General features: G+C 37.3%; 92 protein-coding genes (1 of these 92 running past the window's edge). 76 read left to right on the top strand and 16 right to left on the bottom strand.

The window, feature by feature from the left end:
- The 30 genes from GH715_RS04260 to GH715_RS04115 form a co-directional block, all read left to right on the top strand.
- Positions 1 to 1,610, top strand: partial view of an ABC transporter ATP-binding protein gene (locus GH715_RS04260; RefSeq protein WP_163578450.1) — the 3' portion only. Its footprint begins 193 nt before the window's first position; only the last 1,610 of its 1,803 coding nucleotides appear in the window; the start codon falls outside the window, past its left edge; it ends in the stop codon at positions 1,608 to 1,610.
- A 110-nt stretch (positions 1,611 to 1,720) separates the two neighbouring features.
- Positions 1,721 to 3,508 carry a methyl-accepting chemotaxis protein gene (locus GH715_RS04255; protein ID WP_153834388.1) on the top strand — a complete coding sequence of 596 codons (1,788 nt, stop codon included), beginning with the start codon at positions 1,721 to 1,723 and terminating at the stop codon, positions 3,506 to 3,508.
- Between the two features lie 153 nt (positions 3,509 to 3,661).
- Positions 3,662 to 4,837: an AGE family epimerase/isomerase gene (locus tag GH715_RS04250; RefSeq protein ID WP_153834387.1), complete on the top strand. Its 1,176-nt coding sequence runs from the start codon at positions 3,662 to 3,664 to the stop codon at positions 4,835 to 4,837.
- A complete protein-coding gene (locus GH715_RS04245) occupies positions 4,834 to 6,009 on the top strand; it encodes a glycoside hydrolase family 130 protein (RefSeq protein ID WP_153834386.1) in 1,176 nt (391 codons plus the stop codon). Before GH715_RS04250 ends, GH715_RS04245 begins: the two co-directional genes overlap by 4 nt.
- A 133-nt stretch (positions 6,010 to 6,142) precedes the next feature.
- The gene (locus tag GH715_RS04240; RefSeq protein WP_018931189.1) at positions 6,143 to 7,150 is read left to right on the top strand and encodes a LacI family DNA-binding transcriptional regulator; all 1,008 of its coding nucleotides are present in this window, start codon (positions 6,143 to 6,145) and stop codon (positions 7,148 to 7,150) included.
- 89 nt (positions 7,151 to 7,239) lie between these two features.
- Entirely contained in the window at positions 7,240 to 7,407 is a 168-nt protein-coding gene (locus GH715_RS04235) for a hypothetical protein (protein ID WP_153834385.1), read from the top strand.
- Positions 7,408 to 7,495: 88 nt separating this feature from the next.
- Complete coding sequence (locus tag GH715_RS04230; RefSeq protein ID WP_018931188.1) at positions 7,496 to 8,092, top strand: hypothetical protein; 597 nt, start codon at positions 7,496 to 7,498, stop codon at positions 8,090 to 8,092.
- 286 nt (positions 8,093 to 8,378) lie between these two features.
- On the top strand, positions 8,379 to 9,737 hold the full coding sequence (locus tag GH715_RS04225; RefSeq protein ID WP_153834384.1) for an ABC transporter substrate-binding protein: 1,359 nt from the start codon (positions 8,379 to 8,381) through the stop codon (positions 9,735 to 9,737).
- 178 nt (positions 9,738 to 9,915) lie between these two features.
- A complete protein-coding gene (locus GH715_RS04220) occupies positions 9,916 to 10,788 on the top strand; it encodes a carbohydrate ABC transporter permease (protein WP_153834383.1) in 873 nt (290 codons plus the stop codon).
- Position 10,789: 1 nt separating this feature from the next.
- Positions 10,790 to 11,620, top strand: coding sequence for a carbohydrate ABC transporter permease (locus GH715_RS04215; protein ID WP_153834382.1), 831 nt, complete (start codon positions 10,790 to 10,792; stop codon positions 11,618 to 11,620).
- Positions 11,621 to 11,631: 11 nt separating this feature from the next.
- Positions 11,632 to 12,561 carry a glycoside hydrolase family 113 gene (locus GH715_RS04210; protein WP_153834381.1) on the top strand — a complete coding sequence of 310 codons (930 nt, stop codon included), beginning with the start codon at positions 11,632 to 11,634 and terminating at the stop codon, positions 12,559 to 12,561.
- Positions 12,562 to 12,621: 60 nt separating this feature from the next.
- Positions 12,622 to 15,063 (top strand): beta-mannosidase, encoded by a 2,442-nt coding sequence (locus tag GH715_RS04205; RefSeq protein ID WP_153834380.1) that lies wholly within the window; start codon positions 12,622 to 12,624, stop codon positions 15,061 to 15,063.
- Positions 15,064 to 15,074: 11 nt separating this feature from the next.
- Positions 15,075 to 16,058 (top strand): glycoside hydrolase family 113, encoded by a 984-nt coding sequence (locus tag GH715_RS04200; RefSeq protein WP_194928253.1) that lies wholly within the window; start codon positions 15,075 to 15,077, stop codon positions 16,056 to 16,058.
- Between the two features lie 11 nt (positions 16,059 to 16,069).
- Entirely contained in the window at positions 16,070 to 16,687 is a 618-nt protein-coding gene (locus tag GH715_RS04195; protein ID WP_153834379.1) for an SGNH/GDSL hydrolase family protein, read from the top strand.
- A 163-nt stretch (positions 16,688 to 16,850) separates the two neighbouring features.
- Entirely contained in the window at positions 16,851 to 17,294 is a 444-nt protein-coding gene (locus GH715_RS04190) for a GNAT family N-acetyltransferase (RefSeq protein ID WP_163578449.1), read from the top strand.
- Positions 17,295 to 17,437: 143 nt separating this feature from the next.
- The gene (locus GH715_RS04185; protein WP_153834378.1) at positions 17,438 to 18,427 is read left to right on the top strand and encodes an aldo/keto reductase; all 990 of its coding nucleotides are present in this window, start codon (positions 17,438 to 17,440) and stop codon (positions 18,425 to 18,427) included.
- Between the two features lie 18 nt (positions 18,428 to 18,445).
- A complete protein-coding gene (locus GH715_RS04180) occupies positions 18,446 to 19,402 on the top strand; it encodes an acetylxylan esterase (protein WP_018931178.1) in 957 nt (318 codons plus the stop codon).
- Between the two features lie 20 nt (positions 19,403 to 19,422).
- On the top strand, positions 19,423 to 20,766 hold the full coding sequence (locus tag GH715_RS04175; RefSeq protein WP_018931177.1) for a GH1 family beta-glucosidase: 1,344 nt from the start codon (positions 19,423 to 19,425) through the stop codon (positions 20,764 to 20,766).
- A 211-nt stretch (positions 20,767 to 20,977) separates the two neighbouring features.
- Positions 20,978 to 21,868, top strand: a complete 891-nt coding sequence (locus GH715_RS04170; RefSeq protein ID WP_153834377.1) for a LysR family transcriptional regulator — start codon at positions 20,978 to 20,980, stop codon at positions 21,866 to 21,868.
- Between the two features lie 232 nt (positions 21,869 to 22,100).
- Positions 22,101 to 22,616 carry an acyl-CoA thioesterase gene (locus GH715_RS04165; protein WP_018931175.1) on the top strand — a complete coding sequence of 172 codons (516 nt, stop codon included), beginning with the start codon at positions 22,101 to 22,103 and terminating at the stop codon, positions 22,614 to 22,616.
- Positions 22,617 to 22,627: 11 nt separating this feature from the next.
- Positions 22,628 to 22,999, top strand: coding sequence for a hypothetical protein (locus tag GH715_RS04160; RefSeq protein ID WP_018931174.1), 372 nt, complete (start codon positions 22,628 to 22,630; stop codon positions 22,997 to 22,999).
- A 308-nt stretch (positions 23,000 to 23,307) separates the two neighbouring features.
- Positions 23,308 to 28,224, top strand: coding sequence for an immunoglobulin-like domain-containing protein (locus GH715_RS04155; protein WP_153834376.1), 4,917 nt, complete (start codon positions 23,308 to 23,310; stop codon positions 28,222 to 28,224).
- 455 nt (positions 28,225 to 28,679) lie between these two features.
- Entirely contained in the window at positions 28,680 to 29,348 is a 669-nt protein-coding gene (locus tag GH715_RS04150; protein WP_153834375.1) for a YesL family protein, read from the top strand.
- Positions 29,338 to 30,279, top strand: a complete 942-nt coding sequence (locus GH715_RS04145) for a carbohydrate ABC transporter permease (RefSeq protein ID WP_153834374.1) — start codon at positions 29,338 to 29,340, stop codon at positions 30,277 to 30,279. The genes GH715_RS04150 and GH715_RS04145 overlap by 11 nt, the downstream gene beginning before the upstream one ends.
- Before the next feature lie 18 nt (positions 30,280 to 30,297).
- Entirely contained in the window at positions 30,298 to 31,137 is an 840-nt protein-coding gene (locus GH715_RS04140; RefSeq protein ID WP_018931170.1) for a carbohydrate ABC transporter permease, read from the top strand.
- A 108-nt stretch (positions 31,138 to 31,245) separates the two neighbouring features.
- Positions 31,246 to 32,649, top strand: coding sequence for an ABC transporter substrate-binding protein (locus GH715_RS04135; protein ID WP_153834373.1), 1,404 nt, complete (start codon positions 31,246 to 31,248; stop codon positions 32,647 to 32,649).
- Between the two features lie 92 nt (positions 32,650 to 32,741).
- Positions 32,742 to 34,562, top strand: coding sequence for a sensor histidine kinase (locus GH715_RS04130; protein ID WP_153834372.1), 1,821 nt, complete (start codon positions 32,742 to 32,744; stop codon positions 34,560 to 34,562).
- A complete protein-coding gene (locus GH715_RS04125) occupies positions 34,540 to 36,147 on the top strand; it encodes a response regulator transcription factor (protein ID WP_153834371.1) in 1,608 nt (535 codons plus the stop codon). Before GH715_RS04130 ends, GH715_RS04125 begins: the two co-directional genes overlap by 23 nt.
- Positions 36,144 to 37,835, top strand: coding sequence for a heparinase II/III domain-containing protein (locus GH715_RS04120; protein ID WP_153834370.1), 1,692 nt, complete (start codon positions 36,144 to 36,146; stop codon positions 37,833 to 37,835). Before GH715_RS04125 ends, GH715_RS04120 begins: the two co-directional genes overlap by 4 nt.
- 10 nt (positions 37,836 to 37,845) lie before the next feature.
- Positions 37,846 to 39,636, top strand: coding sequence for a DUF2264 domain-containing protein (locus GH715_RS04115; protein ID WP_163578448.1), 1,791 nt, complete (start codon positions 37,846 to 37,848; stop codon positions 39,634 to 39,636).
- 219 nt (positions 39,637 to 39,855) lie between these two features.
- Here the strand turns inward: GH715_RS04115 and GH715_RS04110 are convergent, their stop codons facing one another.
- The 8 genes from GH715_RS04110 to ppc all read right to left on the bottom strand — a co-directional run bounded on the left by GH715_RS04110 (position 39,856) and on the right by ppc (position 49,387).
- On the bottom strand, positions 39,856 to 40,383 hold the full coding sequence (locus GH715_RS04110; RefSeq protein WP_153834368.1) for a nitroreductase family protein: 528 nt from the start codon (positions 40,381 to 40,383) through the stop codon (positions 39,856 to 39,858).
- 88 nt (positions 40,384 to 40,471) lie between these two features.
- Positions 40,472 to 41,542, bottom strand: a complete 1,071-nt coding sequence (locus GH715_RS04105; protein ID WP_153834367.1) for an ABC transporter substrate-binding protein — start codon at positions 41,540 to 41,542, stop codon at positions 40,472 to 40,474.
- A 26-nt stretch (positions 41,543 to 41,568) separates the two neighbouring features.
- Positions 41,569 to 42,339: an ABC transporter ATP-binding protein gene (locus GH715_RS04100; protein WP_153834366.1), complete on the bottom strand. Its 771-nt coding sequence runs from the start codon at positions 42,337 to 42,339 to the stop codon at positions 41,569 to 41,571.
- A gap of 20 nt (positions 42,340 to 42,359) precedes the next feature.
- Positions 42,360 to 43,115 (bottom strand): ABC transporter permease, encoded by a 756-nt coding sequence (locus GH715_RS04095; RefSeq protein WP_153834365.1) that lies wholly within the window; start codon positions 43,113 to 43,115, stop codon positions 42,360 to 42,362.
- 382 nt (positions 43,116 to 43,497) lie between these two features.
- Positions 43,498 to 44,448: a ribose-phosphate diphosphokinase gene (locus tag GH715_RS04090; protein ID WP_153834364.1), complete on the bottom strand. Its 951-nt coding sequence runs from the start codon at positions 44,446 to 44,448 to the stop codon at positions 43,498 to 43,500.
- Between the two features lie 64 nt (positions 44,449 to 44,512).
- Positions 44,513 to 45,643, bottom strand: a complete 1,131-nt coding sequence (locus GH715_RS04085) for a glycerate kinase (protein ID WP_153834363.1) — start codon at positions 45,641 to 45,643, stop codon at positions 44,513 to 44,515.
- 168 nt (positions 45,644 to 45,811) lie between these two features.
- Positions 45,812 to 46,093 carry a spore morphogenesis/germination protein YwcE gene (locus GH715_RS04080; protein WP_153834362.1) on the bottom strand — a complete coding sequence of 94 codons (282 nt, stop codon included), beginning with the start codon at positions 46,091 to 46,093 and terminating at the stop codon, positions 45,812 to 45,814.
- Between the two features lie 540 nt (positions 46,094 to 46,633).
- A complete protein-coding gene (gene ppc / locus GH715_RS04075) occupies positions 46,634 to 49,387 on the bottom strand; it encodes a phosphoenolpyruvate carboxylase (protein WP_153834361.1) in 2,754 nt (917 codons plus the stop codon).
- A gap of 363 nt (positions 49,388 to 49,750) precedes the next feature.
- Between ppc and GH715_RS04070 the strand changes: the two genes are divergently transcribed.
- The 7 genes from GH715_RS04070 (at position 49,751) to dhaM (ending at position 56,807) form a co-directional block, all read left to right on the top strand.
- A complete protein-coding gene (locus tag GH715_RS04070; protein WP_153834360.1) occupies positions 49,751 to 50,287 on the top strand; it encodes a glycerol-3-phosphate responsive antiterminator in 537 nt (178 codons plus the stop codon).
- 215 nt (positions 50,288 to 50,502) lie between these two features.
- On the top strand, positions 50,503 to 51,345 hold the full coding sequence (locus GH715_RS04065; RefSeq protein ID WP_153834359.1) for an MIP/aquaporin family protein: 843 nt from the start codon (positions 50,503 to 50,505) through the stop codon (positions 51,343 to 51,345).
- Between the two features lie 66 nt (positions 51,346 to 51,411).
- Positions 51,412 to 52,902, top strand: a complete 1,491-nt coding sequence (gene glpK / locus GH715_RS04060) for a glycerol kinase GlpK (protein ID WP_153834358.1) — start codon at positions 51,412 to 51,414, stop codon at positions 52,900 to 52,902.
- A 120-nt stretch (positions 52,903 to 53,022) separates the two neighbouring features.
- A complete protein-coding gene (locus GH715_RS04055; RefSeq protein WP_153834357.1) occupies positions 53,023 to 54,675 on the top strand; it encodes a glycerol-3-phosphate dehydrogenase/oxidase in 1,653 nt (550 codons plus the stop codon).
- A 117-nt stretch (positions 54,676 to 54,792) separates the two neighbouring features.
- Positions 54,793 to 55,785, top strand: coding sequence for a dihydroxyacetone kinase subunit DhaK (dhaK, locus tag GH715_RS04050; protein ID WP_153834356.1), 993 nt, complete (start codon positions 54,793 to 54,795; stop codon positions 55,783 to 55,785).
- A 12-nt stretch (positions 55,786 to 55,797) separates the two neighbouring features.
- Positions 55,798 to 56,418 carry a dihydroxyacetone kinase subunit DhaL gene (gene dhaL / locus GH715_RS04045; RefSeq protein WP_153834355.1) on the top strand — a complete coding sequence of 207 codons (621 nt, stop codon included), beginning with the start codon at positions 55,798 to 55,800 and terminating at the stop codon, positions 56,416 to 56,418.
- 2 nt (positions 56,419 to 56,420) lie between these two features.
- Positions 56,421 to 56,807, top strand: a complete 387-nt coding sequence (gene dhaM, locus GH715_RS04040; protein ID WP_153834354.1) for a dihydroxyacetone kinase phosphoryl donor subunit DhaM — start codon at positions 56,421 to 56,423, stop codon at positions 56,805 to 56,807.
- Positions 56,808 to 56,870: 63 nt separating this feature from the next.
- Here dhaM and GH715_RS04035 read toward each other — a convergent pair whose 3' ends face one another.
- On the bottom strand, positions 56,871 to 59,240 hold the full coding sequence (locus GH715_RS04035; protein WP_153834353.1) for a carbohydrate binding domain-containing protein: 2,370 nt from the start codon (positions 59,238 to 59,240) through the stop codon (positions 56,871 to 56,873).
- 276 nt (positions 59,241 to 59,516) lie between these two features.
- On the opposite strand from GH715_RS04035, the gene GH715_RS04030 reads away from it, so the two are divergent.
- Positions 59,517 to 60,407, top strand: a complete 891-nt coding sequence (locus tag GH715_RS04030) for a helix-turn-helix domain-containing protein (protein WP_153834352.1) — start codon at positions 59,517 to 59,519, stop codon at positions 60,405 to 60,407.
- Positions 60,408 to 60,443: 36 nt separating this feature from the next.
- A complete protein-coding gene (locus GH715_RS04025) occupies positions 60,444 to 60,692 on the top strand; it encodes a hypothetical protein (protein WP_153834351.1) in 249 nt (82 codons plus the stop codon).
- Between the two features lie 43 nt (positions 60,693 to 60,735).
- On the opposite strand, the gene GH715_RS04020 is transcribed toward GH715_RS04025, so the two are convergent.
- Complete coding sequence (locus GH715_RS04020; RefSeq protein ID WP_153834350.1) at positions 60,736 to 61,917, bottom strand: Gfo/Idh/MocA family protein; 1,182 nt, start codon at positions 61,915 to 61,917, stop codon at positions 60,736 to 60,738.
- 131 nt (positions 61,918 to 62,048) lie between these two features.
- Between GH715_RS04020 and GH715_RS04015 the strand changes: the two genes are divergently transcribed.
- The 5 genes from GH715_RS04015 (at position 62,049) to GH715_RS03995 (ending at position 66,889) form a co-directional block, all read left to right on the top strand.
- Positions 62,049 to 62,870 (top strand): helix-turn-helix transcriptional regulator, encoded by an 822-nt coding sequence (locus GH715_RS04015; RefSeq protein ID WP_153834349.1) that lies wholly within the window; start codon positions 62,049 to 62,051, stop codon positions 62,868 to 62,870.
- Between the two features lie 157 nt (positions 62,871 to 63,027).
- Positions 63,028 to 64,179 carry a Gfo/Idh/MocA family protein gene (locus tag GH715_RS04010; protein ID WP_153834348.1) on the top strand — a complete coding sequence of 384 codons (1,152 nt, stop codon included), beginning with the start codon at positions 63,028 to 63,030 and terminating at the stop codon, positions 64,177 to 64,179.
- 13 nt (positions 64,180 to 64,192) lie between these two features.
- Complete coding sequence (locus tag GH715_RS04005) at positions 64,193 to 65,371, top strand: dihydrodipicolinate synthase family protein (protein WP_153834347.1); 1,179 nt, start codon at positions 64,193 to 64,195, stop codon at positions 65,369 to 65,371.
- Positions 65,368 to 66,189 (top strand): sugar phosphate isomerase/epimerase family protein, encoded by an 822-nt coding sequence (locus tag GH715_RS04000; RefSeq protein WP_153834346.1) that lies wholly within the window; start codon positions 65,368 to 65,370, stop codon positions 66,187 to 66,189. The genes GH715_RS04005 and GH715_RS04000 overlap by 4 nt, the downstream gene beginning before the upstream one ends.
- A 277-nt stretch (positions 66,190 to 66,466) precedes the next feature.
- Complete coding sequence (locus tag GH715_RS03995; RefSeq protein ID WP_153834345.1) at positions 66,467 to 66,889, top strand: hypothetical protein; 423 nt, start codon at positions 66,467 to 66,469, stop codon at positions 66,887 to 66,889.
- A 73-nt stretch (positions 66,890 to 66,962) separates the two neighbouring features.
- Here the strand turns inward: GH715_RS03995 and GH715_RS03990 are convergent, their stop codons facing one another.
- On the bottom strand, positions 66,963 to 67,883 hold the full coding sequence (locus GH715_RS03990; protein WP_153834344.1) for an aldo/keto reductase: 921 nt from the start codon (positions 67,881 to 67,883) through the stop codon (positions 66,963 to 66,965).
- 247 nt (positions 67,884 to 68,130) lie between these two features.
- Between GH715_RS03990 and GH715_RS03985 the strand changes: the two genes are divergently transcribed.
- The 12 genes from GH715_RS03985 (at position 68,131) to GH715_RS03930 (ending at position 78,862) form a co-directional block, all read left to right on the top strand.
- On the top strand, positions 68,131 to 68,649 hold the full coding sequence (locus GH715_RS03985; protein ID WP_153834343.1) for a DoxX family protein: 519 nt from the start codon (positions 68,131 to 68,133) through the stop codon (positions 68,647 to 68,649).
- Positions 68,650 to 68,702: 53 nt separating this feature from the next.
- A complete protein-coding gene (locus tag GH715_RS03980) occupies positions 68,703 to 69,221 on the top strand; it encodes a DoxX family protein (RefSeq protein ID WP_153834342.1) in 519 nt (172 codons plus the stop codon).
- A gap of 145 nt (positions 69,222 to 69,366) precedes the next feature.
- A complete protein-coding gene (locus GH715_RS03975; RefSeq protein ID WP_163578447.1) occupies positions 69,367 to 69,645 on the top strand; it encodes a hypothetical protein in 279 nt (92 codons plus the stop codon).
- Positions 69,646 to 69,678: 33 nt separating this feature from the next.
- Complete coding sequence (locus tag GH715_RS03970) at positions 69,679 to 69,957, top strand: hypothetical protein (protein ID WP_163578446.1); 279 nt, start codon at positions 69,679 to 69,681, stop codon at positions 69,955 to 69,957.
- Between the two features lie 510 nt (positions 69,958 to 70,467).
- Positions 70,468 to 70,986 carry a hypothetical protein gene (locus tag GH715_RS03965; protein WP_240469342.1) on the top strand — a complete coding sequence of 173 codons (519 nt, stop codon included), beginning with the start codon at positions 70,468 to 70,470 and terminating at the stop codon, positions 70,984 to 70,986.
- 77 nt (positions 70,987 to 71,063) lie between these two features.
- Complete coding sequence (locus tag GH715_RS03960; RefSeq protein WP_153834339.1) at positions 71,064 to 71,741, top strand: GntR family transcriptional regulator; 678 nt, start codon at positions 71,064 to 71,066, stop codon at positions 71,739 to 71,741.
- Between the two features lie 17 nt (positions 71,742 to 71,758).
- Positions 71,759 to 73,804 (top strand): alpha-glucuronidase family glycosyl hydrolase, encoded by a 2,046-nt coding sequence (locus tag GH715_RS03955; protein ID WP_153834338.1) that lies wholly within the window; start codon positions 71,759 to 71,761, stop codon positions 73,802 to 73,804.
- A gap of 17 nt (positions 73,805 to 73,821) precedes the next feature.
- The gene (gene uxuA / locus GH715_RS03950; RefSeq protein ID WP_153834337.1) at positions 73,822 to 74,928 is read left to right on the top strand and encodes a mannonate dehydratase; all 1,107 of its coding nucleotides are present in this window, start codon (positions 73,822 to 73,824) and stop codon (positions 74,926 to 74,928) included.
- Positions 74,897 to 75,742: an SDR family oxidoreductase gene (locus GH715_RS03945; protein ID WP_153834336.1), complete on the top strand. Its 846-nt coding sequence runs from the start codon at positions 74,897 to 74,899 to the stop codon at positions 75,740 to 75,742. Before uxuA ends, GH715_RS03945 begins: the two co-directional genes overlap by 32 nt.
- 2 nt (positions 75,743 to 75,744) lie before the next feature.
- Positions 75,745 to 76,701 carry a sugar kinase gene (locus GH715_RS03940; RefSeq protein ID WP_153834335.1) on the top strand — a complete coding sequence of 319 codons (957 nt, stop codon included), beginning with the start codon at positions 75,745 to 75,747 and terminating at the stop codon, positions 76,699 to 76,701.
- Between the two features lie 11 nt (positions 76,702 to 76,712).
- Positions 76,713 to 77,357 carry a bifunctional 4-hydroxy-2-oxoglutarate aldolase/2-dehydro-3-deoxy-phosphogluconate aldolase gene (locus GH715_RS03935; RefSeq protein WP_153834334.1) on the top strand — a complete coding sequence of 215 codons (645 nt, stop codon included), beginning with the start codon at positions 76,713 to 76,715 and terminating at the stop codon, positions 77,355 to 77,357.
- A complete protein-coding gene (locus GH715_RS03930) occupies positions 77,354 to 78,862 on the top strand; it encodes a GH39 family glycosyl hydrolase (RefSeq protein ID WP_153834333.1) in 1,509 nt (502 codons plus the stop codon). The genes GH715_RS03935 and GH715_RS03930 overlap by 4 nt, the downstream gene beginning before the upstream one ends.
- A gap of 253 nt (positions 78,863 to 79,115) precedes the next feature.
- Here the strand turns inward: GH715_RS03930 and GH715_RS03925 are convergent, their stop codons facing one another.
- From GH715_RS03925 to GH715_RS03915, 3 genes are all read right to left on the bottom strand, one after another.
- Positions 79,116 to 80,066, bottom strand: a complete 951-nt coding sequence (locus GH715_RS03925; protein ID WP_163578445.1) for a nuclease-related domain-containing protein — start codon at positions 80,064 to 80,066, stop codon at positions 79,116 to 79,118.
- Positions 80,067 to 80,139: 73 nt separating this feature from the next.
- Positions 80,140 to 81,012, bottom strand: a complete 873-nt coding sequence (locus tag GH715_RS03920; protein ID WP_153834331.1) for a superoxide dismutase — start codon at positions 81,010 to 81,012, stop codon at positions 80,140 to 80,142.
- 183 nt (positions 81,013 to 81,195) lie between these two features.
- Positions 81,196 to 82,371 carry an ROK family transcriptional regulator gene (locus tag GH715_RS03915; protein ID WP_153834330.1) on the bottom strand — a complete coding sequence of 392 codons (1,176 nt, stop codon included), beginning with the start codon at positions 82,369 to 82,371 and terminating at the stop codon, positions 81,196 to 81,198.
- 161 nt (positions 82,372 to 82,532) lie between these two features.
- Here GH715_RS03915 and xylA point away from each other — a divergent pair, with 161 nt between their 5' ends.
- Both xylA and xylB read left to right on the top strand, forming a co-directional pair.
- Positions 82,533 to 83,858: a xylose isomerase gene (gene xylA / locus GH715_RS03910; RefSeq protein WP_153834329.1), complete on the top strand. Its 1,326-nt coding sequence runs from the start codon at positions 82,533 to 82,535 to the stop codon at positions 83,856 to 83,858.
- Between the two features lie 108 nt (positions 83,859 to 83,966).
- Entirely contained in the window at positions 83,967 to 85,466 is a 1,500-nt protein-coding gene (gene xylB / locus GH715_RS03905) for a xylulokinase (protein WP_163578444.1), read from the top strand.
- Positions 85,467 to 85,551: 85 nt separating this feature from the next.
- Here xylB and GH715_RS03900 read toward each other — a convergent pair whose 3' ends face one another.
- A complete protein-coding gene (locus GH715_RS03900; protein ID WP_153834328.1) occupies positions 85,552 to 86,691 on the bottom strand; it encodes a family 8 glycosyl hydrolase in 1,140 nt (379 codons plus the stop codon).
- A 205-nt stretch (positions 86,692 to 86,896) separates the two neighbouring features.
- On the opposite strand from GH715_RS03900, the gene GH715_RS03895 reads away from it, so the two are divergent.
- From GH715_RS03895 to GH715_RS03830, 14 genes are all read left to right on the top strand, one after another.
- Positions 86,897 to 87,562 carry a YesL family protein gene (locus GH715_RS03895; protein WP_153834327.1) on the top strand — a complete coding sequence of 222 codons (666 nt, stop codon included), beginning with the start codon at positions 86,897 to 86,899 and terminating at the stop codon, positions 87,560 to 87,562.
- A complete protein-coding gene (locus GH715_RS03890; RefSeq protein WP_153834326.1) occupies positions 87,555 to 89,093 on the top strand; it encodes a response regulator transcription factor in 1,539 nt (512 codons plus the stop codon). The genes GH715_RS03895 and GH715_RS03890 overlap by 8 nt, the downstream gene beginning before the upstream one ends.
- Before the next feature lie 10 nt (positions 89,094 to 89,103).
- A complete protein-coding gene (locus GH715_RS03885; RefSeq protein ID WP_153834325.1) occupies positions 89,104 to 90,864 on the top strand; it encodes a sensor histidine kinase in 1,761 nt (586 codons plus the stop codon).
- Positions 90,865 to 91,123: 259 nt separating this feature from the next.
- The gene (locus GH715_RS03880; RefSeq protein WP_153834324.1) at positions 91,124 to 92,845 is read left to right on the top strand and encodes an extracellular solute-binding protein; all 1,722 of its coding nucleotides are present in this window, start codon (positions 91,124 to 91,126) and stop codon (positions 92,843 to 92,845) included.
- A gap of 225 nt (positions 92,846 to 93,070) precedes the next feature.
- The gene (locus tag GH715_RS03875) at positions 93,071 to 94,039 is read left to right on the top strand and encodes an ABC transporter permease (RefSeq protein ID WP_153834323.1); all 969 of its coding nucleotides are present in this window, start codon (positions 93,071 to 93,073) and stop codon (positions 94,037 to 94,039) included.
- A gap of 13 nt (positions 94,040 to 94,052) precedes the next feature.
- Entirely contained in the window at positions 94,053 to 94,970 is a 918-nt protein-coding gene (locus tag GH715_RS03870) for a carbohydrate ABC transporter permease (RefSeq protein ID WP_153834322.1), read from the top strand.
- Between the two features lie 19 nt (positions 94,971 to 94,989).
- Positions 94,990 to 95,988, top strand: coding sequence for an endo-1,4-beta-xylanase (locus tag GH715_RS03865; protein WP_153834321.1), 999 nt, complete (start codon positions 94,990 to 94,992; stop codon positions 95,986 to 95,988).
- Positions 95,989 to 96,308: 320 nt separating this feature from the next.
- The gene (locus GH715_RS03860; protein WP_240469341.1) at positions 96,309 to 97,094 is read left to right on the top strand and encodes a Nif3-like dinuclear metal center hexameric protein; all 786 of its coding nucleotides are present in this window, start codon (positions 96,309 to 96,311) and stop codon (positions 97,092 to 97,094) included.
- A 126-nt stretch (positions 97,095 to 97,220) separates the two neighbouring features.
- Positions 97,221 to 100,016: a beta-glucosidase gene (locus GH715_RS03855; RefSeq protein WP_153834319.1), complete on the top strand. Its 2,796-nt coding sequence runs from the start codon at positions 97,221 to 97,223 to the stop codon at positions 100,014 to 100,016.
- Positions 100,017 to 100,021: 5 nt separating this feature from the next.
- A complete protein-coding gene (locus tag GH715_RS03850) occupies positions 100,022 to 102,274 on the top strand; it encodes a glycosyl hydrolase family 95 catalytic domain-containing protein (RefSeq protein WP_153834318.1) in 2,253 nt (750 codons plus the stop codon).
- Positions 102,275 to 102,344: 70 nt separating this feature from the next.
- Positions 102,345 to 104,144 (top strand): cache domain-containing sensor histidine kinase, encoded by a 1,800-nt coding sequence (locus tag GH715_RS03845; RefSeq protein WP_153834317.1) that lies wholly within the window; start codon positions 102,345 to 102,347, stop codon positions 104,142 to 104,144.
- The gene (locus tag GH715_RS03840; protein WP_153834316.1) at positions 104,145 to 105,626 is read left to right on the top strand and encodes a response regulator transcription factor; all 1,482 of its coding nucleotides are present in this window, start codon (positions 104,145 to 104,147) and stop codon (positions 105,624 to 105,626) included.
- Between the two features lie 12 nt (positions 105,627 to 105,638).
- Positions 105,639 to 106,325, top strand: a complete 687-nt coding sequence (locus GH715_RS03835; protein ID WP_153834315.1) for a YesL family protein — start codon at positions 105,639 to 105,641, stop codon at positions 106,323 to 106,325.
- A complete protein-coding gene (locus tag GH715_RS03830) occupies positions 106,312 to 107,655 on the top strand; it encodes a DUF4340 domain-containing protein (RefSeq protein ID WP_153834314.1) in 1,344 nt (447 codons plus the stop codon). Before GH715_RS03835 ends, GH715_RS03830 begins: the two co-directional genes overlap by 14 nt.
- Positions 107,656 to 107,857: 202 nt before the next feature.
- Here the strand turns inward: GH715_RS03830 and GH715_RS03825 are convergent, their stop codons facing one another.
- Complete coding sequence (locus GH715_RS03825) at positions 107,858 to 108,757, bottom strand: nuclease-related domain-containing protein (RefSeq protein WP_153834313.1); 900 nt, start codon at positions 108,755 to 108,757, stop codon at positions 107,858 to 107,860.
- 651 nt (positions 108,758 to 109,408) lie between these two features.
- On the opposite strand from GH715_RS03825, the gene GH715_RS03820 reads away from it, so the two are divergent.
- The 4 genes from GH715_RS03820 to GH715_RS03805 all read left to right on the top strand — a co-directional run bounded on the left by GH715_RS03820 (position 109,409) and on the right by GH715_RS03805 (position 115,155).
- Positions 109,409 to 110,269, top strand: coding sequence for an ABC transporter permease (locus GH715_RS03820; protein ID WP_228760245.1), 861 nt, complete (start codon positions 109,409 to 109,411; stop codon positions 110,267 to 110,269).
- A 21-nt stretch (positions 110,270 to 110,290) separates the two neighbouring features.
- Positions 110,291 to 111,175, top strand: coding sequence for a carbohydrate ABC transporter permease (locus GH715_RS03815; protein WP_018931109.1), 885 nt, complete (start codon positions 110,291 to 110,293; stop codon positions 111,173 to 111,175).
- Positions 111,176 to 111,225: 50 nt separating this feature from the next.
- Positions 111,226 to 112,926 carry an ABC transporter substrate-binding protein gene (locus tag GH715_RS03810; RefSeq protein WP_153834311.1) on the top strand — a complete coding sequence of 567 codons (1,701 nt, stop codon included), beginning with the start codon at positions 111,226 to 111,228 and terminating at the stop codon, positions 112,924 to 112,926.
- 201 nt (positions 112,927 to 113,127) lie between these two features.
- The gene (locus GH715_RS03805) at positions 113,128 to 115,155 is read left to right on the top strand and encodes a beta-galactosidase (RefSeq protein WP_153834310.1); all 2,028 of its coding nucleotides are present in this window, start codon (positions 113,128 to 113,130) and stop codon (positions 115,153 to 115,155) included.
- The last annotated feature ends 188 nt before the right edge of the window (positions 115,156 to 115,343 follow it).

Genomic DNA, 115,343 nt, shown 5'->3' with positions numbered 1-115,343 from the left:
TCAATTTTGCATCTGATCCAAGTAGTTATGACGTTCGTTATTTATGGATGAATATTATCGTATTAACCATTGTTATTATTCAAAATTTGCCGAGTCAAATTTTGCATATCAGTTTTATGAGTAAGGCGATTCGTCACGTAGAAGCTGGCTTGAGAAGTACGTTAATTCGAAAATTACAACATCTCTCCATTTCTTTTCACAGTGAATTAAGGTCTGGTAAGTTACAGGCAAAAGTGCTGCGTGACGTTGAAATGATCGAGATTATGTCCAAGCAAACGATGATGGGTGTCTTGCCAGCATTTATGAATGTAATTGTGGCAATTGCAGTAACGGCGAATAGAAGTTGGACCGTAACATCCTTCTTTTTGGTAGCGATACCGATTTCGATTTTGATTGTTTATTTTTTCCGTGGGAAGCTAACGAAACGAAACAGGGAATTCCGGGAACAAGTAGAAGAAATGTCTGGTCAAGTTGCGGAAACAGTAGAGATGATCCCAGTAACTCGAGCGCATGGCTTAGAAAAAGTAGAGATTAATAAAGTAGATTCTTTATTACACCATGTCCGTGGCAAAGGTTATCGTTTGGATATTACGGAGGCATTCTTTGGAGCGAGTAACTGGGTAGCATTTCAACTGTTTCAAGTTTTATGTTTACTTTTTACTGTTTACCTTGCTTATCAAGGACAAATACCGATTGGAGATGTCGTGTTATACCAGACATATTTCACGCAAATTTTAATGTCTATATCTGGCGTGATTAACATTTATCCTCAATTAGCAAAAGGCTTTGAGTCCGTTCATTCGATCTCAGAAATCCTTTTTGCGAAGGAAACACAAGAGTACCAAGGGAGGGCGAAGCTGAAGCAATTAGACGGTAAAGTAGACTTTGACCATGTTTATTTCAAATATCGCGATTCAGATAAACATGTATTAACAGACTTTCAGCTTGAAGTAAAACCTGGAGAAACGATTGCTTTCGTTGGGGAGTCGGGAGCAGGTAAATCTACTATTTTGAATCTAGTAACCGGGTTTTATCGGCCGAGTAATGGAAGGATCTTAATAGATGACGTCGTGATGGATGATTTAAGTATGAGAAGCTTCCGAAAGAAGATCGCAGTAGTGCCGCAAAACACGATTCTTTTCTCGGGATCGATCCGTGAAAATATCACGTATGGTTTAGCAGAAGTTACAGAAGAAGAGGTACAACAAGCGGTTCAAATGGCTAATTTGCAAGATATCATCGATGAATTACCAGATGGTTTGGAAACAAAAATCGGGGAACACGGTGATCGGATGTCAGGTGGCCAAAGGCAACGGATTGCCATTGCTAGAGCATTTATTCGTAAACCGCAAATGGTCATTTTGGATGAAGCAACGTCTGCATTAGATAACGTCTCAGAAAAATTAATTCAGGATGCTATGCAGGAATTAATTAAAGGGAAAACAACCTTTATCGTAGCGCATCGTTTATCAACGATCCGAGATGCAGACCGTATCGTCGTGATGAAAAATGGCCAATGCGTAGAAATGGGAACGTATGACGAGTTAGTAGAGAAACAAGGGGAATTCTATCAAATAAAAATGGCTTCAGAAGCAGTCCAGATTTCCTGACGCATCTGTGTTGCCTGTGAAGCCTTGATAAGTGTTGCTAACCATCAGTGAGTTGAATAATGAAACCTCGCTGATGGTAGGTTTTCTTTATAAGATGAAAGGGGATTCATATGAAAAGAAGATGGAAAAAGATATCTTTGCCGAAATGGAATCTAAAAAAAATACGTTGGAATCGTCATTTTCTGACAGATCGTAAAGTGGGACAAAAATATGGCTTATTGTTTACTGGTGTTTTAGTGTTATTTGTCCTCTCCTTATTGATTACGATTTTATCGATGAATGGAGTGCTAAAAGAATCTCGAGCAGTAGATGAAAAAAGTGATGCATCAATAGAAATAGTGGAGGCAGCTTCGATCTTTAAGCAAAAATCGATTATTATTTCTGATATTTTAACGGAGCAGCATCCAACCGCGACGGTTGAAGATTATCAGGCAGAAGGAGATGCATTTTTAACTTCTGTGGAAATGATTGAAGCAGAATTAGAAACAAATGAACAACAAAAAATATATGAGAAAGTGTTAGATTATAATGACCAAATGGATCAATTATTTTTTGATGAAATCATACCCAAAACTGCCGAATATCGAGACAACGGAGAAAGAGTAGACATTTTTGTTCAGACTGATTTACATAAAAAAACAACAACACTCCGCAATTATACGATCGATGAACTAATGGAGTTAAAGGAATTGATGTTGTCTGAACGAAGTGCCTTACAAGACAATATACAAAAACATTCCACCATCACCATGATTGTAGTGGTTGCACTTGTTGTATTTGTTTTAGTTAGTTCTATTGTTATTCTAGTAGTCGTAAATAAAAGAATGTCCACCAAGTTTGCAAGATTGGCGTTGTTTGCGAAACGATTAGGAGATGGTGATTTAACGGTTGAACGAATCGAAGTGGAAGGTAAAGATGAAATTGCAGTTATCCAAAATGCAATGAATCAAATGGCTGATCATTTGCAACGTTCGATTGTCCGATTATTAGAAACAACCGAAACAGTAACGAATATGTCGAAAGCCTTAAGAGAAAATGCGGAAGAAACAACGGATGTAAATACTCAGATCACTACTACAATGGTAGATATAGCGAATGGTAGTGAAGAGCAAGTTCAAACCGTTCAAAAATCGACAGAGATAATGGAAGAGATGAAAAAATCTTGGGCGGAAGTTACCACAACGATGCAAGAAGCGATTCGCTTAAGTAAGGAAACGAAACAGGAGATTGAGAATGGAACCCATGATGTAACAGATACGGTAGAGCAGATGGATATGGTTAAAAGGCAAGTGGACGAAATAGCAACCATTATTAACTCATTAAGTGAGCATTCTTCTAAGATTAGCAGTATTGTAGATATGATTCATTCTATTTCGTCGCAAACCAATTTATTAGCACTTAATGCGACGATAGAGGCTGCCAGAGCCGGTGAACATGGCAAAGGATTTGCTGTTGTTGCAGATGAAGTTCGTAAACTTGCCGAGCAAACGGCAGATGCCACGGAAAATATTCAGTCATTAATTGCTACTTCGATTGAAGATACTCATCAAGCAGTAGAAGTGATGGAAACGAGTACAGAATCGGTTAATCAAGGAGTAGAGAAAGTCAAAAAGGTAGGTACGGTATTTGACCACTTATCAGGATCGGTTCAAACGTTAAATAACCATAATAAGCAAGCTAGTCAAACGATTGACATAACAAATGACAAAATAGATCAAGTAAGTGAGGCAACTACTAATATTCAAGAAATCTCGGAAAAGTCAGCAGAAAGTATCGAGCAAATTGCGGCAGGTTCAGAACAACAAAATGCAGCCATGCAACAATTACTTGCTTCCTCGCAAGAATTAGCATCTATGGCGCATGAATTAGAAGAAACCTTTGCAAAATTTAAAGTTTAAATCAAAGCCGGTGAAAGATTTTGTTCTTTTGCTGGCTTTTTGAATGAGGTGAATCGAAGCTTAATTTAAGTAGTAAGTAATTGACAAACAACATTAAGTTAATTATTATTAATTTATTAAGTTAACGATAAACAAAAAGAGGGGGTTTCATTTATGAAAAAGCTGACAGACGAAATTCAACAACATTTAGAACAGAAAATCCTCCCGTTTTGGATGCAGTTGAAGGATGAGCAACATGGAGGTTTTTATGGGGAAGTAGACTATCATTTAGAAATTAATAAGCAAGCAGATAAGGGAGGGATTGCGACAGCAAGATTCCTCTGGACTTTTTCAGCTGCATATCGAGTTACTGGGAAAGAAGAATACTTAGAGCATGCTCATCATCTTTATCACTTTCTTCGTGACAAACTATATGATCAGGAACATCTAGGCATCTATTGGTTAGTGGATTATCAAGGACAACCGAAAGATACAAGAAAACATGTATACGCCCAATCATTTGCGATCTATGCATTAAGTGAATATTATCGAGTCACCAAATTAGAGGAAGCATTAGCTTTGGCAAATGAAATCTATCATTTAATTGAAGAGAAGGGCTATGACCAGCAAAACCGTGCTTATGGTGAAGAGTTCGATCAATGTTGGAATCCGGTATCAAACGAAATGTTAAGTGAAAATGGTGTTGTTGCAGAAATTACAATGAATACACATATTCATGTGTTGGAAGCGTATACCAATTTGTATAAAGCAAACCCTACGGATGCATTAAAACAAAGATTACTAGATTTATTAGAAGTGCATTATCAGAAGATTTATAACCAAGATACCAAATTTTTAGGCGTTTTTTTCGATAAGCAATGGAATTCATTAGTCAATATGAAATCATTTGGCCATGATATTGAAGCGAGCTGGTTGATGGATGAAACCATTAAAACAATAGGGATAAATGATAAAAGGTTTGATCAAATGGTGTTCGATATTGCGTATAACATTGCTGAATATGCAATGCAGGCAGATGGTTCATTAATCAACGAACAGGTTGATGACCATTATGATGAAACGAGAATTTGGTGGGTACAAGCAGAAGCAATGGTCGGCTATTTAAATGCATTTGAACATACACAAGATCCGAAATTTAAACAATTAATGGAGAATCTTTGGGACTATATTAAAAAACATATAGTCGATAATCGTGAAAATGGAGAATGGTATTGGTCGATAGAGCCTAATGGCAAGCCAACGGAAAGAGCAATCGGAGAACCGTGGAAAACATCTTACCATAATAGTAGATTTTGTTTAGAATTTATCGAAAGGGTGAAGCAGTCATGATTCATGAAAAATACTATCAGCTTTTGGAGGAACAAGAACGATTAATTCAACGTGAAAATCCAGAAAACAAGCAATTTTATAATGGTGTTTATACGAAATATCAATATCCGGTCATAACGAGACATCATGTGCCACTCCATTGGCGATTTGATTTGAATAAGGAAACGAATCCGTTCTATATGGAACGTTTAGGTGTTAATGCGACGTTTAATCCTGGTGCGATTTATCACGAAGGGAAATATTACATGGTAGTGAGGTTAGAAGGATTGGATCGTAAATCGATTTTTGCTTTAGCAGTAAGTGACAATGGTGTCGATCAATTCCGGTTTATTGATACTCCACTAGTTTGGGATGATATTGATCAAGAAGAAACTAATATGTATGATATGCGATTAGTGAAGCATGAAGATGGCTGGATTTATGGTATTTATTGTTCGGAGAGCAAGGATGCGGATGCAGGTGAATTTGACACATCCAGTGCAGTAGCACAAGCAGGTCTTGTTCGTACGAATGATCTCAAGAACTGGGAACGTTTGCCGAATATCAAGACGCCATCACCTCAACAACGAAATGTCGTATTACATCCTGAATTTGTTGATGGACAATATGCCTTCTATACTCGACCGCAAGACGGTTTTATTTCAACTGGCTCGGGCGGAGGAATTGCATTCGGATTAACAGAAGATATTACAAACCCAATTATTCAAGATGAACAAGTGATTCACGGCAAGAAGTATCATACGATTTATGAAGTCAAAAACGGACAAGGGCCTGCGCCGATTAAAACAGATAAAGGTTGGATTCATATTGCTCACGGTGTTCGTAACACTGCGGCTGGCTTGCGTTATGTTCTCTATACTTTTGCTACGAGTTTAGAAGATCCTACGAAACTCATTGCATTACCGGGTGGACATTTCATTGCACCATACGATGACGAGCGCACAGGTGATGTGTCTAATGTTATTTTCTGTAATGGTGCAGTCGTTAATGAAGAAAATGAAGTTTTTGTTTACTATGCATCTAGTGATACGAGAATTCATGTGGCTAAAACAACTGTAGACCAATTAGTAGATTACACGTTCCATACACCTGAAGACCCGTATCGGTCTCTAGAAAATGCACAACAACGTAAATCGTTAATCGAACAGAATGAAGCATTACTAAAAGGGTGACATCCTGGTTCACCCTTTTCTCTTCTTGTCGATTAGGGTAAAATAAACAAGAATTAAGTTAAATTATTAAGTAATTTTTCTTTAAAAATGTTATGATAGACGAAATGGGAAGTTAGAGTATGGGGTGAACAAAATGAAGTCGAATGTCACAATGAAAGATATTGCTGAAAAATTAAATGTGAGCAGTGTCACGGTTTCTAAAGCACTGAACGACAAAGAAGGCGTTAGTGAAGAATTAAAAGAAAAAATTAAAACGTTAGCGGATAAAATGGGATATCGATACAATACGATGGCGAAATCGATGAAAGATGGTAAGTCATATAATGTGTGTGTTATTATCCCTGAACGTTACACCGGAATGACACAATCTTTTTATTTAAAAGTATATCAAGCGATTGCACAGATTTTAGAAGACCGTGGTTATTACGGAATTATTCATATTTTACCTAATGAAGACGAAGATCAGTTAAAGTTGCCACGCATTTATCACGAGCGCAGAGTAGATGGCTTCATTATGCTTGGACAACCTAGCAAAGAGTATATAGAATTAATGCAAAGTGTTGAAATGCCTTTAGTTTTCCTCGATTTCTATGACGAGAATGATAATGTAGATGCAGTCATTACTGATAACTTTTATGGAGCTTATGAAATTACGAATTCATTAATTCAACAGGGGCACAAAGAAGTTGCCTATGTCGGCAATCTTTTTTCTACAAGTAGTATTCAGGACCGTTTTCTTGGATATTATAAGTCATTATTAGAGCATAAAATTCATTTGAAACAGGAATATGTCATTAGTGATCGGGATGAGCGGGGAGCTTTTATCGAAATGGATTTACCCGACCAAATGCCAACCGCTTTCGTTTGTAACTGTGACCAAGTAGCACATTTACTTATCGAAAGGTTAAATAAAGAAGGGTATCGGGTACCAGAAGATTGCTCGGTGGTCGGATTCGATAATGATATCTATGCCACACTGACAACGCCTCACCTAACAACCGTAGAAGTAGATATCGAAGAAATGGCTAAAAACACGGTTAAATTTATATGCGATAAAATGGATAATCCGGAAGTGAAATTCGGAAGAGTCGCAGTAAAAGGTAAAATTATTTACCGCGATTCAGTAAAAGCGATTAAATAAACAAACAAAACCAAGGTGACTGCCTTGGTTTTGTTTGCAAAGACATAAAGTTTGAGGGGATTATCCTCTCATAAAGTCAGGGGGACTAAGTGCGGACATTTGTTCCATTATTTGTGTCAAATGCGGCCTTTTTAGGCTTTCAGTGGACATCTATTCCGCTATTCATCGAAAATAGTGCTAATGGAGGCCGAAATGAAACAAATAAAGGGATTCAATGTCCGCTAACATCGATAAATAGCTGTTTTCCATTCAAATAAGGCACTAAATGTCCGTTCTCTAAATGCTCGTGGGATCTAGTGTGGTTAATGGTTTTTCTGTTGAAATGTAGACAAAGGATGATGAGGGATGAGTGGTTCCATTCAAAAAGTATTTCAGTTTTGTTATAAACTTTTTTTAATCAGTTTTTATTATTGGCTCTACTTGCTAAAAGGAGTCGTTATTTACAGTTTTATACCGGCAACTGCATCATTGCTGAAGACGAGTGAGCAATTTCTAATCCATGAAAATCCAGAAGATATCGGATTATTGTTTAAAGAAAATTATCAAAGCTATCAATCATATTATTTTGCTTCTTTCTTAAGTGTGATGTTTGTGATTTTAAGTTATACGGCCTTATTTTTTGCGAACAGATCTGACCATTCGTTTAGTCTTGCATTGGTGATAGTAATTGTCTACTTTATGATTCTATTTGTGATTAACTATACTTTTATATTGTATTATCTGACTAAGGGTATCAAAGCATGGAAAAAATTATTGGCGTTAGCTTTTGTTTCTTCCATTAAATATCCGTTAAGATCCATATATATATTGTTTATCGTAGCGATCTTGTCCTTTTTATTTACTTGGAACCTTGTTGCATTTATCGCTCTAGCTCCTTGTATATATGGTTGTGGTATCACAACGAGCTTTATCAAATTTTCGCCTCCGTTTTTAGAAAAATAGGATTAGAGAAAGATTATACCCTTGAGTTTTTTCTCAAGGGATTTTTTTGTACATCAATCAATATAACTTTAACGCTAAATTAATCATGTCTGCCTGTTGTTGTAAAACATTAGAAACCTACTATAGGTTGATATGATCGTAATAGGTTAAATTGAGTAATGGAACATGATAAAAATCACTTATAAAAAAGCAAAAAAAGTATTGACTAGCAAGCGTTTTCAGGTTATTATTAAGTTGTTATTAACTTAACGTTAACTTAACGAATTCGAGAAAGGGGTCAAAAAACATGAGTAAAAAGTTATTAGTGTTTTTTGCAAGTATGTTAATCGTTTTAGGTATCATTGCAGGATGCTCATCAGATAGTGAAGATACTAGCAATGACAATGGTGAAGACACAAGTTCTGACGCACCACTTTATGAAACCTGGAAAGATAAAGATCCAGAGGAAATTGAAGGAGACCTTACTGTCATCACGCACAGAACGGATATTGTAGATTCTGTCTACCAAGATTATAAAGAACAATTCAATGCAAAATATCCGAATGTAAATGTAGAGTTTGAAGCACTAACCGATTACGGTGGAGAAATTATGCCACGTATGAACACACAAGACTATGGGGATGTACAATACCTCCCAGTTGAGGTTCCAATTGCAGATATTCCAAACTTCTTTGAGCCAATTGGTAAATTAGACGAAATGGAAGATAGTTATCTAGGTGTAGAAGAACGTGCAGTTGATAACACCGTTTATGGTATTCCAATTGCCGTAACTTACACAGGCGTTATTTATAATAAAGCAGTATTTGAAGAAGCTGGTGTGGAAGGAATTCCAGCTACTCAAGAAGAGTTTATCGATGCTATGCAAAAAATTAAAGATAACACAGATGCGATTCCGCTTTATACAAACTATGCAGATGGTTGGCCGTTAACACAGTGGGAAGGTGCTGTGACGACAACTGCTGGAGATGTTGATTATTACAATGTGGACATGCTTGATGATCCTACTCCATTTGATGAAGGAGATCCACACTATGAACACTATAAATTAATGTATGATCTTGCTGAGCAAGGTTTAATTGAAGAAGATCCATTAACAACAGATTGGGAATCTTCTAAAGTAAGAATGAATAATGGTGAAATTGGAGCAATGGTATTAGGTTCTTGGGCGCTTGAGCAAGTTCAAGGTGCTGGAGAAAATGCGGATGACATTGCGATTATGCCGTATCCATCTGATGCAGAAGAAACTATTTTCTCTTTAGGTGCTGATTTAAATATTTCTATTAACAAACATAGTGAAAATAAAGAAGCAGCTTTTGCTTGGGTTGATTGGTTTATTCATGAATCAGGTTATTCTGTAGAACAAGCTGGCGGTATTAGTGCATCTAAGGATGTGCCATTACCAGAAGCTTTAGCAGCAGGTGAAGAAGAAGGTTGGCAATTCTCAATGTTAACACCTTCTCCGGACGGCAAAAAAGGTTTATTGGATGAGATTGACAAAGAATCAGAAGTTGGTCTTTGGTTAGAGCCTCGAAAACAAATTCTTATCGAAGCAGCAATTGGTAACCGTGACGATTCATTTGATGATTTAATGAACAAATGGAATGAAGATTGGTCTGCTGCTTATGAAAAAGTTGTAAACGAATAATAGATGAAAGTGGTCACTATTCACCCAGTAGTGGTGAATAGTGTTCCTTTTCAACATCAATCTATTTCTACTGCCATAATAGATTAATAGAGAGAAATGTGAAAATTAAATGAAATGTTGGAAGTATGCAAATTGCTTCCAGTTTCATTTAGTTTTTACCAGGAGGTGCGACAATCAGATGTTTTCCAAATTATCCTATAGAACGCAACGAATCATTATAATTGTTTCCTTTTTAATTGTACCACTTACATTACTAGCTACTTTTTCCTTTTTACCTGTTGCCAATATGTTCTGGTACAGTGTGACTGACTGGAATGGCTATAGTGACAAAGAATTTGTAGGCTTGGAAAATTACATTACCGTATTTACAGATCCAGAGTATTTCCGAGTATTTGGTGTCAGTTTGTACTATTTCTTTGCAACATTCGTACAAATGGCGATTGCATTGTACTTTGCAACGATATTAAGCTTTAGAGTTCGATTTAAAAACTTTTTTAAAGGGGTTATTTTCTTCCCTTATCTTCTTAATGGGGTAGCAATCGGGTTTATGTTCTTATTTTTCTTCAGACCAGATGGTGCCTTAGATACGGTCTTGCAGATGGTTGGACTAGGGGACTTCGCCATGCATTGGCTAGGTAATCCGGATATTATCAATATATCTTTAGCTGGTACATCGATCTGGCGATACATGGGCTTTAACTTCATTATTTTCTTAGGTGCGATCTCATCTATCTCTGGAGAAATTTATGAAGCAGCTGAAATTGATGGTGCGAACCGCTGGCAACAATTCCGCTACATTATTATGCCAAGTATCCGTATCATTATTTCTTTAAATCTAGTATTAGCAATCAGTGGTGCTTTAAGTGCATTTGAAATTCCATATATCATGACTGGTGGAGCAAATGGAAGTGCGACATTTGTCATTCAAACAGTAGACACAGCGTTTAAATATGGAAAAATTGGTCTAGCATCAGCGATGGCAGTTATTCTCTTGTTTATCGTCATTATTGTAACTGTCCTACAAAAACGATTCTTTTCGGAGGAGGATTAAGATGAAAGCGAAATATGCGGCGGGAAGCATTTTAAAGTATGGGTCATTAATTTTAGGAGTAATTGCTGCAATATTACCTATCTTAGTTGTTTTTTTTGCCTCTTTTAAGACAGGTGCAGAATATACAACAACTGGTCCACTAACTCCTCCGAGTGACTGGACGAATTTCGAAAACTTTAAACGTGCCTTTGTAGAAGGAAACATGTTAAACGGTTTTAAGAATACCGTTATTATACTCGTGATCTCGATTATTGGTACCACACTTATTGGATCAATGGTTGCCTTCGTGTTGAATCGTTTTAAGTTCAGAGGAAGTAAATTAATTTTGGGTGCTTTCTTACTAGCGACATTAATCCCAGGGGTAACAACACAAGTAGCAACATTCCAAATCGTAAATGCACTAGGTTTATTTAATACGATGTGGGCAGCGATCATACTTTACTTAGGTACGGACATTATCGCTATCTATATATTCTTGCAATTTATGAATTCAATCTCGGTATCACTAGACGAATCAGCGATGCTGGATGGGGCATCTTATTTTACCATTTATACGAAAATCATTTTACCGTTACTAAAACCTGCAATTGTTACGGTGATTATCGTAAGAGGTATTTTCGTATATAACGATTTCTATACACCATTCTTATACATGCCGAAGACAGAGTTGCATGTTATTTCAACAGCACTGTTTAAATTCCAGGGGCCATACGGGTCAGAGTGGGAAGTTATCTGTGCTGGGATCATGCTTGCCATTATTCCAACATTTCTTGCATTTATTTCCTTGCAAAAACATATCTATAATGGCTTAACATCAGGATCAGTAAAATAACGGAGGTATTTATGGAGTATATTAAAGGTTTCACGTTTGGCTGGGGAGCGAAACGTGGAGATTTTACCAAACCAGAAGCAAAACAATCTTTACGATTAATGAAAGAACGAACAGCAAGTAATTATGTTATTTTTGCTTTAGCTGCCAAACAAGAAACAGCCTTTTCTACCGATGTGATCTATCAAGGAGAACATATGGTAACAGATGAAGAACTAAAAGATATGGTTGATTATGCACGAAGCATAGGTTTAAAAGTTATGATCAAGCCTACCGTCAATCCTGCTGATGGGATTTGGCGGGCCCATATTAATTTCTTTGACATTGATGTACCATGTGAACCGAAATGGAGCGATTGGTTTAAAAGTTATACAGATTATCAACTGCATTATGCCAAAATAGCAGAAGAAAAAGAAGCTGAAATGTTTATTGTTGGCTGTGAAATGGTGCAGACCGAGCGTCGTGAAAAAGAATGGCGCAACTTAGTCAGAGATGTACGTGAAGTATATTCCGGTTTGATTACCTATAACACAGATAAATACCAGGAAGCGAATGTAACATGGTGGGATGAAGTAGATGTTATTTCTTCCAGTGGCTATTATCCGTTAGGGGACTGGGATAATCAGTTAGATCGAATAGAGCAGATTATCAAACCTTTCAATAAACCGTTTTTCTTTGCGGAGGCAGGTTGCCCGAGCAGATCCGGTTCCGCACAAATCCCTAATGATTGGGGACTAGCAGGTGCGATTAACCAAGAGGAGCAAAAAGCCTTTTATCAAGATATGTTTGAAAAAACAGCAAAACGTGATTGGGTGAAAGGTTTCGGTCTTTGGGACTGGAAAGCAATTCTTTATCCAGAATCTCAAGCGGATCAGGACGATGACTATGCCGTTTATGGAAAAGCGGCAGAAAAGGTGATAAAAAACTTCTATCAATCGATGTAAAACAACAGAAGTCGTGCTATCAGATAGTACGGCTTCTTCTATAAATAGGGTGGTGTAATGATGCTAAAGGTTAATTTTAACGACAATTGGACAATGAAGGATTTACAAACAGAGAAAGAATATCATGTCAGATTGCCTGCTTCTGTAATGAATACTTTATTAGACGCGCATGAAATAGCGGACCCTTTTTACCGTGATAATGAAGAGCAGGCATTAGAAGTGGCGAATAAGGATTATCTATTTTATAAAAGATTTGAAGTAGATCAGACATTATTTGCACATGAGAAGGTTACGATTACTTTTCATGGCATCGATACTATTGCAGAAATTACAATAAATGGACAAAAATTAGCAACTACAGAAAATATGCACCGTATTTATGAATGGAATGTGAAAGAACTGTTAGTGGAGGGGGAAAATGAGATCCGCGTCACGCTATTCTCCCCGTTAAAATATATTGAGGAAAAACAAAGAAAGAATCGCTTAGCTGGTGTTGATCATGCTGTAGATGGGTATCAGCATTTACGTAAAGCACACAGTATGTACGGCTGGGACTGGGGTCCGAAAATACCCGATTTAGGTTTGTGGCGAGATGTCGAACTAAAAGCATGGAACGACAATCGATTAGAGGATATTCATATTCATCAAATTCACAATAATAATCAAGTACAGGTAAGGGTGGATGTAACAGTAGAAAATCAAATGGACAGCTGTGAGACAACCGTATTGTTAAAAGATCCTGCTGGTCAAGTGGTAAGTAAGGATGTTGGAAAAGATTCCTTTCTATTTGAAATGGATGACCCACAACTATGGTGGCCTGCCGGATATGGTGAGCAATCATTATATACGTTGGAGGTTTCACTCAACAAGGATGGCGAGCAAATTGATAGCCTGACAAAAAGTATCGGACTAAGAACGATTGAAGTAAAACATGAACCAGATGAGTGGGGAAAATCATTTACGTTTATTATAAATGGTTATCCGATTTTTATGAAAGGTGCTAACTATATTCCAGAAGATAATTTATTGCCACGAACATCGAAAGAGCGAACAGAACGTTTGATTCAAGATTCAGTGGCTGCCAACTTTAACATGATTCGTGTCTGGGGTGGGGGACATTACCCAGAAGATTATTTCTATGATTTATGTGACAGGTACGGCATTATTGTTTGGCAGGATTTTATGTTTGCGTGTAGTGTTTATCGTTTAACAGAACAGTTTGAACAAAGTGTGCGGCAAGAGGCAATCGATCAAGTCAAGCGGATTCGTCATCATGCTTGTCTAGGAATATGGTGCGGAAATAATGAAGTCGAGGAAGCCATGGAGCATTGGGGTTGGCCGAAGAAAGCGGACTGGCGCCGTGATTATATCAAATTATTCGAAATCATTTTACCTGATATTGTTGCGGAATATGATTCGCAAACCTTTTATTGGTCCTCGTCACCATCATCAGGTGGAGGTTTTGATAAACCGCGTGATCCGAATATTGGAGATGTTCACTATTGGGAAGTGTGGCATGGTCAGAAACCATTTACAGACTATCGAAACTATTATTTCCGTTTTTGTTCTGAATTTGGTTTTCAGTCATTCCCATCAATGAAAACAATAGAAAGTTTCACCAAACCGGAAGATCGCAATATTTTCTCAAGAGTAATGGAACAACATCAGAAAAATGATGCTGCAAATGGTATGATTCTTTATTATTTATCTGAAAACTTCCTTTATCCGAAAAACTTTGATGCACTGCTTTACACTTCCCAACTGTTACAAGCGGAAGCAATTAAATACGGTGTCGAGCATTGGAGACGAAATTTAGGCAGATGTATGGGATCACTATATTGGCAATTAAATGATTGTTGGCCGGTAGCTTCATGGTCCAGTGTTGATTATTACGGTCGTTGGAAAGCATTACATTATTACGCTAAAAAATTCTATGATCCTATCCTTCTATCGATAGAAGAAGGGGAAAAAGATGCTTCCATCTATGTTACTAATGATCATTTAGAAGCTATTGTTGGCCGTATTGAATGGAAACTACGTGATAATCAATCACGAGTTATTCGGGAAGGTTGGAAAGAAGTGAAGGTCGATGGTTTATCGGCGAAAGCTTGTCAATACTTAGATTTTTCGGATGAGATTAATGAAACTACGAAATATCAAACTTATTTAGAAGCAACTCTCTATATAGATGGTGAGGCTTATAGTTATACGACTGTTATTTTTACTAAGCCAAAGCATTTTGACTTCTTAAATCCACAATTGAACTTCCAAGTGGAGGAAGGGAATCAGCAATTTACTATTCAAGTAAGTGCAAAAGCGTACACGAAATACGTAGAAATACAATTAGAACAGGACGCCGTATTATCAGATAATTTCTTTGATTTGTCACCAGATGAGCCGAAAAACGTGACAATAGCTAAAAACAGGCTTCCGAAGTCAGTTACAAAGGCTGCATTAGAAAGAACACTCAGCATAAGAAGTGTTTACCATATTACACATTGAGGATGAGTAACATGCAGGAAATTTTTATTAAAGGTATGACATATGGTTGGAATACGACAAGAGGGGCTTATCAGACAGAAGCTGCTGTTGATTCCTTAACAAAACTAAAAGCTACAGGCAGTGAATGGATTGCGTTATCATTTTTTGCCTTGCAAGATACGTATCATTCCACAGATATTCATTTTGATTACGGCCATACGATGACAGATCGTGATATCATATTTGCGGTAAAACAGGCCAAATCATTAGGTTTGAAAGTTTGCTTGAAACCGGTTGTGAATTGTCGTGACGCTATATGGAGAGCGCGAATTGGTTTTCCAGAGGAAGCTGAAAGTGACTGGAATCAATGGTTCAAATCTTACACTAATTTCTTATTACATTATGCAGAACTAGCAGAAGAGCTTGAGTGTGAAATGTTCTGTATTGGCTGTGAAATGATAAACACAGAACATCAAGTTGACAGATGGCGACTCGTGATTGAACAGGTTCGACGTCTGTATAATGGACCGATTATATATAATGCGAATCATGGAAAAGAAGAAGGTGTCGAATGGTTTGATGCCGTTGATTTTATCGGGACAAGTGCTTATTATCCAGTAGCAGACAAGCCTGGTGATTCGGTAGAAAATATGGTGAAAAAGTGGGAACAAATAAGTGTTAAGCTAGAAAAACTTTCTCAACAATACAACAAACAGATCATTTTCATGGAAATCGGTTGTCGCAGTGCATTAGGTTGTGCCACCATGCCTTGGGATTTTGAGCATACACATTTACCTTTCGACGAAGATGAACAGGCAAACTTTTATGAGTCTGTCTTTCAAGTATTTTGGGATAAACCGTGGTTCGCAGGATTCTTCTGGTGGGACTGGAAAACTACAATGTATCCTTTAGAAGATGCCAAAAAAGATCTCGATTTTGATATTTACGGTAAAAGAGCAGAGTATATTGTAAAAAAATGGTATAATAAAGAAAAGACACTCGTTAGTAAACCGTAAGGAGAATGGTAATGGAACTAGGAAAACGAATAGTTTTTATCGGTGACAGTATAACGGAATGGGGAAGATATGAGGATTCAGAAGGAATTGGCACTGGTTATGTAAGACTACTACATGATTATTTGCGTGTAAGTGCACCTGAGAAGAATTTTGAGATATTTAACAGGGGTGTTGGTGGCGATCGGATTATCGATATGAAACAACGATGGCAACAGGATGTTATTGATTTAACGCCTGACGTTGTGTCGATCTCGATTGGGATTAATGATGTTTGGCGTCAATTAGATCATCCGGGGATGGAACAAGTATCACCGGAAGTATTTGAAGCGACCTATCGTCAGCTGTTAGATCAAGTAAAATCATGTCAATTAATTTTAATGGAACCAACTGTTATTGAAGAAAATCTCCAGTCAGAAGGAAATCAATTACTTAAAAAGTATGTGGAGATCGTCAACCAATTAGCTAATGAATACCAGGCCGTATTAGTCCCTACACATAGAGCATTTGTCCAGTATTTAGCGAAAAATAGCAGATACGAACTGACAACAGATGGTGTTCATATGAATAGTGCCGGAAATATGTTGATGGCAAAAACGTGGATCGAAGCGGTAGAAAAACGAACAGAGTAGTAAGAGAAAGTAGTTCCGTTTGGAGTATATCCAAAATGGGCTACTTTTTTGCGTTAGTGTATTATTTATTAGATGAGTGCAATCAGTATGTTGCAAAGATGGTGGACATCATATACGCTTGAAAACATCAACCCTAGAAGTAATATCGATAGGAGTGTTTAAAGTGGCGGAACTAATTGTACCCATGAGTATGAATACGGTAGAACAGTGTATCGAATTATATAGAAATGTTTTTAACAATGAACCATGGAATGAGACGTGGACAGTTGAAGATGCTAAAGAAAGACTGATAGATTTAGTGAAAACACCTAAATTTCTGGGCTTTCTATTATATGAAAAGGACGATTTAGTCGGGTTCATTGCTGGAAACAGTAAACAGTCAGATAAAGGGTTAACTTTTTATATAGCTGAATTATGTGTTCATAATCAAGTCCAAGGCAAAGGTTATGGATCTAGATTACTTCAATATTTAGAGAATGAATTAAAGGAAAGAAATATTCAAAGTCTTTATCTATTAACAGCCAAGGGCGGAGCTGCAGAAGCCTTTTATATAAAAAATAATTTTGTGGAAAATCAGGAAAGAGTCGTTATCAAGAAGAATTTGTGATGGAAATATCATAAAAAAACGTTTGCAATTTTCATACAATTATATAATAATATAACTAATCGACGTTTTGAGTCTTTTAAGTAAACGATAACTTAAATGTGTGGTATAATGAAACCGGTATCCTAAATTAGAGGAGGGCGATTATGCCATACATAGCAAATCAAGAACGCTATCAACGAATGACTTACAACCGTTGTGGTGATAGTGGCTTACTACTTCCAGCTATATCATTGGGCTTGTATCGTAATTTTGGTGAAGACACTCCATATCAAAGAGCAAAAGACATTCTTCTAACTGCTTTTGATAATGGTATTACTCATTTTGATTTAGCAAACAATTATGGTGAGCCAAATGGAAGTGCTGAAACATTATTTGGCCAAATTTTACGAAAAGAGTTAGCAACATATCGTGATGAAATGATTATCGCGACAAAAGCAGGTTATGATATGTGGCCTGGACCATATGGTGACGGCGGTTCAAGGAAATATATGCTCGCTAGCCTGGATCAGAGTTTACATAGGTTGGGCTTAGATTATGTAGATATTTATTACTCACATCGTTATGATCCTGATACTCCTTTAGAGGAAACAGTCTCGGCGTTAGACACTGCTGTCAAACAAGGTAAAGCCTTATATGCCGGTGTTTCTAATTATCCAGCTGACATTATGGAGGAGGTCATTGCTTTATTCAAGCAATACCGAACGCCGTTTGTTGTACATCAAGTCCAATATTCGATGTTTTTGAGAGAACCGGAGAAGCGTTTATTTCCTTTATTAGAAAAGGAAGGCCTTGGAGCAATTGTTTATCAACCGTTATTTCAGGGACTTTTAAGTACCAAATATCAAGATGGGATTCCAGAAGATTCCCGGATCGCTCAAAACGTGGACTCGATTTCTAGTGATCAGATTACACACGACCGAATAGCAAAAGTACAACAATTAAAAGAAATAGCAGATAACAGAGGTCAATCTGTTCCACAGTTGGCAATTGCTTGGGTGTTAAAAAGGAAATCGGTTTCTTCAGCGTTAATTGGTGTTCGAAATGTTGAGCAACTCATTGAAAATATGAAAACAGTAGAAAATCTATCATTCACCAATGAAGAAGGCCAAGCGATTAACAGTATATTAACTTAGCATAAAGGGGGAACACCGATGCACATAGATATGCCACTCGAGGAATTAGAAAACTATCATGGCACCAATCCGAAACCGGAAGATTTTGATGCCTACTGGAAGCGAGCTTTAGAAGAATTGGCGCAGTATTCATTAGCTTATGACTTGGAGGAAGCGGATATTACGCCCGATTTTGCAAACTGCTATCATTTATATTTTTCAGGGGTTGGAGGAGCACGGGTTCACGCTAAATTAGTTAAACCTAAGCATCCAACAGGCCAAGCGATTGCTATCTTTCATGGTTATTCAGTAGATAGTGGTGATTGGCTTGATAAATTAGCATATGCAGCGCAAGGAATTACTGTCCTAGCATTAGATTGTCGGGGGCAAGGAGGCTTATCAGAGGATACCCTCCAAACGAAGGGCCCTACATTAAGAGGTCATATTATTAGAGGATTAGAAGATAGCAATCCTGACCAACTGTATTATCGGCACGTATTTCTTGATACCGTACAGACAGTTAGGATTTTACAATCGATAGAAGGAGTAGATAAAAACCGCATCGGTGTCTATGGGCAATCACAGGGTGGGGCACTGGCTACTGCTTGTGCAGCACTGGAGCCGACGGTTAAACATTTATATGCAGTCTATCCTTTTCTATCTGATTATGAACGAGCATGGAATATGGATGTACAAAACAGTGCTTATGAGGAAATTGCTTATTTTTTCCGGTGCTTTGATCCAACACACAAGCGGCATCAAGAAATTTTTAAGAAATTAGGATATATTGATATTCAACATTTAGCAGACCGAATTCAAGCATCTGTACAATGGGTAACAGCTATGAGGGATCACATTTGTCCACCATCTACACAGTTTGCCGCATATAACAAAATTCGTTCTGACAAACAGATGACACTTTATCATGAGTATGGGCATGAACATTTACCACATCATGCTGATCAAGCTTTTCAACAATTTTTAACTAGATTATAGATATTTGGAGGGGTATAACAATGGCAATTATTCAATTTCCGAAAGATATGCAATGGGGTACAGCTACAGCATCTTACCAAATCGAAGGTGCAGCGGATAAAGGAGGTCGAGGTGTTTCGATTTGGGATACGTTTTCAAAAACACCTGGCAACGTCGTAAATGGGGATAATGGAGATGTAGCTTGTGACAGCTATCACCGTTATGAAGAAGACGTAGAGTTAATGAAAGACCTTGGCATTGATGTTTATCGTTTTTCGGTAGCATGGCCGAGAATTTTTCCTAATGGTACAGGTGAAGTGAACCAAGAAGGATTAGACTATTATCACCGTTTAGTTGATAAATTATTAGAAAATGGGATTGAGCCAATGTGTACGCTCTATCACTGGGATTTGCCACAAGCATTACAGGATAAAGGTGGCTGGGGTAATCGTGAAACGATTGATGCATTTGTAGGTTATGCAGAACTAATGTTTCAAGAGTTTTCTGGAAAAATCAAAAAATGGCTAACATTAAATGAGCCATGGTGTATCTCCTTTTTATCCAACTTCATCGGGGTTCATGCACCAGGTAATCAAGATCTGCAATTAGCAACGCAAATTTCACACCACTTACTGGTAGCCCATGGAAAAACCGTACAGAAATTCCGTGAGCTTGGAAATGATGGCGAAATTGGCTTTGCGCCGAATACGACATGGCTAGAGCCTTATAGTAATCGTCAAGAAGATATTGATGCATGTAATCGTGAAATCGGTTGGTATATCGAATGGTTTATGGATCCAGTATTTAAAGGAACTTATCCAGACTTTATGGTCGATTGGTTTAAGAAAAAAGGTGTCGAATTAGACATAGAGGATGGCGATATGGAAACGATCAATCAACCAGTAGATTTCCTTGGTATTAACTATTACACTGGTCATATTGCCCGTTATAAGGAAAATGAAGGATTGCTCGATTGGGAAATGGTTGAAATGAATTATGATCGCACTGATATCGGCTGGCCAATCTTCCCAGAAGGGTTTTATAACGTTTTGATGCGTATTAAGAATAGCTATGGTGACATTCCCATTTATATTACGGAAAATGGTTCATGTTATAACGATGAACCTGAGAATGGTAGTGTAAAAGACTCTGGGCGTATTAATTATCTACAGCAACATTTAACAGCACTGAGTCGTGCAATCGCATCAGGTGTTAATGTGAAAGGTTATATTACCTGGTCACTTATGGATAACTTTGAGTGGGCGGAAGGCTATACGATGCGTTTCGGTATTGTACACGTCAACTACCGCACATTAGAACGTACCAAGAAAGACAGTTTTTATTGGTATAAACAAACCATCGCAAATAATTGGTTTGAGAATTAAAAGGGTAAGGGCTTCCTTCAATGGAGGTCCTTTTTAATTACATCAGAGTAAGGCAATCCCACATCACTTTACAAGATATGATATTATTTATGTATAAAGTGAACTATGTACAGGGTGTTAGCGTCTGTTCCCTCCACTTAGCTTCCTTGTGTTACTTGAAGCTTGAAGTGGGATTTTACAGTTGTGACAATTTATCAGAGGAGGATCTAGCTTGGATATCAAGCACCTACAATATTTTTTAGAAGTAAGTAAAACTGAAAATTTTACCCAAGCAGCAGAAAACCTATATATTACCCAGCCAGCACTTAGTCGAATTGTAAAAACGTTAGAAAGTGACTTAGGTGTTGCTTTATTTCACCGTTCAAGAAAGAAAATTACACTTACAGATGCTGGGAAAGTACTGCATAAACATGCAACAAAAATTGCAGATCAAATAATAGAAATGGAGCAGGAAATCGATCAAATACGGACATTAAAAACTGGTCATGTACGTATTGGCTTACCAACTGTCGTTAATTCCTTCTTTTTTTCTCAGTTAATTACTGATTTTCATCAACGTTATCCTGGTGTTACGTTTCATTTAGAAGAAAATGGATCAAAGGTGATTGAAGATAAGGTGTTAGATGGGGAACTGGATTGTGGTGTTGTAGTCCTGAATGATCATCTTACGGCAGACTATTATACCTTTGTCGAAGATAATTTAAATCTAGTCGTCTCTAGTCAACACGCATTAGCAAATTTAAAACAAATCAAAGTACAAGATTTACAAGAAGAGTCATTTATAATGTTTAACCAAGATTTCGAGTCAAGAAATATTATCATCCAAGCATGTAAGAAAGCTGGCTTTGAACCAAAGATTGTTTCCGAAACATCACAAATTGACTTTTTAGAGGAAATGGTAGCAACGAATTTAGGTGTTACGCTTTTACCAGATAGTACAAGTCAATCATTTACGAAGAATATCAATAGGATCCCCGTTGTTAACCCGGCCATTCCTTGGAACCTTGCGTTTATTTGGAAAAAAGATGCCTATCTATCACAAATTAATAAACATTTTATTGCTTTTACGAAAGAGAAACTAGTACAGCAAAAAGAGAATTGAACCTGTCCTTAGGGGCAGGTTATTTTTGTGCTATCAGTTAGTATAAGACGGACAATTAAGACCAATCATTCTTTATGCCAAAATTCTAAAAATGATTATATTCCATTTCTAACCGTTTTCATACATTTTTGTTATCTTGAGCATACTAGATCGGAATTGTACTTTAGTGGCTTTCGGGAATTATAATTTAGTAGTACGGGAGAAAAAAGAGAAAAGTAGCAGGGGTGACAATATGGAAACAAAGAAAATGAGAGAAACACGCGTTGTCCAGACTGACCAAGTTTTGATTAACGATTTAAATAATTATCATTCACTTTTTGGTGGTGTGTTAATGAAAAAAATGGACGGATGTGCGACACTTTCGGCAAGAAGACATTCACGAATTAAAGAGTGTGTTACTGCATCAACAGATTCTGTTCATTTTATTGCTCCTATTCGTCAGTCAGATTCTGTTTGTATCGAGTCTTTTGTGACATATACAGGTACAAGTTCAATGGAAATTTTCTGTAAGGTAATTGCCGAGGATTTAGATACAGGAGAGAGACGTTTTGCGGCAACAGCATTCTTTACATTTGTTGCTATCGGGCTTGACAAAAAACCAGTGCCAGTTCCAAAAGTAGAACCGGAAACAGATGAAGAGAAATATTTATATGAAACAAGTAGTGAACGAGTGAAAATTAGAGATATGAAGAGACAACAAAATAAAGAGTTAATTTCGAATATATCATTAGAAAAACCATGGGATTAAGGAGAGGGATTATGCTTATTTCAGCAAGTAAACAGCATTTACAAGATATTCAAGTTGCGATTGAACAGTTAAAAGCAGAAGATCCAGATCAATTTGAACAATTCAAAAATATTATAACACTGACACGTCAGTTACAATACAGTTTTCAATATTTAGGCTGTCTGATTATGGATGAAGACCCAAGTGGTTTTTTACCAAAAGTGCAGGATAGCTATGTATTGTCAATTTATGAAAGAGAAATAGAAAAATTAAAAGAGGAACATTCTCTGGATAAAGTAAAACAAATTTTAGCAACCTATAAAGAAGTTAGCTATGATCATATCTGTAAATTATTATTAGGTAAAGAAATTGAAATGTTAATTGGACCAATGGTTATAAGATAAAGAAAAACAGTCAAATCTTTCGGTTTGGCTGTTTTTTTTATGATACGAATAAAGTGACTATACAGCGAATACCCGCAAGATGTGCCTTATTCCACAAATAAATTAATAGGTTTAATTGTTAAAATGTCAAATTAACAATAAAAATAGTAAAAATATTATCAAAAAGCCAAAAGCTTGTATGAAATAATGTAAGCGTATCCATAGTTATGGAAGGAGGTATTGTATCTTTCACAGCATGACAATACATAGTCAACGATGTACGAGAGGAATGTGATGGGACTAAATACCTTTGAAAGGAATGGTGGAACATGACAGGTAGAAGGAGCACTTTTAAACAACTTATTAGACTTTTAGCTATAACACTGCTTTTACTAGGGTTTGGGACACTGATCGGAATCAATCAGTCGCAAGCAGAAGAAATAACAAAAACAATAACGATCGATGGTAATGATGTAGATGAACACAATCGTTTTAAAGGTTTTGGTACGGTATCAGGCAATAATACTTCACGCTTATTACTCGATTACAAAGAAGAACACCCGGAAAAATACTGGGAGATTATGAATCAACTATTTAATAAAGAGACAGGGGCAGGATTAACTCATGTAAAAGTAGAATTAGGTGGAGATATCAATTCTTCCTCTGGTACAGAACCAGCAACAATGCGTTACGAAGATGAACCTGCCAATGTATTAAGAGGTGCAGGCTTTCAATTTGCTGCAGACGCGAAATCTATTAATCCAGCAATCACAACCGAGATTTTACGATGGGGTGAACCTCGCTGGACTTGGAATGGTGTAGCTAATCAAGATTATGAAAATCGCTATCAGTGGTACAAACAAACGATCGATGCTGTTAATGAAGAGTATGGCTTCCAATTAGATTATATCGGCATATCGCAAAATGAGAGAGCACAAAATGGTAATGGGAGAATTGATGTAGAATGGCTTGAGTATTTTACTTCAAGAATAAAGGAAGAACCCAATTATGAAGAAGATTATCAAGATATAAAGCTAGTTGCTGCAGATGGATATCGGGATACTGAGACAATTAGTGGTACGTTATTAGATAACCCTGACTTGATTGATGAAATTGATGTGATCAGTTCTCATTATGGTCTGACAGGTTCTAATGAACTTTCAGAATTACAAGACCAATTAATTGCAGAAGGTAAAGAACCAAAAGAGCTTTGGGTTTCAGAAGGGATCGCACCTATGATTAATGCTAGATATCGTGAGAACATGGAACCACATTACAATGGCCTTGGTGGACGTGGCGGTATTATAGATGTGACATCACGGATCATCTCTGTCTATTCGTGGGAAGGAGCAGGCAATCTGCCGTTAAATGCAGTTTCATTTGATTTTCAACCGTCTGTTGCTGCTTTTTACCAAGGTGCACAATACAATCCAAAGCATTTAATTAGTGCATTTGATCCTTGGTCAGGCTTTTATGAAGTAGATGGTGGCCTTCAGGGTGTCAGACATGTCATGAATTTTGTTGGCTATGATGATCCTTCCACAAAGGAAAATGAAAGATGGCAATATATAAAGAATGCCACGTACAGTGATGGTAATTTCTTTGACGGAGGAGTAGATGTAGACACCAGTACCCATAATTATATGACATTGAAAGATCCGGAAACGAACGATTACACTACTGTATTTGCCAACAACACGAAAGAAACACGTAAATATACGATTGATTTAGAAAACTTGGATGGAAAAGAGGATGCAGAAGTATTTGTTTGGGAGACTCGTGGGCCTGAAGAAGGACAAGATTATGATGAAAATTGGTTTCAACATATAAAAACGATTCAACCGGAAGATGGAACGTATGAGATTGAGGTAAAACCTTATTCGATCGTGACCATTTCTACGTTAGATAAAGAAGCGGAAATCGATGATTTTGCTTATCAATCCGATCCGGTAGATTTATCAGAAGATACGATTATGCCTTTACCTTACACAGACGATTTTGAGTATGATAAATATCCTGAAGATGAACAAGGAAGAGACTATATAGAACGCCGTGGAGGTACACCAAGGTATACAACTGATCAAATCGGTGCTTTTGAGGTAGTGAAAGAAGCAACAAAACCGGTGGAAAGTGGTAGCTTTGAAAGAACAAAACGCGAAATCCCGGACGCAGAAGAACACGGTAGTATGCTGCAACAAAAAATCACGCCAGATATTATCGGAGCAGATTGGGCTGTTTGGGGTGGAACAGACGGATCTGAAGCAAATGTTAATCCTAACACCAATATCGGAGATTTCCGCTGGGCAAATTATAAAGTATCATATGACTTTTTATTAGATACGCATACGCCAGAAGCAGAAGGCAGAGAGAATTATGCTTTAATTGGTGTTCGCCAAGTAAAATCTGAATGGTCTGACTCTCAGGCACCGTATAATGCCCGGATCTACAAGGATGGAAAGTACGAGATTTTGAAACTTGGTGATGTGGTTGAAGAAGGAACAGTAGAGTCGTTTGATAATACTATATGGCACAACTTAGCATTTGAAGCGAAAGGAAATATCTTTACCCTTTATCTTGATGATGAAGAAATAGCCTCTTACACGGATGAGGATTCAACTGTCATGTCTGGTAGAGTGACGTTAGGCTCAGGTTATTACGAAACACTTATCGATAATTTAAAAATTGAACCAATTAAGGGTTATGCATATGAATCATTGAAACTGGATAATGCCCAAGGTAAAATTTACGACACAGAGGAAGAGGCATTAGAAAACGATGATCCATGGAACCCAATTGGATATGTTGGTGAATGGGAATTTATTCAGGCTGGATATGGACACTATAATCGTACACAAATGAGCGCATCAAGTGACTACCCGGTTTGGAATGGCATTACTGTGGAGCATACAGATACTACCAATCAGCAAGGAACATTAAACAAAGTTTACTATTCAGGAGATTGGGGCTCTAATAGTGGTAACGCTTGGGGAAATGATGGTGATTCCTTTGAGATTACCTTTAAAGGAAATGCTATCCGATTGTATGGTGAAGCAAATCCATCGAATGGTACGGCAGATATTTATTTAGACGGTGAACTTGTCGGTGAAGCTGATTATTTGAATAATAGTTCGATAGTGAAAAAGGTTTGGGAAGCGACAGATCTGGAAGAAACTGAGCACACACTTAAAGTGGTTGCTAAAGAAGCTTATACAAGTTTTGTTCGAGCTGAAATAGAGACAGATGATCCGATTGACTTTGAAGCAGTAACAACATTAGCTCCCAATGACTTTACTGCAATAGCTGATGATTCAGAAATTGGAAATGAGGAAAATACAGTGTATGCATACCGTGAGAATGGCAACACCTGGGGGGCTAACAGCACTAATGCTTGGGCTGACTTTAACGATAATCCTTATATCTTCATCAACTTCACAGGTACGGGAATTGATTATCTTGCAGGTGCAGAAAATGAAACCACTTACCATGTGGAATTGGATGGTGAAAGTGTCGGTAATTTTGATGTAGAGGATGACGGTATCAGATACTCAGTCAGAGGATTAGAAGATAAACCCCATACGTTAAAAGTTTCTTTAGGTGACAATGAAGCAAAAGAACAATATATGGATTATCGCGGTGTCAACATTTACAGTACACCTGAAGAGAGTGAAGATATGATACTCTTTGATTTTAAAGGAAATGGCTTTAATCTATTTGGTGCAACTTCAGACGCATTAATAGATGTGTATATTGATGATCAATTAGTGGAGGAGGATTATCGAGTATATCCAAGAGGAGACAGACAAACCTCTTATCACATTCGAGGTCTGAAAAAGCAGAAGCATACAGCTAAAATAGTAGTGAAAGCCGGTAACTATGTGCTGGATGGAATTGATATTATTACAGGTGCTAGTCCAGCAGAAAAAAATAAAGAGAAGGACAAAAGTAAAAAAGATAAGAACAAAAATAAAGATAAGAAGAAAGACAAGAATAAAAAAGACAAGAACAAAGATAAAGATTTAGTAAAAGAAGCAGTAGAGACGTTAAAAGTTTATAATATTGATGATGTCCGTGGTAATTTGACATTACCAATCGAAGGAAAGCACGAAACAACTATCTCTTGGGTGTCAGAAGATCCATCTGTTATCACGACAACAGGTGAAGTGACACGCCCTGAACATGGAAAAGGCGACGTAGAAGTAACATTAACAGCGACTGTAGCACTCAATGGTAAGAAAGCAACCAAAGAATTTGTGGCAAATGTAAAAGAAATGCCCGAACCACTCGATTATCAAGGATATTTGTTTAGTTATTTTACCGGTGAAGGTTTCGAAAATGGTGAGCAAATATATTTTGCCTTGAGTGAAGGAAATGACCCTCTTCACTGGCAGCAACTTAATGATGGAGATCCCGTCATCACATCTAAATTAGGCGAAAAAGGTTTAAGAGATCCGTTTATTATTCGTTCTCCAGAAGGCGATAAATTTTACATGATTGCGACTGATTTAAAAATCAATGGTAATTGGGATTGGAATAGAGCGCAAACAGAAGGCAGCAGGTCAATCATGGTTTGGGAGTCGACTGATCTGGTGAATTGGTCTGAACAACGATTAGTAGAGGTAGCGCCTGAGGAGGCAGGAAATACGTGGGCCCCAGAGATCTTTTATGATGATACGATCGGTAAGTATGTCGTAATCTGGGCATCGAAACTGTATGACAGTGAAGAAGATAGAAACTCAGGAGATAGTTATCAACGTATGATGTATACAACAACAAGAGACTTCCATACATTTAGTGAACCTGAGGTTTACTTGGATTATGGTTACTCGATTATTGACACAACAATGGTTAAGCATGATGATAAGATTTATCGATTCACAAAGGATGAACGAGTAAACAATGAAGAAACGTCACCAAATGGTAAATTTATTTTCCAAGAGGTAGGAGATTCTGTACTTGACCCTGATTTTGAAATGATTACAGAAGGAATTGGTAAAGGAACGATTAGCCAAGGGGAAGGACCAGCAATATTTAAGTCCAACACAGAAGAAAAATGGTATTTATTTATTGACGAGTTTGGTGGCCAAGGCTATGTACCTTTTGAAACGACCGATTTAGATTCCGGAGAATGGACAGTAGCCGAAGATTTTGATTTACCTAGTCATCCACGTCATGGTACCGTTTTACCAATTACGCAGGAAGAATATGATGCATTACTTGAAAATGTACCAAGTGAAATAATAGAGTAGTTCTGGTTTATCGGTAGTGGGGGTAACTAAGATCATCATGAAGTTGATCAAAGACTTTACAGTTAATGGAACCATAGAATAGAACCTGAGTTTAGATATCAAGTTTAACAGAAAAGCTCCTAAGGATTATTCCTGGGAGCTTTTCTAAAAGAATAAAAAAAGCTGTTCAAGCATTTCATAAAGGATGCTAGAGAAAAGGTAATTCTTTAGTTTTTAGTCATAAGGGCTGAGCTTTTTTCTCAGTTTTCTTACGCGGAATCATGGCTTCCCCTATTAATGCTTATCACGCCAAAAGTTTAAGAGAAAAAATGATTATGAAGTTCGTCTTACATACTAAGTAAACAGGAATATAGGTTGATCATGAAAGTCAAATATCTATCGATAAAAGTAAAAATAGTGCTATTTTTACCAAAATGAAAGCGTTTATAATTTAAGTAAGGAAAGGAGGAGGCCATATGCAGTTTGATACATCAAGTGGTTTATTCAAAATTTGTGAATGGCTCTATCGTCTTGCATTACTCAATGTAATAGCAATTGGGTTTAGCTTACTAGGTGGTATTGTATTCGGATTGTTCCCGGCAATCACCGCTATGTTCGCATTAAATAATAAATGGATTCAAGCCGAAGAGTTTCCTGTCATCAAAGAATTCTGGAAAGCATATAAGAAGCACTTTGTGAAAAGTAATTTACTTGGAGGGCTTATAGTAGTCACCGCAATAGCCTTATACATTGATTTTGCGCTAGTTCAGAACTTTAGTGGAATGCTATATTATGTCATTCTTAGCAGCAGTTCAACGGTATTAATTTTAAGTGTTACTGTTTTATTATATGTGTTTAGTTTCATGATTACATTTCCGGAATTAGGCCTGATCAAACAAATGAGAAGAGCTATACAGCTGAGTACACTATTTCCAATACAAACGATCTGGATGGGGCTGTCATTAGTTAGCTTCCTTTTTATCTGTTGGGTGATTCCAGGGTTTTCTTTCTTATATTTAGGAAGTGGTTTAACCTTTATTGCCACGTATTTTAGCAATTACGCTCTGAAAAGGTTGGACAAATACAACATGTCACCATCCCAAAAGACAATTTTAGAAGAAAGAGGTGTTCTTCATGGCGAGTAACTCCGTCTCAACAACAGAGGAATTACATCAATCGAAAAAAACAAGAAAATCAAAAATCGAAAAAAGTGAAAATCTCGTTGGTTTATTATTTGTTTCACCAATGTTACTAGGAATATCTGTTATTGTGTTATTCCCAATTGTTGCCACATTTATCTTGGCTTTCGCAGATTGGAAGTTTGTCACTGGGATTGATCAGTTACAATGGATTGGATTTGATAACTTTGTAGCTTTAGCAAGTGATGAGAAATTTATCAAATCGGTTATCAATAATGCGATCTTTATATTTACTGTGCCAATCACAATGCTATGTGCGCTTTTTTTGGCTATTATTATTGATAAAAATGTCTATTTAAAAAGTTATTTTAAAGTAGCTTTTTTTATGCCGTACATTTCAAGTGTTGTCGCAATCGCTGTTGTATGGCAAGTGCTTTTTCATCCATCTCAGGGGCCGATTAATCAAGTATTAATGACACTGGGAATTGAAAATCCGCCAACATGGATTTCTGACCCCAATTTTGCCCTTATTTCGTTAATGATTATTCATATATGGATCTCGATCGGCTTTAGCCTAATTGTCTATATTGCAGGGTTACAGTCAATACCGAAAGAATTGTATGAAGCCGCTGATATTGATGGTGCCAATAGCTGGTACAAATTTAGAAATATAACCTTCCCATTAATATCGCCAACATCATTCTTTTTGTTAATTACAGGTATTATTGCTTCTTTTAAAGTGTTTGATCTTATAGCTGTACTAACAGAGGGTGGACCACTCAATTCAACAACAATGCTTGTATGGCATTTATACGAAAGAGCGTTCCTTGACCTAGATGTTGGTTATGCTTCAGCGATAGCTGTTGTATTGTTCTTATTCGTATTTTCGATCACGATTATCCAATGGATCGGACAGAAAAAATGGGTGAATTACTAAGAGAAAGGATGTGTTTGGATGCAAAAACAAAGAAAATGGGATGCCAAGAAAATTATCAGTACAATTATCTTATTCTTTTGTAGTATAGCTTTCTTATTACCGTTTATCTGGATGTTATCAACATCATTAAAAATTGAAGCAGATGTTTTTAAATATCCGATCGAATGGATTCCATCGAGATGGAATGCCGCAAGCAACTATCAGGAAGTCTGGTTTGGTGATCATCCCTTTTATTTATATTACTGGAATTCGATTAAAGTAGCTGTCTGTACCACTTTAATATCGGTAGTTGTATCATCTTTAGCTGCTTATGGTTTTTCAAAAGTAAGATTCCCTGCTGGTGCATGGTTATTTATTATTGTACTGGCAACATATATGGTGCCACCACAAGCAAGTTTGGTACCTCAGTTTATTTTGTATCGTTATTTAGGGTTGTTTGACACACATATTGGTTTAATATTACTAGGTAGCTTCAGTGTGTTAGGAACCTTTATGCTCCGGCAGTTTTTCATCGGTATTCATAATGACTTTATTGATGCAGCCAAAATTGATGGTGCAGGACATTGGCGAATATTTTGGCGAATTGCTTTACCGATTGTACGACCAGCAGTCGCAACATATGCCATACTCCGTTTTATCTGGACGTGGAACGATTATCAAAATCCGTTAATTTTCCTACGTACCGACGCATTGTATACGATTCAATTAGCGATGCAAAAATTTACAACTATTAATGGTAGTTTTTATACTTTAATTATGGCAGCAGCTGTATCAGCTATTTTACCACTATTAATTGTCTTTATCTTAGGTCAAAAACATGTTATTGATGGTATTGCCTTGGGTGGAGTAAAAGGGTAAAGTAAAAAAAGTGTTGTTAAAGGTAAAAAAAGTGATATGTTTGCTAAAGAGTAATTTGTTAGCATCATTAGTGTAAGGGTTTTCAATAATATTATAGGGGGTTTGAAAATGAAAAATAAGTTACTGCTCTTATTATTAAGTATGACATTATTCCTCGGCATCTTGGCAGCTTGTAGCAGTAGTGAGGATGAACCAGCTACAAGCTCTGATTCAGAAGGAGATAATACCGAACAACAAGAAAGTGACAATGATGGTGAAGAAGCGAGCTCTGATGAACCAGTAAAAATTATGTTTCACACACATGGCAATGAAGCGTCTTATAACTGGTCGGAAACCATTCCAGCATTTGAAGAAGAACATCCAAATATTGAAGTGGAGCTCGTCATTTTAAGTGAAAAAGGGGATACAAATGAAGCATTGCAGAAATTAGACCTTGCAGCATCATCTGGTGAACAATTAGATGTGTTGATGTTTAGTGATCCTGCTTCGTATGCACAACGCGTTGACTTAGGTATGGTTGCTCCGATTGATGAATTTATTGAAGAAGAAGGATATGAGGTAACAGAGGAGTATAAAGTAAATACACAATTGGGAGATCAGTATTATGCTCTTCCAGGTAAATTCAACCCTTGGTATGTATTGGTAAACCAAGACCATTTAGATGAAGCAGGCTTAGAAATGCCTACAGATTGGACTTGGGATGAATTTGCTGACTATGCCAATCAATTAACAACAGATGAGCACTATGGAACGTTCTTTCATGGACCGCAAAATGGCGGCTGGATGGAATATTTAAAATTAGCTTTAGCGAGTAAACCAGAGGAAACAGAATTACTAAAAGCAGATGGAAGCTCTAACTTTGAGGATCCAATGTTTAAGAAGACATTAGAGCTTCGCTGGCAAATGGAGAAAGAAGATCAGTCTGCTACACCATATACAGACATTATGTCCCAACAATTACACTATCGCGATACCTTCTTTAATCAAGAAGCAAGTCTCGTTATGATCGGAAGCTGGATGAATACAGAACTTGGTGGCACAGATCAATTCCCACTAGACTTTAATGTCGGGATAGCACCATATCCGAAAAATAATCCAGATGATGAAGGTGGCTATACACCGGTTACAACAGACTATATGGCGGTCGCTTCTAATTCTGAACATAAGGAAGCAGCTTACGAGTTTATTCGTTGGTATACAACGGAAGGTCAAATCGTTCAAGGTAAAAATATTCCTTCTTGGAATGGTGTAGGTGATGATGAATTAGAGAATATTGTCGATATTATTTTAGACGATACCAATAACCCAGAAAAAGTAGATAAAGAGGCACTAATTTCCGTTTTACAAAACTCAAAAGCATCTAAACTAATTCCGCCAGCTCCATATCAGGCTGAAATCTATCAGATGGCTAATGATGAATATGAGAAACTCATTTATGAGGAACAAAATGTCGATGAAACGATTGATGCCATGCATGAGCAAGCTCAGGAAATCATCGAAAACAATCAATAACCTTGAAATGACTTAGTTGAAGCGTTTACAATTAATATAAGGGACGTTAATTCCGTTGTCCCCTAACATTCTTGTATTAGAGGAGGATGATGATGTGGACTAACTACCGGAGATTAACGTCTCCTTCTTTTCGTTCCAAAGTATTTCTCGCATCTTTTATATGTATTGGAATTCCCGTATTATTAACATTATCCATATACAGCTACTTAACAAGAGATGCAGTAGAAGAACAAGCGATGCAAAACGCAAAGAAAGAGCTTGATTTAACCGAAGAAAATGTTGGTAGAGTGATAGATGATGTGATCAATGCTTCCAATTTTGTTCAAATTGACTCAGAATTGAATACAATCCTTAAAAATAAATCGAACCTAACCTTGAATGAAGTCGACAATCAGAGTTATACGGAATATTTAGAAGACCGTCAAGTACGGAAAACCATTGAAAATATAACTTTATTAGGTGAAAAATCCTATGTGACGATATTATTGAAAAATGGCCAATATTATACGAATTATTCTACTGGGCAATTTGATCCTAATTCGTTCTATCAAGAGCAATGGTTTAAGGAATTAAGTTCTTTAAACGGCTTTGAATCTTACTGGTCTGGTGTGGAACCAACAATGCTGACGTATGAACGAATCCAAAGTCCCTATCAACTATCTGTTGCCAGAACGTTACGTGATAGTAACAGTGGCATTTATGGATATGTTATTGTCACCTTACTGGAAACAAAAATTCGAAATATTTTAAACAATCAAAACCCATCTGAAGAAATCATGCTTGTTGATGACCAAAATCAGATATTATCCCATAAAGATCCTGAACTGATAGGTGAACAAGCAACGATATTAGCGGATATCCCGTTAACGGATAGTTCACAAATAGCCGAATGGAACGGAAAAAAATATGTGATCACCCATAAATCATTAACATTTAATGACTGGAGGTTGGTCTCTGTTCTTCCGTATAAAGCAGCTACTTCCAATATTAATTCGATTTTCTCAGAAGTATTTTTATTATTAGCTGTATCCTTTGCAATATTTTTTGTTATTTTAGCCTATCTAATGAACAGAATTACCAAACCATTAAGACACTTGGATAAAGTGGTGAAGAAGGTGCAAACAGGTGATTTGAGTGTACGAGCAAACGTAAACAGTCATGACGAAATTGGTCAATTCTCTCATTCATTGAACCATATGCTCGATCGAGTCAATACGATGATTGATGAAGTAAATCAAACGCATAAAAGAAAACGAAAAGCAGAATTAGCCATGCTTCAGGCTCAAATTAATCCGCACTTTTTATTCAATGTGTTGAATTCGATTCGCATGAAAGTTTTTAGATTTGGTGATAAGGAAAGTGCCGGCATGATTCAGTCTCTTTCGAAGTTGTTACGCTGGACCATTGATAATAAAGAAGATCAAATCACGTTATTCGATGAAATAAGTTTAATGAAAGATTACGTTAATTTAATGAATATGAGACAGAAAAATAAAGTAGAATTGGAGATAAATGTAACAGATGAAGCATATCAGCAACTAGTGCCAAGATTTTTATTACAACCTTTGATAGAGAATTCGATTATTCATGGTCTGAACCAAGGTTCCGGTCAAATTATTATCACAGCGGACATCCATAATGAGGTGCTTCAACTTAGCATACGTGATAATGGAGAAGGGATTAGTCCACAACAATTAGCTAAATTGAATGAGGAATTACGTTCATCGACAACGACCAAACGTTCGAATAAAGGATTTTCGAGTATCGGTATGGCAAATGTATACGAACGATTACAGCTTTCTTATCGCGTGAGTCCTGAAATGAACATAGAAAGTAAGTTGAAGGTAGGTACAATGATAACGATAAAGATTCCTTTAGGTGGTGAAGGTCATGTACAAAGTCATGTTAGTTGATGATGATTATCCAACGATTGAGTTTTTATCTGAAACGATTAATTGGGAGGAATTAGGCTTACAATTATCCAGTACACATGAGAATGGCTTACATGCCTTTCAATATGCAAAAAAAGAGATGCCTGATATTCTAATTACGGATATAGGCATGCCAAAGATGGATGGCATCGAGCTTATAAAAGAAATAAAAAAATGGAACCCGAATATTCAAGTAGCCATTATCTCTTGTCATAACGAATTTTCATATGCCCAGCAAGCGATTAAATTAGATGTCCAGGATTATATATTAAAGGAATCACTTAATCCAGAAGATGTAGAAGAGATTTTAATAGCTTGTAAAAGGCGATTGGATAATGATACTTCCAAAGTTGTAGAAGTAAAACAATTAAGGCATAAAGTGAAAATGAATTATGATATCGAAAACCAAAAACTATTGCGACAGCTCATGCAAGGCTCTTCTAATAAATTATTGGAAATATTCGATCAAAGTGTGCAATATATTCCTGTATATTTTTATGTAAATGCTTATTATCAAGTGAAGAAAAACTTTATTTCGGATGATACCTTACAATTTGCAATTTATAACATTATGAGAGAAATAATTAATAAGAAAGAGTTGAATAAGATTTTATGCATTCATTATGAGCAAAACAAAGGCTTTCTCTTCTATCCAGATTATTTTTCGATCAAATATGATATTTTCGGAGAATTACGTGATTTATTGAAAGAGTTACAACATTCATTGAACCATTTTTTGAATATACAGGTAAGTTTCCTGATAGGAAATAAAACGGATGTGAGTTTATTAAAGTCAGCCATTATTTCTTTAGTGAATAATGAGAAACAAATTTTTTTCACTCGTAACCATACCATAGTGAATGCAGAGGAAATAACTAGAACTTATCATGGACAAGAGATTTTTCAATATTATCAGGATGTGGCAAACGAACTGAAAAAGGCCATGTTCCAACGTGATCTTGTGTCGTTCAAAGAAAACTTGGCCAAATGGATAGAATTTTGTATTGCAAAGCAGTATGAGCCAAAGGTTGTTAAAGAATGGTTTCTCCGAATGATTTTAGACTTGAACATAAGATTGCGGACGATTCCGTATTTTCAATCTAATTACCATGTGGAGTCCATCCAAGAAGAGGTTTTTCTGTTAGATACGATATATGAATTACACGATTGGCTGAATAACTATGCTGAAAAATGCCTAAAAGAAACGACACAGCAATTAAAAAATAATTATCATCAAGATGTCGTCAATGCCTGTTATTATGTTGCAGATAATATTGAGAAAAAATTATCGTTAGATGAAGTGGCAGAATACTTATATTTAAATGCTAGTTATTTTAGCAGACTATTCAAAAAAGAAATGCAGATTACTTTTGTAGAATATGTCAAACAGAGAAAAGTAGAAAGGGCTAAAGAGTTATTGGAATTAACCAATGACTCGGTTGGACAAATATGTGAACAACTTGGTTACGACAATCAAAGTTATTTTATTAAAATTTTCAAGAAGCAGGCAGGGTGTACACCATTAGAATACAGAGGACGTAAATGGAATGGGGCTAATGTGAAATGAATAGTAGCTTTATAGCACAATTGAAGAAGGATGCTGAGCATTTTCTGCATACACCAGCTGACAACATCAGCTTTAATACGTACCGGCAATTTATGCGAAACGGCGATCGGCAAATGTACGAAACACAGTATTTTCTGCGGCGAAAAAGATTAACGACATTTGGTTTACTTCACTACCTGTACCCAGAAACGAAAACGTATACAGATGCGTTAGAAAATGAGATATGGCTAGTATGTAATGAATTTACGTGGTGCTTGCCTGCACACCTAGACAGACAATTTGAAGAGCAAGATTATCAAACATATCGACAAACTGCTCAACTGCAATATTCTGTTGACCTTTTTGCGGCAGAGACAGCTTTTACACTAGCCGAACTTATTGATCTGTTTGGTGAACAACTGGATGATTTTCTAGTAGAAAAGATAAAAATTGAGATCGATCGCCGAGTTTTCACTCCTTTTCTAGAACGATCTTTTCATTGGGAGAAAGCCACACATAATTGGGCATCTGTCTGCGGTGGATCAATTGGAGCGGCAGCGCTATATATACTAAATGGTGATTGTAGGCAAAACCAAATAATCAAGAGAGTGATCCAAACGATGGAATATTATTTAGCAGGCTTCGAGGATGATGGGGCGTGTACGGAAGGCTACGGCTACTGGCAATACGGTTTCGGTTATTTTGTCTATTTCGCTGATCTATTAGAGCGTTTTCGGGACATTAATTTATTCGAACGTCCCAAAGTAAAAGCGATTGCTTCTTTTCAGCAAAAAATATTTTTGGATGGCAATCACGTCGTCAATTTCTCAGATGCTGAACCAACTGCTGCTCCGATGCTCGGATTCAGCCATTTTTTGCATAAAAAATTCGCCGAAGTACATGTACCAAACGAGAGTGTAGCGTTGACAAATGCTGTTGATCATTGTGGTAGGTGGGCACCTGCTATCCGCGAGTTAAGCTGGTATGACCCAAATCTCAAGGGAGGGGAATGGCCACAAGGGAACTACTTGATGGAACAGGCTGCTATCTTTTTATCGCGAATCGAGCAACATGCATTTGCTGTCAAGGCTGGTCATAATGACGAACCACACAACCATAATGATATCGGGCATTTTATCCTTTATGGTCATGGAGAGGTGTTTTTGCGAGATTTAGGCTCTGGTGAGTATCATAAAGATTATTTTAGTGATAAACGCTATCAATTTATCTGCAACAGTGCAGCAGGTCATTCTGTTCCTGTTATTAATGGAGTCTATCAGCAAGAAGGTGCTCAATTTTCTGGTGAAATCACCCAAATCAAAGAAAGTAGCGGTAAGGACGAGCTTGCATTAGATTTAAGCGATGCATACAGCGAGCAACTACAATTTATTCGCAAATTTAATTGGGATAAATCAGATAGACCAAAGTTAATAGTTATCGACGAGTTTGCATTGGAAACGGAACCAGCTTCTTTGGTGGAATCTTTTATTGCAGCGGATCTTCCCTTTGAACAGCAAGAGGATAGAATTTATTTAAAAGGTGATCAGGAAACCTTGGAAATAACGTTTGATAAAGATAAAGTACAATCAAGTGTGGAAAGGAAAAGTTTTCGAAATCATCAGGGTAAAATAGAATATTATTTACAAATATTATGTGAAGTTATTAGCCTAGATAAAGATATTACACTTCGATTTGAATTTAAGTTTTAGGAGGAACATGATGGTGAAGCAGAATCCTTTACAGACGAAAAAAGATGTAGAGAAAGTATTACTAGATATGTGGGCACCGCTTGAGCCATATTATGATCAAACAAACTCACGGATAAGAGTGGGGCAGACAGCTGCAGCCTACTCGGAAAGTGTAGCGGGACTTGAATGTTTTTCAAGAGTTTTATGGGGAGCAGCCCCTTTTATTGCATCTCATGGCAGTACTACATTATGGTCGAAACATTTGCAAGGTATTGTAAATGGTACAGATCGAGAGAGTGAAGGCTACTGGGGCGAAATCCATGATTATGATCAGCGCATCGTCGAGATGGCAGCCTTTGGTTATGCCTTGTGTTTAGCTCCGGAACAAGTTTGGGAACCATTAAGCGAAGATCAACAAGACAATCTAATAAACTGGTTATCTCAAATCAATCAGCACGCAGCCCATGATTGTAACTGGTTATTTTTCGCAGTAATCGTGAACATCGGCTTGAAACAAGTTGGAGCACCATACGATCAAGCAACCATTGAACATAATTTAAACAGGATTGATGATTTTTACTTAGGTGACGGTTGGTATAAGGATGGCGAAGTAGCCCATGTCGATTATTACACACCTTTTGCACTTCATTATTATGGTCTGTTCTATGCTACCGTCATGGAAAAAGATGACCCTGAACGTGCGAAGGTCTATAAAGAAAGAGCTATTTTGTTTGCAAGGGATTTTCTCCACTGGTTTAGTGAGGATGGACGGGCACTTCCGTATGGACGTAGTCTAACCTATCGATTTGCCCAATGTTCGTTCTGGAGTGCTTATGTCTATGCAGGTTTAGATGATATTCCTTTAGGTACTGTCAAAGGCATCATTCTCAGACATTTTCGCTACTGGTGTAAACAAGATATTTTTCAGCCTGATGGTACACTATCAATTGGCTATCATTATCCAAATCTTCTAATGGCAGAAAACTATAATGCGCCAGGCTCACCGTACTGGGCATTTAAATCGTTTCTTCTATTAGCTTTGCCTGAGGATCATCCTTTTTGGCAAGTGGATGAGCAGCCATTACCTTCGCTACCAAAATCAAAACGACTAGCAAAAGCTTCCTTAGTAATTAAACGTCATGACGAACATGTTGTAGCTTTCACTTCCGGTTATCAGCATACAAATGCACATACTCATACGTCCAGCAAATATGAAAAGTTTGCTTATTCGAATTATTTTGGTTTTAGTGTACCACGTGGAGAGTGGGGATTGGATCAAGGTGCCTTTGATAATATGTTAGCACTCAGTGAACAAGATCAATTGTTTCGCGTTAAGAGACAAGTCATGGAGAAAAAGGTAGAGAATGATTATATCTATATGGTGTGGGCGCCGTGGCAAGATGTTGACATTCGTACATGGATCATTCCTGGATTACCGTGGCACATACGTATTCATGAAATTACCTCCAAACGACCACTGGACATAGCTGATGGAGGGTTTGCGCTTGGATTATCAGAATCCGGTATTACTATAGATGAGAAGTCAGTGACAACAGACCATGGACAAGTGTCAGCTATAGCCCTTAGTGGAGATGCTGAAAATAAGCATATTTATCCGAATGCCAATACGAATTTGATGCAAAAACGAACGGTAATTCCAACACTAACAAAATCATTAAACAAGGGAACTCATCTATTTGTACATGCCTTTTACGGATCACCGACACAAGCGAAAGCAGAGTTGCCAAGATTAGAGAACGGGATTATTTATTTAGAAGACAAAGAGTGGAAATTGGCTGATTTAATAGAGAAGCGGGGATAATCCTCGCTTCTATTGATATAGTTGCCAGTAAATGCCTCGGAGTTGCCAGTAAAATCGAAAAGTTGCCAGTAAAAGGTCCGGAGTTGCCAGTAAAATCGAAAAGTTGCCAGTAAATACCCTGAAGTTGCTAGTAAATGTTCTTGAAATAATAGTCACGCATGAATGTGAAGTTACGGTAAGTTTAAAAAGTTGAGGAAAACCTGTCAAAACCTTCAATCATTAAGCCCCAAAATATTCATAATGTACCATATCTTCTTTTGGTATATGCTTTTTCGGTGGCTTTGTCTCAGCTGGATAACCAAGACCGATGATGGCCACTACTTGTCGATCTGCAGGAATAGCTAAGATTTTTCTGGCATGACTTTCACGTTTCTCTGATTCTTCGGCGTCCTCTGCATGATAGATTGCACCGAAAGCACCAACTAATCCTTGTTCTACTGCCGCTAACCAGCAATATCCAGCTGCAATGGAACTGTCCTGTAACCAATACTTACTAACATTTGGTCGACCGGTGATAGCAACTGCTGCCTTAGCGTCGGCAATCCATGGCATAAACGGTGTAGTGTCTTTTAAAGCAGCTAATTTTTCTGGATCAGTTATCACGATAATATCTTTGGATGGTAAATTATTTCCGGTAGGAGCAAAATAGGTAGCATCAACTACTGCTTCCAATACTTCCTTATCAATCTCACGATCTAGGTATCTTGTAATTTCTCTTCTGTTTTTAATAGCTTCTATTACGTCCATACAATCCCTCCTATTCCATTTACTATTCCATTCTATCAATAATTTCCTGTTATAACCATTTATTAGATTGAAATAGGAAGGGCAATTATTATTCTTCATATGTTCCAATTAAATCTAATGCTTCCTCAACAAGCGACATATCAATAATTTGATCAAAATCTAATTCTCCTTGAATCGCACCATTTTCTTTATAGAATTGGTATTGTTTCTCTACGTCTTCTTCAAATATATAGCCATTTGGATTTAAACCTGTTACACCAACTTCTTTCCATAGCGCTTCATCTTTCAATGCTGTGTGATTGGCCATGATAGAGATAACTTCACCGTTGTCATCGATATCCTTTATAAAGAGGTCATGGTAATCACGAACTCCTCTCAAGTATGCTGCCATAAAGCGAACGGCAACATCTCGTCGTTCTGTTAAAAACTTTGGTGAACCTAAAACCATTGCGATTTGCGCTTCTGGAGCATAGTCGGTTGCATCGTGGAAACGCTGGTGTATGCCTTGATTCTCTCCTTGTGTAATAAGAGGTTCAATTTGCAAAGCAAGATCAATTTGTTCATTTCCCATCGCAGACATCATGTTACTAAAGTCACTCATCAAGACAAATTCTACATCATCTTGCGAAACATCGGCATGTTTCAGCATTTCATTGTAAATATAATGATCAACACCGTTTTCTGTAGAAACAGCAATTTTCTTACCTTTTACATCAGGATAATCTTTAATTTCATTCTTTAAATCTTCTCTTACAACAAAGGTAAAGTAGGAACTGCCTTGATTGTTATGACCTTTGTCAGCAATAAAGCGAACATCAATACCTTGTGCGATCGAATTGAAGAAAGAAGCGGAAGATATACCACCGGCTACATCAACTTCACCAGCTGCAACAGCAGGCAACATTTCATCACTGTTGCCAAACGTTGCGAATTCTACTTCAATGTTATACTCTTCAAAATAGCCTTTATCTTTTGCGATGTAAAAACCTGCTCCAGAAGCGGATCCATCTTCTGCGATCACTACTTTGGCGGTCTCATCAAGTGGGGTTAAAGAATCAGTATTTTCGCCGTCACTCTGTTGATTGGAATCGGATGATTGACAACCACTTATAACCAAGAACGCGACAACTGTCATTATTAAAAATAGAAATTTTTTCATTGTTATTCCTCCATTACAATTACTCACTATAATCTGGCTTGCTTTACTTCATTTTGCAGATGCTCCCATACATCTAAGAAAATGTCTGTCATGGCTGAATCGGATCGTACTTTTTCAATTGATCGTGGTCGTTTCATCTCAATGTTAATGTCTTGAACAATTCTTCCGGGTTGTGAGCTCATTAGTAGAATTCGATCACTAAGCAATAGTGCTTCATCAATACTATGGGTGATAAAAAGAACCGTTTTCTTAGTTTCCTGCCAAATCGAAAGTAATTCTTCTTGTAAAATGAATTTGTTCTGTTCATCTAAGGCTGCAAATGGTTCATCCATTAATAAAATTTCCGGGTCATTTGCAAAAGCTCGTGCAATACTAACTCGCTGCTTCATACCACCAGATAGTTCTTTCGGATACAATCGTTTGAAATTAGTTAAACCAACTTTGTATAAATAATATTCGGTGCGTTCTTTTATATAAGCACTTGGTAAATGTCTCATTTTTAACCCGAATGCAACATTTTCTTCTACCGTGAGCCAAGGAATGATTCCATTTTCTTGAAAAACCATCGATTGTAATGGCTTTTCTTTATCTGTCTGGTGAATGATTACTTCACCAGCACTCGGTTTTTCTAAATTAGCTAAAATTCTAAGTAAGGTTGTTTTTCCGCAGCCACTTGGACCTAGTAAACAGACGAATTCTCCTGGTTGAATCGATAACGTGATGTCCTGTAAAGCTTCGATATACTTATTTCGTTTAATAAATTTTTTCGATAATTGATTAATCTCAATTTTTGACAACTTTATCCCTCTTTTCTACGTTATTTCCAGGGCAATAATTTTCGTTCTATTCCTCTTAGTAATAAGGAGAAAAAGTAACCAAAAAACGAAATAAGCAATAATCCGACATACATTTGTGGCAGTAGAAAGGCTTTATAATTCATCCAAATTAGGTAGCCGATTCCCGAATTAGCACCGATCATTTCGGCTGCTACTATTGTCAGTAGTGCGATCGCCTGGCCCATTTGTATCCCTTCCAGCATAACTGGTAATGAGCCGGGAAGTGCAATTTTGAAAAAGAAGTCTTTTGCATTGGCTTGATAATTCTTGGCGACGTCCACGTAGATCTTATCGATATTCGCAACACCTGCTGCGGTATTGATAGCCACTGGAAAAAAGACACTAATTGCAATAGTAATCATTTTCGAGAATTCTCCGATCCCAAACAGAATTAGGATAATAGGAAGCATCGCCAATGTTGGAATCGGCATAAAAATCATAATGATAGGTGAGAAAAAATGTCTGAAATAACGATACATCCCCATTAATAGCCCGATACAGATTGCAGGAATAACCCCGAGTAAGAACCCAAATACAATTCGCGTTAAACTAACAGTTACATGATTAAAAAGCTCCCCAGACTCTCCCATCTGCACAAGTGTTTGTAAGATCAAAGTGGGTGCTGGAAAGAAACGAGGGTCTAATATCTCGAACTGTGAACAAAACTCCCATAAAAGAAGTAAGCAGATTGGGGAGGAGATGGTAATCAATTGTGGTATAGATACTTTTTTTTGCATGACATCTCTTCCTCTCTTTATATGGCTATCATATGTATTCGCCCAGAAGGTGTGCAAAAAAAGTCTGTATGATAAGTTGACAAGAAAAGAAGGAAGTCGACGTATACAGTAATTGTTAATCTATGTTATTTCTGGTTATGCTAGTTAGTGGAATCAGATAATCCTTATGGGCAGAAGAATGCAGCAGCATCAATGGTTAATATGGACGCTTATGCTTTGGAGAAATCACCTGAAGGAAGAATCGATCAAAGCAAAAGGCGAGGAAAGGGGTGAGATAAAATAACGGTTATGTGGAATAGAGCAAAAATTGAAGGCAACAAAGTATAGCAACTGGTATGTAGAGAACTACAATAAACCAGTTGCTATATCAGTAGCTAATGCTTTAGTTATACAGTGAGCTGACAGATTGATGTTCATATAAACGGATAATCGCTTCGGCTGCAACAGGGGCTACAGTTAATTGTGTAATTTTATCGATTTGTTTTTCTTCAGATAATGGAATTGTATTCGTAACGATTAATTCTTTTATATCGGATTCAGCAATTTTATTGACGGCTATTCCCGAAAGTACAGGATGAGTTGTACACGCATACACCAGATTTGCACCATGTTTTCTTAATGCTTCTGCACTAGTCGTAATACGTCGTCCGGTATCAATAATATCATCTATAATAATTGCTGTTTTGTTTTCAACATCACCAACGATATTGATAGTAGATGCGCTGTCTCTCGGACCTCTGCGGTCTACAATAGCTATCGGAGCTTTTAACTGATCAGCTAAATGTCTGGCGCGTGATACACTGCTATGGTCAGGTGCTACTACAACAATATTCTCTAATTGTTTTGCATATAGGTAGCTTCCGATAATCGGGACAGCTGTAATTGGGTCTACAGGAATATCGAAAAAGCCCTGTGCTTGGGGTGCATGTAAATCAATAGAAATAATTCGGTCTGCACCAGCTTTTTGGATTAAATCTGCGATCAACTTAGCAGTGATTGGTTCTCGTGCACGAGATTTTCGATCCTGACGCGCATAACCATAATAAGGAATCACGACATTAATGGATGCTGCAGAAGCCCTCTTCAAAGCATCTATCATAATTAGTAATTCCATCATATGATCTTCAACAGGATCATACGTCGATTGAATAACGAAAACATCACAACCTCTAATGCTTTCTTCAATATTAATTTGAATTTCTCCGTCACTAAATGTTTTGACAGATGACTTACCTAAATCAATACCAATATGATGAGCAATTTCTTCAGCTAACGGCAGGTTGGAGTTTAAAGAAAAAACTTTCAATTTGGTATCATTGTATGTATCGTTCAAGCAAAAGACCTCCTAATTAATGAATGTCTCTTACATTATCGCAAAAAGCGACAAATGAAACAAGTTATCTCTCTTTCTTTAATGCTTGAATCAATGACATAATTTGCAACGTTTGTTCCTTTAACAAAGTAGAGGTGTTTTCCATAGATTCCGCAAGGCTTAAGGGCTGATTAACAATGGAAAAACAGCCTGCAAAATGTTCTCTTAATTTTGCAGTATTACCGCCCAAGCTGCCAGATAATAAAATGGTTGGTGTGTTATAGTTATGAGCAGTTTCTGCCACAAAACCGGGTGCTTTCCCATATAAGGTTTGTTCATCACTTTGACCCTCACCAGTGAAAATAAGGTCAGCTGTTTTGATACTTTGTTCTAGATGGATAGCATCAGCAATTAAAGATGCCCCAGATTCTAATTGACCTCCAAGTGATAGGAACGCGAATCCTAAACCACCAGCAGCACCAGCACCGGGAACCTGCTGCCAACTATGATGTAACTGATCTTCTATCAGATGAGCAAATTTGTTTAAAGCATTATCATATAATCGGATTTGTTCCGAAGATGCGCCTTTTTGTGGACCGTATATAGCACTTGCACCAAGCTTTCCACATAAAGGATTATCGACATCACATGCAATTCGAAAGTCAACATCTTGAATACGTGGGTCTAAATCATCCAATTGAACAGTGTCAATATGTAACAGGTCTTTGCCAAATTTATCGACAGGATTACCATTTTTATCAAATGCTTTTAATCCAAGTGCTTGTAATAAACCTAAACCACCATCGTTCGTAGCACTACCACCGAGACCGACAATAAATTGCTGACAGCCTTTATCTAATGCATCGAGAATCGCTTGTCCCATACCGTAAGTCGTCGTCAAATCAGGATTTCGCTTTTCAGTGGGAACTTGATACAATCCTGCATGCATGGCTGTTTCAATGACAGCAGTAGTCTGGTTAATAATAGCATAGCTCGTTTGAATTGTAGTGCCTAATGGTCCGAGTGTAGAGATCTGGACTTGTTCTCCAGATGTAGCTGATAAGATTGCCTCGATCGTACCTTCACCACCATCTGCCATTGGTTTGGTGATAACTTCATGACTTCCACTTGCTTGAATTGCTGTCTTTATCGTATTTGCGACTTCCGTAGCGGAAAGACTTCCTTTATAAGAATCAGGTGCAACAACAATTTTCATAACACTTCCTCCAATAAATAAGATCCTTTTTAGTAAAGTATAAATGAGATACCGCTTTCAATCAATCTTAAAAAGGAAGAGAGGAGCGTTTGGTGGAATTAAGGAGGAACAAGAAGTTGAGAAATCATAAATATAAAAAAAGATGATGCAATAATCACATCATCTTGATTAATTATTTTGTTGTACCATTGGTTGATGTACTTTAATTGATTTTCGCATTTCAAGTAGCACAATAGTAAAGGCAATATGACCGTATATCAGATTGGCAATGAATATTCCCCATAAATAGGCCTCTCCAGGTCCTATTCCAACGGTTACATATTTTATAAAGGTAAACCATGCACCAATAACAAAAGGTATTTGGCCTAGCGCAGTTTTCTTCCAATTATCGCCCCAAAGTAAAAAAGGAGTGAAACTAAAAATTAACAAGAAAATTAACAATATATCCATACTGAGTCACCTCAAGCTTTAGTTTGTAAGTGTTTTCAGTGTTAGTATAACATAAAGTTCATACTTTTGTAACAATTAGTTCATATTTTAGACACAAATTTTGAGTGGTACCGACTAGAGGGCGCGGTTGAATCTCCCTTATATAGCTTTTATCATTGTCTTTACTATTCCATTACCCGTGGTCAATGGGACGTTAAACCTGTCCAAGCACTTAGTTTCTAGATTCGAGTGGTCATATATCCAAATTAAAACGATGGTTAATACTACGAGAATAATATGTTAACGATGAAAGATATGTAATAAGATAAGCTGTTAAAATAACCGTAAGATTTCCCGATAAAGTTTGATTTACCGGGAAATGTGTCTAGGGAAATGATGAGTTTTTCCCGGTAAACTTATCATTACGGGGAAATGTATCAAATAAAATTAGAGGTTTTCCTTATAATAATTGAGCAAAAGATAGGGCGATTCGGAAGTCATTATCTTGTTAACATATAAAAGCCTTTAAGCACATTGCTTAAAGGCTTCTCAATAATGATATTAACCTGTATTACGCAGACCGGCAGCGACACCATTAATGGTAAGGAGAGCTTCCATTAACAGTTCATCATATTTCTCGCTTTCTTCTCCCTGATTGCGTAATTGTGATACGAGTTGAACTTGTAATAAATTTAATGGATCTACTAAAGGATTACGTAGTCTAACCGACTCTTTAATGTTATGACGATTATCAAGTAATTCCTCTTGTCCCGTAATTGTTAAGACGATATCTTTTGTTTGGCTATATTCTTCTTTAATAGCGTTAAAGATACGAGAACTAATTTCCTTATCTTGCATCATATTAGCATATTCCTGGGCAGTTTGAATATCTGCTTTAGTTAGGGCCATCTGTAGATTATTGATCGTTGCATTAAAGAATGGCCATTTTTCATACATTTTTTTCAGTAAGTCTAGGTTTCCTGTTTCATCAAGATATTTCTTAAAGCCGGTACCTGCAGCATACCACGCTGGCAGTAATTGACGACTTTGAGTCCAAGCGAATACCCAAGGGATTGCACGTAGATCTTCAAAGCGGTCACTGCCTTTACGCTTCATCGGACGGGAACCAATGTTCAAGTCACCTAATTCGTGTAAAGGAGTTGCTTGGTTGAAGTATTGGATAAATCCTGGATCTTCAAAAACTAACGATTGATATTTCTTCAATGCGTATTCAGAAATTAGACTCATCGCATCCACTTCTTCTTGTGAAGGTTTCATGTTTGTATTATCATCATTTAATCCCATGATACCAGTAAGCAGGGTAGAGGTAGCTTGTTCTAAACTACGGTAGGCAATATCTTCTAGTAAATATCGAGATGATAATACTTCCCCTTGTTCAGTAATTTTAACACCATCACCAAGTGTTACAGCTGGTTGTGATAATAGACTGGAATATAATGGTCCACCACCACGACCAAGTGATCCACCGCGTCCGTGGAAGTATTTTAATTTAACACCATAACTAGATGCAATATCATGAATTTCTTGTTGTGCCTGATATAACTCCCAGTTTGCTGTGATGTTACCGCCATCTTTACTACTGTCAGAGTAGCCAAGCATTACTTCCTGTAGGTCACCACGTGCTTCCAGATGTTTACGATATAAAGGAATATCAAATAATTTTTTAATCATTTCAGGTCCGTTTTTCAGGTCATCTATTGTTTCCAGAAGTGGTGCCACATGGATGCGACTAACTACTTTTCCATCTGGATAGACACGATAGAGTCCAGCTTCTTTAGCTAGTACTAGTACTTCTAGAAGATCACTTACATTGTCTGTCATACTGATTAAGTATACTTCAATCGCACGTAAACCAAATGTGTCCTGAGCACGCTTGATCATACGGAACGTGTCAATTACTTCTAATGTTTCAGGACTGAATTCATCATATATAGAAATGAGTGGGCGAGGATTCTCTAGAACAGAAACAAGTGTTTTAACTTTTTCCTCCTCGTCTAAAGATTTATATCCCTCAGCTATCCCAACCTTATGGAATATTTCACTAAGCGCTGATTCGTGCTCACCACTATGGTTTCGGATATCCAATGATGCAAGGTGGAATCCGAAAAGATCAACTTGACGAATTACTTTGCGTAAAAGCTTAACAGGATTGTAATTTGGATGATGAATTTTCATGCTTTCACGGATAAGGTTTAAATCCTCCAGTAACTCTTCAGCTTTCGCATAACCGCGTTCATCATCTCTTTCGGTAAATTCTAATTTTTTCAGCATAAGAGAAAGTTTTACTCGATATACTTCATCGTCTTTATGCCAGCCATTATAGGCTAATTCTTTACGATCTTTCTCAATAGAATCTCTTAAAGCTTCACTCACTTCGATCTTAGAATCGGAATGACTTAAGCGATCTTTTAATGTATCAAGTGCCTCTTTATATTTTCTTAAGACTAGTTCACGCTGGCGTTTTAATGTTTCGAATGTCGTTGTTGCTTTTACATTTGGGTTACCGTCACGGTCACCGCCGATCCAAGAACCAAAGCGTAAGAATGAAGGGATATTCCAACGTTGGTTATATTTTTCAAATAATAAATCCTCAAGATCGTCATGTATTTTGGGTAAAACATCAAATAGAACACGGTCAAAATAATATAACCCATTAGAAACCTCTTTCATAACAGATGGTTTCTTTTGTCTGATTTCTTGTGTTTGCCATAAGAAGGTTATTTCATTTGCAATTCGCTCTTTGATCATTTTTTTCTCATATCTTGTATAGGAATAATCCCACTGAGTTAATAAACGAGCAATTCTTTTATGAATTTGTAAGATAGTTCTTCTCGTTGCCTCAGTTGGGTGTGCGGTCATAATTAATTCTAATGACAATTTCTCAAGTAAATCTGTAATCTGTTCTGGACTAACATCGTTATCAATTAGTGTTTTAACTCCAGCTTCTAAAGAACCAGGCTGAATAATATTTGCATCCTGTGCTTGATATTCCCGGCGTCTTCTTGTACGGTAGTTTTGCTCGGCAATGTTTAACAAGTGCAGATGGATAGAGAAAGCACGAATAACAGTTTTTCTCAATCCCGGCTCCAGTTCATTAATTTTTTGTTTAATTTTATCTTGAGTAGTAGCATCTTGTGTCTCTCTAAATTCTGTGGAAAGAACACGAATCTCTTTAACTGTATTTAACAACGTATCGCCACCTTCATGAAGCAATACATCGTCTAAAATCTTGGTTAAGTATTCGACATCTTTGAGCAATGATACATTGACTTTTTCGGCTGATGTTATTGTCATTTGTCCCACTTCCTTTCAAAATTTTCTTTCAATTAATGTTATGAAATAAACGTATGCATTTAATAGTGTCGTGCTTTGAATAACTTGCATTGATAGTTGGTTGGAATTGGTTAGAGGACTTAAACTGGACGATCGATTTCACACTGCCTTATAGTCGTCAGAGATAATAAATGAAAATAGTTCATAAAATAGACACACCTATTATGATAACATGATTTTGACAAAAAGAATAATGATTTTTCTTTATTGTCGTAATTGTCTGAAAATCCGCGCATTCTATGTATAATAGTTGAGTCTATCTCTATATTAAGTTTATGCTAAATGAAAGAGAATCGCAAACCATTCAAAAAAAGAGGGGAAATCATGAAACTAGAAGGCGTTTTGCCAGCAGTTCGAAATATGAAAGACTTTGACAAAATTCTTGAAAGTGATCACGGACTATTTATTATTCTTGAAACACGGATTGCTCAGCTTCCACAGATCGTTCAATATGCTAAAAAAAACCATAAGAAAATATTAGTGCATGCAGATTTAATTAACGGATTGAAGGTTGATCAGTATGGCATGGAGTTTTTAATTCGCCATGTAAAAGTCGATGGCATTATTTCGACAAGAGCAAACGTTATTGCGATGGCGAAAAAGAGTAATATTGTTGCTATACAGCGACTATTTGCTATTGATAGTTCAGCAATTACCAAGAACATTGAGTTAGTATCTAAAACCCAACCAGATTACATTGAGGTATTGCCAGGTATTATTCCGGATGTGATCGGGGAAGTAGCAAACCAAACAGGTATACCAGTTATTGCAGGTGGATTAATTAAATCTAGAGAAAATATTGATCATGCACTGCAGCAAGGAGCGGTAGCAATTACGACTTCTAATGTAGAACTTTGGTGAAAAAAAGATAGAAGAAAATCGTTGACAGCGCTTTACATGAAGTGTATTGTTGTAATTAACAAGTTAAAGAACGTGTCGGAGATAAGGAGTCCACACAGCAATTTGCGTACTTTCCTAGGAAGTGGTGCGTAAAAGGCTGTGTGGGCTTTTTTTCTGGCACTGCACGTGCATCTCTTGTTGATGGAAGACTTATTAAAGATAAGGGGTGGATCATTTTGTCAGAGTTTTTAGCTGAATTAATCGGAACGATGATACTGATCATCTTTGGTGGTGGTGTTGTCGGTGGAGTGGTTCTGAAGAAATCAAAAGCAGAAGGAGCAGGTTGGGTCGTCATTTCAATAGGCTGGGGATTAGCTGTTGCGATGGGAGTTTATGCTGTAGGAAATGTCTCAGGAGCACATATCAATCCTGCTGTAACAATAGGTTTTGCTTCAATTGGCGAATTCCCATGGGCCAAAGTTCCGATGTATGTTAGTGCGCAATTGATCGGTGCATTTATTGGAGCAGTCATTGTCTTCTTTCAATACTTACCACACTGGAAGGAAACAGAAGATAAAGGGGCAAAGTTAGCCGTTTTTTCTACAGACCCTGCAGTAAAAAGTACACCTTCCAATTTAGTCAGTGAAATAATCGGAACCTTTGTATTAATTATGGGGCTGTTATTTATCGGTGCCAATCAATTTACGGAAGGATTAAACCCTGCCATAGTAGGTTTGTTGATTATAGCAATCGGGATGTCACTGGGGGGAACAACTGGTTATGCCATTAATCCAGCCAGAGACTTAGGGCCACGAATTGCTCATGCTGTCTTACCGATTATTGGAAAGGGAGATTCCGATTGGGGTTATGCTTTGATACCGGTAATAGGTCCGATTATCGGTGGTGTTTATGGAGCCGTTTTTTATAATGCTATCTTTGTAGGTGAAATCACGCTTTTATTTTGGATCATGTCGGTTGTGATAGCAGTTATATTAGGCGTAGCGTTAACTGCAGAACTGAAAAAGCATAACGGACCTATCAAGTCAACCAATAATTCTTCCGAAAAGGAAGCGGTTTAAAAGATACTGTGAGACTACCGTCAGTGGGGGCTTACGGAGATAAATACATTTTGGGGAGGAAGTATAATGGAAAAGTATATTTTATCAATTGATCAGGGAACAACTAGTTCAAGAGCGATCATTTTTGATCAGAAAGGAGAGATTGTTGAAGTTGGACAGCAGGAATTTCAACAATTTTTCCCGAAGTCTGGCTGGGTGGAGCACGATGCTAATGAAATATGGACTTCTATATTGGCATGTATTGCAGAAGCATTAAGAAAAGCAGATATCGAAGCATCCCAAATTGCCGGAATCGGGATTACCAATCAACGTGAAACAGCAGTTGTTTGGGATAAAGAAACAGGTAAACCTATTTATAAAGCAATTGTCTGGCAATCCCGTCAGACAGAAGATATTTGCCGGGAATTACGTGAAGCAGGTTACCAAGATACATTCCGTCAGAAAACAGGTCTATTGATTGACGCTTATTTCTCTGGAACAAAGGTGAAATGGATTCTAGATCACGTAGAGGGAGCGCGTGAAAAAGCAGAACAAGGCAAGTTACTTTTTGGAACCATAGATACATGGTTAATTTACAAGTTAACTGGAGGCAAAGCCCATGTAACTGATTATTCCAATGCTTCCCGTACTTTAATGTACAACATTTATGATTTGAAATGGGATGAAGAATTATTAGATATATTAGATGTGCCCAAAAGCATGCTGCCAGAAGTAAAATCATCGTCGGAAATATATGGGGAAACGGTTGATTATCATTTCTTTGGTCAGAATGTTCCAATTGCTGGTGCTGCAGGAGATCAGCAAGCAGCATTATTCGGTCAGGCATGCTTTGAAAAAGGAATGGTGAAAAATACGTATGGAACAGGCTGCTTTATGCTGATGCACACTGGTGAAGAGCCTGTTAGGTCCGACCATGGCTTGTTAACCACATTAGCTTGTGGTGTCGATGGAAAGGTGGAGTATGCGCTGGAAGGAAGTATCTTTGTTGCCGGAAGTGCTGTTCAATGGTTACGTGATGGATTACGCATGTTTAAAGATGCAGGAGAAACGGAAAGCTATGCAGAAAGAGTGGAGTCAGCCGACGGTGTTTATCTAGTGCCGGCATTTGTAGGGTTAGGAACACCGTATTGGGATAGTGATGCTCGTGGTGCCGTATTTGGTTTAACGAGAGGTACTACAAAAGAACACTTTATCCGTGCCACATTAGAGTCGATTGCATATCAGACGAAGGATGTACTTGGTGCGATGATTGAGGATTCAAATATCGAGGTGAAATCATTACGCGTTGACGGTGGTGCTGTTGCGAATAATTTCTTAATGCAGTTCCAAAGTGACTTATTGGACGTTCCAGTAGAAAGACCGGAAGTGATTGAAACAACTGCATTGGGAGCAGCTTATTTAGCTGGTTTAGCTGTTGGTTATTGGGAAAGTAGAGACAATATTAGCAGTCAATGGAAGGTAGATAAACAATTCAATAGTGAGATGGACAGTCAAACGCGAGATGATCTATATAAAGGCTGGAAGAAAGCTGTCGAAGCAACCAGGCTTTTTAAATAAAAAAATAAGTGAGACTTCGATTGGCGGAAGTATTACGGACGATCAGCTCCGTAATAAAAACTATTATTGTAACCAAAAACGAACAACAATTGATTGTCAGAACTTAAAGGGGAGAAATCTATGACTTTTTCAAGCAAAAATCGCAGTAATACGTTTGATCAAATGAAACAGAATTCATTGGATATGATCATAATAGGTGGTGGCATTACAGGTGCAGGAATTGCTCTTGATGCTGTTTTACGAGGGTTAAATGTTGCCGTTGTTGAAATGCAGGATTTTGCAGCGGGTACTTCAAGCAGATCTACCAAGCTTGTCCATGGTGGGTTACGTTATTTAAAACAATTTGAAGTGAAAATGGTTGCTGAGGTAGGGAAAGAAAGAGAGATTGTATATGAAAATGGTCCTCATGTGACAACACCTGAATGGATGATGCTTCCATTTTATCAAGAAGGGACATTCGGTCCTTTTTCAACTAACATTGGATTACGGGTGTACGATTTCCTTGCAGGCGTTAAAAAATCAGAACGTCGAAAAATGCTTAGCCGGGAAGAAGCGATCAAACGCGAACCGTTATTGAAAGATGAAGGACTTAAAGGTGCAGGCTATTATGTCGAATACCGTACCGATGATGCAAGACTAACGATGGAAGTCATGAAAAAAGCAGTGGAAAAAGGAGCTCTTGCCTTAAACTATGCAAAAGTATCTGATCTCCTCTATGAAAACGGCCGTGTCAACGGAGTAAAGATAGTTGATCAATTAACTGATGAAGTACATGAAATGAATGCAACATATATTGTTAATGCCGCTGGTCCATGGGTAGATACCATTCGTGAAAAAGATCATTCCAAAAAAGGAAAAACATTGCAATTGACGAAAGGGATTCATCTTGTCTTTGATCAATCACGTTTCCCTTTAAAACAAGCGATCTATTTTGATACACCTGATGGTCGAATGGTATTTGCAATTCCACGTGAAGGGAAGACGTATGTTGGAACAACAGATACTGTCTATCAAGGAAATATCGCACACCCGACAATGACGGAAGCAGACAGGGATTACGTATTAGATGCGATAGCGTTTATGTTTCCTGATCAGCAGATTACAGCTGATGATGTTGAATCTAGTTGGGCCGGATTACGACCATTAATTCATGAAGAGGGAAAAGATCCTTCCGAAATTTCACGTAAGGATGAGATTTTTGAATCAGATTCTGGTCTTATTTCGATTGCCGGTGGTAAATTAACAGGTTATCGAAAAATGGCAGAACATGTTGTAAATGTCATTCGTGATAAAATGGTGCAGGCAGAAAAAAAGGTCTTTTATCCGAGTGATACGAAGCATTTACCAATATCAGGTGGTGATGTTGGTGGATCAAAAGGTTTTAAAGCATACATGACAGAACAAATTGCCAAAGGGGTAGAAGTAGGATTATCAGCAGAAGAGGCTAAAATGCTTGTACAACGTTATGGCTCTAATATTCCGATTGTTTATGATTACTATCAACAAGCTGTAAACAAGGGTCATTCTCTTGCACCGGTAACATATGCAATGCTTCATTATAGTATCGAGCATGAAGCGACTTGTAAACCAGTTGACTTTTTTATTCGTAGAACAGGTGCACTATTCTTTGATATTAACTGGGTTAGAAAAGAGAAGCAAGCAGTCATTCATGAGATGCAACAAATCTTTAAATGGTCCGATCAAACTAAAGAAGCATATACAGAGGAACTGGACCAATTATTATACGAAGCTGTACATCCAACTAATAAATAAAGGAAATAGTGGACTTAGTCGAACATGCTGAGTCCACTATATCTTTATTGTCTAAAAACTGGAAAAATCAATTAATTTCCGCTATGATGAAAATAAATAAAAAGAGGTGATGGGTAAATGAAAAAAGTGATAAATAATGCCAATCATGTCGTGGATGAAATGTTAGATGGATTAGTGACTGCTTATCCGACCTTTCTGAAAAGGCTTCCAGGTACAACTGTCATTTCGAGAAGTGATGCGCCGGTACAGGGAAAAGTCGGTATTGTAAGTGGTGGCGGAAGTGGTCATGAGCCAGCACATGCTGGATTTGTTGGAAAAGGTATGTTAGATGCAGCCGTAGCAGGAGAGGTCTTCACGTCTCCAACACCTGACCAAATAATCGAAGCAATTAAAGCGGTGGACAGTGGAAATGGTGTTCTTTTAATTATCAAGAATTATACGGGCGATGTCATGAATTTTGAAATGGCACAAGAAATGGCGGAAATGGAAGGGATAGAAATAGCAAGTGTAATTGTGAATGACGATGTTGCTGTGGAAGATAGTACCTTTACAGTGGGAAGAAGGGGAATTGCTGGCACGGTGTTTGTTCATAAAATAGCTGGTGCTAAGGCAGCTACGGGAGCATCACTTGAAGAAGTAAGAGCTGTCGCTGAAAAAACGATTGCAAATGTTCGATCTATGGGTGTGGCATTATCATCATGTACTGTACCTGCTGCTGGAAAACCAAGCTTTACATTAGCAGATAACGAGATGGAAATTGGTATAGGTATCCATGGTGAGCCAGGGATAGAACGACTACCATTGGAGGAAGCGGATAACATAACTACCATTTTAGTTGACAAGATTTTAGCAGATATAAATTATGAGAAAGCAGAAGTTGCATTAATGGTAAACGGTTTAGGGTCAACACCTGAAATGGAGCTACATATTGTAAATAGAAAGATCTCTGAGATTTTAATGGAAAAAGAGATTACACTGTACAAAACCTGGGTAGGGGAATATATGACATCTCTTGATATGGAAGGATTCTCGATAACATTATTAAAATTGGATAGTGAATTAAAGGATTTATTAGTTCAAGATGTCAAAACGATTGCATTTCACGTGTAAAAGGAGAATTGGATGATTATATTAACGGTTGATAAAGCCAAGGACTGGATGAAAGAAATTCAAAAAAGAATGTTTGATCATAAAGATCAATTAACAGAACTGGATCAAGCGATCGGAGATGGGGATCACGGCATTAATATGGCGCGTGGATTCCATGAAGTTGTCGCAAAAGTTAATCATACATCATATGATTCCGCAGCGGATGTCCTAAAAAGCGCTGCGATGACATTAATGGCAAAAGTAGGTGGAGCATCAGGTCCTTTGTATGGAACTGCGTTTCTCAAAATGTCTTTGGCAATGCAAGGGAAAGAAGTAGATCAGAAAGTCTTTAAACAAGCGATAAATGATGCAGTCGAAGGCCTCCAAGCTCGTGGTAAAGCAGATTTTGGAGAGAAAACCATGTATGATGTATGGAAGCAAGTAGCAAACTTTCTTCAAGAAGAAGATGTACAAGATTGGCACGGTATTCTAGAAGTTTGTCAGGCAACGATTGAGGACACACGAGAAATGGCTGCAACGAAAGGCCGAGCTTCTTATCTCAAAGAACGTTCCAAAGGACATGTAGATCCTGGTTCGATGTCTTCCTTTTATATTTTTGAAGCACTGGCCGAAGTAATCGATTTGGAGGAATAGAGATGGCAGAAAAGGTAGGAATCATTATTGTTTCCCACAGTTTTCCGATTGGTCAAGGAATCAGGGCATTGATTGATCAAGTTATCGATGATGTGCCACTTTCACTGGCATGTGGAACAGAGGACAATGAAATTGGTACGAGTATAGAAAAAATCCAAGAAGCTATTGAACAAGCTGCAGGTGAAAGTGGTGCTATTATCTTTTATGATCTAGGTAGTGCTAAAATGAACGCAGAAATGGCGATGGAATTACTGGAGTCTTCGAATATACGTATTGCTGAGGATATTCCAGTTGTAGAAGGTTCTTATATTGCTGCTGTGGAATCTAACTTAGGTAAGTCTGTAGAGGAAATTATATCTAGCTTAGAGAAAATGAAGATAAATATGTAATTTAAGAATCCCCTGTCATCACTGGATAAGACAGGGGATTAGGTTTCATATTAGATGGAAAGATTAGTTTATTGGATCAATTATAACATTATCGATATAAAATGAATCTTCAGGATTGGAAGTTTCAACATATAATTTCAAGGAAGAAATTTCCTGACTGATCGTATAGTTTCCTGTTAATGGGATCCATTCACCGTTATTGGTTTCTATCTCCTCAAGTGGTAAATAAGTTGTGCCTCCGAAATCTGTTATTTCAAGCATGAATTTGACCGTACTAGGAGTTTTAGGTGCATCAACGAAACAGAAATAGGCTGAGAATTCGTATTCTTCTCCTTTTACAACCATGTCTGTAATATCAATAGAAGGCCCGTGCCAAGAGGAAGTCCGATTAGTTGTTTTTAAACTAAATTCACCAGATTGCTTCTCTACTTGTGTAGCTTCTAATATTTCTGATCCCCCTCTACCTTTCCAGCCATTCGTTGTGCCATCTTCATAATCAAACAAAAGCTTTTCTAGTTCGATAGGCTCTTCAATTCCATCATTGAAAGTAAATTTATCTATAGCAAAAAGCTTTTTCCTGCTATCTCCTTTAAATACAAGGTACATGTCATGGAAACCATACGCACCATCAGATGGATTTGTATCAATCATGGTCGAAACTGTTTCCCATTTATTAGAGTTATCTGTTGAAACGGACATTTCTCCTACGACGGGTCCGTCTACTGGATCATCAAGTCGAATTTCAATCAATCCCCCGTTTATTGGCCTCACAGAAGCATCCATTGATAAAATATGTTCCATTCCAGGTTGGCCATTAGCTGTACCATCTGCAAAATTTATATTTTCATACTTAATATAGTCGCCGTTTCTAACATGCTTAATGTATGTTTTTTCCTTACTTTTTGGAATACCTTTCGATTGACCGTCATTTTCTTCTGCCTCATAACTTGAAAAGACATCCTTCATATCTTCAAATGCTGGAAGCTCATAATCTTTCGGGATAAAAGTGGTTATACTATTACTACGTAAATTCACCGTAATAGATTTACCGTTATTCGTAACCTTCACATTGTCTAATTTTTTCAAGTTTTCGTTACCTGATGTTCGATATGGGACAAGTTCTTTTATTTTTTCAGGGAACTGATCTAGTTTAAATGTGATGGTTTGATTTGTATCATTATTATTGACAGCAACGATACTAAAATTATTTGTTTTCGGATCTTTATATGCAGTGATCTTTACATCTTCAACAGGGGATGTGTCTGACCCAATCATGATATAGCCAGGACGAATAAATCGACTATAATTTCCAAATGCATAATACCTTTTGAAAACTCTAAACATTCCATTTACCTCACCGTCATCATCAGTGGTCAAACGTATTAAATCAGAACCATCTGCACCATTAACAGCAGCTGGCCACCACCAGAAATATGCACTAATCCCTGTTACATCAAACATATCTCCAATTAAATTAGCGTGGCGCAGTCCATCTTTTATCGTATTGAATTCATAAGACTGTAAGCCTTCCCCTTGGTTCATATATTCTGTTTGCCAAATCGTTTTACCTTTTTCTGTTGATACTGGAAATTCTGGGACCTCAGTGCCAATACCATATGCGTGTGAAGCTACTACATCAATATAATCGACCGTAACAGGATCATTTAGTGATGGAAGTGCATACTCCTCAGTAAAATGCATATGTTCAGGCATTACAATTTTAGCCGGAACATTCCTTTCTTCGAAGGTAGGCCCAAGATAATCTCGAATAAATATATTCATTTCCTCTGGTGTCCAAACTGCTCCCGAATAACTTGGACCATAATGGGGTTCGTTGGCAATCGAAATATAAGTTATATCAAGATCAAAATGTTCCTTATAGCCTAGCACATATTCAGCTAGATAATTTGCGAAGTCTTGATAATTTTCTCTCTTTAATTTTCCTTCTCCCGTACCAATTACACTATCGTTTGTCTTCATCCAAGCAGGAGGACTCCAAACAGAACTAAAAAATGTAGTAACTCCTCGTTTTTCCGCCTCTCTCATAAACCAAATTTGATCCTTGTCAAAATCATCTTTCTTTAATTCCCAATCTGGCTCATCCCACACATATTTCCCTGGCTCAGGTTGGATTGTAGAGGTAGCTTCACCATCTCCAACTAAGTTACGTACCATGGATAATCCAATGCCTTCCTCTTGAGAAAAAATCATATCTAAAATTTTCGTTCTTTGGGGTTCTGGAAGTTCCATAATATATGATGGTTTCTGAAAAGCTCCTGATCCGCCAAATCCGTCTATATGCTGTCGATTTTCATCCCATTCAATAACACTAGTTAGTGAAGTAGCTTTTACTTGCGATAACCAAAGATTAGTTGAAACGAAGCTAATTGTTAACACTAAAATGAAAATAAAATAAAGCCTTTTTCTACTCATAATAGACACATCCTTAATATAATTTTTGAAGATAGCGCTTTCAATTAATGGTATTAAATCCTCCTTTCCCGGCCAAGTCACATAGAGATATTCTAGGTTGCCTAGTATGGTACTATGCGTTTACATTAATATCATCAAAACAATTAAAAATCAAGTATTTATGAAAAGAAAACACTCACAGCAAAATTTGAAATGAAATTTGCCACTGCTAGTTATTTTATTCCGTTTTATAATACAATAAAATAAAACTAACATAGCTTAGGAGTGAGAATAATAGTGGACAAATTGTTCTCAGTAAAGTACCAATTAAGCGGAAATCCTGATCATCAAAAACTACATTCCCATGAAGATTTTGAAATTTTTATGTTCCACAAAGGCGTTTGTCGTTACCTTATTAACAATCAAATCTATGATTTACAACCTGGAGATATTTTGTTAATGGATGGACTTGCTCTCCATAAACCAAATATACCAGAAGAGGGTGAATACATTAGAAGTCATATTCATTTTATTCCAGAAGTAATAGAACCAGTCTTACATTCCATGAAGGCAATAGAATTACTAAATGTATTTCATCATTCCCATTACCTAATTCGTACAAATAACTCGCAAAGTATTCAACAGATAGAAGAGATTTTTAAAAAGATGGATCATGTTGATCGATGTAAGAGCATGATGTACTCCGAGAAGGAATGGGAACTGAAATTCTTGCTAGGTCAAATGCTAGTGTGGATTAATTTCCTTTTTAGGGATGATTGTTTAAATGTCAGTAAAGAATTTAGCAGTAAAGCAGAGCATGCTGAAAAAATCGCATCCTATATTCAGCATCATTTTCAAGATAAAATTACCATTTCAGAAATTGCGTACAACCTTTGCTTAAATAAATCATATGTATCGCACGTATTTAAAGAGATGACAGGATATACGATAATGGAATATGTGATGGCGTGCCGGCTGAAACAAGTTAAATATTTGCTAGAAGCAGAAGAAAAGAAACCAGTGCAAGAAATCGCGTATGAGAGTGGTTTTGAAAATATTTCACACTTTAGTCGATACTTCAAGGAGAAGGTTGGCATAACCCCAAGAGATTACCGAAAAAAGCGTCTTGAAATTTATAATAATGCGAATAATGATAATTCTCTTCATTTATCTTACTTAAAAAGATAGCGCTTACCAAGTATTATAAAGAAGGAGTTTTGACGAATGGGATTATTAAGGTTAGGTATTGTTGGTTGGAATCAAGAAGTTAATGATTATATCTCTTTTATCAATGATGGGTTAATTCAAAACTTAAATGTAGTTGCAATCTTTGATAAAGATCCTTCCATAAAAAGAATAGTCTATTACCATTATCCCGATATTCCTTTCTACCATAGCTACAAAGAAATGATGTATAACGAGAATGTAGAAGCCGTTTTAAGTTTTCACCCTTCACTTCTTCATTCCAAATAAGAGAAGCCATGGTAAACCTATGCCATGGCTTTTTAAGGTCTATTTAAAATTTCACAATCTTTCCCGGATTACTCCATTCAACACCTAAATCATTTGGAAGACAAAACTGATGATAGCATTGTTTTAATGTCTCATCTAATCCTTGAACAGTCGTCAATTTTCGGTCTTCGTCATAAGCTATCCAATGTTTAGGAAATTTAGGTATGTCCTTTACGGATTGGTGTATTCCGTAAATCGCATTGACATGTGCACTTGCGGCTTCCGGTCCACATAAAATACTTTGTTTTTCATTACGGAGCGCTTCTAACATAACTTCTAATTTTACTATATGAATATTTTCAGGATCTTCGTATACCTTTTCTCTGCCGTCATGCCACTTAGCTATAATATCCCCGCGTTCTCCCTCTGGATGATAGGTGATTGTTGCATCTTCAAACTCTAATGTATATTTCGGACGATGTTCATCAGCAACAGCATGCGAAGCAAGATAAACCATTTCTATATCATTTTTGGTATGGATATGAATTGCACATGTATCAAATGTTTCTATTGGATTGGCACGATATAATTCAGCCGAAATTTGATCGATTTCCGCACTCGTTTCAATAGAATCACCAGATAAATAGAGTAGATGGTGTAAGAAATGTGCGGTAGCATTATTGGCAACACTATCAAAAATCATCTCTCCGTCTGGACTATATTTTTTTCCTGCCCACCCAGATCGATTAAAATAGTCAGCGTTTCGGGGCCATAATACTAGACTTTTCATCCTGATCGGACGACCAAATGCTCCGCTTAATATATCCTGTTTTAAAGATTGAATTGATTTAGTAAAAGACCAGTTAAATCCGATTGCTAAATTTTTCTGGGTACGATCCCGTGTTTCAATCATTTCCTGCAAATGCTCGCGATTGGCTGTTGCTGGTTTTTCACAAAGGACGTGACTGCCTCTTTCCATCGCAAGACATGCTTGTTCCTTATGTAGATGGATAGGAGTCGATATAATGGCAAGGTCAGCTTGATGATCTTGATAGAATTGTTCCAACGTATCATAGATGGGGATATTTTTATCCTTGATTTCCTGATAATACCTTGACTGTTCAGGTGCAACATCAACAGCACCTTTCAAGAATACGTTTTCATAATTGTTTTCAAATAAATTTTTCAAATAAACATTTCCATAACCTCCGATACCAACTAATACAATGGAAATCTGGTTATCCATAGGACAAATCTCCTCACTTTTTGCTTTTTTTAAAATCAATACTATATAATAGCAATATATCACAACTTCCTATTTTTCGCAGTAGATGCTGGAAAACTAAACAAAAAAATCTGAAATCTGGAGGAAGTTCCATGTTAAAAGATATTCGAATCGAACCATTCGGTATACAACTATATGAAAGCAAGCATCACGCTGGTGACCGTATTGAAGAACATCACCACCAAGTCTATCAACTACTTTACGCGCTTGAAGGGACAGGTAAAATCATCTTAGATGGAAAAGAATATCTTCTTGAACAGGATCACCTAACATTTATTACACCATTGACACCACATGCGATTATTTCGGATCATAAATTAACTGTCTTGGTGCTCGCCTTTGATAGACGAATTAAAGACGGAACGAATACAGAATTATTTGAGAAATCATTATACGGATCTAAATTTATCGGTTTAAACCCTTTTAATAGTAGTGAGATTCGCCAGCTATTGCGGACAATGCTTTATGAACAAGCTCATGACAGTCTGCATCAGGAAACAGCGTTACGCACATACTTGTCACAACTTTTATTATTAATCGCACGTGGCGGGAAAAATAATGAAAAAGTCGATGCGAATACCTTACGGGCAGAGCGGCTAAAAGATTATATTGATTCCCATTACTTTGATTGGATCCATGCAGAAGACTTGGCATCACGGCTCGGAATAAGTACGAGACATATGAATACAATTTTCAAAGAAACCTATTATATGACCCCTGTTCAATATTTAACAGAAGTGCGCGTAGGTCTAGCTAAGAAAATGTTAGCAGAAACGGACAAAGATATTGCTTCGATTTGTTTTGAAGTTGGATTTGAGTCGCTTTCTACCTTTTATCGAGCCTTTAAGAACATTACGGAGATTTCTCCTAATAAGTACCGGACTAAACAACAGCATATTGATAAGCGAAGTTGATGTTGAATTATGGAAAGTTGCCATAACATCGTCTAAAATGCTAGTAATCTCTCCATTTCATTTCCGATTTTAAGAAATTCGTTCTTAGATTAATAAGACGAATTTTTTTTATTAAGCTAAACTTAATATAAATTAGCAACTGAAAGGGGAAAAAATAATGGCAGAACATAAAATCGGCATTATTATGAATGGGGTTACAGGAAGAATGGGAACGAACCAACACTTAATTCGTTCTATTAAAGCAATTAGAGAGCAAGGCGGTGTTTTATTAAAGAATGAAGATACATTAATGCCTGACCCAATCTTAGTAGGGAGAAACGAAAAGAAATTGAAAGCGTTGGCAGAAGCGCATGGCATTGACCGCTATTCATCAGATTTAGAGGCGGCATTAAACGATGATTATAATGAAATTTATTTTGACTCTCAAACAACGGTTAGGCGCGCTGATAGTATTAAGCAAGCAATAGCAGCTGGAAAACATATTTATTGTGAAAAGCCAACAGCTACTAACCTAGAAGGATCTGTTGAACTAGCAAGATTGGCAAGGGAAGCAGGAGTGAAAAATGGAGTAGTACAAGATAAATTATTTTTACCAGGTCTACTCAAATTAAAGCGTCTTATCGATTCCGGTTTCTTTGGCAAAATGTTATCAGTAAGAATGGAATTTGGTTATTGGGTGTTTGAAGGGGATTGGCAAGAAGCACAACGTCCATCTTGGAACTATCGGAAAGAAGATGGCGGTGGTATTATCGTCGATATGTTTGCACATTGGCGTTATGTTATTGATAACCTTTTTGGCAATGTCAAAGCAGTGTCTTGCTTAGGTGCTACCCATATTCCGGAGCGTGTTGATGAAAATGGTGAAAGATATCAAGCAACTGCAGATGATGCTGCATATGGAACATTTGAATTAGATAATGGTGTGATTGTACAGGCAAACTCATCTTGGGCAGTAAGAGTAAATCGTGATGATTTGTTAACTATTCAAGTGGATGGTACGGAAGGTAGTGCAGTTGCAGGGCTTCGCGATTGCAAAGTACAACATCGTGTCAATACACCAAAACCAACGTGGAACCCGGATATTGAAAATCCATTTGATTTCCAAGCACAATGGCAGGAAGTACCAACAAATGATGTGTATGACAATGGGTTCAAAGTACAGTGGGAGTTGTTCTTAAAGCATGTCTTTGCAGATGAGGAATTCCCTTGGGATCTGCTTGAAGGTGCAAAAGGAACGCAACTTTCTGACCTTGGTTTACAATCATGGGAAGAAAGACGCTGGGTAGAGGTACCAGAAATCAAATTGTAAGGAGGTACACAAAATGACGAAGCTCATTTTACCGAATAAGGATCGAAAACTATATACTTATGAAGCTAGTAATTATACACCTTTTGATGTTCCAACAGATAAACCTTTTGAAAAAAGGACTGCATTCTCGGCTGCTCATGTGGTAGCCGATCCTTTAGCAGATGCTGATCCTACACTTAATGCTCAAATAGATTGGGATAAAACGATGGAGTATCGCCATTATTTATGGTCACTCGGATTATCTGTAGCAGAAGCAATGGATACCGCCCAACGCGGAATGGGGTTAAGCTGGGAAGGTGCGAAAGAGCTAATATCACGCTCGATTAAAGAAGCAAAATCTGTTGGTGGGAATATGGCAAGTGGGGTTGGAACAGATCATCTTGAGCCATCTCCGTCCGTTACATTAGAAGACGTAGAAAGAGCATATGAAGAACAAGTTTCTTTTGTGGAAGGAGAAGGTGGGCAAATTATTTTAATGGCAAGTAGAGCACTTGCAGCCTGTGCACAAGGTCCAGAGGATTATCAGCGTGTCTATAATAAAATTTTAGAAAATGTTTCCCAACCCGTTATTTTACATTGGCTTGGTGACATGTTTGATCCCGCATTAAAAGGTTACTGGGGCCACGAAGATTTAGATGAAGCAATGGAAGTATGCTTGCAAATTATTCGAGACAATGAAGCGAAAGTGGATGGTATTAAGATTTCGCTCCTAGATGATCAAAAAGAAATTGAGATGCGTCGTAAGTTACCAGATAGTGTCAGAATGTATACTGGTGATGATTTTAACTATCCAGCGTTAATCAAAGGAGATGAGCAAGGATACAGTCATGCCTTGTTAGGAATCTTTGATGCAATTGCGCCAGCAGCAGCAGCGGCAATGCATGCATTAGATGCAGGTGATCTAGAGAAATATGACCAATTATTAGAAAAAACAGTGCCGTTATCTCGCCATATTTTCCAGACGCCAACTTTTTCTTATAAAACAGGTGTTGTCTTTATGGCATACTTGAATGGTCATCAAGATCATTTCCGGATGATCGGTGGAAAAGAAGGTGCACGTTCGATTGTTCATTTGTCTGATTTATTTGTGATGGCGGATGAAGCTGGATTATTAAGAAACCCAGAATTAGCAACAGATAGAATGCGTTTGACATTAGAACTTGCTGGTGTGAATCAGGAGGGAACACGATGACAGATGAACAGTTAATGAATCGTCTTAGTTTAAATCAAATTACAACCGAACAATGGAATCTTCAGGAAGCTGTTGAAGGTTGCCTCCGTCATGATGTACCATGGATTTCGATTTGGCGTCATAAAATAGCAGAAATCGGCTTAAAAAAATCAAAACAGCTGATTCAGGATGCAGGATTACAAGTATCGAGTATTTGTCGTGGTGGGATGTTTCCTGCTGCTACTGAGAAAGAAAGAGCAGATAGAATTGATGATAATAAACGTGCTGTGGAAGAAGCGGCAGAATTAGGTACGGATACATTAGTATTGGTTTGTGGTCCAAGTGCTGATAAAGATATTGCTACAGCAAGAGAACAAGTTGCGGAAGGAATTGACAAGTTAGTCCCTTTTGCAAAGGATTATGGTGTAAAATTAGCGATTGAACCTTTACATCCGATGTTTGCTGCAGACAGGTCAGTTATTAACACAATGGAGCAAGCGACAACTATCGCAGAAAAATATGACCCAAGTGAAGTGGGGGTTATTGTTGATGTCTATCATGTTTGGTGGGATCCAAACCTTTATGCGGAAATCGAACGCGCAAAAGGAAGAATTTTAGGATTTCATGTGTCTGACTGGAAAGTACCAATGGATGATATGTTTAAAGGCCGTTTTATGATGGGAGACGGTGTGATCGAAATTAATAGAATGAGAAAAGCAGTAGAAGCAGCAGGTTATCATGGTCCAATCGAGGTTGAGATTATTAATCAATCATTGTGGGATCGTGATGGGGATGACGTATTGCAAGAGGTCAAGCAAAGTTTTGCTAAACATGTATAAATACTGATAAGGATGGGATGAAGGAGTGTATCTTTTAGGGGTACACTCCTTTCATATAAAAATGGAGGGTTGATCATGAAAAAAGCTCCAGCACCATCATTCAGAGATCCAATTTGATAAAAATCTGACTTTAGATTTGAGTTAAAAACTAGGAAAGTTAGTGTATTCTGAATGGTTTAGACTAGATTTATTTACATTTTTATCTTTCAATGGTAATTTAGTAGTATGAATGTCGTAATGTTTGGAGGGGAGAGCCCTGAGAAATAATCAAGATTCAATGGCCTTATACATCACAATTGCAGTAGGGATAACATTACTAATTGGCATAGGGTGGTTTATTAAAAGCTACCTTGATGGTAAAACAGTCTTTAATAATAATTCCATTCAGCAATATGCTTATGATCTTCATCAAACAAAGGCATTAAGCACGATAAATATTCATTTACCCCAGGGGTTAGAAATATTAGCTGAAGAAGAGGATCAGGATGAAAACGAAGAAGATGAGGAAGAAGTCGATGAAACTGTTGAACTAGAAGATGAAGAAAAACTATATGGAGGAACTGAGCAAGTAGACTCCAGCACTAATAATAGTTACTATTACCAAGATAATAATAACAGTTCCAGCAGTTCTAGTAGTTCCAGCAGTAGCAGCGGTAATAGTAGTAGCTCTACAGTTCGTGATGATGTATATGGCGGATAATTACATAAAAAAACAACAGCTTCCATCAATGAATAAGCTGTTGTTTTTTTATTGAAACAATTAACAGGATAATTCATTTCGCCTGAGGATGTTTCTCTGAAACGATATCTAAATCAGCCGCACGTGCATTGGAGATAACCTGTTCTCGGTTTTTACAACCTGGTATAACAGTCGTGACAGCATCGTGTTTTAAGCACCAAGCAAGTGCCCAACTTGCCATATTTACTCCTTCAGGAACTTCGTGACGAGCAATTTCTTCAACGATTCTTAACAAGCGGTCGATTTTGTCACGGTCATGTCTGGATCGTACATCATTTTTTTCAAATGTAGAACCTGGTTTATATTTGCCACTTAAATAGCCACTTGCTAATGGGACCCTAGCCAAAACACCAAGGTCTTGGTTGATGGCAGAGGGAAATATTTTTTCCTCTGGTGCACGATCAAGGCGATTATATACTACTTGAATTGCTTCAGCTCCAACTTCTGTTGCTTTATCAGTCTGATAGCTATCATCATTTCCTGCTAATGAAATTGCTAAGTGGCGAATCTTACCTGCCTGTTTCTGTTTGTCTAACATGGTCCATAAGTCATCATTAGTAAATTCTTCATCAGTACAGGAATGGGCCTGATAAACATCGATGTAATCCGTTCTTAATGATCTCAAGGAGTCATCCAGTTGTTTTAACACTTCACCTGCAGACCAATGGCGCGTCCGTTCAAAATTTCGATGAAAATGGTGACCGAATTTAGTTGCTACAATCCAGTCTTCACGATTATTCCTACTTAAATAATCACCGATAAATTGTTCAGAGAGATGATCACCATAACATTCAGCAGTGTCGATCAAGTTGATTCCTTCTTGTTTTGCCTGATCGAGAATCTGATCAACTTCTAATTGCATAAAATCCTTTCCCCATTCACCACCGAATTGCCAAGTTCCAATTCCTACAACTGAGACATCTAAATTTGTTTTACCGAGTCTACGATATTTCATACTTTGCACCTCATCTCTTTTTTAGTTATAAGTGATAGTTTATCCCTTACAAATAAAAGCATGTATTATTAGGATAACTGAAAAAGGAAGCGATGTCACAAATTAGACACAAAGAATTGATCAAAATGTGAATTAATGAACATGATTATTGAAAAGAAAAACAATTATGATATGATATAAGTGTAATAAATATAACAAACACAAAATAAAATGTGAAATTATGAACATTTAGAAGGAGTGATGGAAGATGTTTTTAGAATTCTTAAGATCTAATCGTTATGTTGCAGGTTTTCTAGCTATTATTCGTATTTATTTAGGGTACACTTGGTTAACATCTGGTTGGGGGAAAATAACAGGAGGTTTCGATGCATCCGGTTATTTACAAGGAGCAGTAGCTAAAGCAAGTGGTGACCATCCAGCAGTTCAAGGCTGGTGGGCAGCATTTCTTGAAAATGTCGCGATACCAGGAGCAAATGTCTTCAGCTTTCTAGTAATGTGGGGAGAGTTCTTAGTAGGAATTGCACTTATTCTAGGAATCTTCACAAACTTTACAGCATTAATGGGAATTGTAATGAACTTTGCCTTTGTTTTTAGTGGAACAGTAAGCAGTAACCCACAAATGATTTTATTAACAGCATTCTTATTAGCAGCAGGGTTGAACGCAGGTAGACTCGGATTAGATCGTTATGTAATTCCATTTATTCGTAAAAAAATAGCAGATAAAAGAAGAAATCAAATGAAACAAGTTGTTGCAGAAACAAATTAACTTATAGCTTAATATGTGAAATATTGAACAAAAACTAAAAGGAGTGATTTCAAATGTTTGTAAATTTTTTAAGAAATAATAAAGTAGTAGCTGGAATCTTAGCTTTTATTAGAGTGTATATAGGGTATCAATGGATGACAGCTGGTTGGGGCAAGATTACTGGTGGAGAATTCGATGCTAGCGGATTTTTGCAAGGAGCTGTAGCAAACGCAGGTGGTGAACATCCAACTGTTCAAGGCTGGTGGGCAGCGTTCCTAGAAGCTGTTGCGATCCCTGGAGCTGATATTTTTACATTCCTCGTTATGTGGGGAGAATTACTAGTAGGTATCGCGCTTATCCTAGGTGTATTTACTAATTTCGCAGCATTAATGGGAATCATGATGAACTTTGCATTCCTGTTCAGTGGAACAATCAGCACAAATGGTCAAATGATTTTACTCACATTATTCTTACTTGTAGCAGGTTATAACGCAGGAAGATTTGGATTAGACAGATATGTGATTCCTTTCATCAAAGAAAAAGTAACAAGCAAAAATGAAGAAAGCTTTATAAAACAAGCAGAAGCACACTAAGCAAAAAACACGCTCCCAAGTGGAGTGTGTTTTTTGTTCTAAGAATATCAAAGAATAGCACAAAATCCATAATCTGCGAAGTAACTGAGGTATGGATTTGTTTCTTCCTTTGAGAGTGGGCAATTCCCCATAGAAGGAGATATCCTTGGAACAGCAAAGGATATCCCCGAAAGCGATGTTCTGTTCCGGGGAAAAAGTCTTCTCTTTCGGGGATAAATGCTTATATCCAGGGAAGAGAAGGAGAAATCCTTGGAACAGCAAAGGATATCCCCCGAAGCGGCGTTCTGTTCCGGGGAAAAAGTCTTCTCTTCCGGGGATAAATGCTTATATCCAGGGAAGAGAAGGAGAAATCCTTGGAACAGCAAAGGATATCCCCCGAAGCGGCGTTCTGTTCCGGGGAAAAAGTCTTCTCTTCCGGGGATAAACGCTTATATCTAGGGAAGAGAAGGAGATATCCTTGGAACAGCAAAGGATATCCCCGAAAGCGATGTTCTGTTCCGGGGAAAAAGTCTTCTCTTTCGGGGATAAAGGCTTATATCCAGGGAAGAGAAGGAGAAATCCTTGGAACAGCAAAGAATATCCCCGGAAGCGATGTTCTGTTCCGGGGAAAAAGTCTTCTCTTCCGGGGATAAACGCTTATATCCAGGGAAGAGAAGGAGAAATCCTTGGAACAGCAAAGAATATCCCCCGAAGCGATGTTCTGTTCCGGGGAAAAAGTCTTCTCTTCCGGGGATAAACGCTTATATCTAGGGAAGAGAAGGAGATATCCTTGGAACAGCAAAGGATATCCCCGGAAGCAGCGTTCTGTTCCGGGGAAAAGTCTTCTCTTCCAAGGATAAATGCCCATATCTAGGGAAGAGAAGGAGATATCCCCAGAAGAATCGTCCTGTTAACTTAGCGACTAAATAGAATTTTCATTACTTCGCAGTTTGTATCTACTCCACATCACAAAAACAAGCAGGGTCGGTGACCTCGTTAAAGCAGTTTTGTTGTTGTAAACAAAAAAAGGCACCCTATATTATAGGGTGCAAAGGGGGACAATCTATTTTGAATCAAAATACTGTACATGTATCCACACCTCAGAAAGATGTGAACAGTATATGTACACAACAACTATTATTGTAACCGATTTCATTATATAAAATTTAGTAAGCGATTACAATAGGTATATAGAACTATTTTATTTGTAAATAATAGCAATACTAAATTAGATAATAGCGAATATGCTTATATAAAGACTTTTTAAATGAATGATAATTTTAAAAAATGGGTGATAAATATGAAATTTCGCCGTTATCAATATCAAAAAAACCGTAACATCATATTGTTAATCGGATTGATCTTCACGATAGCTTTCATCACGTTAGTTGTTTATGCGATTGTACAGTTTTTTTCTACAGAGCGAGAAGTGGAAAAAGTGGCAGAACAGTTTTATCAATACGAACAAAATGGGGACTTCTCTAATTCGTGGGAGATGTTTCACTCTTCTATGAAGAACAGATTTGACAAAAGTGACTACATTCAAGATCGTGCCCACGTATTTCTCGAACACTTTGGCGTTAACACGTTTGATTTTACGATCAGTGAACCGGTAAAAATTGAAAATTATCAAATGACAACTGAACTGGCAAACACTCAAACCGTTTACCGACTTATCGTAACCTATATTTATCAGAGTAAATATGGTTATTTAGAAATTGATCAACCAGTTATTTTAGCTGAAGAGGATCAAGAATGGCGAATTTTATGGGAATATGAAGAATGACCCATGTTCGATGTTGAAATTTAAACATAATAAGCGTATAATATAAACTACCATACTAGTATAAAGAAGGTGTAGGAATGGTCACTCAAAGTCAAAGAACAAGAGGATCGTCACGGGATTATGTGTACAACACGATTAAAACACAAATTATGAATGGTGAAATTGCCCCTGGAACCAAGCTGTCTGAAAAAGAAATCTCAGATAAGCTTAATGTTAGCAGAACACCAGTTAGAGAAGCTTTTCTACAATTAAATCAGGAAGAATTGCTAGGTGTCTATCCTCAAATTGGAACAATTGTGACTAAAATTAATTTAGCATTAGTAGAGGAAGGGCGCTTTGTCAGAGAAAATATTGAAAAAGCTATTGTAAGAGAAGCAGCCGAAACAATGGAAAAAGAAGATTTGCTACAAATGGAATCCAACTTAACACTTCAGGAATTTTCATTAGAAAAAGGATCCTATCAACGCTTATTTGAATTAGATGATGAATTTCACCAGTTAATATACCGAGGTTGTGGTAAACATAGAACATGGAATATGGTGAAACGAATGAATGTTCAATTTGACCGTTTACGTCTACTACGTCTTTCTGTCAATCATGATTGGAAAATCATCGTCGCTCAGCATCGTAATATATTTGAAGCAATAGCTGACAAAGATCCTGAGACAGCTGAAAAAGCAGCAATGGAACATCTACAGCTCGTTGAGATAGAAAAAGATCAGCTGAAAGATCAAAACCCAGAATTTTTTGTTTAGAGAGAAGGAGTGTAGATATGAATAGTAAAAAATATAATATGTGGCTACAATATCAGCCAGTAACAGATAGCAAAGTGAAAGAACAATACCAACTTTTGTTGGATCAAGTTTGTGTGATAGGTGATGGTATACAGTTACAAGCTGCAAAGGAAGAGTTGCTTGTGGCTGTACCACAAATGCTTGATAAGAAATTCAACGTTTCGAATGATCCTTATAATAGTAGGTTTGTAATCGGTAACAAGATTAAACTAGCTCAACACCTAGATGAAAGCAAGCAAGCGAAATTAGCAGATAAAAATGAAGAAGCTTTCCTTCTATCATCGGATGAAAAACAATTAATTATTACCGGTAATTCTGATGTTGCTGTCTTATATGGAGTCCATCATTTGTTAAGGTTGATGCAGCTTCATGCAGATATCACTCAATTAGATATAGTCGAACAGCCGAAAAATCAATTTCGAATGCTGAATCAGTGGGATAACTTTGACGGTAGTATTGAGAGAGGGTATTCCGGTCGATCGATTTTCTATCAAAATAATCAATTTGCCGAAGATAAAACGAGAATCAAAGATTATGCGAGATTTTTGTCTTCTGTCGGTATCAATGCGATTTCGATTAACAATGTCAACGTATGGGAAGAAGAAACCTATTTTATTACCAAAAAATATCTTCCTGAAATTCAAGAGATTGCTAGTATTTTCCGTACATATGGTATCAAACTTTATCTAAGTATCAACTTTGCCAGCCCAGTGACACTCGGAGATCTAGATACGGCAGATCCACTTGATCAAAACGTGCAAAATTGGTGGAAAGAAAAAACAAAAGAAATCTATGAATATATTCCGGATTTTGGCGGGTTTGTTGTGAAAGCTGACTCCGAGAATAGACCTGGTCCTTTTACATATAATCGTGACCATGCCGATGGGTCGAACATGTTAGCAGAAGCATTAGAACCATTTCAAGGTAAAGTAATCTGGCGCTGTTTTGTCTATAACCACTTACAGGATTGGCGTGATCGGTCAACAGATCGGGCAAGAGCAGCTTATGATCACTTTAAACCACTGGATGGACGTTTCCATGAAAATGTGATTTTACAAGTGAAAAATGGACCAATGGATTTTCAAGTGCGAGAGCCTGTCTCACCATTAATTGGGGCGATGCCAAATACGAATCAAATGATCGAATTTCAAGTGGCGCAAGAATATACTGGTCAACAAATCGATTTATGTTATCTAATACCACAGTGGAAAGAAGTCCTTGCCTTTGATACGCATATTAAGGGAGAGGGAACAACCATTGAAGAAATCGTAGCCGGGAATATTCATCACAATAAATACAGCGGGGTAGCAGCAGTTTCAAATATTGGTGATGATGAAAACTGGACAGGAAATACTTTAGCACAAGCAAATCTCTACGGATATGGCAGATTAACCTGGAATCCAGCATTAACTTCGGAAGAGATCGCAAAAGAATGGATTAGGCAAACGTTTGGTACGAATCAAGAAGTGCTTGACACGATTGAAGATATGCTATTAAACGCATGGGAAATTTATGAAAATTATACCGCTCCACTTGGAGTAGGCTGGATGGTAACGCCAGGTGTGCATTACGGACCTAACATTGATGGGTATGAGTATTCGAAATGGGGAACCTATCATTTCGCTGATCGTGATGGAATTGGAGTTGATCGGACGAAAGAAACAGGAACAGGTTATACCGAACAATATCAAGAACCGCATCAATCTATTTATAATGACTTAGATAAAGTTCCAGATGAACTACTTTTATTTTTTCATCATGTACCATACAAGTATACGTTGAAAAGTGGAAAGACGGTGATTCAGCATATCTATGACACTCATTATAAAGGCTATGAACAGGTTGAAGGCTTAATCGAGCAATGGAATGGATTAAGCAACGATATTGATAGAGAGCGGTTTGAGAATGTGAAGAATCGCTTAGAGCGACAACTGGAGAACGCTAAGGAATGGCGTGATCAGATCAATACCTATTTTTACCGTAAATCTGGTATCCCAGATCAACACGGACGAACCATCTACTAAAGAAGGGATGTGACAACATGCGAATGGTGTTTCGATGGTTTGGTGAGGGGAATGATAGTGTAACATTATCTCAAATTAAACAAATTCCCGGAGTGGAGGGTATTGTTTGGGCATTGCATGATATTCCTCCAGGTGAAATATGGCCGAAAGACCGCATCTATGAAGTAAAGCAACAAGTAGAGCGTTATGGATTACACCTAGATGTGGTGGAGAGTGTCAATATTCATGAATCTATTAAACTAGGGAGAGCAGACCGTGATCGATATATTACGAATTATATAGAAACGATCAAAAATTTAGCGGCAGTAAATGTAAAAGTTATTTGTTATAATTTCATGCCAGTATTTGATTGGGTAAGAACTGATTTATTTGGTTCCTTACCTGATCAATCGACAGCACTTTTTTATGAAAAGGCAAAAGTGACAGATATGGATCCATTAGAATTAGTCGAAAAAATTGCTGCAAATCCTGATTATACAATGCCTGGTTGGGAGCCGGAACGATTAGAGACACTAAAGGATCTATTTGCAGCCTATCAGCACGTTACAGAAGATGATTTAATCGATCATCTACGATACTTTTTACAAAAAGTCATTCCAGTATGTGAAGAGTATGATATCAAATTAGCGATTCATCCAGATGATCCACCATGGGAGATCTTCGGCCTTCCGCGGATAGTAACAACACAAGAGCGCCTTCGTAATATTATGGGTCTGGTGCCAAGCAAGTATAATGGGATTACTTTATGTTCAGGTGCATTAGGTGTCCGAAGAGATAATGATATCGTCTCGATGATTCATGAGTTTCAAGATCGTATTCATTTTGCTCATATTCGTAATGTGAAATTATTTGATAATGGTAATTTTATTGAAACATCTCACCGAACAAATGATGGTTCAATTGGCATTGATGAGATTGTTAGAGCTTATCATGATGTTAACTTTACGGGCTATACGAGGCCAGATCATGGTCGGCATATTTGGGATGAACAGTGTAGACCAGGTTATGGGCTATATGATCGAGCGCTTGGCATTATGTATTTATGGGGATTATGGGATGCTTACCAATTAGTCAAAGGAAAGGATGAAGCAGATGTTACCAATCCATTCGAACTTAAAAAATAAAGTAGCAGTTGTTACTGGAGGTGGCGGTGTCCTGTGTGGAGCAATGGCTAAGGAATTATCGCGTCAAGGCATGAAGGTAGCCGTATTAAATCGCACTTACGAAAAAGCAGAAAAGGTAGTCGATGATATCAAAGAACAAGGTGGAGAAGCGTTGGCAATTGGCTGTGATGTACTCGACCGAGCAGCGGTGATGGAAGCCGAAGAAAAAATATTTCAAGCATATGGATCCTGTGACGTTCTGATAAATGGTGCAGGAGGTAACCATCCTGACGGTACAACAGCCAGTGAAAAATATGAGAAAGAAGAATTGTCAGATCCCTCCATCCGCACATTTTTTGATATGACAACAGAAGGCTTCTCGTCGGTATTTAATCTTAATTTTATTGGTTCCTTGATTCCGACACAAGTTTTTGCTGAGCGGATGGTGGAACGGAAAACGACGGTTATCAACATTTCATCCATGAGTGCACCAAGTCCGATGACAAAAGTTCCGGCATACAGTGCGGCCAAAGCTGCGATAAATAATTTTACACAATGGCTTGCAGTGCATATGGCGGAAGCGAATGTACGTGTCAATGCGATTGCTCCCGGCTTCTTTTTAACAGATCAAAACAGACCGCTTTTAACAAATGAAGATGGTTCACCAACACCACGTATGCAAAAAATCATTGATCATACACCAATGCGGCGTCTAGGATCGCCAGAAGATTTATTAGGAACATTGCTTTGGCTTGTTGATGAAGAAGCAAGTGGTTTTGTAACAGGTACTTGTATTCCAGTTGATGGCGGATTTATGGCATATAGTGGGGTGTAATTATGCAAGATGTCATTACGATTGGTGAATCAATGGTTGTGTTCACTCCGGTATCAAGTCCAATGATGCGTTATGCAGAGACCTTTTCCAAAAATGTAGGTGGAGCCGAGACGAATGTAGCAATAGGTCTTGCTCGACTTGGACATAACGTAGGCTGGGTTAGTAAGCTAGGAAAAGATGAATTTGGTACATACATTTTAAATACGGTGCGTGGAGAAGGAGTCGATGTCAGCCAAGTTAATCGAGATCCGGATTTTCCGACAGGGCTTTATTTTAAAGAGATTCGCCATGCTGATGATATCCGTGTCAGTTATTATCGGAACGGATCGGCAGCCAGTAATTTACAAACAGATGATATAGATCAAGCATATATAAAAAATGCCAAATATCTTCACGTAACCGGAATAACGCCAGCTTTAAGTGAATCTGCCTACCATACTGTGATTCAAATGATGAAGCTGGCTCGTAAACACGAGGTGAAAGTCGTTTTTGACCCGAATTTAAGAAGGAAGCTATGGTCAGAACAAAAAGCAAGAACTGTACTAACAGAAATGGTGGCGTTATCAGATATTGTTTTACCAGGCATAGAAGAGGCGGACTTCTTATTTGATGAAAAAGATCCAGAACAGGTAGCCGATCAATTTTTAGCTAATGGCTGTGAAACAGTTATTATTAAGCTAGGAGAAAAAGGAGCGTTTTTTAAGACTGAAAATGAAAGCGGATATATTGAGGGATTTCCAGTTCCACAAGTGATCGACCCTGTCGGAGCGGGTGATGGCTTCGTGGCAGGATTTTTATCCGGTGTGCTTGATCAACTTCCGTTAAGCGATGCGGTCAAGCGTGCGAATGCTGTAGGGGCAATGCAAACACAAGTAAAAGGTGATTACGAAGGATTACCAGATCAAGAAGCGTTACATCAATTTATGTTCCAGCAAGATAATATCGATGTCAAAAGGTAGGTTGAATACAAATGACTGTATTACAAAGGATGTTAGACACTGGTGTAGTAGCGGTAATGCGTAAAACCACACCTGAAACAATTATTCCGATTGCACAAGCATTACGTGATGGTGGGGTAACATCGCTTGAAATAACCGTGGAAACACCTAAAGTGTTAACACTTATAGAGAAAGTAAAAGATGAATTAGGTGACGAGGTAATGGTTGGAGCAGGTACTGTACTTGATGCAGAAACAGCACGTGCAGCCTTAATGGCCGGTGCATCGTTTATTTTCTCGCCAACAGTAAGGGAAGAAACAATTGAAATGACGAAACGATATGGAGCAGTATCTGTAGCCGGTGCCTTTACACCGACTGAAATTTTAACAGCCTATGAAAAAGGGGCAGATATGATTAAAGTCTTTCCTGCTAGTGTAGTAGGCCCGAGATTTTTTAAAGATATCAAAGGTCCGCTTCCACATATTCCCATAATGCCTACTGGCGGCGTTGATATCAATAATACTAGTGACTACATCAAGGCGGGAGCAGTTGCAGTAGGAGCTGGGAGTACATTAGTTAAACAGGCCGATCAGATTACAGACAACTATTTAGCTGATTTAACCAACAAAGCAAAAGCATTTATCGAAGCGGTGGAGAAAGGAAGGAACGGAAGATGACCACAATTCAGGTGAAAAGAGAAAGTGAAGCTATTTTTTTGGATAATTGGAAGAAATGTATCGGTACTGGTCGCTTAGGTTTAGCTTTACAACAGGAATATTTGGAGCACTTAAAGACAGTACAAGATGAAATTGGCTTTTCCTATATTAGAGGTCATGGTCTGTTACATGATGATATCGGGATTTACCGGGAGATCGAAGTTGATGGAGAGAAGCGACCTTTTTATAACTTTACCTATATAGATCGTATTTTCGATTCATTTCTAGAGCTTGGCCTAAAGCCTTTCGTTGAAATTGGATTTATGCCAAAATTATTAGCTTCTGATCATCAAACGATTTTTGCCTGGGAAGGCAATGTCACACCACCAAATGATTATCAAAAATGGGAAGACTTAATCAAAGCAGTAACACAACACTTTATCGACCGTTATGGTAGAGAAGAAGTGTTAACATGGCCGTTCGAAATCTGGAATGAACCGAATCTCGTAAATTTTTGGAAAGATGCTGACAAAGAAGAATATTTTAAATTATATCAAGTGACAGCTAATGCGATTAAATCGATTGATCAGCAGATCCAAGTAGGAGGACCGGCAATTTGTGGTGGATCAGATGAATGGATTACAGACTTTTTGACCTTTTGTAAAAACGAAAACGTGCCTGTTGATTTTGTTTCACGCCATGCCTACACATCACGTTCACCACATAAAGTAACAGCGGATTATTACTATCAAGAACTGGCTGAACCAGATAAGATGTTAGCTGAGTTTAAAAATGTTAGACAGTTGATTAAAGACTCCGATTTTCCTGATCTACCTTTTCATATAACGGAATACAATACATCTTACAGTCCGATAAATCCGGTTCATGATACAACGTTAAATGCTGCCTATTTAGCAAAGATTTTAAGTGAAGGTGGCGATCATGTTGATTCCTTCTCATATTGGACATTCAGTGATATTTTCGAGGAACTAGATGTACCGAAAGCGCAATTTCATGGAGGCTTTGGCTTGATGGGCTTAGGTAATGTACGAAAGCCAACCTATCATTTATTTGCCTTTTTTAATCGATTAGGAAGTAAGGTTTTATATCGAGATGATCACATCCTTGTTACAGAAAAGAATGATGGGAATATTTCGCTTGTTGTCTGGAATTTAGTGATGGAGAAAGGTGATGATCATAATCGTGTAATAAACATTCAATTGCCTTTAGCTAACGGGAAGTATTTTGTCTCTTCTAAATCAATCAGTGAAAAACATGCCAATCCATGGCGAGTATGGCAAGAGATGGGCCGACCGCGTTTTCCATCAAAAGCACAAGTGGAAACTTTAAAACAAAGTGCAGTACCACTATTTGAATCCTTTCAAGAGCATGCTAACGATGTAGGATTACAACTAGACGTTCAATTAACAAAAAATGAAGTAAAATTAATTGAAGTAGAATTATTGAAGGATGAAACACCTTCGTACCCAGGGCTGGATGATAGCTTGATTGATTCATATTCATAAAGTAATCCGGTGTGCATCAAGGAGATCACACCGGATTTCCAATTAATAGTTCCAGAAGTGTTTCGCAATAAACAAAGGTGATTTCGCAATAAAGGAGCACCATTTCGCAATAAACAAAGGTGATTTCGCAATAAAGGAGCACCATTTCGCAATAAACAAAGGTGATTTCGCAATAAAGGAGCATCATTTCGCAATAAACAAAAGCAGATATCGCATAAAGGCTGTGCAACTTGCAATTCTAACAAGAAATGTTCTATCTTTGAAATTTCAACAAAGGTAACAAATTATACCTTCTGTTTTTCGTGTTACCTTCTGCTTTTAAACCTAAATCTTTTAATATTCTAGTTGCAGTATATTCTGAATCTATTAAAAGGAACCATCTAAGCTGTCTGTTTGTAATGAATTCTCCAAAGAGATAAATGAAATCAATTAAAGCATAGATGTGGCAGTCTCGATTTTTATAGTTACAGTTTGGACAGACCCATCCACCGTGTCTGCGTTTCATGACAATAGGTTTACACTTTGGACAAAATACACCACGGCGAATATTGCGTAAATCTATGTGTGTATCCTGTAATAGATTCAAATTTTTTTCACTATGCAAAGCAAGCAATTCTTTTCCAAGGGTGAGCAACTGATCCATTGTTAGTATATGGTTAGGAAAATCCTTCGAAAGTTTTTTCAGCCGAAATGGTAGTAGTTGAGAAGTGATTATATCTGGATGATCAATCGATAGGTTTACTTTTTTATGTGTGAAAACGACTAAAGTGTGAATAGGAATGGAGTGGTAGCCTGATTTTGACAGTAATGAATGTAGTTGTTCTTTTTGTAAAGCAGCTTGCATGATGGGGTTATCATAAACTTTTTCTTCAGTATCTTTCGATTGAATCAGTTGATGGGCATCATTTAGCATTATCTTTCCTATTAGATGTTTAACTTCTATTATCAAAAGAAAGTTCGAAAAAAGGAATAATCCATCCATTTGAAAATGGTGTCTATTATGCTCAAGACGCAAGTTATATAAATCATAATGGGAATGTAATGATGTGAGGTTCATGTAATAAGGTAAGCTTTTTTCTCCGAGGTAACCTGCTAGTTCACGACCGAATGCATCTACAATATCAGGAGGTACTTCGAGGTAACGATCTTGTAGTATTTCTAACTGTAACAATGATTTCGTTTTTTGTGGGGGTTTTAATATCAATGAATCATCTCCTCTCCTAGTGAGTATAACAAAAAAGTCGGAATGAAGCGATAAAAATATCGCTTCATTCATTTTAAAATAATTTCCATTTGACTTTTTTAGCTTCTTTTAATCTATCATTCACATTATCCCAATTCACAACATTCCACCAATTTTCTATATAGGATGCTTTATCGTTTTGGTGTTGCAAGTAATAGGCATGCTCCCAAACATCTAGCACTAATAAAGGAATAGTGTCTGGTAATTGAAATAATTGATGTTTCTCAAACGTTTGAATCGCTAGTTTACCACTTCTCGGTGACCACAATAATGCTGCCCACCCATTACCCTCTACTGATTCGGCGGCAGCAGTGAACAACTTTTTAAAGCTATTCCATGAGCCAAAATCTTTTTCGATTTGTTTGAGTATTTCACCAGATGGTTTCTTTTTACTGTTTGGTGTCATGTTATACCAGAAGATGGTATGCAAATAATGACCGGAACCATTAAATGCTTGTTCTCTTAACCAATGCTTGATCGGATCTTTGCCTTTTTTACCGGTGTATAAGGCTTCTTCCGCTTTATTTAATCCGTCAACATAGGACTGGTGGTGTTTTGTGTGATGTAGACGCATAATTTGCTCACTAATATAAGGTTCCAATGCATTATAAGCATAAGGCAAAGGAGGCAGTTTATGCTTACCATAAGGCACACTCTCTCGATTGGAAGAACCTTGTATTTCTTGGATCAAATGTTCACCCTCTGCTCTTAAATCTAACATTCTTTCCGGATTTGCCTCGGCTTCTTCTTGGTCTAATAATTCGTAAATATTTCCTTGCCATTTTTCCACTTGTTTTAAGGCATGCATTTTTTCATCGTCTAAAAGCTCACTCTGATGAATAGTTTGTTTCAGCTTTTCTCCCCAGTTCAACAAGTTTTCAAGATATTCTTTGTATTCTTTATTCATGTCATCACCCCATGTAGCATATGAAAAAGGCCTAAATGGGGTGAATGTATTAGTAGATCTCATTGAAAAATAGTAACGGAGTACGAAAGGAGAGGTAAAGAGCGAAAAGCAGCTGGATACGTAAGGACCCAAAGGAATGGGCATGTAGTCCAGCTGCATGTACAAATATTATGAAATTAAAATTTAATGCATGACAGGTTCATTCCCAGTTTCCGTAAAAAACTTCTCAATATTAAAGGCAGCCATTCCCATTACGGTAGAATGGTTCTTCAGTTTAGCTACGTTTAACTGAACATCATTCTTGTTAAAACCGATTGCGTTTTTTTCAATTCTTTTTTCTATGGCAGGCATAATATACTTTTCGGCCTGGCGCAATGTATTACCGACAACTACTTGCTCTGGATTAAAAATATGAATAATATTAGTAATTCCAACACCTAAATAGTCGCCTACATTTTCTAATAACTGTATTGCTTTTGCGTCACCTTGATCAGCAGCTTCGATCAAATGATCAACCGTAATATCTTTAAATCCAGCTGCTTCTGCTTGGTCAAGTAATGCTTGTTCAGAAGCATAAAGCTCCCAACAACCTTGGTTTCCACATCGACAATCTGCACCATCCTTCTGAATTGTCATGTGTCCAAGTTCACCAGAGAAGCCTCTTAATCCTTTATACAATTTACCTTCTAAAATCAAGCCGACACCAATACCAATACTAATACTTGTATAGACTAACTCACCCGACATTTGTCCGACTCCGTACACTTTTTCACCATATGCCCCGGCATTTGCTTCATTTTCCACTGTAACAGGGACATTGTAGTGGTCAAATAGAATTTGTTGGAGCGGGACTTTTTTCCAACCGAGATTTGGTGCCAATAAAATTTCGCCTTCCGTTGTAACAACACCTGGTACACCGATACCGATACCGACAATTCCGTATTCAGATTCCGGGGCATCGTTCTTTAATCCATCAATTAATTGATATAGCAATGCCAATACTTCATCGAAATCTTCCTGGCTAAAGCGGATTTTTTTCTCCGACAAAATATTACCACGAAGATCGGTTAACACACCTAAAATACTTTTAACACCGAGATCAACTGAAATAGTAAATCCAGCAGTTTCATTTAAAAGTAACATCACTGGTCGTCTGCCACCACTGGATTTACCTGTACCAGATTCATGGATTAATTTTTCATCTATTAGTTCACTTACAAGTGATGAAACAGTTCCTTTGTTTAAACCGGTAACATTTGCAATTGTTGCTCGAGAGATAGGTGCTCTTTCTTGAATAGTTTTAAGAACTAGTGCTTTGTTCTCTTTCTTTACGACATGCTGATTCCACGTTTGACTCAATCTGCTCACTCATCCCTTAACTTAATAAATTAACTTCATTTTAACATAATTAAAAAAATTATTCTATAATCTTTGTTTATTCGCTAGACAAACTTAAATGTAGTTGCTATAATAATCACGAAATCAAATCCGTAATGGATATAACTTGGAGGTATGTATAAATGACATGGTTTGAAAACGTTGACAAAATTAAATATGAAGGTCCAAAGTCAACTAACCCGTTAGCATTTAAATTTTATAATCCGGAAGAGAAGATCAATGGTAAAACAATGGAAGAATTCCTTCGTTTTGGTGTAGCTTACTGGCACACATTTACGGAAGATTTATCAGATCCATTTGGTACAGGTACAGCAATTCGTAACTGGGATAAGTATGATGGTATGGATCGTGCTAAAGCAAGAGTGGAAGCAGCATTTGAATTCTTTGAAAAATTAGGTGTGAAGTACTTCTGTTTCCATGATGTTGATATTGCCCCTGAAGGTGCAACACTACGTGAAACAAATCAAAACCTTGATACAATTGTTGAAATGATCAAGGATTATAAGAAAGATAGCGATGTAAAACTGCTTTGGAACACAGCAAACAACTTTACAAATCCACGCTTTGTTCATGGTGCAGCATCTTCTAGCAATGCAGATGTATTCGCATATGCAGCAGCGAAAGTAAAGAAACAATTAGAAATCGGTAAAGAGCTTGGTGGAGAAAACTACGTATTCTGGGGTGGCCGTGAAGGTTACGAAACACTACTTAACACTGATTTAGGATTAGAGCAAGACAACCTTGGACGTTTCTTCCACATGGCAGTAGATTATGCGAAAGAAATCGGCTTTGATGCACAGTTCCTAATTGAGCCAAAACCAAAAGAGCCAACAACACACCAATATGACTTTGATTCTCAATCGGCACATGCGTTCTTATTGAAATATGGACTAGAGGATCATTTCAAATTAAATATTGAAGCAAACCACGCGACACTTGCTGGTCATACATTCGAACACGAGCTTCGCTATGCACGTGTTAACGGCTTACTAGGATCTGTGGATGCTAACCAAGGTGACCCATTATTAGGTTGGGATACAGATGAGTTCCCTGCAGATATCTATTCTACAACATTAGCAATGTATGAAATCATCAAAAACGGTGGACTTGGATCTGGTGGTCTAAACTTCGATGCCAAAGTACGTCGTGGTTCATTTGAACAAGACGACCTATTCCTTGCACATATTGCAGGTATGGATCACTTTGCAGTTGGTTACAAAGTAGCTAACAAATTAGTAGAAGACCAAGTATTTGAAAAAATCATTGATGACCGTTATGCAAGCTTTAAAGAAGGTATCGGTAAAGATATCGTAGAAGGTAAAGCAGACTTCAAATCACTAGAAGAACATGCACTAAACCTAAAAGAAATCAAAAATAAATCAGGTCGCTTAGAACTAATCAAAGCAACGATCAATCAATACTTATTAAACGCATACGCTGATCAATAAGATAAGCAGTAAGAAGAAGACTTAGCTGAGCTTGTGCATAGCTAAGTCTTTACTTCGATATAGGAGTTGTATTGGTTGTGAATTATAACCAAAAGGAGAGGTGTCGCTGTGAGTTATGTAATCGGTGTCGATCTCGGCACAAGTGCAGTTAAGCTGCTATTAGTTAATAAAGCTGGCGAAGTAGTTCAGGAAGTTTCGAAGGATTATCCATTAATTCAGGAGAAAACAGGCTATTCTGAGCAAAAACCAGAAGATTGGGTCGAACAAACTGTAGCTGGGCTTAAAAAGCTTGTTCAGCAGTTTGATGGAGATGTTTCTGACATTGAAGGTTTAAGCTTTTCCGGCCAAATGCACGGATTAGTCTTACTGGATGAAAATAATCAAGTGTTGCGAAATGCAATTCTTTGGAATGATACACGTACAACTTCACAATGCGCGGAAATTTATGAAAAAGTAGGCAAAGAAAAGTTTATTGATATTACGAAAAACTTAGCATTAGAAGGCTTTACCTTACCAAAAATTTTATGGGTGAAAGAACATGAGCCGGAAATCTTTGCGAAAGCAAAAACATTCGTTTTACCTAAGGATTATGTGCGTTACCGCTTAACAGAGCAAGTGCATATGGATTACTCTGACGCAGCTGGTACCAGTTTATTAAATGTAGCGAAAAAAGAGTGGAGCAAAGAAATCTGTGACTTACTTGACTTAGATGTTTCGATTTGTCCACCACTAGTTGATTCACATCACAATGTCGGAAAAATAACGTCAGAGATTGCAACTGAAACTGGATTATCTGCAGATACAGATGTGTTTGCTGGTGGAGCGGATAATGCCTGCGGTGCGATCGGCTCAGGTATATTATCTGAAGGGAAAACTTTTGCAAGTATTGGAACATCTGGTGTGGTACTTTCCTATGAACCAACAGGTGATAAAGACTATAAAGGAAAAGTACACTATTTTAACCATGGTGAACAGGATGCATATTATGCCATGGGTGTTACGTTAGCAGCTGGGCATAGCTTAAATTGGTTTAAAACAACATTTGCAGCAGAACAAAGCTTTGAAGAGCTGTTAGACGGTGTTGGTAAAGTACCTGCTGGTGCAAATGGTTTGCTTTTCACGCCTTATCTTGTAGGGGAACGAACACCACATGCTGATTCACAAATTCGCGGTAGCTTTATTGGTATGGACAGTTCCCATACATTGAAGGATTTTGCCCGTGCTGTATTAGAAGGAATTACATTTTCCCTTAACGAATCGATTGCGATCTTTAGAGAAAATGGCAAACAAATCGATACGATCTATTCGATTGGTGGTGGAGCGAAGAATCCAGATTGGCTACAGATGCAAGCTGATATCTTTGATGCCAATATTGTCAAATTAAAAAGTGAGCAGGGCCCTGGAATGGGAGCTGCGATGCTTGCTGCCTATGGTTCCGGCTGGTATCCTTCATTAAAAGAATGTGCAGATGCCATTTTAGAAGATGCTGAAACCTATCAGCCAAATCCAGACAACGTGGAAAAATATAAACAGTTATTTAAGTTGTATCAAGATGTGTATCAACAAACACAGCAATTAAATCAAGATTTGATGGACTTTAGAAAATAATACTAAAAAGCCAAGGGTTAATTTCCTTGGCTTTTTAGTATAATCACAGTATAATACTGCCTACCCTATCAATCCATATCCTTATTTATGATGGAAACCAAATTTTAAATCTTCCACTTAATGCTAAAAGACTGAAAAAGTAAAGACAGTTATCATAGTATCTTCTCTTTCCTGTTCTGACGGGGGTATTCCAAAATAGATCAACAGCTTTTTTCGCATTGTCACCGCTTGTCGCTAATGATGCCATAGCATTGGCAGCGATCAGTCCAACTGGATGAAGTGCTTTTTCATCAAAAGGTTCTCCGTCAATTTTATACCTTCTGTAATCCTCAGGATCTTTATCAGCAAAGAATGCCTGAATCTTTTCCGCGACGACGACTGGACAAGCATTATCTTGAAACCATTCATAATCTAGTCCAATATTACAGGCAACACGGTAAGAATCACTGAAGAAATGGCCGAACCCTCTAATATGATTAGGTGAACCATCATAAAAAGCATATTCTGGAGCTAAACCGGTTATCGGGTGTGCCGACTTTGCAATATATTGCCTACTAGCGATGGCAGCTTCCTTCCAAAAATTACGATCTTCCTCATAACTCCATAGGGCAAACAATTCATAAAAATGTGGTAAGTGATAAGAGGGATCAGAAAATTCTACGCTAGGAACAAACTTTATCAGTTTGTTCTCTGGATTCCACATGGGATAGCCATCATTATTTTCTCCTTTATGAATACAACGATGTAATAAATCCTTTGCATGCTTACTATATTGATAGATTCCAGTTCCGTCACCCCATCGATGGGAAGCGAAAAACAGTGCTAATGCAAAATATTCTTCACCGTCTGGGGCAGGGCCATAAGCATTCTTTGAACCATCTGGTGCACATGACCAGGCAAAGTAGCCAGCATTTTCTCCTTCTTCCATATACATATAAGTCATGGACCACTTCCATAGCCGATCGAAAATATCTTGATCATCCATTTGGACTGCCATCATCATTCCATAGGACATACCTTCTGTCCGAACGTCGTCATTTCCGGTATCAAGCATATAACCTAGGTCATCACCGACAGGAAAATAGATTTGTGTTTCCGGGTGTGAGGAATCAAATAAGAGTTTCCATGTATTCTCTACTTTACGATTGATTAGCTCCTCGTCATACCCATATTCTTTCCATACGTTCCGATAGTTTCTGTTTGTAAATGTAGCTGTGTAACTCATCAAACTCCTCCTTCTGCTGTTCTGCATGGGATACTTATACAATAAAATAGATTAGTGGAGATTTCGTGGGCAAAATAATCACGATAAATCGAAAACCCACTTTTCTTTTGACTCATATTATACTATAATAAGTATGTCTATCGAATGAACAAAGTATATTTTTTTCTTTGATTTTTAAAGCGTTTTCAAGAGAGGAGGAATCATCATGGCAAAAACAGTGAATTCCAACGGATTTTATCGTTTTTTGGAATGGTTGATGTGGATCATGTATTTAAATTTGTTGTGGGTAATGATGTCACTTGTTGGCTTGATTGTTCTTGGTATATTTCCAGCAACAGCGGCTTTAGTGACTACCATTAGGGAGTGGTGTGTACGAAAGGATGGTATTGCTTTTAACAAAACGTTTTTTAAAGCTTATAAGCACACATTTATCCAGTCAAACATAATTGGCTATCTATTGACGATCATTGGCTATATTTTATTTGTTGATTTTCAGTGGATTATGCAACATACTTCAACCTTTCAATCATTATTTCTAGTCTTATTTATCGTCATTGGGATTATTTACACGATTACGATATTGTACATATTTCCAACCTTTTCACATTTCGACTTATCGATACGGCAAACATTTAAGCATGCGATTGTATTAGGATTATTCAGTCCATTGGTTACGATAGCAATGTTTATTGCTTTATTTTTACTGCAATATATATGGAGGTTTATTCCTGGTCTACTCCCTGTAGTTGGTGTTAGCTTCACTTTTTATATTGTCACTCGGGCAGCGATATTTGCCTTTGAAAGCTTTGAAAACAGGCAGCAAAGCTTATTAGAGAAAAAATATGTGAAAGGGGAGAAGAAGCATGCATAAAGTCTATTTGGTTGATGATGATGTCTTTGTTCGTAAAGGAATCAAAACATTGATAGATTGGGAATCATATGGCTTTACAGTCTGCGGGGAAGCAGGAAATGGAGAAGATGCATTGGCGGAAATAAAAGAACTTCAGCCAGACCTTGTGTTAACCGATATCAGAATGCCTGTCTTAGATGGTTTAGATTTAATTAAACATGCGAAAGAAATGTTATTCCAATCTCCTTATTTTATTGTTATTAGTGGGTATAACGATTTTAAATATGCACAGCGCGCACTTCGTTATGGAGTAAAAGATTTTATTTTGAAACCTGTTGATCAAGATGAAATTCATCAAACATTAAAGAAAATAGCTAATTCGATCGAAGTTGAGTATGAAACCAAACAATTGGAAGATAAAATGGAAACGGTATCAGAATTGAAAAAGTTCCTTTTATGTGACAAAGAATGTAATCTATCAAATGAATGGCAGCATCCTTTCTTAGAAGAGACGGCGTATACATTTATAAAAGTCGAGTTAAACGGATTAAATATCGATTATCAGGAAAGCTTTGAACAATTAGAAAATGTATTGCTTTCGATGGAAGCACAAAATCATTTTATCTGTTTTGAAGATAATATCAATTGTTTTGGCTTAGTAATCAATAACAAATTTTTGTCTGCGAATAATCAAACGCTAGATCAATTTCTCGATGAGTGGTATCGACATGCAGATTTAGATATGCATATTTATTGTGGTGAAACAGTCCAGAAAGTCGAGGACTTAACTACTTCGTATAAGACAGCCAAAAAGTGTGTGCAATTCAAATATTTAGTTGATAAGCCGATTATTACTGCTGCTATGATTGCTGAAAAAGATGTTTTTTTCATCGATCTGGATCAGGTCTACTATGACAAAATGATGGAATGTGTAGAAGAAAACAATCATGAAAAGATCGACAAACAATTAAATAAAATGTTACAAGCTTGCAAAGAAATGAAGTTTGCTAAAGATGCTTGGCGAACCATGGTCAATCGTCTCAATCATAAAATTCTTAAATCGATAAAAGAATCAGATGGAAATGAACAGGAAATCGCCAATTTAAAAGAAATGTTAGAGTGGGATCAATATTCTTTAAGTCTTCAGCAATTACAAGTTTTATGGGGAGATTTTATCAAAGATGCAGCCAACATTCTGGCTAAATTAAATCAAAACAATGTGAAAGGAACGATTTATCAAATCAAGAAATACATCCATACGCATTACGATCAACCGATAACACTAAAATCGATTGCGAACAAATTTTTTATGAATCCGGTATACATGGGGCAATTGTTTAAAAAAACTTATGGTGTTTATTTTAAGGATTACATCTTAACGGTAAGAATGGATGAAGCTAAGAAACTCTTACGAACGACCGATTTAAAAGTGTATGAAGTGGCAGAAAATGTTGGATTTAATAATCCGGATTATTTTGTTACCCAATTTGAAAAGATTGTTGGAACCACTCCTTCACAATATCGAAAAAAATTAATGGATCGAATCAGCTAGAAGGGTTCCTATGAAAAAAATTCACTTAAATGATATTCGCATTCGCAATAAATTATTATTAATCTATATGTTTTCCGTATTTTTACCGATTGTACTCACGAATGTTATCTTCTATAATGTGACATCTGAAAATGTCCGTACCCAAAAAATACATGATAATGAACTGGCGTTACGGCAAGTGGCAAACAGTTTTAAACAAGGAGTTGAGGATGCTGTCGGAATAGCATCCGTTCTTTATGCTGATGCGTTTGTCTATCAATTATTGGATACTACGTATGAGTCACCAGTAGATTTTATCTTAGCATATAATAATAATTTTCGTGACATTAATAAATATACACCAGTATATTCTTCGATTCGTTCCATTTATTTATATACAGACAACCCGACAGTCATTACAGCAGGTGGAGTATTTGCGATTGATGACTTAGTAAAGGAGTCACATTGGTATCAATCAACACTTGAAACGAGAAAAAAATACCCAGTTGTAACAAGGAGTGCTGCAGAAAATGGTGATTTAAGCCAATTTGTAGTCGTAAGAGCTTTAGACTCAAGTGATACTTCATCACACGAAAAGGTTATTATGATTAATTTAAATGATCGGTTTATTCATCAACTGTTCGCAAATGAAACATTTGAGGGAGATATTTATTTGTTAAATGAGGAAAATAACATCGAATATACCACGAATGAATCTGTTCCGTGGCAGTCTGAGTATATTGCTTTTGATACTATTTCGATTCCTAACCATGCTACTGTATTAGAAGAATCCTATCCGGTACAATATATAGATGATTGGAAAGTTGTAGGTGTCATGCCGGAAGATCAATTGTTAGCAGAAGTAAGAAAGTCGATTCCGTCTATTTTATATTTAGCGTTATGGAATTTTGTGATCCCGACCTTATTTATCGTTTATATTGCTGGTAATATTCATTTTCGCCTAAACACGATCGTGAAGAAAATGAGACAAGTCAAAAATCAAAATTTCGAACTAATACCTGGAAAACCTTATAAAGATGAGATAGGTGTATTAACAACTGAATTTAATCGAATGTCTAAGAAGATTAAAGATTTGATCAATGATGTTTACATTGCACGGATTCAGAAAAAAGATTTACAAATACAAAACAAAGAAACGCAATTAAAAGCATTACAAAGTCAAATTAATCCCCACTTTTTATTTAACGTACTGGAAACGATCAGAATGAGAAGTTTATTGAAAAAAGAGGATGAGACGGCTGAAATCATTCGTAATATGGCACAACTGTTAAGAAACTCGATTACATGGGATAAAGACTTTGTAACGGCGAAAGAAGAAGTGCAATTAATCCAAGCCTTTTTAGAAATACAAAAATATCGTTTTGCTGACAAGATGCAATATAGTATACAACTATCGGAAGTGGCGGAACATGTCTTAATACCAAATATGACGATTATCCCTTTTATCGAAAATGCCAGTATTCATGGGATTGAACCATTAAAAACAACCGGCAAGATCAATATGAAAATTGAAATGGATAATAACCATCTTATTTGTATGGTAGAAGATAATGGGATTGGTATGGAACAAGGTATGTACAATGAGATTGTTGATTCCTTTAAAGAAAATGAAATTACAGGGGAGAGTATCGGTATAAGGAATGTTTATCAGCGGTTAAAAATGTATTATCAAGATGATTTTGAATTAAAGATTGAAACAGCACAAGGTCAGGGTACAACCGTTTATCTTAAAATACCTGTTAATGTTCAAACACTAGGGACTGTCCAGTAAGGTTTAGTAGGAATTATCAAGACGGAGCAAGTGTTGTCCGTGGAAACGAGACTATTCCCGTTACGAAGTAGCGAGCTAATCTTATGGGTAGTCTCTTTCTTTTGGTTAAAGTTACCAAAACTATATGAACTATAGATTATTAAAGTTTATTTTTCAAAGTTTCAACTAAACTTTGATGGGTAACAAACCAAAACGTTACACGTTACAATGAAAGTGCTTACAAAAAAGAAACTTTAAAAAAGGAAAGGGGAATTAGTTTATGGGTTGGAAAAAGAATACATGGCTACTAAGTTTACTTGCCGCACTATTGTTACTATTAGCAGCGTGTAGCGATGATAGTGAGGAAACAGGCTCTACTGATAGTGGCGATGACAGCTCTGAAGAGTCAAGTAATGAAGAAAGTGATAGTGAAGATGATGGAGAGATTTACACGTATGATTTCTTTGATGCATCTGGTCCAGGAGAAGATATCAATACAGCTGAGACAACGCTAGGAAAGATGTTTGAAGAAGAAACAGGTGTGAATTTTGACATTGAGCACATTGTTGGGGATGTAAACCAAAAGATTGGAACGATGATTGCAAGTGGTGAATATCCAACATTATTAAATGCAGAACAGTCAACAGATGCAGTGATTGATGCAGGTGGTTTTGTTCCATTGAATGACTTGATTAAAGAACATGCACCGAACTTATATAAAATGTATGAGCCTTATTGGGAATTGATGAAACGTGATGATGGGAATATATATGTTATTTCTTCTGGTGCACCACATGGTTACCGAAAACCAGCAAACTTGAATCAAGGAGCTTGGTGGATAAAACGTGATGTACTTAAAGAACTGGGATATCCAGAACCCAAAACGCTAGATGATTATTTCAATATTATTGAAGAGTACGCTAGTGAAAATCCTCAAATTGACGGTGCAGATACAATTGGATTTACTGCGTTAACACATGACTGGAGGTTTTTCGCACTATCCAACCAACCTATGCATTTGGCAGGGTATCCAAATGATGGTGGAGCTTTAATTGATATGGAAACGCGTGAAGCGGAAGTTTACAACGATAAAGACATTACAAAACGCTGGTTGCAGAAATTAAACGAAGTGAATGACAAAGGTTTATTTGATCAAGAAGCCTTTACTCAAAACTATGATGAGTATCTAGCAAAAATCACTTCAGGTAGAGTGGTTGGCTTCTTCGACTATCGTTGGCAAGCAGCTCAAGCATTAAACACATTAGAAGAAGATGATGATCCATATAACGATTATATGGGCTTTCCGGTAGTTTTTGATGAAGACACGAAAGACCAATATCTTGATCCAATCGGTTTTACTGCTTCACCTGGTATGGGTATTACAGTCGGTACGCCTGAAGAGGATCAAATCCGTATTATAAAATACCTTGATCATATTGCTAAGGAAGAAACACAAAAATTAATTACATGGGGTATTGAAGGGGAAACTTATGAGGTCGATGATGATGGACATTATTATCGTACGGAAGAACAAATAGATGAAACATCCAAAACTGAATTCCGTGATGAATTTGGCTTCTCATATTTCGAATGGGGCTGGCCGCGTATGAATGGTGAGTATGAGGACGGAAATGCAGTTGAACCTCCAAAACAAGAGGCAGTTGCTAGCTTAATGTATGATGAAGGCGATAAAGAGTTTTTGGAAGCGTATGAAATTGACACATTTACAGGAGCATTTTCAGAACCAGATGAACGACCTTGGTATCCTGCATATGATGCACCAATTGAAACAGGATCAGAAGCACAGCTTTATGAACAACAGTTAGACGATTTAATGAAACGTAAGTTCCCAGAGATTATCTTCGCGAATCCAAGCGAATTCGATTCACAGTGGGAAGCTTATACAAATGAGTTTTCTAGCCTTCCATATGAAGCTTATGAAGAAGTAATTACAAATTTTGTACAAAACAAAGCAGCACTTGTTGAAGGTAGTGCAGAGTAAGTAGTTAAAAAGTTGAAGAGGGAGGCTGACTTCTTTTATCAGCCTTCCGCTTTTTACTACTTAGCTAAGTTTTTCAAACAGCCAAGATTCTTTGTTGTTTTCGGACCATTCAGATAAGAATGAAGCAATCTTATGCAACGATTGTTCATTAGGCGAACGATTACGTTTGCCTGATGGTCCGAAAACATAAAGAAAATTTTAAAAGTAAGAAAAGGGGGACTATCAATGCAATCAGAATCAAGTATTAAAACAAAAACAATGACACAAGCAGATGATGATAAAGGTCTGAAAGGCTTTCTAAAGAAATGCAAACAACAACAGGCACTTCTTTGGATGACTGTACCTTTTGTTATTTGGGTGTTTATCTTTAAATATTTACCGGTATGGGGCTGGACCATGGCCTTTCAAGATTATAAACCAGCATTAAGTTTTACTGATCAGGAATGGGTAGGGTTTAAACATTTCCTGTTTTTATTCACGGATGATCGTTTTCTTGGTGTATTACGAAATACATTAGCACAAAGTTTAATCAATCTTGTATTAGGATTTATTACAGCAATCACACTAGCGGTATTAATTAATGAATTATCTAATATGAAATTTAAACGAGTAGTTCAAACGATTAGTTATCTGCCACACTTTTTATCCTGGGTAGTGGCTGCAGCGTTAGTTTCTTCTGTGCTATCTATTGAAGGTATCGTTAACGAGGTGCTAATGGGATTAGGATTAATTGACAAAGAAATTCTTTGGTTAGGTGTAGGTGAATACTTCTGGGGGATTTTAGGTGCTGCGGAAACGTGGAAAAATGTTGGATGGAACGCGATTATCTATTTGGCTGCGATTTCTATGATCGATCAGGAGCAATATGAAGCAGCGAAAATTGATGGAGCTTCCCGGATTCAGCGAATCTTGCATATTACTATTCCTGGGATGAAGTCTGTTATCATCGTTCTTCTTATTATGAATATTGGTTATATTTTAGAGGCTGGTTTTGAACCACAATACTTACTAGGAAATGGTCAAAACGTTGAATACTCAGAAAATATCGATGTATTTGTTATTAAATATGGTATATCGATGTTTAACTTTTCATTAGCGACTGCAGCAGGTATGTTCAAAACTGTTATCAGCTTTATATTCCTAATAGCAGCCAATTCATTATCGAAGAAAATGGGTCAAGGCGGACTTTATTAAGGGGGGACTATCCATGTTTAAACGAAAAAAAGCAAGTTTTATGAGAACAAAAGAAGATATCATTTTTGATACATCAAACATTATTTTTATGATAATTCTTTGTATATTAATGTTATATCCATTTTTAAATCAAATTGCGATTTCTTTAAATGATGCGACAGATTCTGTTCGTGGCGGCATCTACTTATGGCCAAGAGAATTTACATGGCATAACTATGAGCACGTATTTGAGAAGGCTGCTATCTATCAGGCTATCTTTATCTCTGTATTAAGAACCCTTGTCGGAGCAGGTGTCGGATTATTTTGTACCGCTATGGTGGCTTACGCTATTGCTCAACCAAATTTTATCTTTAAAAAGTCAGTGACGATTATTTTTATAATGACGATGTATTTTAACGGTGGGTTAATTCCAACATTCCTATTAATGAGAGATTTACAATTAATCGGATCTTTTTGGGTGTACATTTTACCAACATTAATCAGTGCCTTTAACTTAATTATTATGCGATCTTTTATTGAAGGTTTGCCGAACAGTATTTTTGAATCAGCAAGAATTGATGGTGCAGGTGACTTTCGAATTTTCTTTCAGATTGTTTTACCATTATCATTGCCGGTATTAGCAACGGTTGCACTATTTGTTGCAGTATTTCAATGGAATCAGTGGTTTGATGTGTTCTTATATAATTCAAGTCAAGAACATCTTACTACACTACAATATGAGTTAATGAAAATACTTCAAAATTCTAGTACAACCTCTAGTGGTGATATGGCATCTGCCTTTGCTAACTCAGCTGACGGCAACTCCAATATGGTAACACCGAAATCGATTCAGGCGACGATGACGATTGTTGCAAGTGTACCAATAATTATGGTTTATCCATTCTTGCAACGATACTTTGTTAAAGGGATGACTCTTGGAGCAGTAAAATAGAAATATAGGAGTGACGCTAATGACAAAACAACTAACTAGTCTTTATCAGCATTTTGAGAAAGATTTCAAAATGGGAGCAGCGATTAACCAACGGACCATGTATTCATCAGAAGAAGTAATAAAAAAACATTTTAATAGTTTAACAGCAGAAAATGAAATGAAGTTTGAGAGTGTTCATCCGAATGAAAATGAATATACATTTGAAATCAGTGATAAAATCGTAGCATTTGCAGAAAAACACCAAAAAGCAATGAGAGGTCACACGTTAATATGGCATAATCAAACAAGTGATTGGATTTTTGAACAAAGCGGCAGACTTGTAGATCCCGAAACCTTATTAAAAAGAATGAAAGATCATATTGATACGGTTGTTGGCAGGTATAAGGGCAAGATTTATAGCTGGGATGTTGTCAATGAAGTAATTGCCGATGAAGCGGACAAATTTTATCGTGACTCCAAATGGTTTCAGGTGCTTGGAGAGTCATTTATTGAAAAAGCATTTGAATATACACATCTAGCAGATCCGAATGCAACGTTACTTTATAATGACTACAATGAATCAAATCCGGGCAAACGAGATAAAATCTATCAATTAATCAGACAATTAAAGGATAAAGGCGTACCAGTTCATGGAGTCGGCATGCAAGCTCACTGGAATATTTACGATCCGTCCCTGGACAATATCCGTAAAGCGATTGAAAAGTATGCATCTTTAGGTATAGAAGTACAAATTACCGAGATGGATGTATCGATGTTTGCTTTCGATGATAAGCGGACAGATTTAACCGAGCCAACAGAGGAAATGAAAGCCTTGCAAATGGAGAGATATTTACAATTCTTTGAGGTTTTTAAAGAATATAAGAAGCATATCGGAGCTGTAACGTTCTGGGGAGTGGCAGATGATTATACATGGCTGAACGATTTTCCCGTAAAAGGACGGAAAAACTGGCCATTCTTATTTGATGAAAACCAACAGCCAAAGGAAGTGTTGAAGAAAATAATGTCCAACCGAACTTAAAAATAGTTAGTTATATTGGTATGAACCCGTTTCAATTATGATGGAACGGGTTTATACTTTTAATATAGGAAAGTATAAATTTTGCGCAGATGTCTAGCTCCGAGCGCCCAGAAACTAGGCGACTTCACGAATTGCCCTACGATAAGTCATCATCGGCTCGTGAACTCACCGTGATTCCTTTATTTCAGTTAATTCGTTCCAGTCGCTACGTTTCTAAACGGGCGCTCTACGCTTTTCTTATTTATGAGTCTGTATAATTTGAAAGTTGATAGTTGATCCTTTTGGTTCAAACTATAAGGCCAAAAAAAGGAGTTGAGATGATGGTTACTATTCAAGATGTTATGGAGCAGATTGAGAAGGGGATTAGCCTTGATTCATCAACAGTGGATGGGTTGAAATATGGAAATAAGGAAGATCAAGTAACAGGGATAGTAGTCAGCTTTATGGCTAGTTTAGATGTAATTCGAAAAGCAGTTGATCTAAACGCCAATTTGTTGATTACACATGAAGGCTTATTTTATCAACACCATTCCAACCATTTGTTAGAAAAAAATATGAGTCTAATCGAACAAAAGAAAACAATCATTGAAGAGACTAACCTTGCCATTTATCGTAATCATGATGCGATTCATCGCTCTGATCCGGATGGGATTACACAAGGCTTAATTGAGTCCCTTGATTGGCAGCAATATGTATACGAAAACGCACCATCCCATAGTATTCTACATATACCCAATAAAACACCTGTACAGATTGCTTCTTATCTTAAAGAGAAGTTGGGGATTGAAAATATACGGTTTGTAGGTAATCCATATATAAAATGTGAAAAGATAGCTGTGCTCGTAGGCTACCGGGGAAACGGGGTAAATACAATACCATTGTTAGATAAGGTCGACCTTGTTATTTACGGAGAAGGACCGGAGTGGGAAACACCCGAATTTGTTTGGGATGCAATCCAGCAAGGTGCTTCCAAAGGATTGATTCAACTAGGTCATGCAGAAAGTGAAGATCCTGGCATGAAGAGGTTAGCTAACCAATTACAACATACCTTTCCGGATGTTCCAGTTACATTCATACCAACAGCAAGTCGATTTTACATAATCTAAGATAAGTTAAAACTTCCATTCTAATTGTCATTGCTTTTTTAAATTAATTTATTTATAATGACAGTAAGTTTTATCAGCTAAAAAGGAAACCGATTTCTTTAAAAATTTAGTGGAAGGTGTGAGATTTTGAGTTTAATAGAAAAGATTCAATCACCATCTTTATCATTAGAACAACGATTAACAACATTAATGGAAGCGCTAACGTTGGAGGAAAAAATATCGCTGTTAAGTACGAGTCAAAGTGCGATACCGAGATTAGGAATCAAAGAATATGCAGTAGGCGGTGAAGCAGCACATGGAGTAGTTGATCGTGAAGGAGGCAAAGCGACAGTATTTCCACAGCCTATCGGACTATCCAGTACGTGGAACAAAGCCTTAATGCATCAAGTAGGAAGCGCGATAGGAGATGAAGCAAGAGTTTTCTATCAACTTCAGAACGAAAAAACGGGTCTGACGTTATGGGCGCCTACGATTGATATGGAACGCGATCCTCGTTGGGGACGAACAGAAGAAGCCTATGGAGAAGATCCTTATTTAACAGGACAATTGTCCAAAGAACTAATTAAAGGGATGCAAGGTGACGACCCTTTTTATGTGAAACTTGTCGCAGCACCGAAACATTTTTACGGGAATAATAATGAAAAAGGACGAGAAGATACATCAAACAGTATTGATCTACGTAATCGAAAAGAATATTATTTGAAAGCGTTTGAACCAGCGTTTAAAGAAGCAAAAGCTTTATCTATGATGACCGCCTATAATGGTGTCAATGGTATTCCTTGTATGCAAATACATGAAATCGAAGAGATTGTCCGAGATGAGTGGAATATGGATGGGTTTATTGTCAGTGATGGTGGCGCATTGACGTTAAATGTAGATGAATATCAATATTATCACACATTTGAAGAGGCATTAGCAGATGCATTGATCAAAGGAATTGATTGTTTCGTAGATCGCAAGGAGATTGTCGAGGAAGCAGCAAGGAACGCACTCGACAGAGAATTGATCCAACCTGATGATATTGATCGAGCTATTCGTCGAATGTTACGTGTACGCTTTCGCTTAGGGCACTTTGATCATGATCCAAGTCAAAATCCATATCACAATATACCCTTAGATGTGATGTGTAGTAAGGAACACGGTAAACTTGCTCGTAAAGCAACTGATGAATCGATCGTATTATTAAAAAATGATCAACAGTTTTTACCTTTACAAAAAAATAAATTGAAAAAACTTGCTGTTATTGGTCCAACAGCTAATGATGTTTTTCGAGATTGGTATACAGGTTACCCACCCTATAAAGTAACACCATTAGCAGGTATCGAAAATTACCTTTCAGATGTCGATATCACTTATCATGATGGTTTTGATCGTATAATCTGGCAACCGAATGAATCGAGCAATCATGTTGGATTGAATGAAGAAAATCAATGGGTCGTTATGGGATATGATGAAGAATCTGCGGTATTAGTGGATGAAGACTGGGGAAATGGTTGGCATGTCTTTAAAAGTGTGAAAACAAATCGTTACCTAACCCAAACTGATAAAGCTAGTACTTTTTCAGCTACAAAAGATGAGGTTTTTGACTGGTTTAATCGTGAAAAAATAAGTGTTCAAACAAATGGACAGGACTTGTATTCACTTAGCAGTTGGAACGGTTACCCGTTAACAATAGCAGAAGGCAACGTAGTAGTGAACGAAACAGAGCATACACTTTTTAAGAAAAAGATCATTGAAAATGGTATACAAAAAGCTGCGGATCAAGCGAAGGAAAGTGATGTTGCCATTGTCTATGTAGGTAATCACCCCATGATAAATGGTAAAGAAACAGAAGACAGAGAGGATATTAAACTGGCAGACTACCAGCAACGGCTAGTTCAGGCTGTTTATCAGGCGAACCCCAATATGATATTAGTCGTAACGGCTAGTTATCCATTTGCGATCAATTGGGAACAAGATAACATTCCGGCAATTCTTTATAGCTCACATGGCTCGCAAGAACTTGGCAATAGTTTAGCTGCAACGATCTTCGGAGAAAACAATCCTTCAGGAAAACTTAGCATGACATGGTACAGAAGTGCGGACCAACTACCAGATATTACAGATTATGATATTCGTAAAGGAAAGCGCACTTATCAATATGCTGACTCGAATATTTTGTATCCATTTGGTCACGGGTTAAGTTACGGGACCGTCACATATCAAGATATCACGGTTGATAAATTGAAAATAGCAAAAAATGAAGAGTTGTCCATCTCATTAACATTGAAAAATGAAAGCAATTTTACGCAAGCAGAAGTTGTGCAAGTGTATGCAACGATAACGGAAGGCTACTATTCGAAAGCTAATAAACAATTGGTTGCGTTTGAAAAAGTCTTGTTGGTACCAGATGAAGAAAGACGTGTCACATTATCTATCGATTCAGATCAATTGCAAGTATTTGATGTCCGAACGAATCAGTTTGTCCTTGAACAAGGTACCGTTCGTTTCCTTATTGGTCAATCAAGTGAACAATTTGTTTTCACTTCTGATCCGATAGCAGTTGAAGGTGAAGTGATCACAGAACGCTCACTGGCAGAAACAACACCAGCAGAAAACTATGATGATTATGAAAATATTACGTTAACAAAAGGAGAAATGGAAAAACCTTGTGTTACAGCTGAACAACAAGGATGGATTCTGTTTCAGAATGTTCAATCTAAACCAAATGCAAAATTGAAAGTAAGAGTGAAAGGTGCGGCAGGTCAGATTCATGTTTTCTTCAATGACCGAGAAGCGTCACCGGTTGCTGTGAAAAGTATCGATAGCAATCAATGGACAGATGAAATAATCGAGCTAGATTTGGCGCATAGTGATCCAATCACTATGATACTCGAAATCGATCATTTATCGATTCAATCAGTACAATTAGTGGAAGGATGAGTACATTGCTACATCAATTACCTAAACGAGGTATCTGGACTGATCAACCTGCCTCCAGATGGGAGGATGCTTTAGTAAGTGGGAATGGCAGTCATGGAGTAATGGTATTCGGTGACCCTGTTCAAGATACTATTATCGGCAACCATTGTCGACTTTATTTACCACAAGGTAACAGCTATGATTTACCAGATATGGCCCCGTATTTAGAAGAAATGCGAGCGATTATTCGCGAAAATGGATATCAACAAGCGATATCCTATTATTATCAGAAGGCGACAGAACTAGGTTACCAAGGGTTAACGATGAGTGACCCATCGCATCCAGGTTTTCATTTACATGTGGAAACAGATCATCAAAACTATTCAGATTATAAGCGGAGTATTAATTACGAGACAGGGGAGTTAGTAGTCTCCTATAAAGTAAAAGAGAAAAGCTACTATAGAAAAACATTTGTATCACAGGACTGCAATCAAATTATTCATTCTCTAAGTCCCGGCAGTTACAAAATAAAGCTAGAAGATTACCAACATCCTAAAATGAGCCAAATAAGTCAGGTCGACCAGAAAATAATCCATTCGCATTTTGACTATCGTTATAGTGATGGTGGATATGATGTAATGATTGAAGTAGAAGCTGAAGGGATCAAACCACTAGCTAATGAGATCGGATTTGAATTGAATAGTGCGAATCCGGTACTTATTCGTATGGAAATTTTACCTTACGGGCATAAGTCGAAGCGTAGTATAATTCGAAACAAAATAAACTTATCTAATGAATATTCTCGTCTTTTTACTAAACATGCAGCTATTCATAAGGAAATGTTTCAACGCGTGGAGTTGAAGTTAGCTAGAGACGAGGAACGACAACAATCGATCTGGTCATTAGTAAAGAAGGCAAAAGAACGAGGGCAGATCACGCCTGTTTTATTAGAAAAAATGTACGATGCCGGTCGATATATGTATATTTGTAGTGCTGGTGAGCTCACTCCCAATCTACAAGGGATTTGGACTGGGACGTTTGAACCGGCATGGAGTGGTGATTTTACTTTTGATACCAATGTAGAATTATCAATTGCCGCGGCACTTTCTAGTAATCTATTAGAAGGATTGGAAGGATATTTCCGCTTAATAAAAGAGTTAATGCCAGGTTTTCGTGAAAATGCCCAAAAGTATTATGGTGCCAGAGGTGTTATGGCAGCGATTCACGCCAGTAACAGTGGTAAACATGTTCACTGGAATCAAGAATGGCCTTTACATTTATGGACGTGTGGTGCAGGATGGTTAGCACATTGGTATTATCAATTTTATCGCTTTACAGGAGATAAACTGTTTTTGCAAAATGAGGCGTTACCTTTTTTAGAAGAGATTGTCTTGTTTTATGAAGATTTTCTTGTTGAAGATCCGGATGGAACTTATCGCTTTACCCCTTCTTATTCTGCAGAAAATGGAGCAGCGGATAATGCAACACAAGATATAGCGGTCGCGAAAGAAGTATTAACAAACTTAAGTGAAGCTTATCAAATTTTAGGTTATCCAGCAGAAAAGATAAAGAAATGTCAAGAAATGAAAAATAAACTACCTACTTATCAGGTAAACGAAGAGGGTGCATTGAAAGAATGGTTAACACCAGAAAAAGGTGAAAATTATAACCACCGTCATTTTTCTCACCTTTATCCTGTTTTTCAAAGCAGGGAATTTAATGATGAGACAAATCCAGAAATGTGGCAAGCTGCCAGAACCGCATTTAATAAGCGCTTGGAAGCATGGTTGTTAAATGAAGAGGGAGACACCTCCTCTACCCATGGTCGAATGCATTCCGCCTTGTGTGCTACTCAATTTCATATGCCGGAATTATTGGATGATATTTTCCGTCTGTTGATTGATCATCATTGTTTCTATTCGTCATTAATGATGTCACATTATAATGAACAGCAAATCTTCAATGTTGATGGAAACGGAGCATTACCACAAGTCGTTCATGAGATGTTAGTTGATTTCAGCAATGGCAGATTAACCTTATTAGGTGCCCTTCCGGCTTCGATTGCAAAAGGAGAAATGAAAGGAGTTCACCTGCCAAATCAAATGATAGTGAATAAATTGACTTGGAATTTAGAGACAAAACACGTAGAGCTACAAATCGTCAGCAAAATCGATCAGGAGATAAAAATGTATTTGCCGCTTTATCCAGAAGTGGAGCTAAATCAGCAAACTATCATGCTACAGCGAAATAAACCAGTTTCATTTCAGATAAATTTGTAAACAGGTGATGAAACGAATCAAAAAAAGCTAGCTAATAAGTAAAAAGAAGCTGTGACAGGAGGGATCACAAATGTTCCTAAAGAAAAAAATCATGTCTTTATTTGACTATTTAAAAGTAAAGCATAAATTGTTAGGCATTTACCTGATTGTCACAGCGATACCTGTTCTTTTGGTCGGTGCGTATTTGAATGATAGTACGAGAGATATTGTATTAAATCATTCACTAAGTGAAGCCGAATCGAATGTAGATAAGCTCGAATTACGATTACAAACGATCTTTAATCGTGTTATTAGTATTGCAGATATGGTTTACATCAATCAGAATATGAAAGAGTTGTTAGAAAATGACTATGAATCGACATTAGAAATTTACAATGCCTATAACCGTTATCCGGTGTTCGACGATTTTCTGAAATACTACGATGAAATTGAAACTATTCAATTTTTTATGAACAAAGATATGATAACGGATTCACACTTTATTTATGCGGATTCCATCGTAAAACAAGAGGATTGGTACAAGGAAGCAGTTGAAAAAAGTGGACGTTTATCATGGGTTTATATGGAGGATTATTGGACTGGTCAGGAATTATTAGCGTTAACAAGAGCAGTATACGGTCAAAGTAATGATTTATTAGGAGTATTAGCTATTTACGTTTCACCGGATATGCTGAAATCAGTAGTGGAAGGAGAGCCATATCAAGCCTATATCACTTTAGATCGAGAAACGATCGTATATAGTACAGAGCGTGAATATATTGGCAACAAAGCTACTTTTTTCAATCAAGAATCTAGTGCATCCGGAAATGATGTGATGGATACAGAGTTTGAAGGGGAGCATGTCAAAATAAACCAGCACGACTTTCGACCTGATAAATCGCTGGATAATAGTTTTCAAGTCTCGTCCGTTATTCCAGTTGAAGAAGTGATGAAGGAACCAAATGCTATTTATACACGAGGACTTTTGGTGATCATTGGCGCGTTATCGGTATCGATTCTGTTAATCGGTATTTTTATCAGAAGTTTTCATAAGCGGATTCAGCAATTGAGGCAAACGATGTATCAAGTAGCAAAAGGTAATTTTCAGGTTAACCAACAGATAAATGGACACGATGAAATTAGTGAGGTTTACCACGACTTAGCAACAACTTCCCAAAGTGTCCAGAAAATCATTGATGAAGTCTATATTCATAAAATTAAGGAAGAAACTTGGAAACGCAAGCAAAAGGAAATGGATTTTAAAATGCTAGCTAGTCAGATTAATCCACACTTTCTTTACAATACGTTAGAAATGATCCGAATGAAGGCAATTTTAAACAAGGACCCAGAAGTCGCAAAAATTGTAAAAATGTTAAGCAAAATGATGCGTTCTGCATTAGAAAGAACGGATCGTCCTGTTCCGATTACTGACGAAATAGTTCTTATGCATCATTATTTAGAAATTCAAACATTGCGTTTCGGTGAGAAATTTAGTTATCAATTAGAAGTGGAAGATGCAGTAGAAGACTATTATATTTTCCCGTTATTGATTCAGCCTATTGTAGAGAATGCTATTATTCACGGGCTTGAGCCAAAAGAAGAGCAAGGGTTTATTAAGATAACGATGGAAGAAGAGGATAAATATATCCAAGTAGAAGTAAAAGATAATGGTGTTGGCATTCCGAAAGAAAGTCTCAGTGAAATAAGAGAACGATTGAACGATGAAGAATACTATTCAGATGGTAATCGAATTGGCTTGCACAATGTCCATCAACGGTTAAGGCTTTATTACGGAGAAAAATATGGTATTGAGATGGATAGTATTGAAGGCTTGGGCACAACGATGACCCTAAAAATACCTAAAATTAAACATGAGAAGGGGGTAGGATGAATGTTAAAAGTTCTGTTTATAGATGATGAACCGTTGATAAGAGAAGGTCTTGCTTCCATTATTGATTGGAATGACTACGGTTATCAAGTGGTAGGTACTGCGGAAAATGGTAAAGTCGGCTTAGAGAAAATAAGAACGTTAAAACCCGATGTTGTTTTTGTAGATATTCGGATGCCAGGCTTAAGTGGAATAGATATGGTAAAGCAAGCGAAGAATGAAGGTTATCCCTGTAAGTTTGTTGTATTATCTGGTTATTCCAATTTTTCTTATGCACAGCAATCCATTCGTCTTGGGATGGAATCCTATTTACTGAAACCAGTTGATGAAGAGGAGTTGATCCCACTTATTCGTCAGCTTAAAGAAAAATGCAAGAGTGAGTATCTATTGCATTCACAAATACACGAATATGAGACGATGACAGAGAATGAAGAGTGGAAGCAATTATTACAAGGGAGAAAAAAACATCACAGGTTGAACCAGTATCAAAATGAGACTTTCCATATAGCAAGTGTCACATTTATCGAAAGACCAGAAAAAAACTGGGTGGAACAAAAGATAGAGTCGGATCAACTCTTCAAATATATTTGGATCGATCAAGTTATGTATCTACTTTTTAAAAATGGTGAAGTTGCCTCTATTAAACGGTTATTCCAATCAATGAGCCGGTTAATGGCAGCTAAACAACATCAATTTCAGCTCATAGAAGAAGGAACAACCATTGAAAGATTACCAGACATGGTCAACCAACTGAAGCAGTTGCAACACTTACACTTCAGTTATAGCAATACAACTGTTTTATCTAAGCAAGAACTGATTTCAGAGAAAACTAGTTTACCAGACGGCTGGGTAGAAGAAGTATGTCGTTCGATTGAATTTGAAGATGATAATAAATTAGACAAATATTTTGAAGAAATGGAAAAATATTATCAAGCCAAACAATACCAGCCACAAAGAATTACTGCTGAATTAATTGAAATCACCAAAGATATTTATACGATTTTATCGCGAGCAAACCAAGATATTCATATACCTTCCAATGAAGAAATGGCCAATATTATTTGTGCGTCTCAGACATTGCAACAACTGCTGTCTTCACTAAAGAACCAACTTAGCAAGGCAGCCTCTGAAATCAATGGATTTGCTTGTAATTCAGAAAATACAATTGAGAAAATCGTTGAATTTGTCGAGAAGTTTTATTATAAGGATTTAAATTTAAAAGTAATAGCTGACTTGTTCAGTTACAACCGCTCTTATTTAGGAAAAAAATTCAAGAAGCAAACAGGGTATTATTTTCATCAGTATCTCGATATAGTCAGAATGGAAAAAGCAAAATATTTCTTAGTCGAAAGGGAGCTGAAAGTATACGAAGTTTCAGAAAAAGTAGGTTATTCCAATAATGATTATTTCTATAAGAAGTTCAAAAGATATGCAGGTGTTAGTCCAAAAGAGTATCAAAAAAATCAGCGGAAACAACACGCTTAAAGGGGGATGTCGATGGCACAAACAGTAACAGAAAGGCCATTATATATAGGTGTTCAATATTTTTATTACTTTCTCATAACTAATATTCATTTTATGCTAGCTAATCTCCTGTTTTTACTAGCTTTTGTGTTTGTTGAAATGTCCGTGCAAAATATCATCCTTTTTTTTATTGCGTTATTACCAGGAGGCCCTTCTTTGGCTGCCTTATACGCAACAATGGGAAAAATGATTCGCGAACGTGACCTTAGTCCGACAAAAGATTTCTGGAGCTATTACAAAAATAATTTCAGCATTGCAACCAAATACTGGCTCGTTCAGTTGACGATTATGACGATTTTAATAGTAGATATTTATTATGCGAATCATTATCTGGCAGTGCTATCTCCAGTATTTCTAATTTTATTAATTTTTACGTTGTTTGTTTGTCTTTACGCTTTTCCAATTTTGACAAGGTTTGAAGTGAAATTAAAGAACTTGTTTATTGTATCGATTTATGCGGTCTTCCGTTATTTTAAGACGACCTTGTTTCATATTTCTACCTTGGTCTCACTGGGAATCATCTATTATTTTGCTCCTGGGATTACCGTTTGGTTTTGTATGAGTGCAGCAGCTTTTTTTATCATGTTTAATATGCGAAAGCCACTTCAGTTGATGGAAGAACAATTGGCACAAAGAGGGATGGAATATGAAGAAAACTAGCATTTTAATTTATGTGATCATCAGTATTGTCGCATTAACTGTCTTGTTATTCGTTTTAGTAAATCAGGACAAAAAAGAAACAGAAGCAGAGTCTGATCAGCTCATTGATGATTTTGAACAAGTAACTGCCATTGATGTGTTGGCAAGTGAGGATATTTCTTTAATGAAATCGGATCAAGGATGGCAAGTTGAGGGCGCAGAGGAACAAGAAGATACGGATAAAATAGATAGCTTTCTATTAGCAATGGAAGAAATGACAGGGGAAGCGGTTGAAGTCAAGAAGAAAAATGTCAATCTAGATTTTCCGAAAGTGGTTGTTTCCTTTATGGATCAGCAAGATGATAGGCAGAGAATTGCTATAGGTCAAATGCATGACCAAGGGGATCGCTATTATGTTGAACATAAAGAAAAAGAAACGATTTATTTAGTGGACCGATCATCGGTGGAAATGATTCCATTGCAACGGTTAGCATTATTGGATAATAAAATTTTAACCATTTCTTCTCAAGATATTACAGAAATCGAAATAGACAATGGAACAGAAGTAATTAAGTTGAATAAGGAGGCCCCTTTTTCAGAAAAAGAATCATTAGCACACCTTAGTGGCTGGTATATGCATGAGCCTTATCAACATGTTTATAGTGTTGCCTTTTCCAATGCAGAGGAGATGGTAGTTGGTGTAGATGGCATCGAACAAGTAGAAACTGTCGATGGCCACGACCAATACGGCTTAGCGGATTCTGACTTTTCGATTATATTTTCGAATGGGGAAGAAGAAGAAAAGCTGATCATCGGTGATCCTGCTGCAAATAATCAGTATTATGTCCAAGTTGATGGTAAGGAAGAAGTGTATAAGGTACCTACAGAATTACTAGATCCATACAGTTACAAGGCTTATGATATGATTGATCATTTTGTCCATATCGTTTCATTAGAAGTAATCGATGAATTAACGATTGAGACACCAGAGGAGAGTATACAATATTCAATGAACCATGAGGAAAATGCAGAAGAAGAGGTGGAAACAACTGTATTCCATGACGGGAAAGAGCTAGACATCGACACCTTCCGCGATGATTACAAACAATTGGCAGGGCTAACATTTGATCAAGCTTATAAGGGAGAAACGGTGAAAGATGAGCCGGAAGTAATGATAAACTATTTGATCACAGACGAGAACAATCAATCAATTGAAAACACGATAGCATTTCATGCAATATCAGATACAGATTATGCAATCATCAAGAACAACAGCAGTGAAATTGACTTCACCATTGCAAAAGATAAACTGCATCAAGCAATAGAGTGGGCAGTACAAACTGGATCATGATGCTCGCTCACTTTATTACCGGGAAAACCTCTACTTCTATTTGATAGATTTCCCGGTAACGATGTTTTTATAGGGAAATCTCCTATTCTGAATTGGCAGATTTCCCTGTTACTTCACTTTTACAGGGAAAACTCCCTGTTATAATTAATAGTTTTCCTGGTAATTAACTTGCCAACGGAAAAAGAATGGTGAACAGGCTTCATCATTGTATATAATAGGTTCCTTTTTTTATTCCTTTTGATTTTAAGTGCTTTTTTAAATGATATCTTATTCGTTCAAGGGAAATCGGTAGACGACACCAAGCATAGATTTGCTCACTTGTCACGCGTTCATCTGGAAACAAAAACATAAATTCTTCAACATTTCTAATTATAGCAGTTTGGACGAATTCTGATTGACCGCAGTTCTGACATCTGCATTTTTTACCTTCTACTATGGTTATAAAAAAATCACATGATGTACAAGGGATTCCCTTTTTTAAATCATTGTAATGGTATGTAGGCAACTGTTCATAAGGAGAATGTTCAAGTTGGACCGATTCTAAATGATTCATTACATGGTGCATCGCTGGATTTAGTGGCACCTCATTTTCGAATTGACGTAGGTATCGATTTATTTGTGTTGGTAATATAATATTGGAATTTCTGGGTGTTTGAAAGAGGGAACATTCGGGGTTAATAAAAACAACTGCTGCCACTACTGGTATATCCCATTCTAATTGTTGAAGAAGTTGACGAAGCAATGATTTACTTCTTCTTAATTGGATAAGAGGATTATCTATCTCTTCTCCAGAATCAAGATATAGCTGTTCATTTTGAAAATAAAATTCACCTGGGTAATTTTTGATCTCAAATATGTACAAGGTATTATGGAAAAGAAGGATGTGATCCAGTTGAAAGGCTCTGTTGTGATGGGACAACCAAAGGTCTTTGAGTAATAGGAAGTTGCTTGATAATCGTTCTAGGTATTGGTCAAAAAGAACTTCGCCTTGATAACCTCTGTCTAGTCTTCGGTATTTTTTTATTTCTTCTTTTGACAATGATCGACGTCTTTTGAGGTATTCGTAAAGGACTAATTCACGTGGTTTTAATCTTGGCTTCAATTTTCTCTTCCCTTCTAAAGTTAAGTATTACGACAAGTATTATTGAACAAAAAATGAATAAAGTCAAAGTGGTAAAAAAGAAAAAGTAATCGGTCAAAACAGTAGAAAAATTAATTTTCACACGTAGAAAAAGCCAAAACTTTACAGATGAACGGTATCATTTTACGATTTCGTTTATTTTACACTCTTCAATCTTTCCTAAGTATCCCCTTTCCCCTATATTATCAGTGCTAACCGTGTGTAAGTCTTCATTTCAAGCTTCAAGTAAGACTAGGATAAGAGATTAGCTAAATTTAAAACCTCCTCATTGGACATAGTCAAACTTATTACTATAACAGGTATTTAATTCCACCTCTCATTTTTACCTGTTTTTATGTCTTGTTTCTTATGTTTTTTGAGAAAGCGGTTTCTAATATAATAATAATAAGTTAAAAAAACGCTTTCAATATAGGGTTGACAGGTTAGGAGAGAGATAAAATGAGTCGAATCAACAATGCTGCAGAGGCACAACCGAATCTACCTGAGTCACACTCACCTTTGCAAACGCCAGTGAAGCCAGGCTTTTCTTCACATAAAGGAAAGAAGCGCGGACCAGACCCAGGTAATAAAGGCTTCTTTAAAAAGTTTAGTAAACAAAAGGCGTTATTCTTAATGTCCTTTCCTTTTGTTATCTGGTTACTAATTTTTAAATATATTCCAGTTGCAGGCTGGGTGATGGCATTTCAAGATTACAAGCCGCAATTAGGTATTTTTGAGCAAGAATGGGTAGGATTCAAGCATTTTAAAGACCTCTTCAATGAACCGATGTTTTATCGAGCATTAGAGAATACATTGGGGATGGGGATTTTTGGGCTGGTGTTCGGTACATTATCAGCTATTGCATTTGCTTTACTCCTCAATGAAGTTAGGTTTTTAACGTTAAAGAAATGGACACAGACAATATCCTATTTACCTCACTTTGTATCTTGGGTAATTGTTGCCAATATTGTCATCACTATGCTTTCACCAGAAGGAATCATTAACAACTTGTTAGTTGGTTCAGGTATTCTCGATAGACCCATTAACTTTATGGCACAACCTGATATGTTTTGGGGGATTGTAACGGCTGCTGATGTTTGGAAAGAGACTGGTTGGAACGCAATCATTTATTTAGCGGCAATGGCTGGTGTTGATCCGCAGCTCTATGAAGCAGCGAAAGTAGATGGAGCAAGTAGATGGAGACAGATGTGGCATATTACTTTACCAAGTATTCGTCCCGTTATCATCGTATTACTCATTTTAAATATTGGTAACTTAATCAATATCGGATTTGAAAAGCAAATGCTATTAGGGAACAATATAGTCGCCGAAAAGGCTTTGGTTATTGACTTATATGCACTAGATTATGGTATAGGAATGTTCCGATATTCATTCGGTACTGCAATCGGGATTTTTAAATCCGTTATAAGTATTATTCTTATTTTAATATGTAACGGTTTTGCGAAACGAATAGGTGAAGGACGTGTATTCTAGCAGAAAGGAGTGTCACATCAAATGAAAAAAAGAAAATGGACAACATTTGATATCATTTTAACTATTTTTATGCTTTTCATTGTAGTCATTACACTTTATCCATTCCTGAACATCCTAGCCATATCGTTAAATAATGCGGTAGATACAGCTAAGGGTGGAATTCATATATGGCCCCGTGACTTTACATTTGCTAATTATCAAGAGATTTTCGGCAGTAATGACAGGCTGCTGCAAGCATTTTTTATGTCGATCTTAAGAACAGTAGTTGGAACCATTACAGGTATTATTGCAAGTACGATGCTTGCTTACGTGTTAAGCAGAAGAGATTTTGTTTTTAATGGCTTAGTAGGTTTTTTACTAGTATTAACAATGTTTGTTAGTGGAGGATTAATTCCGGAGTATATGCTAATTCGTCAGCTAGGTTTGATTAATGACTTTGGCGTTTATATTTGGCCGATGTTAATTTCTGCATTTAATGTTATCATTATCCGCTCATTTATGGATAACTTACCGACAGCTCTAGAAGAATCAGCCAAAATGGATGGTGCCAATGATTTTGTTATCTTTACCAGAATTATTATTCCGTTATGTTTACCAGTTATCGCAACGATTGCTTTATTCCTTGCAGTTATGCAGTGGAACAGCTGGTTCGATACGTATTTATATGCTAGAGGTAGCGAGGCTTTAACGACGTTGCAGTTTGAATTAATGAAAATATTAGATAATGCTAATATCTCAAGTGGGGATATTACCTCACAGAATGCCGAGGTCATAGCCGGACAGACCAATCCGCAATCGATTAAAATGGCAATTACGATTATCGCAACGGTACCTATCCTAATGGTATATCCGTTCCTGCAAAAATACTTTGTAACAGGACTAACGCTAGGCGCAGTCAAAAGCTAGGTATTAATGAAAATTAATATAAAAATTTATTAAAAACGGAGGGGAAAAACATGAAGAGAAAGCTATCCATCTTATCTTTATCCTTATTATTCATGTTTGCAGTACTTTTCTTAGCCGCTTGTAGTGATGATTCAGAATCAGATACGGGCGCTGAAGGTGACGATGCAACAGAAGGGAGTGAAAGTGATTCCTCAAGTGATGAGCCGTTGACATTGACTTATTTCAATGCTGATGGCGAAGAAAAATCATTTGACGATCCAGTAGCACAAAAAATTACAGAAAAAACAGGTATAAAACTGGAAATGGATTATCCAGTTGGTGGGAATGATGAAGCGATCCCATTGATGATTGCAAGTGGTGATTATCCAGATTTAATTTTCGCAAAAGGTGATATTGGAAAGCTGATTGAAGCTGGCGGTATAATTAAATTAGATGATTTGATTGAAGAAAAAGGTGACAACTTAAAAGCAATGTATGGCGATCAACTCGATCGTTTACGCAACTCAATAGACGACCCAAGTATCTATAACGTTGGTACTTATGGTGTGGAAGAAGCACGTTGGGAAACAAGTGGTACCTTCCAAATACAGTTAGATGTCTTACGTGAACTTGGCTATCCTGAAATTCGAACATTAGAAGACTTTGAAGCAGCAATCACAGAATACTACGAAAAGTACCCAGAAATCGATGGTCAAAAAACGATCCCGTTATCTCTATTAGGTAGTGACTGGCGTTGGTTAATTACGGTAGGTAACCCGGCAGGATTTGCAGCAGGTATTCCTGATGATGGTCAGTGGGCTATAGATGATGAAACAGGTGAAACAACTTACAAGTTCTTATTACCGGAATTAAAAGAATATTTTAAATGGTTAAATGGCCTGAATGATAAAGGGCTATTAGACCCAGAGTCATTTACACACACATACGACACTTATATTTCGAAGCTGTCATCTGGTCGTGTACTAAGTATTGCTGATCAAAATTGGAATATTACTGACGCAGATGCAGCACTTGTAGCCGATGGAAAAGAATGGAGAACGTACGCACCACTTCCTGTCACGTTAGGTGAAGAATATAAGTCACAAGGTCTAAAAGATTACGGTTTTGCTGGAGGTTGGGGGATTTCCATTTCTTCCACCAGTGAACATCAAGAAGAAGCATTCGAGTTTTTAGATTGGATGGCATCAGAAGAAGCGCAGATCCTCGTTAACTGGGGAATTGAAGGCGAAAACTACGATATTGTAGACGGAAAACGAGTGATGCACGAAGATGATCGTGAACGAATGAATTCCGATAGTGACTATGCTAAAGAAACAGGTGTAGGCTATTATATCTATCCATTCCCACAATGGGGTAATGGAGCAGTGGACTCTAACGGTCAGCCGATCACACCAAACTCTGAGCAAGATATTATTGACAACTTTAACGAGGCCGAAAAAGAGGTTGTAGCTGAATACGATATGGAAAACTGGACGGACTGGTTCCCACCGGCAGAAGAATTAGGAATTTCTAAACATGGTGCTGCGGCGAATTATACCATCGAATCAGGAAGTGATTTAGAGATTATCCAACAGAAAGCAGACGACTTAACAGAGCAACGAATAACACAAGCCGTTTTAGGTGATCCAGCAGACTTTGATGCAGCATGGGATGCTATGATTGAAGAGTTGGAAGCAATGGATATTGAAAAAGCAAATGAATTAATGACTCAAAAAACATTAGATGTTATGGAACTATGGGGTACAAAGTAATCTGATTGATGATGGGCCTGATTCCACCTAAGTGGTCTCAGGCTTCATCTATTATGGGATGAGATTGGTTTGAAGATGTTGGTCGTTGATTAGCGAAATTAGCACTGTGATAAATTTACAACGAATCGCAATAAAGTAGAGGAATTTATCGTTGATCTGTCGAATACTTGCTATACATAAATAGTTAGAGGAGGAACCAAAATGATCCATGAAAAACTACCAAAAATATGGTATGGAGGAGACTATAATCCAGAACAATGGGATGAAGAAACTGTAACCGAAGATATCAGAATGTTTAAACTTGCGGGGATTGATGTGGCAACCGTTAATGTTTTCTCATGGGCATTAAATCAGCCTGATGAAAATACCTATGATTTCACTTGGTTGGATGAAACAATTGATCGCTTATACCAAAATGGTGTTTATATTTGTCTTGCAACCAGTACAGCGGCGCATCCGGCTTGGATGGCAAAGCGCTATCCGGATGTTAGACGAGTGGATTTTGAAGGTAGAAAAAGGCAGTTTGGCGGTAGACACAACTCCTGCCCAAACAGTCCGACCTATCGCAAATATGCAGAACGTATTGCGGAAAGGTTAGCAGAACGCTATAAGAATCACCCTGCTGTATTAATCTGGCATGTTTCCAATGAATATGGTGGTTATTGCTATTGTCAAAATTGTCAAAAGGCATTCCGAGTATGGCTAAAAGACAAATATGGGACACTTGATGCAGTGAATACAGCGTGGAATACACGATTCTGGGGTCACACTTTTTATGAGTGGGATGAGATTGTGGCACCAAATGGTTTAAGTGAAGAATGGCAAGGAGGCCAAAACACTAATTTCCAAGGTATTTCACTAGATTATCGTCGTTTCCAGTCTGATAGTTTATTAGATGTGTTTAAACTAGAACGAGATGCATTAAAGAAACATACACCAGACCTTCCGGTAACAACCAATTTAATGGGACTGTATCCTGAGCTTGATTACTTCAAATGGGGGAAAGAGATGGATGTCGTATCATGGGATAACTATCCTTCGATCGATACACCAGAAAGTATGACAGCGATGACCCATGATTTAATGCGAGGTCTTCGAAGTGGTCAACCGTTTATGCTGATGGAACAAACACCAAGCCAGCAAAATTGGCAACCATACAATGCTTTAAAACGACCGGGAGTTATGCGCCTCTGGAGTTATCAAGCGGTAGCACATGGTGCTGATACAGTGATGTTTTTCCAATTAAGACGTTCACGAGGTGCTACGGAAAAATATCATGGTGCAGTGATTGAACACGTTGGGCATGAACATACACGTGTATTCCGTGAGTCCGCTGAATTAGGGAAAGAACTTAAGCAATTAGAAGATAAAATTATCGATAGTCGTGTGAACGCCCGGGTAGCGATTGTCTTTGACTGGGAAAATCGCTGGGCCATTCAATTATCAAGCGGACCTTCTATAGCACTAGATTATGTAAAAGAAGTGCATAAATATTATGATGCTTTTTATCAACGTAATATTCCAGTCGACATGATAAGTGTAGAAGAAGATTTAAGTGATTATGATATTGTGATTGCGCCAGTGTTATACATGGTAAAAGAAGGACATGCTGATCGCTTGAAGCAGTTTGTTGCAAAAGGTGGTACCTTCGTAACCACTTTCTTCAGCGGCATCGTTAACGAGAACGATCTTGTCACGTTGGGAGGTTATCCAGGAGAGTTAAGAGATTTAGTTGGAATATGGGCTGAAGAAATTGATGCATTAGAGCCATCTAATTATAACGAGATTGTCATGCAGGACAAAGTAGGGTCACTATCGGGCGAGTACAAATGCAACATATTATTTGATCTGATTCATGCTGAAGGTGCGGATGTACTGGCAACATATGGTTCAGACTTTTATAAAGGCATGCCGGTACTAACAAAAAATCAATACGGAGAAGGTCATGCATACTATATCGCCTCTAGTCCTGATCAAGTATTTGTCCAAGATTTTGTCGATACTATTGCTGCTGACAAAAATATACGAGGTGAATTAGATTCTGCACAAGGTGTTGAAGTTATAGCACGAAACAAAGCTGATGAAAAGATTTTATTTGTAATGAATCATAATAATAAGTCAGCAACCTTTGATACAGGTGAGGAGACCTATACAAATCTATTAACGGGTGAAAAATATACAGGTGAAACTGAAATAAAAGCAAAAGATACATTAATTTTAAGTCTTTAATAGATTACGACGTACGACTAACGGTGATATGGGTTCATCGTTAGTTTTTTTATATGGAAAATTAGCGCAATGACTGTGTTAAATGCAGTAGTTATTTTGAAAGTTAGCTTGTACAGGAAACCATCGCTGCGGCTGCCCACTTCCCTTTTCACGGGATTTTCGCCTAAGCTAACTTTGGTAAGCAAAGA

The organism is Gracilibacillus thailandensis (genome assembly GCF_010994055.1).
In the GTDB taxonomy this organism is placed as follows: Bacteria; Bacillota; Bacilli; order Bacillales; family Amphibacillaceae; genus Gracilibacillus; species Gracilibacillus lacisalsi.
The sequence above is the reverse complement of the archived record's forward strand: the minus strand, read 5'-3'. Positions and strand labels throughout refer to the sequence as shown.

Coding starts and splice junctions, on each gene's coding strand:
- GH715_RS04000 (WP_153834346.1), top strand. CDS start 65,368: ATGACAGATGAACAGTTAATGAATCGTCTTAGTTTAAATCAAATTACA.
- GH715_RS04140 (WP_018931170.1), top strand. CDS start 30,298: ATGCAAAAACAAAGAAAATGGGATGCCAAGAAAATTATCAGTACAATT.
- GH715_RS03830 (WP_153834314.1), top strand. CDS start 106,312: ATGAAGAAAACTAGCATTTTAATTTATGTGATCATCAGTATTGTCGCA.
- GH715_RS03990 (WP_153834344.1), bottom strand. CDS start 67,883: ATGAAATATCGTAGACTCGGTAAAACAAATTTAGATGTCTCAGTTGTA.
- GH715_RS04095 (WP_153834365.1), bottom strand. CDS start 43,115: ATGCAAAAAAAAGTATCTATACCACAATTGATTACCATCTCCTCCCCA.
- GH715_RS03900 (WP_153834328.1), bottom strand. CDS start 86,691: ATGAGTTACACAGCTACATTTACAAACAGAAACTATCGGAACGTATGG.
- GH715_RS03980 (WP_153834342.1), top strand. CDS start 68,703: ATGTTTGTAAATTTTTTAAGAAATAATAAAGTAGTAGCTGGAATCTTA.
- GH715_RS04185 (WP_153834378.1), top strand. CDS start 17,438: ATGCCATACATAGCAAATCAAGAACGCTATCAACGAATGACTTACAAC.
- GH715_RS04225 (WP_153834384.1), top strand. CDS start 8,379: ATGAGTAAAAAGTTATTAGTGTTTTTTGCAAGTATGTTAATCGTTTTA.
- GH715_RS03870 (WP_153834322.1), top strand. CDS start 94,053: ATGTTTAAACGAAAAAAAGCAAGTTTTATGAGAACAAAAGAAGATATC.
- GH715_RS03960 (WP_153834339.1), top strand. CDS start 71,064: ATGGTCACTCAAAGTCAAAGAACAAGAGGATCGTCACGGGATTATGTG.
- GH715_RS04205 (WP_153834380.1), top strand. CDS start 12,622: ATGCTAAAGGTTAATTTTAACGACAATTGGACAATGAAGGATTTACAA.
- dhaM (WP_153834354.1), top strand. CDS start 56,421: ATGGCAGAAAAGGTAGGAATCATTATTGTTTCCCACAGTTTTCCGATT.
- uxuA (WP_153834337.1), top strand. CDS start 73,822: ATGCGAATGGTGTTTCGATGGTTTGGTGAGGGGAATGATAGTGTAACA.
- GH715_RS03985 (WP_153834343.1), top strand. CDS start 68,131: ATGTTTTTAGAATTCTTAAGATCTAATCGTTATGTTGCAGGTTTTCTA.
- GH715_RS04020 (WP_153834350.1), bottom strand. CDS start 61,917: ATGGATAACCAGATTTCCATTGTATTAGTTGGTATCGGAGGTTATGGA.
- GH715_RS04250 (WP_153834387.1), top strand. CDS start 3,662: ATGAAAAAGCTGACAGACGAAATTCAACAACATTTAGAACAGAAAATC.
- GH715_RS03885 (WP_153834325.1), top strand. CDS start 89,104: ATGAAAAAAATTCACTTAAATGATATTCGCATTCGCAATAAATTATTA.
- ppc (WP_153834361.1), bottom strand. CDS start 49,387: ATGACAATAACATCAGCCGAAAAAGTCAATGTATCATTGCTCAAAGAT.
- GH715_RS04195 (WP_153834379.1), top strand. CDS start 16,070: ATGGAACTAGGAAAACGAATAGTTTTTATCGGTGACAGTATAACGGAA.
- GH715_RS03835 (WP_153834315.1), top strand. CDS start 105,639: ATGGCACAAACAGTAACAGAAAGGCCATTATATATAGGTGTTCAATAT.
- GH715_RS04010 (WP_153834348.1), top strand. CDS start 63,028: ATGGCAGAACATAAAATCGGCATTATTATGAATGGGGTTACAGGAAGA.
- GH715_RS03875 (WP_153834323.1), top strand. CDS start 93,071: ATGCAATCAGAATCAAGTATTAAAACAAAAACAATGACACAAGCAGAT.
- GH715_RS03865 (WP_153834321.1), top strand. CDS start 94,990: ATGACAAAACAACTAACTAGTCTTTATCAGCATTTTGAGAAAGATTTC.
- GH715_RS04240 (WP_018931189.1), top strand. CDS start 6,143: ATGAAGTCGAATGTCACAATGAAAGATATTGCTGAAAAATTAAATGTG.
- GH715_RS04135 (WP_153834373.1), top strand. CDS start 31,246: ATGAAAAATAAGTTACTGCTCTTATTATTAAGTATGACATTATTCCTC.
- GH715_RS03820 (WP_228760245.1), top strand. CDS start 109,409: ATGTCCTTTCCTTTTGTTATCTGGTTACTAATTTTTAAATATATTCCA.
- GH715_RS04165 (WP_018931175.1), top strand. CDS start 22,101: ATGGAAACAAAGAAAATGAGAGAAACACGCGTTGTCCAGACTGACCAA.
- GH715_RS03880 (WP_153834324.1), top strand. CDS start 91,124: ATGGGTTGGAAAAAGAATACATGGCTACTAAGTTTACTTGCCGCACTA.
- GH715_RS04085 (WP_153834363.1), bottom strand. CDS start 45,643: ATGAAAATTGTTGTTGCACCTGATTCTTATAAAGGAAGTCTTTCCGCT.
- GH715_RS03945 (WP_153834336.1), top strand. CDS start 74,897: ATGTTACCAATCCATTCGAACTTAAAAAATAAAGTAGCAGTTGTTACT.
- GH715_RS04230 (WP_018931188.1), top strand. CDS start 7,496: ATGAGTGGTTCCATTCAAAAAGTATTTCAGTTTTGTTATAAACTTTTT.
- GH715_RS03805 (WP_153834310.1), top strand. CDS start 113,128: ATGATCCATGAAAAACTACCAAAAATATGGTATGGAGGAGACTATAAT.
- GH715_RS04255 (WP_153834388.1), top strand. CDS start 1,721: ATGAAAAGAAGATGGAAAAAGATATCTTTGCCGAAATGGAATCTAAAA.
- GH715_RS03810 (WP_153834311.1), top strand. CDS start 111,226: ATGAAGAGAAAGCTATCCATCTTATCTTTATCCTTATTATTCATGTTT.
- GH715_RS04220 (WP_153834383.1), top strand. CDS start 9,916: ATGTTTTCCAAATTATCCTATAGAACGCAACGAATCATTATAATTGTT.
- GH715_RS03935 (WP_153834334.1), top strand. CDS start 76,713: ATGACTGTATTACAAAGGATGTTAGACACTGGTGTAGTAGCGGTAATG.
- GH715_RS04125 (WP_153834371.1), top strand. CDS start 34,540: ATGTACAAAGTCATGTTAGTTGATGATGATTATCCAACGATTGAGTTT.
- GH715_RS03840 (WP_153834316.1), top strand. CDS start 104,145: ATGTTAAAAGTTCTGTTTATAGATGATGAACCGTTGATAAGAGAAGGT.
- GH715_RS04150 (WP_153834375.1), top strand. CDS start 28,680: ATGCAGTTTGATACATCAAGTGGTTTATTCAAAATTTGTGAATGGCTC.
- GH715_RS03815 (WP_018931109.1), top strand. CDS start 110,291: ATGAAAAAAAGAAAATGGACAACATTTGATATCATTTTAACTATTTTT.
- GH715_RS03890 (WP_153834326.1), top strand. CDS start 87,555: ATGCATAAAGTCTATTTGGTTGATGATGATGTCTTTGTTCGTAAAGGA.
- dhaK (WP_153834356.1), top strand. CDS start 54,793: ATGAAAAAAGTGATAAATAATGCCAATCATGTCGTGGATGAAATGTTA.
- GH715_RS04015 (WP_153834349.1), top strand. CDS start 62,049: ATGTTAAAAGATATTCGAATCGAACCATTCGGTATACAACTATATGAA.
- GH715_RS04160 (WP_018931174.1), top strand. CDS start 22,628: ATGCTTATTTCAGCAAGTAAACAGCATTTACAAGATATTCAAGTTGCG.
- GH715_RS04155 (WP_153834376.1), top strand. CDS start 23,308: ATGACAGGTAGAAGGAGCACTTTTAAACAACTTATTAGACTTTTAGCT.
- GH715_RS04175 (WP_018931177.1), top strand. CDS start 19,423: ATGGCAATTATTCAATTTCCGAAAGATATGCAATGGGGTACAGCTACA.
- GH715_RS03965 (WP_240469342.1), top strand. CDS start 70,468: ATGAATGATAATTTTAAAAAATGGGTGATAAATATGAAATTTCGCCGT.
- GH715_RS04130 (WP_153834372.1), top strand. CDS start 32,742: ATGTGGACTAACTACCGGAGATTAACGTCTCCTTCTTTTCGTTCCAAA.
- GH715_RS03860 (WP_240469341.1), top strand. CDS start 96,309: ATGGTTACTATTCAAGATGTTATGGAGCAGATTGAGAAGGGGATTAGC.
- GH715_RS04110 (WP_153834368.1), bottom strand. CDS start 40,383: ATGGACGTAATAGAAGCTATTAAAAACAGAAGAGAAATTACAAGATAC.
- GH715_RS04055 (WP_153834357.1), top strand. CDS start 53,023: ATGACTTTTTCAAGCAAAAATCGCAGTAATACGTTTGATCAAATGAAA.
- GH715_RS04080 (WP_153834362.1), bottom strand. CDS start 46,093: ATGGATATATTGTTAATTTTCTTGTTAATTTTTAGTTTCACTCCTTTT.
- GH715_RS04200 (WP_194928253.1), top strand. CDS start 15,075: ATGCAGGAAATTTTTATTAAAGGTATGACATATGGTTGGAATACGACA.
- GH715_RS04005 (WP_153834347.1), top strand. CDS start 64,193: ATGACGAAGCTCATTTTACCGAATAAGGATCGAAAACTATATACTTAT.
- GH715_RS03995 (WP_153834345.1), top strand. CDS start 66,467: ATGGCCTTATACATCACAATTGCAGTAGGGATAACATTACTAATTGGC.
- GH715_RS03940 (WP_153834335.1), top strand. CDS start 75,745: ATGCAAGATGTCATTACGATTGGTGAATCAATGGTTGTGTTCACTCCG.
- GH715_RS04180 (WP_018931178.1), top strand. CDS start 18,446: ATGCACATAGATATGCCACTCGAGGAATTAGAAAACTATCATGGCACC.
- GH715_RS04115 (WP_163578448.1), top strand. CDS start 37,846: ATGGTGAAGCAGAATCCTTTACAGACGAAAAAAGATGTAGAGAAAGTA.
- GH715_RS04215 (WP_153834382.1), top strand. CDS start 10,790: ATGAAAGCGAAATATGCGGCGGGAAGCATTTTAAAGTATGGGTCATTA.
- GH715_RS04120 (WP_153834370.1), top strand. CDS start 36,144: ATGAATAGTAGCTTTATAGCACAATTGAAGAAGGATGCTGAGCATTTT.
- xylA (WP_153834329.1), top strand. CDS start 82,533: ATGACATGGTTTGAAAACGTTGACAAAATTAAATATGAAGGTCCAAAG.
- GH715_RS04070 (WP_153834360.1), top strand. CDS start 49,751: ATGAAACTAGAAGGCGTTTTGCCAGCAGTTCGAAATATGAAAGACTTT.
- glpK (WP_153834358.1), top strand. CDS start 51,412: ATGGAAAAGTATATTTTATCAATTGATCAGGGAACAACTAGTTCAAGA.
- GH715_RS04210 (WP_153834381.1), top strand. CDS start 11,632: ATGGAGTATATTAAAGGTTTCACGTTTGGCTGGGGAGCGAAACGTGGA.
- GH715_RS03895 (WP_153834327.1), top strand. CDS start 86,897: ATGGCAAAAACAGTGAATTCCAACGGATTTTATCGTTTTTTGGAATGG.
- GH715_RS04145 (WP_153834374.1), top strand. CDS start 29,338: ATGGCGAGTAACTCCGTCTCAACAACAGAGGAATTACATCAATCGAAA.
- GH715_RS03845 (WP_153834317.1), top strand. CDS start 102,345: ATGTTCCTAAAGAAAAAAATCATGTCTTTATTTGACTATTTAAAAGTA.
- GH715_RS04025 (WP_153834351.1), top strand. CDS start 60,444: ATGGGATTATTAAGGTTAGGTATTGTTGGTTGGAATCAAGAAGTTAAT.
- GH715_RS03930 (WP_153834333.1), top strand. CDS start 77,354: ATGACCACAATTCAGGTGAAAAGAGAAAGTGAAGCTATTTTTTTGGAT.
- dhaL (WP_153834355.1), top strand. CDS start 55,798: ATGATTATATTAACGGTTGATAAAGCCAAGGACTGGATGAAAGAAATT.
- GH715_RS04035 (WP_153834353.1), bottom strand. CDS start 59,240: ATGAGTAGAAAAAGGCTTTATTTTATTTTCATTTTAGTGTTAACAATT.
- GH715_RS03920 (WP_153834331.1), bottom strand. CDS start 81,012: ATGAATAAAGAATACAAAGAATATCTTGAAAACTTGTTGAACTGGGGA.
- GH715_RS04245 (WP_153834386.1), top strand. CDS start 4,834: ATGATTCATGAAAAATACTATCAGCTTTTGGAGGAACAAGAACGATTA.
- GH715_RS04105 (WP_153834367.1), bottom strand. CDS start 41,542: ATGAAAAAATTTCTATTTTTAATAATGACAGTTGTCGCGTTCTTGGTT.
- GH715_RS03955 (WP_153834338.1), top strand. CDS start 71,759: ATGAATAGTAAAAAATATAATATGTGGCTACAATATCAGCCAGTAACA.